Here is a 115,343-nt window from a genome sequence, read left to right on the forward strand (position 1 = left end):
CCCCTGCTCCAACAATTCATCCAGCATTTTTTCCCGTGGAAGGCGGCGCATCTTGACTAGCCAGTCTATAGGTTCACCCGCCCCATCTAGCTGTAGTGCTCCGTTAGCACGGGTGATTGGAATCACCGCCAGATAAACCTCCGGCGCGAGACGACGATTCAGACGCAATTCTTCCTGGCAATAGAATTTTCGCAACGCTACCGTACTAAAATCCAAATAATCGTATCGAACCGGTTTTTTTAGTTTGTACGCATAACGTTGGGTCAGAAAAACCCAAGACATCCGGGTTTCAATCATTTGCACCCGGAATGGGCGGTCCAGGTAAGTTTCCGGCTGTTGGAGGAGACGTAATTTAGCCTGCTGCAAGGAATCCGAAATTATCATCTCAATGCACTGCTTTGCCGGTGACCACCCCATGCGCCCAGTCCAAGATGGTTTGCAATCGCTCCACCAATAAAGGGCGAGCCTGCTCATAAGTCAGCCAGCGAAATTCATGGTGTTCCGGTTTTCCCAATTCGGGGTTGACGGGTAACGTTACTTCACCTGCGGGGGATTCCGCCAAATAATAGCGGGCAATTTTGCCCCGGCTGTAAGGGAGCGTTTCTTTAAAGACTACCCCCCAGCGAAAATGCAAATCGGTTAAACCGGTTTCTTCTTGAACCTCCCGGACAGCTGCTTGCAATGGATCCTCCCCTGGCTCCACGAGACCTTTGGGGAAATCCCAATAATGAAATACCCGTAGCAAAAGATAGTGAGGCACCTGCTCAATATAACGAACAACCACCACCCCGGCCGATAAGGTTAGCTTCTTCTCCGTCAACACTACCCCTCACATTGTTTTGGTTGAGTTTTAGTTCAATCATGGAACTTTGACAGTCTTTTGCCAAGCTTAGAAATAATAATGGGATTAATGTAGACTTTCCCGCAGTATAAGGATATGCATTAAAATCAATCTTGTAGGCGGTTGATTTTTATAAAAGAAAGTGACACGCATAAATGTATTATCCACTGCTTATTTTGTAATAAAAAAGCCTTCCCGAAAGAAGGCTTTCTATTCTAAAAATTATCTTGCCCTGAGATTGGAAACCTAAAAGGCAAGCGCAATTGCTAATTGCGCCTGGAATCTGCCTTTGAAATATTCAACTGCCGACCGACCACCCAGGTTTTCTTCAATGTTCTGAAAACTTCCTTAGGCATCCCATCGGGCAAATCGACGGTGCTGAAATCCTCATGAATATTAATCCGGCCAATAAAGCGGCCTTCCAAGCCGGCTTCATTGGTAATTGCGCCCATGATATTGCCGGGCTTGACACCGTGGTTGCGTCCCACTTCAATCCGATAGCTCACCATTTCCACTTCAGGGTCTCTACGAGATTTACGCTTAAGGGTAACGCGGGTTTTAGGCGAGATATCTTGGCGTGTTTCCTTATCCAAGATCAAAGGATCATTGCCTTGCAGCTGCTTTGCCAATGCCGCCGCGATATCAATGGCCGGTATGTCATGTTCTTCCTGATATTGTTGTAACAAGTTGCGAAAGAATGCCACATCTTCGGTTGCCAGCGTATCGGTAATGCGTTGCTTGAATCGGGCCATGCGTTGATGATTGATAACTTCAGTCGTCGGTAGCTTCATCAATTCAACTTTTTGTTTGGTCGCCCTTTCGATGGCATTCAATAAACGCTTTTCCCGTGGCGTGACAAACAAAATTGCTTCGCCCGTTCTGCCGGCCCGGCCGGTTCTGCCAATACGATGAACGTAGGATTCGGTATCTAATGGAATGTCATAGTTGATGACGTGGCTGATTCTTTGCACATCCAAACCCCGTGCCGCCACATCCGTCGCAACCAAAACATCCAATTTACCATTTTTCAGCTGTTCCACTGTTCTTTGGCGTTGGTGCTGGGGAATATCGCCATTCAAGGGCGCCGCCGCATAACCCCGGGCCGCCAGCTTTTCCGCCAATTCCACGGTAGCATTCTTGGTGCGGACGAACAATATCGTTGCTTCAAAATCTTCCGCTTCCAGAATTCTTGTCAGTGCATCTAGTTTTGCATGGGGGTTAATTAAACAATAACGTTGACGGATGGTTTCGGCAGTTGAAGTCTTAACCTTGATTTTGATTTCCTCCGGTTCGCGCAAATGCTGCTGGGCGATCCGGCGAATCGGTGCCGGCATGGTTGCGGAGAAAAGGGCGACTTGTCGCTCAGCTGGCGTCTGTTCCAGAATCCAATCCACATCATCCACAAAACCCATCCGAAGCATTTCGTCGGCTTCATCGAGCACTAGCGTTTTCAAACCGTCAAGATTCAATGTTCCCCGACGCATATGGTCCATGATCCGGCCAGGGGTTCCCACCACCACGTGGACACCGCGTTTCAGCTGGCGAATCTGTCGGCCATATTCTTGCCCCCCATAAATAGGCAAAATATGAATATCTTTTAGATGTGCACCATAAGTCTGGAACGCTTCCGCCACCTGCAAGGCCAATTCCCGCGTGGGTGTCAATACGAGCACCTGCGGATAGGCTTGCTCGGTATCGATCTTAGCCAATAAAGGTAGTGCGAAGGCTGCGGTTTTTCCGGTGCCGGTTTGCGCCTGAGCAATCATGTCCTTGCCTGCCATCACATGGGGAATAGTGGCAGCCTGAATCGGGGTTGGAGATTCGTATCCCGCTTCTTGGAGGGCAAGTAGCAAAGGTTTTGGTAAATTTAATTCTTGGAAGGAAGAAACAATGGAATCTGTCGTCATATAAAATGCCTAAAAAGTCTATGTAAGTGAAAAGCAGCTAGAAGATGCAAGCACGCCGCAAGATTTTCACTTAAAAAATAGGCGCTAAGGCATCGGAACTGCAGGAATGATGGTCGGACTGGCCAAATTAAGGCGTGATCTCGAAATCAATCTACAATTATACAATAATAGCCTAAAGATTGCCTAAAATATTTAAGTAATTTGCAACAATTAATAACTTAGAGGGAAGCTATCTCATGAAATTAGGATTGGTTGCATAAAAATTCGTACCGCAGCGTAAAATTTCCTATCATATAAGGTTGTATTTTCGAGCTTACGGGCAATAACAATCTGGATTGCTTTATAAAAACTTACGGTTAAGGGGGTTATTTTGTTCAAATTCATTTTCATTTTCCTGAGTTTGTGGGTACTGCCCTCCATCGCTTCCGCTTCCGAGTGGGATACGCTGGATATGGTGACTACCGAACGGGGAATATATTGCGTGCTCATCTTCATCATCGCCTATGTGTTAGTGATGGCGGAAGAATTTATTGAGCTGAAGAAGTCAAAACCAGTCATCATCGCAGCCACCATTATCTGGGCGGAAGTCGCCTATATGGCCAGCACCAAGGGGGTGTCCACGGAAGAACTGCATGGCGCGGTTGCCCACAACCTGGCCGAATACGGCGAGTTGATGCTGTTTTTGCTGGTGGCCATGACTTACATCAACGCCATGGCTGACAGGAACGTTTTTGAACGCTTGCGATCCTGGCTGCTGAGCCGAAATTTCGGCTACCGCAAGCTGTTTTGGATCACAGGAATCATTACCTTTTTCCTTTCCGCGGTTGCCGACAACCTCACTTCGGCCTTGCTCATTGGCGCTGTCGTGTTGGCCGTGGGCAAAGACAATCCACGGTTTGTCGCCTTGGGACTCATCAACCTGGTGATTGCTGCCAACGCTGGCGGGGCTTTCAGCCCTTTTGGCGATATCACCACCCTGATGGTCTGGCAGGCGGAAAAAGCCACTTTCTTTGAGTTTTTCGAATTATTCCTACCTTCGGTTGTCAACTATCTGATTCCCGCGGCAGCGATGCATTTCGCGGTTCCGGACGAGCAACCTGAAACTACCGGGAAAGGGTTGGTGCCTTTGAAAGTGGGCGCCTACACCGTCTGCGCTCTGTTTGGTCTGACCATTACAATGGCGGTCAGTTTCAAGCAACTACTGCACCTGCCACCCTTTATGGGCATGATGGCCGGCTGGGGCGTTCTCGGGGCCTTTGGCTTCTGGATTAAATGGCAAGAGAAAGACCTGCCTCACGAAAAACGCTTTGATATCTTCAATATGGTTCGTGACGCGGAATGGGATACCCTGCTCTTCTTTTTCGGGGTGATCTTCGCAGTGGCGGGCCTTGACTACATCGGCTATATGGATGTTACCGCCCAGTGGATGTATGAAGACCTGGGGCCAACCGCCGCCAATATCCTGGTGGGTTTTCTTTCTGCTGTCGTGGACAACATTCCGGTCATGTTTGCGGTGTTGAGCATGGAACCCGATATGGATCTGTACCAATGGCTGCTGGTCACCCTGACCGCGGGTGTTGGTGGATCCATGTTGTCCATTGGCTCTGCCGCCGGCGTTGCTTTAATGGGAATTTCCAAAGGCAAATACACCTTTTTTTCCCATCTGCGCTGGACGCCCGCCATTATGGCAGGCTATTTTGCCAGCATCGTGGTCCACTATTGGCTTAACGCGTCATAAAAAAGACACCTGCGACTGGGCACAGGCAAGTGCCCAGTCGTTATTTACTTGTAGCAGATATTGCTTCCGCGCCAAGCCAGCGCTTAAACCTGAGCAGAATCAGTAAGCCCGGCACGGCAATCAGCGCGCAAAAAATAAAAAAATCCACCCATCCCATATGCTTGGCCATCCAGCCTGTGGGCGCTGCCACAATCACCCGTGGAATTCCCATCAAACTGGACAGCAACGCGTATTGAGTTGCGGTAAACCGCTTATCTGTCTGACTGGCCATAAAAGCAACGAATGCCGCCGTCCCCATACCCGCGGATAAATTCTCAAAACTGATGACCGCCATCAGCCCACTCAAACTGGGACCAAGCTGGGCCAATAACGCAAAACCGGCGGTGGACAGTGCCTGCAGCAATCCAAATAACCACAATGAAGCGTAGATCCCCAGCTTCAGAATCAAAATCCCTCCTGCCAACCCGCCGAGTATGGTGGCCCAAAACCCAAACAGCTTCACCACCGCCCCGATCTCTGTTTTGGTAAATCCCATATCCAGATAAAAAGGCATGGTCATGTGGCTAGCCATGGTATCGCCCATTTTATAGAGCAGGATAAACAACAAAATCCACCAGGCATCGGCTCTGCCAAAAAATTCCATAAAAGGCTTTACCACCGCGTCGCTCAAAGTGGTTGGCGTACCTTTTGGCAAACTAGGTTCTTTGGCCCACCAAGTGGTCAAGGCCGCCGTCGCCATCAGCCCGCCACATAGCCAATAAACCCTTGCAAATCCAAGGAAATCGGCCAAGATGAGTCCGCCGCCAGAGGTCAATAGCATGCCTAAACGGTAACCGTTCACGTACAATGACCCACCCAATCCTTGTTCGATATCCGCTAATGATTCACGGCGATAGGCATCTACAAGAATATCTTGGGTTGCGGACAAAAAAGTCACCAGAAAGGCAATCACCGCAACCCACCAGGGATTGGATTCTGGGTGGGTAAAGCCCAGTCCGGCAATAGATAACGCCAACAATCCCTGAACCAGCAATAACCACCCCCTTCGGCGGCCCAGCCAGGGAAACGTAAAGCGATCAAAAATGGGCGCCCAAAGGAACTTGCCCGTATAAGGCAGCCCTACCAAGGCAAACAAGCCAATAGTTGTTAAATCCACTCCGGATTCTCGCATCCATGCTTGCAAGACGGAACCGGTGAGTAACAGTGGCAGTCCACTGTAAAAACCCATGGCAAAGGCTACCGCCATCCGCTGGGACAAGAGCGCGCGGGCAATCCCGGCAGGCTTAGAAGGGATAGTCATAATCGATAATCAAAGGTGCATGGTCGGAAAAGCGTTTTTCTTTGTATATTTCCACTCGAAGAATGTTATCTTTTAGCGAGGGACTGACGACTTGATAATCAATCCGCCATCCCACATTTTTTTCCCATGCCCGGCCGCGATTGGACCACCATGTGTATTGATCCGGTTCCTGATTGAGGACCCGAAAGGCATCCACCCACCCTTCCTCTCCAAACAACTTATCCATCCAGGCCCTTTCCTCCGGCAAAAAACCAGATCGATTCTGGTTGGAGCGCCAATTTTTAATATCGATTTTTTTGTGGGCGATATTGAAATCTCCGCAAAAAATATAATCCCGCCCGGACTGGGCACATTCGCGCATAAATTCTAAAAAACGATCCAGAAACTTGAATTTAAACGCCTGCCTTTCCTCCCCCGAAGTCCCTGAAGGAATATAGACGGAAGCGACACTCAACTGACCAAAACGTCCTTCCAGATAACGCCCCTCCGCATCCACTTCCGGCCAGCCCAGGCCAATTTTGACTTCATCCGGTTCCTTGCGCACATACAACGCCACGCCGCCATAACCTTTTTTTTCCGCAGTGTGGTAATAACAATGATAGCCTTCAGGCCAAAAGACCTTATCTTGTAGTTGATCCAACTGGGCTTTGATTTCCTGCAAACAGACGATGTCAGCTTGTTGACTGGCCAGCCAGCGGAAAAATCCTTTGCGCTCTGCCGAGCGGATGCCATTCACATTTAGGGTAATCACCCGCATTTCTTTATGCTCCATTACTTGATAAGTGGACAAATTAACTTCATCATCTAATATTAAAAGCACAACGGAAATCCTGATAGTTTATTCGACCCTAAGTAACTTCATGGCAACAACGGCATCAATTCCAAAACTTAACGGACTGGCCCACTGCTTGGTGGGTGCAGGGTTCATGAGCGAACAAGAGGCAGCTGAGCATCAAGAAAAAGCCAATAATCAGCGCATGCCTTTCGCGACCTATCTTGTCATCAACAAAGTGGTTGACAGTCTCTCGCTGGCAAAAGCCGCTTCCGCTCAGTTCGGCGTACCGTTGTTCGATTTGGCCACCATGGATATGGAGCTGGCGCCTGTCAAGTTGGTCAACGATAAGCTCATTCAAAAACATCATATCTTGCCGTTATACCGGCGAGGAAACCGGCTGTTCGTGGCAATTTCCGACCCGACTAATTTCCAGGCGCTCGATGAAATCAAATTCCACACTGGTCTGAATACCGAAACGGTGCTGGTGGAAGAGGATAAACTATCCAAAGCCATCGATACCGCACTGGAAGCTGCCGACAGCGCTATCAATGATCTCCTCGATCAAGATCTGGAAAGTCTTGAAATCGGCGAAGTCGAACCACAAACTTCCAATGCTACCGAGGTCGATACCGAAGACGCCCCCATTGTCCGCTTCGTTAACAAAATCTTGCTCGATGCCATCAAAAAAGGCGCCTCGGATATCCATTTCGAGCCCTATGAAAAACAATTCAGAATCCGGTTCCGCAGCGATGGCATGCTGCACGAAATATCATCACCTCCACCCAATTTAGCCACCCGCGTCATCTCCCGCATCAAGGTTATGTCCCGGATGGATATCGCGGAAAGACGGGTACCCCAGGATGGCCGGATCAAGATGATTTTGTCCCGCAATAACGCCATCGATTTCCGCGTCAACACTTGTCCCACGCTGTTCGGGGAAAAAGTCGTACTGCGTATTCTCGACCCCACCAGCGCCCAAATCGGCATTGACAAACTGGGTTTCGAACCCGAGCAACAAAAATTATTTCTTAACGCCATCCACAAACCCTACGGCATGATTCTGGTCACAGGACCCACCGGAAGTGGTAAGACGGTTTCTCTCTATACCGCGCTGAACATCCTCAATACGCCGGACAAAAACATTTCCACCGCGGAAGATCCCGTGGAAATCACCGTACCCGGCATTAATCAGGTCAACGTCAACCCGAAATCCGGCCTGACCTTTGCCAGCGCGCTCCGGGCTTTTTTGCGGCAGGATCCCGATATTATCATGGTGGGGGAAATCCGCGATTTGGAAACCGCCGAAATCGCTGTCAAAGCCGCTCAAACCGGACACATGGTACTGTCAACGCTGCATACCAATGACGCTCCTCAAACCCTGAATCGCTTGGCGCAAATGGGGATTCCGCCATTCAACATTTCCTCTTCGGTGATCCTGATCCTGGCCCAACGGTTGGCGCGGCGGCTGTGCGAATACTGCAAGCGGGAAGAAAAATTCCCCAAGGACTTGTTGCTAAAAACCGGTTTTGAAGAAAAGGAACTGGATGACCTGGTGCTTTTTACCGCCAACCCCGAAGGCTGTGACCATTGCACCAAGGGCTACAAAGGCCGGGTGGGGATTTACCAGGTGATGCCCATCACAGAATCCATCAACCGTTTGATTCTGGAAGGCGGCAACGCCCTGCAAATTGCAGAGCAAGCCAAGGCGGAAGGCATCAACGACCTCCGCGCTTCGGGATTGAATAAGGTACGGGAAGGCATTACAAGTATTGAAGAAATTGATCGAGTCACACGGGAATAACGCTTATGGTAGCCAGAGTTGAAAAAGAAGAGTTGATCCAGTTTGTCTGGGAAGGGGTGGACAAAAACGGCAAGCGAATAAAAGGCGAGCAGCCTGGCCGCAGCGAAACCCTTGTCAAGGCGGAGCTGAGACGGCAAGGGATCAAACCCGTCAAGGTCAAGAAAAAACCCAAACCCCTGTTCGGCGCCCGCAAGAAAAAAATTACCACCAAGGATATCGCGGTTTTCAGCCGCCAATTGGCCACTATGATGAGCGCCGGGGTGCCATTGGTGCAATCCTTTGAAATTGTCGGTCGCGGACACGAAAATCCCAGCATGCAGGAGTTGATCCTGCAAATCAAAGACGATATCGAAGGCGGTAATACCCTCACCGAAGCCCTGCGCAAACATCCCCTGTATTTTGACGATCTCTTTTGTAATTTGGTGGAAGCCGGTGAGCAAGCGGGGGTTTTGGAAACGCTGCTCCATAAAATCGCGGAATACAAGGAAAAAACCGAGTCATTAAAGGCCAAAGTCAAAAAAGCCTTGACCTATCCTGCCGCGGTAGTGGTAGTGGCTTTTATCGTCTCGGCTATTTTATTGATCTTCGTGGTACCCCAATTTGAGGAGTTATTCAAAGGTTTTGGGGCGGACCTCCCTGCATTTACCCAATTGGTGATTAATCTCTCCCGCTTCATGCAGGATAACTGGTACTTTGTGTTTGGAGGAATTGGGGTTGCTATTTATGCTTTCATGTATTTTAAAAAACGATCCTTGGCTTTTAACCGGTTTCTGGACCGGCTTTTTCTCCGTATTCCTGTTATCGGGCCCCAGATATTGCATAAATCCGCCATTGCCCGCTTTGCCCGCACGCTGTCTACCATGTCCGCTGCCGGGGTACCCTTGGTGGAAGCCTTGGAATCGGTCGCTGGCGCCTCAGGCAATGCGGTATATTCCGATGCCATTCTGGACATGCGCGAAGCGGTAGCTACCGGCCAGCAGTTGCAACAAGCCATGCGTCAGACTAACCTGTTTCCCAACATGGTGATCCAAATGATCGCCATTGGGGAAGAATCAGGCTCCATTGACAGCATGCTGGCTAAAGTGGCCGACTTCTATGAAGAAGAAGTGGACAATGCGGTGGATTCCTTGAGCAGCCTGATGGAACCCATGATTATGGCCTTTTTGGGGGTGGTTGTAGGTAGCTTGGTCATCGCCATGTACCTGCCGATTTTCAAACTGGGCGCTGTGGTTTAGGCTGGCTCACTGGTTTCTGGAGGGAGACTTTAGAAAAGCCCGTAAATTCTTCTCTGGTTGGGGATGACGGAGACCGCCTGTCTCCACCCCCTTCCAATGTCTTCTTAACGTCGCTCAATAGATGGATTCTTAGTGCCTTTAATTCAAGTTTTTCAAGATCACCCATTTTTATTCCTGGCAGCAATCGGGATTTTGGGATTGTTGGTGGGCAGTTTTCTCAATGTGGTCATCTACCGCCTGCCGGTAATGTTGGAACGCGGTTGGCGCCAGGAATGTCTGGAATTTCTAGGTCAGCCCAAGGAGGAAGCGCCAGAGCGCTTTGATCTGATTCAACCCGCATCCACCTGCCCCCATTGCGGCCATCAGATCCAGGCTTGGGAAAATATCCCCGTTATCAGTTATTTGCTGCAGAAAGGACGCTGCACACAGTGTGGCGCTTCAATTTCCCTCCGTTACCCACTGATTGAACTGCTCACGGCCGTGCTTTCCATGGTTGTGGCCTGGCATTTTGCTGTCAGCGTGCAAACCTTGTGGGCGCTGGTTTTGACCTGGACGCTGATAGCACTGAGTTTTATTGACATCGACCACCACCTCCTTCCCGACGCCATTACCCTGCCAGTTCTCTGGCTGGGCTTGTTTTTAAGCCTGTTCCATCTGTTTACTGATCCACGCTCTGCCATTATTGGCGCCATTGCAGGATATCTTGTTTTGTGGACGGTGTATCAACTTTTCAAATTACTCACCGGCAAGGAAGGCATGGGGTTTGGCGATTTCAAATTATTAGCCCTCTTTGGCGCTTGGCTGGGCTGGCAAAAGCTCCCAATGATTATATTATTATCTTCCCTGGTAGGTGCCATCCTGGGCATTGCCATGATCCTGATTCAAGGCCGGGACCGGCAGACACCTATTCCTTTCGGACCTTATCTTGCCATTGCCGGCTGGATTGCATTGCTATGGGGTGATACCCTCAATCAACTTTATCTGAATTTGAGTGGTATTAGCTAGAAATCCATGCTCAAAATCGGCCTGACGGGCGGTATTGCCAGCGGCAAGAGTACCGTTGAAAAGTTGTTCGAAAAGCGGGGCATCACTGTAATCGATGCCGACAAAATTGCCCGTAACCTGGTCAAGCCCGGCCAGCCGCCGCTGGATAGCATCGTTGAAACGTTTGGCAGGTCTATGCTTTTACCCGATGGCAATTTGGATCGGGCGAAGCTGCGGGAACTGGTCTTCAATCACCCCCGGCTCAAAGAGAAATTAGAAGCCATATTGCATCCCGCCGTTTATGTCGAAATGGCGCGCTTGGCGAAAAAAAGCAACAGCCCTTATGTCATTTTTAGCATTCCCTTGTTAGTAGAGACAGGGGCCGAAAAAAACTTTCACCGCATACTCGTCATCGACTGCCCCGAAGCTCTGCAGATCGCGCGTTTGAAGCAAAGAGACAACCTTCAGGAAGACATGATAAAACAGATCCTACAAAATCAGGCCACCCGGCCCCAGCGCCTTGCCGTGGCCGATGATGTCATTGTCAATGACGGGAGCCTCGCCAAGCTTGAACAACAAGTCGAGGAACTGCACCAATTTTATTTGCGTCTAAGCCGGAATCAAACTGATTAACTTTTTCTTACCTATCAATTTTACACAGCTAAGGTGCTGGGATATTTCTTCCGTGGGTGTTGGCGGCCTGGATGACCGCCATCAAGTCCTCAGTGAAGAGTTTACGACGTTCCACGGAAGAAATATCCCAGCACCTGAAGAAATCTCGATCTGCCAAATCTTTCTAGGATGAACTTTTTCAATGGCGAACTTAATTCCGCCGCCTTTAAGCCTTTATATTCACCTGCCCTGGTGCGTAAAAAAATGCCCTTATTGCGATTTTAATTCCCACACGCACCAAGGCATACTTCAGGAAAAACAATATATAGACGCGCTGCTTGCCGATCTGGATCAGGATCTGCAACAAATCCAGCCCCGTCCCATTCACAGTATTTTCATCGGTGGCGGCACCCCCAGCCTGTTCTCTCCTGACAGTCTTCAACGTCTACTGGAAGGTATCCATTCCCGGTTAACGCTTTCTCAAGAAATAGAAATCACGCTTGAGGCTAATCCTGGCACGGCAGAGAGCACAAAATTCAAACAATTCGCCCAACTGGGGATTAACCGTTTATCCCTCGGCATCCAAAGCTTTCAGGATGACAAACTTCGGTCACTGGGCAGAATCCATAACGCGGAAGAAGCCATGAGCGCGGTGGAAATGGCCCGGGCAGCAGGCTTTCAAAGCATTAATTTGGATCTCATGTTTGGACTTCCCCATCAATCAGTGAAAGACGCCTTCTACGATATCGAAACAGCCATTCATCTGGCGCCTGAGCATATTTCCCACTACCAACTGACTTTGGAACCCAATACCCTGTTTGCCAAACACCCACCCCCCCTTCCACCTGATGACAACATTTGGCATCTACAACAACAATGCCAGGAAAAACTGGCCCACCACGGTTATCTTCGTTATGAAGTTTCCGCCTTTGCCAGTCCGGGGAATGAATGCCAACATAATCTTAATTATTGGCAATTCGGGGATTATTTGGGTATCGGCGCCGGCGCGCACGGAAAATACACCCAAGACAATACGATCCGGCGGCGCTGGAAAATCCGCCATCCACAGCACTACATGGACAAATCCGGGGGACTGGGGCGGGTTGGCGGAGATATCGAAGTGGAAAATACCCAACGCCCCCTGGAGTTCATGATGAATACATTGAGACTAAGATCCGGTTTTACCCCAGAACAATACGAGCAACGTACCGGCTTACCCTGGATGCCACAAAAAACCGTCATTGATAGGCTTGTGGAGGATCAACTCTTGCAATTTAAAGGCGGATTTGTCTATTGTACCGACAAGGGCTGGAATTTCTTAAACACGGTTTTGGAAGCATTTGCCTGATCCAATCCATCTGATAAATTGGCGCGATTGTGAAAATCCCGGTGTGTCCATTTTTTGGACACAAACATTTTTACTCAAACAATCAAGGAGATAATTAGTTATTCCGCATCCTGCCCACAACTTTTTCCACAATATGCGTGCATAACTCACATGCTCAATCACCTAAAATAATGCAAACCTACAAACAACAATTCATTCAATTCGCCATCGACTCGGGAGCACTGCGATTTGGCAGCTTTACCCTGAAATCCGGCCGCACAAGCCCGTATTTCTTCAATGCAGGGCTGTTCAATAGCGGCAGGCGGCTCAAAAAATTAGGGCAGTTCTATGCCAATGCGCTGCAGCAATCGGGACTGGATTACGACATGCTTTTTGGCCCCGCCTATAAAGGCATCCCTTTGGCGTGTGCCATCGCCATTGCCCTTGCAAGCGAGCACGGCCTGGATGTCCCCTTTGCCTTCAACCGCAAGGAAAGAAAGGATCATGGCGAAGGGGGGCAAATTGTGGGCGCGAACCTCGCAGGTAAGGTTTTGATTGTGGATGACGTTATCACAGCCGGCACTTCGGTCAATGAATCGGTTGTTCTAATTAACCAAGCCGGCGCTGCACCCTGCGGCGTGCTCATTGCCTTGGACCGGCAAGAGATCACCAATACCGGCAAATCCGCGCTCAGCGAAATCAGGCAGCGATACAACATGCCAGTCATCGCCATTGCCACCATGGAAGATGTCATTGCATTTTTAGAAAGCAGCGGCAAATTTACTGAAGAATTAGCTTCCATTCTCGAGTACCGAAAGCAATTCGCAAAAAGTTGACTGCCGCTTAAGACCAGCTAATCTTATAGATGAGATGTTAGATCCCGCTTTCAATCCCTTTTTGATAACCGCCGAGGCGATGCACCGCAGTTGGTCTTTTCTTCTGCGTGGCAGATTGCTGGTCAAACAGACTAAGAATCCACCTCGATTGGTAATAAGAAAGGGATGCGGCGAAACAGATACTGAAAAAGGTTTATTCCCTCTTTTTTTGCCCCCTATTCTTCGAATGACAGCCGTTCTACTAGCAGTCGGCGCCGGGCTAGGGGTTTATACCGCCAATGCCTGGGCGGAGGGCAAAATGTATCAATGGAAAGATAAGGACGGCAATATTCACTATTCCGACACCGTTCCAGCCGATGAATCTGAGCACCAGCGGATTATTTATGATAAGTCTCAGATGCGCAGGCTGAAAGTCGTCGAGCGGGCAAAAACCCCGGAAGAATTGGCCAGGGAGATGCGCCTGGCGCAACTTCGCCGGGAAGAAAAAAAATTACTCGACGAACAATTGGCCCGGGACCGCGCGCTGCTGCGCACCTACCGCAACGAAGAAGATCTGGAACTGGCTCTCAAGGGCCAGCTCAACACCATTGATGCCCGTATCAAAGTCCTGTCGGCCAATATCAAACGCCAATATGCCTTGCTCGATGCCCATATCAAAAAAGCCGCAGATATAGAACGCAAGGGCAAAAAACCCCCTAAAAGCTTGATTGAAAACATCCAGGCCACCCGCCGCCAGATCCAGCAACACCAGTTGAAAATCGCCCACGAAAACAAAGCCAAAGAGCTGGTCAGGCAAAAATATGCCAAAGACCTGCAACGTTTCCGCCGGTTGATGAAGCAAATGCAAAAAGGGATCAAAAAAACCGCCACCACCCGCCCCGATACGGAACCCTCCAGCAAACAGCGGGTGATTCTCAGCGTGGTGCATTGTACGGAAAACCACGATTGCGGCCGGGCCTGGCAGCTGGCACGCATCTATCTGAAAATGCACTCCAGTACGCCGCTTTATATCGACAGCGAGAACATTCTCCACGCCCACGACCCAATCAAGGAAGATGACATCGCCTTGACCGTGGCAAGGATTCACAACGACAAGTACGACACGCTATTTCTGGATGTGCGCTGCAAGCTCTCCACCATCGGTGAGGAAGTCTGCAAAAGCCCCAAAGTCAGGGAAATCCGCGCCGGTTTCGTTCATTTTATCCGGGAGGGATTGAGATCAACCGCCCAATAAGGTGCCAATCCCCCGGTCTGTGAAAAGCTCCAACAGAACTGCGTGCTCAATTCTGCCGTCGATAATATGGACGCTTTGAACTCCACCCTGAAGCGCGTCCATGGCGCAACGAATCTTGGGTATCATGCCCCCGGAGATCGTGCCATCGGCAATCAGGCGCGTCACTTCTTCCAGAGATAATCCGGTCAGCAAGGCGCCTTCTTTATCAAGAACGCCCAAGGTGTTGGTCAGTAAAATGAGTTTTTCCGCGCCCAAAACCTGGGCCATCTTGCCAGCCACAAGATCGGCATTGATGTTATAGGAACCGCCATCCTCGCCCACGCCAATGGGCGCAATCACCGGAATAAAATCTCCCTGCACCAGCATATCCACGACCGAAGGATCAATGCTTTCCACGTCGCCAACGTGGCCCAGGTCGATGATCTCGGGGGCTTGCGTTTCAAGAGATGAAGACTGAAAGGTAATTTTGCGGGCCCGGATCAAATCTCCATCCTTGCCGGTCAATCCCACCGCCGCGCCGCCGTGCTGATTGAGCAAGTTGACGATTTCCTTGTTGACCAACCCGCCCAAGACCATTTCCACCACATCCATGGTTTCGCTGTCGGTGACCCGCATCCCATCCACAAAATGGCTGGTTTTGCCTAGTTTATTTAACAGCTGGCCGATTTGCGGGCCTCCGCCATGGACAATCACCGGATTGATCCCCACCAGCTTCAAAAGCACCACGTCTCGGGCAAAGCTGTGTTTGAGCCCTTCATCCACCATGGCGTTGCCGCCGTATTTAATCACCATGGTCTTGCCCCGGAAACGGCGGATATAGGGCAATGATTCAATTAGAACATGGGCGATCCGACCGGCAAAATCTTCCGGCAAAGGAGGTTGTTTATCCATAATCCAGGGTTTCCTGAAAATTACCAAAAGGCACTTCAAAGGGGTTGTCCAGGGTTTCAATCCATTCTTTAAACCGGGCTTGAATCCGCGACAATGCTTCCTCGTCGTCGGCTTCGAAGCGGAAAACCAGGCTGGGCGTGGTATTGGAAGCGCGCACCAAACCCCATCCATCGGCAAAATCCACGCGCAGACCATCCAGTTTGCTCACTTTGGCATCACTGAAAAAAGTTTCTACCGAGCTGGACAAAGCCTCCATGATTTCCGCTGGCTGCCCTTCACTCATCTCGACGTTCAATTGCGGGGTGGCAACAGAACTGGGCAGCTGGGCAAAGATTTCTGCTGGAGAAAAAGGTTCTGAAGACAAGACTTCCAATAATCTCGCGGCGCCATAAATGGCGTCGTCAAAGCCGTACCAGCGCTCCTTGATTACCAAATGACCGCTAAACTCACCGCCCATTACCGCATTGACTTCTTCCATCTTCTTGCGGATGTTGCCATACCCGGAAGCAGACATCACCGGCCGGCCGCCATGTTGCACGATATAGCCCGCCAGATGCCGGCTGCATTTGACATCAAACACAATGTCACCACCCGGCTCCCGGGAAAGCACATCAGCGGTAAGTACCATCAGCACCTGGTCAGGCAGAATCATCTTGCCTTCCGAATCCACTACCGTCATCCGGTCGCCATCGCCATCAAATGCCAACCCCAGTTCTGCCTCGGCGTCGGATTTAACCCTGGCAATCAATTCCTTCAACGCCTCAGGTTGGGTCGGGTCAGGATCCCGGTCTCCATGGACCTCCACCACCTCGCAACCCAAAGTCCGCAGTAGCATGGGCATGAGAGGATCAGCCGCGCCACCACCGCAATCCACTATCACTTTCATGGGACGGCCGATTTGAATATCCTCCACGACCGCGCCAATATAATCGGCGGTCAAATCCTGGCTTTCCAGCGTCCCCACGCCGGAAGTAAAGTCACCCGTATCGATACGCTGTTTCAATTGCTTCAATTTCTCCCCATGACAAGGCTCGCCTCCCAGGACTATTTTGAGGCCGTTATACTTGCCGGGATTGTGGCTGGCGGTCACCATCACGCCAGACCGGGAAGTCAGATACTGGGTAGCAAAATAAACCAAGGGCGTCGGCACTGGCCCCAAATCAATCACATCCCGCCCGCTGGATTTGATCCCTTCAATCAATGCCTGGGCGTATTCGGCGCTGGAGTCCCGCTTGTCACGGGCGACAACTACCGATTGATCCCCCAAGGAATAGGCTTCACTGCCAATGGCGCGGCCTAAGACAAACAGAATTTCCGGGGTCAAGTCCTCGCCCACCACCCCGCGTATATCGTAGGCGCGGAAAATAGATTCCGGCACTTTGATATCTTCACTGACATTGATAGCGTGTTCTTCAGGCTCTGGCTCGGTGAAGGAGACAGATTGTGGTGCTTGCGGTTTTTCCTCCGCCTTTTCAGTGGTGGCGGATTCTTCCCGAGCTTCTTCAACCACTATTTGTGAAGGCTTTTTAACTACCCTCTGATTCAAGTGCATCAGACGGTTAATCAGCGGCTGTAACTCGTGGAGAATCACCGAATAACTCCCCTGGGCTTGCCCTGCCACCAGATCATTCACCAGGCTGTAAAAAGTGGTTTCATCCTTGCGCAATGCGGCACGAACTTTGCGAAGTCCCAGGAAAAACACCACGCCCAGCACAGCCAATGCCGCCAACCAGGCAATGCCGTATTGCATGGCGCCATTGAATTGTGGTGCGGGCGTCCAGTATATAATTTGCCATGAGGTGCCTGATACAGGTACTTGCCCAGAGATAGGTTCGGATTGTAATGGGTTGTCACCTTTAAGAGCCAGGGTCAAATCCCCCTGTTTCAACGCCATAGCCCCAATTTCGGGGGCGGAAATAGCGCGTTGCAGCCACTTCAAGGAAATACTGGCCAGAATCATGCCAACTGTTTCCCCTTCGTTCTTGATGGCCCTGGCAATAGCGATATGGCGGTCTGGCGATCCAAAAGCATGAACCGCAGGGGGAGGATTGCCTGTTTCGGCTTGGTGGACCAAATCCAAATCCGCGTAGCCCATGGCGGGCTTTCGGCTTTCATCCAGGGAATAGCTGCCCTTGGGCAATAACCGGACCAGTAAAGCACTGGGCACTATCGCAGCCGCTTGCTGTTCTTCATAGCGGAGTACTTCTCCACCCAGGTTTAAAGCATGGATTAAACCAGGATCTCGACTTAAGCCTTCTATCACAGCAATCAAATCCTGACTACGGCTGGCAAGCTGGGCAGCGGCGATTTTGGCGTGGTTACGCAGCTGTTGCTGTTGAAGTTCACGGGTTTGCGTCCAGGAAAAATAATATCCCGCGCCCACAAGCAAAGTCAGCACCAACAACACAGTGGTGAATAATAAAATTAACAATCGGGCCAGGCTCATATTTACATTTCCATGCTCAATGGCGGCCGGTATGGCCGAATCCGCCTTCGCCCCGCTCAGATTCAGAAAAGGCATCGACTACTTGAAAGTCTGCCTGCACCACGGGCACAAACACCATTTGCGCAATCCGCTCGCCCACCTGGATAGTGAAACTTTCTCCCCCCCGGTTCCAGCAAGACACCATTACCTCCCCTTGATAATCAGAGTCAATCAACCCCACTAAATTCCCGAGCACGATGCCATGTTTGTGCCCCAAGCCGGAACGAGGCAACAGCACTGCGGCCAAAGACGGATCGCCAATGTGAATGGCCAGTCCCGTGGGAATCAGAGCCGTTTCTCCCGGCACTAGTATCAGCGGGCTTTCCAGACAGGCCCTTAGATCCAGACCGGCGGAACCGGGAGTAGCATAGCCAGGCAAGGGAATGCTGTCTCCCAAACGCTTATCGAGAATTTTCAGTTGAATTTTGTGCTTCATAACGTTCTGCAATCAAACCAATCAAGCGCCGCGCCAGGGTTAATTTGGAGGCAAGGGGAAGACGGGTTTCTCCACCCGGCCAAAAGACATGCAAAGCATTCTCATCCACCTCAAACCCCTGCTTTTCCCCAACGAGATTGGCGGCGATCATATCCAAATTCTTGCGCACCAGTTTATCTTTGGCATACTGCTCCAAGGATTGGGTTTCCGCAGCGAACCCAACGGAAAAGGGTTTATTATCCAGCTTTGTCACCGTTGCCAGAATATCGGTGGTAGGCACCAATGCCAATTGTATTGGGCCTGTTTGTTTCTTAACCTTGTTTTCCTCTTTTTGAAGTGGAGCGTAATCCGCCACTGCCGCGGCTGAAATAAAAATATCCTGCTTCTCCACGATGTTCATGACCGCGTGGTACATTTCCGCGGCGCTTTCCACCGGGATCAATTTTTCCGCGGCTGGCGGCTGCAACGCTGTCGGCCCTGAAATCAGGGTAACTACCGCGCCAGCTTCGTGTGCTGCCTGGGCCAGCGCATAACCCATTTTCCCGGAGCTGCGGTTACTGATATAACGCACCGGATCGATAGCCTCCCGGGTCGGTCCTGCTGTTATCAACACCTTGACGCCCTGTAACTGTCCCGTTTGCCTTCCATCATCTAAATAGGCCAGTATTTCCGCTGGCTCCAACATCCGCCCCGGGCCGGTTTCCCCACAGGCTTGCTCCCCTTCGGCAGGCCCTAATATCTCTACGCCCCGCTGCCGCAAACTATTGACGTTGGCCTGAGTCGCTGGATGCCGCCACATGGCGCAGTTCATTGCCGGCGCCACCAAAAGCGGACATTCCGCCACCAAGCAAAGGGTAGCTAATAAATCATCCGCCAACCCTGCATTAAGTTTAGCCAGAAAATCAGCGCTTGCCGGCGCCACCAGAATTCGATCGGCCCAGCGCGCCAATTCGATATGCCCCATGGCCGCCTCGCTTGCCTCATCCCACAAAGAAGTCCGGACGCTGCGGCCTGACAACGCTTGGAAGGTCATGGGGGTAACAAAACGGGTGGCCGCTTCGGTCATCACAACTTGCACCTCATCCCCCCGGCGGCGTAAAAGACGCGCCAGTTCTGCCGATTTATAGGCGGCAATTCCTCCCGTCACCCCTAATACAATCCGCCCCCTGCAAGATTGATTCATTGGTCTATGCTTGGATTAGGCATAATCAATAACTTAACTGAACCACTATGGCAATCAACGACTGGCCAATTCAAGAACGACCTCGCGAGAAATTGTTGGAGCGCGGCCCGCAAGCGCTTTCCGATGCGGAATTGCTGGCCATTTTCTTGCGTACCGGCATGCGGGGAAAAAGTGCGGTTGATTTGGCGCGGGACCTGCTTAAAGAGTTTGGTTCGCTGCGCGCATTGCTTGAGGCGGATGCCAAACAATTTACCGAACACAAAGGGCTTGGGTTGGCCAAATACGCCCAACTTCAGGCGGCGATGGAAATTGCCCGGCGCCATCTGCAAGAAACCTTGCAGCGGGGCGAACCCATGAAGGATCCGGAGGTTACCAAGATTTTTTTGCAGCGTCATTTGCGTGATTATCCCTTCGAGGTATTTGCCGCGTTGTTTCTCGATACCCGCCACCGGGTGATTCGCTTTGAAGAATTGTTCCGGGGCACATTGGATGCCAGCAGTGTTTATCCCAGAGAAGTCGCCCGCCGCGCCCTCGAATTAAATGCCGCGGCGGTCATTTTCGCTCATAACCATCCGTCAGGTGTGGCTAAGCCCAGTGAAGCAGACAAAGCGATCACCAAAAAATTGCAAGAAACATTGGCATTATTCGACATCCGGGTATTGGACCACATTATTATTGGCGATGGTGAAATCTATTCTTTTGCCGAACATGGCTTAATCTGAATTCTCACCAATCAAGCGTTTTTCCGCCTCCCGGTATTTTTCCGCCGTTTTGGCAATAACCTCCGGCGGCAGATGAGGTGCGGGTGGTTTTTTATCCCATCCGACCGATTCCAGGTAGTCGCGAATAAACTGCTTGTCAAAACTTGGGGGACTGATGCCCACTTGGTATTGATCCACCGGCCAAAACCTCGAAGAATCGGGCGTCAGCAGTTCGTCGATCAGATATAAGTGCCCTTCCCCGTCCAAGCCAAACTCAAATTTCGTATCCGCGATAATGATACCCCGCCCCTTGGCATATTCGGCAGCCTCTGTGTAAATCCACAAACTGACTTCCCGCACCTTCTGGGCAATTTCCCGTCCCAGTAATTTGACCGTGTGGGCAAAATCGATATTTTCATCGTGGTTGCCAATTTCCGCCTTGGTGGAAGGGGTAAAAATGGGCTCAGGCAATTGTTGGGCCTGCTGCAGTCCTGGCGGCAACGGAATGCCACAGATTGCCCCGTCGCGTTGATAGTCGCGCCATCCGGAGCCAATCAGAAAACCGCGTACAATCGCTTCCACCGGCAATGGCTGTAGTCTTTTCACCACTACCGCCCGCCCACTCACCTGTTCGCGCTCTTCAGGGTCAGGCAATACTTTTTCCAGCGGAATCCCTGCTAAATGATTGACGATTACCTCCTCCATCCTGGCGAACCAAAAATTGGAGAGCCGGGTTAAAATCCGTCCTTTTTCTGGGATAGGGTCAGGCAAAACGACATCAAATGCGGACAATCGATCGGTTGTGACAATCAGCAAATGCTCGCTATCGACTTCATAAATATCCCGGACTTTGCCCCGCCCTAATAATTTCAGGCTTTTCAGGTCAGATTCATACAAGGTTACAGGAGGCATGGGTATTTTTTCCTAAACACATAAAAATGCCATAATGGGATTTTTTATTCATTTTCGCAAGCAATCTTCAACAATATGAGCTGGCTGGGTAAAGTTTTTGGGGGAACTTTCGGATTTATGCTGGGCGGACCGTTGGGTGCGCTGATGGGCGCGGCCATTGGCCATCAATTCGACCGGGGCATGGAAGGCATGGAATCCTTCGCCCGTATCGAGCCAGGCCGGCAGGAACGCATCCAAATGGCCTTTTTCACCGCCACTTTCTCGGTCATGGGCCATCTGGCCAAAGCCGATGGCCGAGTTACCGAGGCGGAAATCGATATGGCCCGCCAAATCATGGACCGCATGGAACTGCCCCAGGAAATGCGCGAAGCCGCCATCCGCCTGTTCAACGAAGGCAAATCCCCCCATTTCCCCTTGGACGACGCCCTGCAACAATTCCGGCACGAAGTGGGGCGCCGCTCGACACTCATCCGGGTATTTATCGAGATTTTATTACAATCGGCTTACGCCGACGGCCATCTCCACCCCATCGAAGAGCGGCTATTGCTCCATATCTGTGAAAAACTGGGCTTCTCCCGCTTCGAATTCCAGGCTTTGAGGGCTTTCATGGAAGCGCAGCTGCGCTTTTCCCAACAGCGTTATCAACAGCAACGCGGTCATTATCACCACAGAAGATCCACTCCCAGATCGCCAAGCCTGTCAGATGCCTATGCCGTTTTGGGACTCTCCCGCAGCGCCAGCGTTGCCGAAGTCAAGAAAGCCTACCGGCGACTGATGAGTCAACACCATCCCGACAAACTGGTCGCCAAAGGGTTACCGGAGGAAATGGTAAAAATCGCCACGGAAAAAACCCAAAAGATCCGGGAAGCCTACGAAATCATCATGCGGACAAAAAAACGTTAAAATGGCGAAACACTCTCTTCTCCGTGCTTGATTAATAAAGTCAATCTTCGATTGTAACGTCTCCATCATTGTAACCCTCTCAAAATATTATTCTTTTGCCTCAAGCCGGAACAATCACCCAATGGATATTAACTACCGCCAATTGGCCCGACAGATTAAAACGTGGGGGGCGGAATTGGGTTTTCAATCAGTGGGCATCACTGATACCGACCTAAGCCAGGCAGAGAAGGAATTCAACGACTGGCTGGCCAACCAATATCACGGCGAAATGAATTACATGGGACGCCATGGCCATAAACGCACCCGACCTCAGGCCTTGGTACCCGCCACTTTATCGGTCATTTCCGTGCGGATGGAATACTTGCCTGAATCCGCTCAGGCCATGGAATCCGTATTAAACCGGCCAACAATGGGATATATATCGCGCTATGCCTTGGGCAGGGATTACCACAAAGTCATCCGTAAACGCTTACAACAGTTGGCAAATAAAATTGAAAAGGCCGTTGGGCCTTTTGGTTACCGGGTCTTCTGCGATAGCGCTCCGGTATTGGAAAAACCCTTGGCCAATAAAGCAGGTTTGGGTTGGATAGGCAAACATACCAACTTGATTGCCTACAAAAATGGCTCCTGGTTTTTTCTTGGAGAAATTTATACGGATTTGCCACTGCCCTCAGATAAGCCGGTTGAAACTTCTCACTGCGGTAGTTGCCGGGCTTGTATTGATATCTGCCCGACCAAGGCCATTGTCGCCCCTTATTTATTGGATGCCCGCCGCTGTATTTCCTATTTGACCATAGAACTTAAAGGTTCCATTCCGGAAGAATTTCGTAAGGCCATTGGCAACAGGATTTACGGTTGCGATGATTGCCAGATAGTTTGTCCCTGGAACCGCCATGCCCAAATGACCCTCGAGACTGACTTTTTGCCCAGGAACCATTTGGATCAGCCAGATCTAAGAGAACTTTTTCTGTGGGATGAGCCAACGTTTCTGGCAAAAACCGAAGGGTCCGCTATTCGGCGGCTAGGACATACACGTTGGTTGCGAAATATTGCCGTCGCACTGGGTAATGCGCCTTCTTCTGAAGCAATTATTCAAGTATTGAAACAACGCCTGAATGACGCTTCCCCGTTGGTTCGAGAACATGTCAGGTGGGCGTTGAATCAGCATATCGAACTAGCGGTGAAAAGGTGAAATCTGCCGCAGTAATACGTGTCGGCATAAGGTATGAAACAGCGCCATGCCTACGTGGATATACCAATAGATCCACACCAATTCCCCACCGGCTTCATGCATTTCAAGCAAAATTTCAAAGCTTTCAGGCAGTTTTCCTTCCGGGGGAATCACCATAAAAATGGCAAATCCCGTCAACCCCTGGTAAGTCACACTCAATAATCCCAATCCTTGGATCAAACCAGGCAATCCCGGCTGAGGACCGCCTGCAGGCAATTTTCCCAAAATTAGCCCTTTAACATCTTCCAATACATACAACAACCCTGCCCTGTTACAAGGCAATATCCGCCTGATTCCTCCATCACGCCCCCCCATTAGCCAAAACCATTTGAGGATGACAATACTCAAGGCCGCCAATCCGAAAAGCTCATGAGCGATAAATGCCCACTTTTCCAAACCTTCCCCCTCGCCGGGCTCTTCCATGATTAAGCTCAAGAAAAGCTGGGCGGTCACAGTGATTGCGAGCATAAAATGCAACCATCTGGTTGTACGGGACCATTCCTCGGCGCCACTTTTCGTCTTACCCAACTTTTTACTCCATCAAAACTCGATTTCGCCTCATTTTTACAAAAAAGGCCCGACAACCGGGAGGTTATCGGGCCTTCCAACATATCGAAGAAAAGGAGATAGATGCAAATTGTACTAGTTCACATTCAATCAACAGGCATCATACCCGTTCACGAATTCTCTGGTAGGCATTTTTCAACTCTTCGCCTACCACCTTTGCAGATTCAATCACATCTTCTGCTACATCCTTGCCTTCCTCTAGTATTTCATCGGCCTTAGTTTTAAAGTGCTCCCACTGTTTTTCCGCTTTGTCCCACTCTTCTTGGAGTTCCATCTTGGCCAAGTGCATTTTGACCTTCAACTCGTCGCGTTCCTGCTTCAATGTCTCAAGCAGCTCATTTATGTCAACTTTTAGCGCCATCGGTTGCCCTCTTTTAATTAATGATTTACAGAATAAACATGCGGCTAACTAACAGGAAATTCAACCCCCAAAATCAATCTTCATCCATCACCAAATCGTCGCCGATTTGTTCCTTTAAACGCTTCAGCTCCATATATTCCTCGACTTTCCTGCGGGCATCGATTTTGTCATCGTCCTTTTTCCACTTGGAAAAAAGCGCTTCAACTTCTTTTTCAATATCAGAATTTTCGTGCTGAGATTTAAAGGTATTGAGATCGGATTTATTCTTATCTTGAGACATCAATTGCCACCTCCCAGACAAGTCAAAACAGTAACACCTATCGTTGAAGTCTTAGCGTAACTGTGACAACAGTTCCTCCATCATGGTTTCAGCCTGATGTAAATAACTCCTTCCAAATAGATTGAGATGATTGAGCACATGGTAAAGATTGTAGAGAATCTTGCGAATCGCATAGCCTTCATCCAAAGGCGTGTTAGCTTCATAGGCGTCAAAAAAATCCCGGCCAAACCCGCCAAAAAGCTCGGTCATCGCCAGGTCTGTTTCTCTGTCCCCCCAATAGCAGGCTGGATCATAAATAACAGGATCACCTGCCACTGTCATCGCCGCATTGCCAGACCACAAATCCCCGTGCAGTAAGGATGGAAAGGGGTGATGTGTAGCAAACAATGCATCCATTTCTCCCAACAGGTTTTCACCGAGCTTCTGTAATCGTCCACCAAAGCCGTTTTTTTCCGCCAATTCAAGTTGAAATCCCAACCGGTGCTCTCTCCAAAAGGCCGGCCAGTCGTCGCTTGCCGGATTGAATTGGGGTGTAGACCCAATCCAATTATTCCTTGTCCAACCAAAATAAGGCTGCTCAATAGCGTGCAAGGCAGCTAATTGTTCACCCAGCACCCTCAGTGCCTTATTAGTAATGGGGACAAAGGGGATATATTCCAATAGCAAATAGGCGTAATCCCCGGTCTCCCCGCAACCAAGGGGTTGGGGAACCTTGACCGTATCGGCATTTGCCAATGCTTGTAGACCTTGTTTTTCTGCTTCAAACATAGCCAGCATCCCTGGCCGGTTGAGCTTGATGAAAAAGCGTTGGCCATTTCCCTCAATCAGCCAGCAGCTATTAATACACCCGCCGCCTTGTTTTTCTGCCTTTTCAACGGAAAACCCGGTGCCTATATTATTTTTTATCTGTCTTTCTAGTGCCTGCCACTGCATAGAAAATGATCCCCTAAAACAAAAAGGGTTATAATAATTCAAGCTTGCCAGCAAGGAGGAAGGCCACCATGGAATCCAAACAATTCACACAATTCCTAACTGCTTTATTGGCTCTGGTATTCTGGTTACCCATTCTATCCGCCCAACCCGACAAAGGGAGGTCCGCCATGACCATGACAATACAATCCCCTGCTTTCTCTCATAACGGAGAAATCCCGCCCCGCTATACTTGTGACGGTGAAGATATTTCCCCTCCTTTGGCCTGGTCCGGCATTCCCGATGGGGCTAAAAGTCTGGTATTGATTGTCGATGACCCTGATGCGCCCGACCCCAAGGCGCCCAAAATGACCTGGGTGCATTGGGTTCTGTACAACATTCCACCAAATACCGCGGGCCTGCCTGAAAATATTTCCCGAAGTGAATTGCCCACTGGCACCTTGGAAGGATTAAACGACTGGAAACGCACAGGCTACGGCGGCCCTTGTCCCCCGATTGGCAGGCATCGGTATTCTTTCAAACTTTACGCTTTGGATACCGTGTTGCCGGACCTTGGCACTCCCACCAAGGCGCAACTGGAAAAAGCGATGTCGAATCATATTTTGGATAAAGCGGTTCTGATTGGCACTTATCAACGCCATTAGCCCAAATGGCAATGCCGACAATCGCCAAATAAGGGAAGATAAAAATAAGCATGTCAACCGATACTTGTGATCTTTGCCGGGCTTCTAATTTCGCAATTGTCGCTCAGCCTGGCAAAGATCATTGTCAAATCGGGTTATGCCGCCGATGCGGTCTTTTTTTCGCCACCCCAAGATTAGACGCATCCGAGCTTGAAGCGTTTTATCATTCACAGTTTACTGGAGATGCCGGCAGCAAAGCCTTGAGTCAAGGAGGTTTTCCCCGGCAAAAAAAAATCCGCTCAGAAGAAAAACATGTAAAATTCTGGGCCCTGCCAAAAGTGTTAGAACAATTTTCACCCGAGGGACGACACATTCTGGATCTTCGTTCCCGCTCTGGCGCATTGTCACAAGCCTTAACTCAGCAGGGAGCTGATGTCGTTACGGTTGATCCGTTCCCGGCCAACCTCAATTATGCCCGGCAAGTCCGGAACCTTAACCAGACACGGCTGGTTTCCACCACCGAAATTCATTTGCTGAATGATTTTAAGCAAGCCCAGTTCGATGCCATCACTGTGCTCACTATCCACTTACTATCTCACCTCCTATCCCCCCACCTTTTTTTACAAAACGCATGGCGGGTACTAAAACCTGGAGGATGGATTTTATTAATTGAAAAAGATGTGCTTCGTCCAAATTACAAGCCTGCTCGTCCAACGCCTTTTTCCAGCGGAACAGCGCACCAATTTCATCTCACTAAAGAAACCCTGGCTTTGTATTTACAGGCTGCCGGTTTCCAAATCATCCAATGCCGACTCGATTCTGATTTTGCCACAAGCCAAAACCAAATCGTCTACGCCGTAGCTAGAAAGGCTGAACAGACTCCGGTTATTTCCACTAATTTATTTACCCCTGCCCGACACCATTTTGACGCTTATATGCAACGCTGCCGCAAACTAGAGTTATTCCGGTTTGGCTATGCCTTTACTGGTCAACTACGGCGGCGAAAACAAAAAATTCTCAGAAAATTAAAATCGGTTTAAATACGATCTACCGACAAATCAATGGCACTTCCTTTTTTTGCCTATTCCGGATTTCTTTTCCTTTTTTTTATCATCTTTATTCCTTCAGGGAAAATCATTTGGGGAAGCTACGCCGCGCTAGTGATTCCACTTTCTGCCCGTTACCTCCCAAACTATTGGGACAGCGTAAAACAAAGCTTTTTATTTAAATGGATTCTTGTCTATCTGGGTTATCTTCTCTTGAGCGCGTTCTGGTCCCCGGTTTTTGACTTGAGAGAATTTATCTACCGGGTCGGCGGCGCTTTGACCATGGCCCATTTCGTCCTGTTGACCGCCGGTTTGAAAACCGCTTTTCCTGATCGCTTTGATCGCTTGCTGAGCGGCCTTTGCCCTTGGGTGGGCGCCATTGCCCTGCTGGTCATCACCCTTTGGTATAGTGACCACCCCTTCCCAACTTCGCGCATGGAAGGGTTTGGCTATCTGACCCATCCTATCCGCAGCAGCGCTGCATTTGGTGTGTTTGCCCTGATCGCCTGGCAAGCGTTATATCATTACCGTGTGATTTGGCTTCGTTTGTTATTTTTCAGCGTTTTTATTGTCATTCTCGCTTATCTCAGTGTTAGTTGGACACGCACCGTCTTAATCGCTTTGTTTGCCAGTGTAATTGCCATGCTGGTGCTCAAACGCCACCGGATTCCCCTGTTTCTTATGTTAGGCCTGATACTTCTCGTGGCCACAATCCTTTGGTGGCTGCCGGATTTTTCCGATAATCTCTTGCGGGCTATGCCCTATCGCCGTCTGATTTGGATGGATGCGCTTGAAAAAGCCTTGCAGCATCCCTGGTTTGGCAGCGGATTTTTAGCAGACACCTCTGGCACACTGGTGCTGAGTAATGGCCAACCCTACCGTTATGGTGACGCCCATAGTTTTTTCATTGCCAATTTTCGCGACGGCGGCGTTGTCGGCTTATCGCTGGCGCTGACGATGCTGGGACTGGCGCTCTATGTTACCTTGCAAGCAGGCCGGGAATCCGGCCGCTACCTTCACTTGGCCTTAATTATTTACGGAATTATCTGCGTCACGCCCAATGAATGGGAATTGTTGACCGGCACCAAGGAAGGATGGATGTTTTTCTGGCTGCCGCTGGGACTGGCCGTGAGCGATGAAATCAAACTCAAACGGTTGAATTATCCCTCGAACAAGCCCTTGATACGACTAACGACCTTGGGCAAATCGTCGGTAAGTTCGCCTTGAGGCACGCTGAAAATCTCTCCTTGCCCCAAAGGAACCGCCGCCCCATGTTCGTAGAGCCAGCGGTGAATACGCTCCAAATCCCGCAAATAACCAATCAACCCCGTGGAAAGCAATGCCATGCCTACCCGCCCAATCACGGATGCATCGGGAGAACGGTAAAGCAACAATTTTGATAGATGCACTACCAAACGATGCAATAACGGAAAACGAACGGGCAACGGATAAATGGCCAAAGGCTTTTGGAGACGGGCGACTTCCACCATCATGGAGATACTGTCGCCAGTAACCACAAACGCATCGGCCAAGCCCAACAGAGCAAAATAGGGATTGTCTTCGTCTGTGCCCCAACGAAAGACGCGTAAATCCGGATCATCGATTTCGGCCAGTGCTTTTGATACCTCCGCCGGCGTGCGGCGGCTAGTGCAAACATATAAAGTACCAGTTCCCGCCAGGGCACGGGATTTTTCGAGAATATCGTGGAGAACTTCTCTATCCAGCCGGTAAGGCTGCGTCACCCCGCCAATTAAGACAGCCACCAACGGACGGGGAAAACCGGAAAAGCGTTTTTCCCAGTATTCCACAGCTTCGGCAATTTTCTCTTGTGGCGGGTACATCAAGGGCAACCCAAAAGAAAATGCCTTGGGATGCTGTGGCAACGCATACTGAGCAGGCGCCAGTACCAGATCATAAGGCGCCCAATAACGCTTGGGGCGTCCCAGTAAAACAATCTTGGCATGCCCCCCTGACTGCGCTTTAATCCAGGCCGCCACCATGGCGGGACGCCTGCCCACGGTGATGACTAAATCCGGCCAGGGCGGGGAAAGATCATCGGTTTTTGACAGGTCCACATGATAGAGGGAAGGCTTAAAACGCGGCTTGCCTTTATCGTAGCGGGACTTAAAATGTATGGTTTTCCATTCAAAGGGCCATTGCAATGCCTTGGCAATCCTTTCCACCTGGGCATTGTCCCCAAGCTTATTGCCCACGACTAACCATACCTTAGGCAGTTTTTTATCCATTGATCTTTAAAACTTGATGAACGTCGAAAAAAAATTGACTTGGCTCCACAATCCCCATCCCAATGCCGCTTGCACCATCATTGCCGAAGTGGCGCAAGCCCACGATGGCAGCCTGGGCATGGCCCACGCCTTCATCGACGCCATAGCCACCACCGGCGCCGATGCGGTCAAATTCCAGACCCATATCGCCGCCGCGGAAAGCACGCCGGGAGAACCGTGGCGGACCCGCTTCAGTCTACAAGATGAGACTCGCTATGACTATTGGCGGCGCATGGAGTTCACCCCCAAACAATGGCAAGGCCTGAAAGAACATTGTCAGGATCTGGGACTGTTGTTTTTGAGCACGCCTTTTTCCGATCAGGCTTTTGAGCTGCTGCAAAAGATAGGCGTTGCCGGCTGGAAAGTGGCTTCCGGGGAAATCACCAACCGTCCGTTGCTGGAAAAAATGGCGCATACCGGGTTGCCTATTTTGCTCTCTACGGGCATGAGCACCCTGGATGAAATCGATCAGGCGGCAGGCTGGATCAAGCCCTTTCCCACCCCCCTGGCGGTCATGCAATGCACTTCCCAATACCCTTCCAAGGCGGAAAACATCGGCCTGAATAATATCCCGTTGTTTAAAGAGCGCTATGGGGTGGCCGGATTATCCGATCATTCGGGAAAGATTTACCCTGGCCTGGCCGCCGTCGCCCTCGGCGCCAAAGTCATTGAAGTTCATGTGACGCTGAGTCGTTTCATGTTTGGCCCGGATGTCCCCGCATCGCTCACTGTCGAAGAGCTGACCCAATTGGTGGAAGGCATCCGCTTTACCGAAGCCATGCTGGCCCATCCCCTGGATAAAACCTGTTTACCGGAACCGGTACGGGAGTTGCGTCGGATTTTCATGAAAAGCATTGTTGCCAGCGAAGACCTTGCTGCGGGAACTACTTTGACCGAATCCCATCTGACCATCAAAAAACCCGGCACGGGCATTCCCCCTTTTGAAATCCACCAGCTGATAGGCAAACGCCTGCGCCGGGATGTCAGCAAAGACCAACCCTTGAGTTGGCATGACTTGGATACCCCATGAGCAAACGTAAAATCTGCGTCGTCATCACCGCCCGTCCCAGTTATGCCCGTTTCCGCACTGCCATGGCGGCGATTGCCGGGCACCCCGATCTGGAACTGCAAATTGTCACCGCCGCTTCCGCCATTCTGGAACGGTTCGGCTATCCGGACCGGGTGATAGAAGCCGATGGTTTCAAGATCGATTACAAGCTCCATACCATGCTGGAAGGCGGCAATTTAATCACTTCGGCCAAATCCACCGGCCTGGGCATCATCGAGCTGGCTTCGGTTTTTCAAGCGTTGCAGCCCGATGCCGTGGTCACCATCGCCGACCGGTTCGAAACCCTGTCCACCGCCGTGGCGGCCTCCTATATGAATATTCCCTTGATTCACATTCAAGGGGGTGAAATTACCGGGAATATTGATAACAAAGTCCGCCACGCCATCACCAAACTCTCGGACCTGCACCTGGTCGCCTCCACCCCGGCCCGGGAGCGGGTGATCGCCATGGGCGAAGCACCCGACAAAGTCCACGTCACCGGCTGTCCTTCCATCGATATCGCCCGGCAAGTCATGGAAGATCCGGAAATCAAAGTGGATATTTTCGCCACTTACAAAGGGGTGGGACCCAGGATTGATTGGCATCGGCCTTATCTGGTGGTCCTGCAACACCCGGTCACGACGGAAACCGAATCCGCCCTGCAGCAAATCGAAGAAACCCTGCACGCAGTTCATGACTGCGGCCTGCCGACCCTGTGGTTCTGGCCCAATATCGACGCCGGTTCAGACGTGGTGTCCCATGGCATCCGCGCCTTCCGCGAACGCTACAACCCGGCCAACATTCATTTCTTCAAGAATATGCCGCCGGAAGACTTTCTCCGTTTGCTCTACCATAGCCTGGCGATTGTGGGCAATTCCAGCGTGGGCATCCGGGAATGTGCTTACCTGGGCGTGCCGGCCATCAATATCGGCAGCCGCCAGCAAGGCAGGGACCGGGGCCGAAATGTGATTGATATCGGCTATGACCGGCGGCAAATCATGCAAACCATCCAATCCCTGAAAAACCAACCCCGCCCCCCTTCGGACTTCATTTATGGAGACGGTCATGCGGGCCGGAAAATTGCCGAGATTTTGGCCCAGGCGCCCCTTTCCTACAGTAAATAAGCTATGCATCAAAACATTCTGCTGCCGGTGGAAATCAAAAACCGCGAATTGGATGCCATGATTCTTCTAGCGTGCATCTTGGCTGAACAAGGAAGTCACGTCATCATGGGCGATAGAAGAACCATTAAAGTAAATATCCACCATTTTCCCCGCAGCTTGTATCTGGGAAAAAGCGTGACCGGTGATATCAACAAACATTACCGTTACTATCAGCGCTTGGGACACACGGTTACCGCCTTGGATGAAGAAGGCTTGGTGATTTACTCCAAAGACATTTATCTTACCCGCCGGGTGGGCGTGGAGACTTTACGTCATGTGAGCGCTTTATTTGCCTGGGGTAAAGAAAACGCGGGAATCTGGCAATCCTGTCTGCCAAAAGAACAAACCGGAAAAGTCCATATCACTGGCAACCCTCGGTTTGACCTGCTTAGAACCCCGCTGCGGGAAATCTACCGCGAACAAGCAGAAAAATTAAAACAACGGTATGGCCCTTATGTCTTGTTTAACAGCAACTTTCATTGGGTCAACACACGCAACCAGTTTTACACCCGCTTACCGGACCCGGATGATATCGCCTCGGGAAAAATCCCCGTCCCCCCTTTTTATAATCCGGAACTGGCCCGTTACCGGATCGGACTCTTTCGGGCCTTTTTGGATGCCCTGCCCCAACTGGCGGAACAGTTTCCCGGCGTTCAATTCATTCTCCGCCCCCACCCGGCGGAAAATCCAGCGCCTTGGGAACAAGCCACCGCCCATCTTGTCAATTGTCACGTCATCCACGAGGGCGAAGTGATTCCCTGGATCTTAGGCAGTCAGGCAGTGCTTCATCACAGTTGCACCACCGCGGTTGAAGCGACGGTATTGGGCAAGCCGGTAGTGTGTTACCGGCCGTTGAAAGACGAGGCACTCGACCCGGAATTACCTATCCGCCTCAGCCGCCAGGCAACTTCAGAGGCAGCCCTTATAGAACTATTTGGAGAAATCCTCTCATCGCAAACAACTTCGAATCCGAAGCCCATCCCAGATTATTTAAAGCAGCATGCCGCTGCCTTGGAAGGCGAGCTGGCGAGCGACCGAATCGCCAAGGTCATGCGCACCCTGCCCGCGGAACATTATTCCTGGCTTGACCGGTTGAACGGCTGGCAAAAAAAACAAATCAAACAAATCAGAAGAAAACTAAAAGCGTGCTTGGGCAAACCGGTCCGCAGCGCCAATCCCCATATTTTCGCCCCCACCCGTTTGGAAGAAGTCAAGGAGCGAGCCAACGCTTATGGCAAATTATTGAACCGTTTTGACCGGGTTCAGATAGAAGAACTCCACCCTAATGTTTTCCGATTTCAGAATCATGTGGCAAGATAAAACGGTTTTAGCAGTGGTGCCGGCCCGGGGCGGCAGTAAAGGCATTCCCCGTAAAAATTTGTGCAAAGTAGGAAACCGCAGCCTGATTGGCTGGGCCGCCCACGTCACTCAGCAACTCCCCTGGATTGACTTGGCGATTTTATCCACAGACGATCCGGAACTGGCCGAGGAAGGCCGCCAATATGGCCTTCAAGTACCTTTTCTCAGACCCCGTGAACTTGCCACGGATACCGCTTTAGGCATTGATGTCTGGCGCCATGCCTGGCTGGAAGCGGAAAAGTGGCAAAGTAAAACCTTCGAGCTTGGTCTTTATCTTCAACCCACGACCCCATTACGGCAACCGGAAGATATTACCCGCACATTGAAAACATTAGTTTCTGGTTCTTACAAAGCCGCGACTACTATCGCACCGGTTCCCGGCCATTATGTTCCCGAGAAAATCCTTATCCTGGAAGACAATTGCTGCGTGGCCCCTTATTTACCCGAGCAAGTCGTCTCCAATCGCCAACAGGCAAAAAATTATTACTACCGTACTGGTGCTTGCTATGCTGCGTGGCGCAACACCATTGTCAATGAACGAACCCTCATCGAAGCTGACTGTGCCGGTGTGATCATCGAGTCATTTACGCCCAATATCGACGACCCCATAGAATTGGAATTTGCCAATTTCTTATTCCAGAAAGCTTCACGGGAATAGTGATAACGTCGAAATTTACCTGACTCACGCTCCGCTTGCCGTATACTACGGAATTTCGGTATCTTATTGTTCATGATTAAAACTTACCGTAACCAAGCGCTGGCCCTGGCGGGGCTGGCCCAAGCCGTTCACTTGGTACAACAAATCGCCAAACGGGGGCATGTTGACCGCGAAGCGATGGCAAACAGCATTGCCAGTATCTTGAAAATCGATGCCGACACGGTGGATGAAATCTACGGCGGCCCGGCAGGGGTACGCGATGGCTTGCTCAAATTGCTTCAACAATTGGGCGCCCGCCAGCACATCGATCCGGAGCACGCCCGTTATTGCGCCATGCTGGTTTTTCTGCAGGGGAAATTCGCCCAGCAACCTAAAATGCTACAGCAAGTTCGTGAAGGGGTTGCGAAAGCCGCGGAAAAAGCGGAGCAAACTTCAGTACTGGATGATGAAGTGCTGGAGATTCTGGCCAACACTTATCAGCAAACCCTGAGCACCATCGGGCCAAAAGTAATCATTTCCGGAGAGCGAATGTACTTGTCAGATCCCGATAACGCCATTAAAATACGCGCCCTGCTATTGGCGGCAATCCGCTCCATTGTACTCTGGAAACAATGCGGCGGCGCCCGCTGGAAATTCCTGTTCAACCGCCGCCGGCTGCAACAAGCCACCCAAGCGTTGTTGGATAGCATATAAATTCAATGCTCATTGAAGCCGAACAACTTTACTGTTTCTATGGTAATCATTGCGCCGTAGAAAATTTGAATCTGTCCCTGGATAAAGGGGAGATAGTGGGTTTTCTCGGCCCTAACGGCGCGGGCAAAACGACAACGATGCAGATGTTATGCGGCACCCTGGCGCCCAGTGCCGGGCAAATCCGCATTAATGGCATTGATCTGTTGGAAAAGCCCAAACAAGCCAAACGCTATTTGGGGTACTTGCCGGAAATTCCGCCGTTGTACCGAGAATTGACCGTCAACGAATATCTGGATTATTGTGGGCGATTACACGGACTGAAAGGCCCCTCCCTGACACAAGCCAGGGAAAGCGCCAAAGAGCGCTGTGGACTGACTGATGCCAGCACTCAATTGATTGGCAATCTCTCCAAGGGATACCAACAGCGGGTGGGCATTGCCCAAGCCATCCTGCATTCCCCGGAAGTAGTCGTTTTGGATGAGCCGACCGTGGGATTGGATCCCAACCAAATCCGGGAAATCCGGGAACTCATCCGGGAACTGGGTCAGGAACATGCGGTTCTCCTCTCCTCCCACATCCTGCCGGAAGTCCAGGCTTTGTGCAGCCGTGTCATGATTATTCACCAGGGTAAAGTTGCCCTCAACGAATCCACGGCAACCCTGGAACAGCATGTGCATTCTTCGAGTTTGATTCTGGAAACCCGCTGGCCCGTCGATCTCGAATGCCTGACCCATTTAGATGGTGTCCAGTCCATCAAGCCAATTTCTGAGATCCGCCACCGCTACCAAATATTTCACGACAAGGAAGTCAATCCAGCGGAAAAAATTGCCGCCATTATCGTGGCCAAGCGTTGGGGTTTATTGGAATTGACACCCGTCCGCCAATCCATTGAACAAATTTTTGTCGAAATTACCCGGCAGGAAAAAGAATCCGACGAGGCAGAAGCATGAATGCTTTTACCATTGCCGCAAGAGAACTGCGCAGCTTGTTCCTTTCCCCTTTGGCCTGGTCCATCCTGGGTGTGGTGCAGTTGCTGCTGGGGTTTATGTTTTTGACCCAGGTGGAATATTTTCAAATGATTCAGCCGCGCATTGCCGCCCTGCCTGATAGCCCCGGCGTGACCGACTTGGTGGCGGTCCCCCTCTATGGCAATGCCGCCGTCATACTCCTGTTGGTTTCGCCTTTGTTGACCATGCGTTTGATCAGTGAAGAACGGCGCAACCAGACGCTTAGTTTGTTGTTTTCCGCCCCCGTTTCCATGACTGAAATTATTCTCGGGAAATTCCTCGCGGCTTTTTTCTTCATGGCTTTGGTAACATTCATGATTACGCTCATGCCGCTTTCCCTGCTGATGGGCACCTCCCTGGATCTGGGCAAACTCGCCGCCTGCGCGACGGCTTTACTGCTGTTATTGGGCGCTTTTAGCGCCATCGGATTATATATGTCCACCCTGGCCACGCAACCGATGGTGGCTGCCGTTGCCACCTTTGGAATTTTGCTATTGCTGTGGATCATCGACTGGAGCAGTACCATTGGCACGGGCAGCGGGGAAGTTCTGGAATACCTGTCCATGCTCCGGCACTTTGAAAATCTACTCAAGGGTATGATCAGCAGTACCGATGTGATGTATTTTCTTCTGGTAATGCTAACGTTTATTGTCCTTAGTATCCGCCGCCTGGATGACGACCGATTGCAAAAATGAAGATCACCAGAAATATTCACCAGCAACTGCGTTGGCAAAATTTCATTTTTACCCTGCTTTTCCTGGTGCTCGTAGGTCTGTTGGCGTGGGTATCACAGCGTTTCGAATTCCAATGGGACTGGACTGCCAATAACCGCAATACACTTTCCGAAGCAAGCCTGAAGGTACTGGAACAACTGGATAAGCCGGTCAAGATCACCGCCTTCGCCCGGGAGAATAATGAAATCCGGGGCCCCATCAAAGAGCTGGTAAAACGCTATCAGCGCCGCCAACCCCAAATCAGTCTGGAATTTGTCAATCCCGACTTGCATCCAGATCAGATACGGGAATTGGGCATCACCATGGACGGTGAATTAAGAATCGAATACGGCAAACGCAGCGAATTATTGCAAACCCTCGACGAGCAATCCTTGACCAACGCGTTGATGCGGCTGGCGCAATCCCAAGAAGCCAACATTCTTTTCCTCGAAGGTCACGGGGAACACTCCCCTTTGGGCGATGCCAATTTTGACTTGGGGCAGTTTGGCCGCACATTACAGGCCAAGGGATTTAAAATTCATCGATGGAATTTGGCAAAACAACCAGACCTCCCGGATAATACGGCGGTACTGGTCATCGCCAGCCCCCAGGTACCCTACCTGCCAGGGGAGATAAAAAAAATCCAGACCTTTCTTGACAAAGGTGGCGCTTTGCTCTGGCTGGCAGAACCCGGAAAACCCATGGGACTTGAGAAAATCGCCAAAACGCTTGGCATTCGTTTTCTTCCTGGCACTATTGTCGATACCACGGGCCAATTGTTAGGCATTCAAGACCCCACTTTCGCGCTGGTGGCGGAATATCCACCCCATGCCATCACCCAAGGATTTGAAAAAATCACGCTTTACCCCCAAGCCGTGGCTATAGAAAGAGCACCGGAAAGTCCATTTACAGGGGAGCCTTTTTTAAATACCTTAGCCCGGTCCTGGACCGAGACAGGCCCGTTTTCAGGGGAAATCAAGTTTGACCCAGATAGCAACGAACAAGAAGGGCCACTGACCCTGGGCATGGCGCTTACCCGGGACATTGAATCACAATCAGACTCCAAAAATGCAACCGTCAAAACCCAACGAGTTGTTGTTATCGGAGACGGGGATTTTTTGGCCAATGCCTATTTGGGCAATGGCGGCAATCTTGATTTGGGCGTCAATGTCATTCAATGGCTGACCCATAATGACCAATTCATTAATATTCCCGCTAAAACCGCGCCGGACAAGCAATTAAATCTCTCTAGTGCAGCAGTAGCCTTCATTGGCTTCTTCTTCCTCCTGGGCCTGCCTTTGCTTCTGATTGGCACCGGCGTGGTGATTTGGTGGCTGAGAAGGAAGCGTTGAGATGCTGGGTAGTCGTTGGTTGCTCAATCTATTTTTACTCATCGCCATAGCAGGTTTGGGTGTGTGGGTTTACTGGCTGGAAAAGAAACCGGAAGCACCTCAAACCACATTGCTGGATCTGAATCCAGAAGCGATAGACGCTATTGTCATTCAAAAACAGAAAGGCCGGATTGAGTTACGCAAACAGGGGGATCATTGGCAAATGACCCGCCCTTATCAAGCCCGGGTGGATTCCTACCAAATAGAACAACTCCTCTCTCTGCCCAAACAAACCAGTCAAGCTCAATACCCGGCTTCGGAGGCAACTTTATCCAACTTTGGCCTGTCGCCCCCTAAGGTCACCGTCATATTAGGGGAAACCCGCATAGATTTTGGTAATACCCAACCGATTGATGGCCGCCGCTATGTTAGGGTTGGCGATACTTTACATTTAATCGACGACTCGGTTTTTCCGCTTTTAACCGCCCGCGCCAGCGACTGGGTAACGCGTAAACTACTCCCCAGCGACGAAATCCGGGCTTTAACCTTGCCGGGCTGGAAAATCCGCCTTTCCGAAAAAGGCACGTGGCGCTCAGAACCAGAAGCGTCCCAAGAAACTTTGGCTCAGTTTGTGGACACATGGCGCCAAGCCCGGGCCATTCAAGTCAGCCCTTTAAAAGGCAAACCCAAAAGTGCTTCCGAAACGATTACTGTCCAGTTAAAAGATCAAACCCTCAAGTGGATCATCCAGCAACAGGAGCCTGAGCTGATTCTTCTCGACCCACGACAAAAGCTGCGTTATCACTTTTACGGCAGCAGCGGCAAAAAGCTGCTGGCGCCTGAACTGCCAAAAGCAAACGGCAAAAAATAACATGCCCGAGCTGCCTGAAGTCGAGACCACCCGGCGGGGTCTCGAGCCCCATCTTATCGGGCGTCGATTTATAAGAGTCACCGTCTATCAACCCCGATTGCGCTGGCCAGTGCCGGGAGACATGGAAAAAAAAGTTTGCGGCCATGAAATCCAGGCGGTGAAACGGCGGGGAAAATACCTTTTGATTGAAACCGACGATGGCACTTTAATCCTGCATTTAGGGATGTCCGGGAGCCTACGCCTGTCTTCTTCCCTCCATCAAAGCAGTCCCCACGATCATGTGATTTTTACCCTGGATAACGGTACCTGCCTTATTTTCCGGGACCCCAGGCGGTTTGGGGCGGTGTTATGGACTCCATCCCTACCTGAATCCCACCCTTTGCTTCGTCACCTAGGTCCAGAACCCTTAGATGACCAGTTTGACGGCGATTACCTTTACCGACAATCAAGGCATCGCAAACAAAACGTTAAATCCTTCATCATGGATCAACACATAGTCGTTGGGGTCGGAAATATCTACGCCAATGAAGCATTGTTCTGCGCCGGCATTCGCCCTACCCGCGCAGCCGGGAAGATTGCCAAACAACGCTACCAACGGCTCAGTCAATGCATCAAGGAAGTGCTATTGCGCGCCATTGGCCGGGGAGGAAGTACTTTAAGGGATTTCGTTAATGAACAAGGACAACCGGGTTATTTCCAGTTAACTTTGAATGTTTATGGGCGGGAAGGACTGCCCTGCCCCCGTTGCGGGAAGCCTATCAAACGTATCACCTTGGGGCAGCGGGCGACCTATTACTGCCCCCGCTGCCAGCATTGACACAGCAATCAGAAGGTAAATTCTTCATCCAGCGGCGCCTCTTCCCCGCCGCCATTTTCCTCGCCTGCTTCGGGTGAACCGGCCTCATCCAGCAAACCTTCGGCCTCGTCCCCCATTTCTTCCAGCTTGTCCTCGAAACGGGCACCCATATCAATACTCACCGTAGTGCCTGTGGGCAGGGTCAGTTTATGACCTACTTCGGTAAAAGAAAACTGTAATTTGGCTTTCAGGGTTCTGGGACCTGCAATCAAATAGCGCTTTTTCCCCTTTTTGTCAATCAGGGCGGATTCTACGTCTTCCCCGACCGTATGTTTAAATGTCTCTGCAATCAAATCTTCCTGGCCACCCTGAGAAAAATAGCCAGAAAATTGAATTTTATCGCCAGTGGGCACGCCCAATCCTGTCGCAGTGGCGAAAAAACCTTTCAATTTTGTGCGCGCCATGACGTAACCGTTAGGCCCAGGCGGGAATGAATGCTGAAAGTCAATGACCACTTCTCTCGGCTCCCCGATGGCAACAAAGGTCACATTGTGAATACTCAAAATATCCCGCTTGCTGTCACTAAAGCATATTTGCGGGGTTTTGCCCGCTTCACTGGGGAGAGCTTTAACTCCGGGATAAGCTCCTAAAATGTTAATACAAGTCTCCTCCTCGCCCTTAGGAATCAGTCTCTTTCCTTGAATGATTACTTCAAACGCATACAATTTGGTGCTTAGCAACAAGACACCTAAACCAACTAGTCGAGCGACTTTCCTCAGCATACATTCCCCCACCAAATACAGTTCAAATTCCACACCGAAAATCCGGAGAATAACGCAGTAAATGCTATTCTTACCGTACCATTATAATAGAACATGCCTATAAAGATTTGGCAGCTTGAGATTGCTTTAGTACGGGGGTATTTTTTTCCGTGAGACGTTGTAAACTCTTCCATATGGGCTTGATGGCGGCCAACCAGACCGCCAAAACCGACGGAAGAAATGCTTCACCGCCTTAGCTGTGCAAAATTTATAGGCAAGTATATAGAAACGCCGGACTTCAGGTCCGGCGTTGTTATTTTTGCACGTTAAGGTTGAATCTTAGCTTAAAGGCCACATGGGCGTATCGCCGCCTTTTAGCAGCACGTTCCAGTAATACCAAGGCAGGAAATATTTCTTAAAGTAGTACATGCTGCGGCGCTCCTTGCTTTGATCGATGGGGAACGTTTCCTTGGGTTGCAGGTTATAGTCAAATTCAGCCAACACCAATTTGCCGTAGCCTGTCACCAGCGGGCACGAAGCGTAACCATCGTAAGCGGCAATTCCCTCCCCTCCGGCCAGGTCGGTCAATAAATTACTGACCACAACATAAGTCTGGCTTCTAGCAGCGGCAGCGGTTTTGGAATTGGGCGTACACGTACAATCGCCCAATCCGTAGATGTTTTTGTACTTAACGTGGCGCATGGTGTATTTGTCCACCGCCATCCAACCGCCTTCACCCGCAAGTGGGCTTTGCTTGAGGAAATCAGGTGCCCGCATGGGAGGGGTCACATGTAGAAAGTCAAACGAAAGGGTTTCTTTTTCCCCACCACTGACTGCTTCAAAGGTAGCTTCTTTTTTATCGGGATCAACGGCCACTAAGTGATGCTGGAAATGGGTATCGATAGCTTTGCGCTTCAATACTTCGTTTAAGGTTTTGGAATACCGCTTTACGGGGAAAATCCCAGGCGCTGCGGAATAAAACATGAGTTTGGTTTTACCCCTGACATTCCGCTTGCGCCAGGCATCGTCCGCCAGATAGGTAATCTTTTGGGCCGCGCCGGGGCATTTGAATGGCGGTTTGGGCTGGGTAAAGATGGCCGTGCCACCAGAAAAATTCTTGATTGCCTCCCAGACCTGGGGCGCCAAATCATATTCATAAATGGAAACCACGCCGATATTTTTTTGCAAGGCTTCCTTCAAGCCAGGCACTTGTTCCCAATCAATTTGAATCCCGGCAGCCACTACCAGGTATTCATAATTGACGGTGTTTCCACTGGTTGTTTTTAAACAATTGTTATCAGGATCAAAGGTATCCGCCCCGTCCTGAATCCATTGCACCCCTTCCGGAACCACCTTTGACATGGGCCGCCAGGTAGATTTGGGTTTCATTTCCCCGCCGCCGACCAATGTCCATCCCGGTTGGTAGTAATGGACATCCTTGGGCTCGAGTACTGCGATATCCAAATCTGGTTCAATTTTTTTCAAATGCGCGGCAACTGCCAGACCTGCAGTCCCGCCCCCGACAATGACTATTTTGTGAGAAATCGTATCAGCCATAATTCTTAATCCTCTTAAAATTCCAATTTTTTAGATTATTTTGTTATAAGCATAAAACAAATGCGTAATTATGATAACCAAGTCGTTCCTTCATGGGAAGTGATGTTTATTCACAAAATCTGTGGAAAGCTCTGTGCAAAAGTCCGGAATTGCTTGCTTTCCATACCCTGCCAGAGATTGTACAAATCCTAGGCAGCAATCTTCCCATGCAAAAACTTCAGAAACCGACGGGCATCTTCAGCCATACGGCTGTTGTTGAACAATACCCAGTTAGGCTTATCAAAAGCAACCTTTTCCGCTAAAAATTCAAAATCTTCCTCTGAATAGCTGTAGTGGTAGTGATAAGCAGGTTTGCCGTGCAGGCGAAAATAATTCAGCCGTTGCGGCAAAGGCGTCCGGAGAAAAGGATCGACTGCATGAATCAAGCCTAATTCTTCGATTAAAGGCAAAACAATCTCATCCGTCCAGGCAGGCCCTCTTGGTTCAAATACTAAAAGCAACGCTTGGCGGTCTATTTGGCTGAGAAAATACCGCATTCGGGAAAAATTTTCAGTACAAGGTTCAAAACTGCGGGGAGTTTGCAGAACGACAGCAGAGGCTCGAAGCGCTTGGGCAATTTGAATGGTTTGTTGCCACGCTTTTTGGGTAAGCTTGTTCCACCGAAATGAACCGGCCTGCGTTTTTTCTTTGCCTAAAAGCTGCATTTTCAAGCGCCTGTAGGTGGGACTACTGGCTTCATGGGTGATCAATTGCCAAGCTTTGAGCGTAAAAACAAAGTCATTAGGCGCTTGAGCACGCCACCGCTCGGCAGTCAATACCAACGGAGGATGGTAAAAAGTTTGCTGAACTTCAAGAATCTGGAAGTCTTGAAATAACTTGGACCTTGCTTCAGGAAACCCGCAGACACCGACCCGAATTTCAGCCTTCATGGTTCATTCTCGAACAGGCCGTTTGTCGAGTTTCCGCTGCAAAGTTCTTCGATGCATGCCCAGCGCTCTTGCAGCCGCTGAGATATTACCATTGTGTTCCATCAATACTTTTTGCAAATACTCCCATTCCATGCGTTTGACGGAAAGCGGTTTATCTTTGACCTCCACTGCGGCATCCCCTTCTTGTTTGTGCAGCGCCGCCAGAATCTCATCGGCATCGGCGGGTTTGGTCAAATAATGTATTGCCCCCAGCTTGATCGCTTCCACCGCCGTGGCAATGCTAGCGTAACCGGTGAGAATGACAATCCGGGTATTCGCATCCAGTGATTTGAGTTGCTGAACCATTTGCAGACCTGAATCATGGCCAATTCTCAAATCAATCACGGCGTACTCGGGCATCAACGCTTTTGCCAACTTCAGCCCCTGCTCCAGAGAGGTAGCAATGCTCACTGAAAACCCGCGTTTTGTCAGTGCGCGTTCCAACACCTGGCAAAAGGTTTCATCATCGTCAACCAATAATAATTGTGGATCATCACTCATTGCTTTGTCCCTTAGGGTTTGTCGTAAACAACGGCAGACTTATACGGGTGTGGGTACCACCTCCAGGGCCCGGTTGCATGGAAATCTCGCCCCCCATCCGTTCAATGGTGTTATAGGCTAGAAACAACCCCACGCCTAATCCTTGCTTCTTCGACGGTACAGGATGTTTTCCTAACGCTTGGGTCAACGCGGGATTGATACCCGGCCCCTGGTCTTCAATCAAAAGTTCCAGCCTACTTTGATTCCATCGCGCTTTAAATGAAATAGCTTGAGGAGAAACATCTGCCGCATTATTGAGAATATTCATCAGAGCATGGCTTAGGGTGCGTTCGGCGAGTATATTGGCTTCTTCGATATTTGATTCCATTTCGAAATTCAAGGCGACCCCTGGGCGTTGCTTGCGCCACGCTTCGATCAATCTCTCCAAGTATTGTTTTACCGGCTCTAGATGACCTGCCTCGGCCCTTAATTGACCTGCGGAAGCAGACATGACCGATAAGGCGTTTTTACAGCGATCAATTTGATCCTTAAAAATCAATAAACGCTGACGCAATTCTTGATGCGATGCGCCGTCATAATCCTCCAATAATTCTTGAACAATGATGGCCATCGTCCCCAATGGCGTTCCCATCTCGTGGGCCGCGCCCGCCGCCAGGGTTCCCAATGCCACTACCTGCTCATTTATCAGTGTTTGCTCCCGCACCTCCGCCAGTTTACGCTCCCGTTCCCTCAGCGTATTTGCCATTTCCACGACAAAATATGCCACCAATCCAGCGCTGAAAACGAAACCTACCCAAGTACCAAACGCATGCAGTTCAAAAGTGGTATTTTCAGCCAATGCTTGACTGGGTAGCCGGTCGGCTTCCACCTTTTCCACCGGAATTTCCGGAAGCGGATGAAAATAACCAATTAAATAGGTATAGCAACTACAAGTTAATCCCATCATATACCATGTATATTTTTGAGGCAGGATCGTCGCTGTCAAAATCAACGGTAATAACAGAAACCAAGCCATTGGATTGGTTGCGCCACCGGCAAAATAAAGCAATGCGGTAATACTGACCACATCCAGGCACAAATGAAGAAATAACTCAGGCTCATCTACCGCGTAATCGTGCTGCAATCGAAACCAGGTAAGACAATTCAAGGCCGCCATGGCGGCCAGTACATTCCACAGTGGGTCAGTATCAAGATCTATTCCCGCGCCGAACACGGTAATCAAAATCACCAAGGCGGTTGCGGTAATCATTAGATTTCGCAAAAGAAACAACCACCGCAGGTTTTGACGGGCGGCGTCTTGGGAATCTAAGGGGGACTGTAACATTAAACCTTTATGCTCAAATTAATTGATGGTGAGGATTTCCTTCACCTCCCATGCGACAATTTGCCGCATTCCATAGTTCAGCACATCTTGATATGCTTTCCATAAGTGGTGAAAGCTCATTCACCTCCAATGTGCATGTACAAGCGTGCGATTTCCTCCTTAATTTGCAGGGAGACACTCTCCCTGCGGATTTTCTTTTTTAATTTCATTCCCAACTTTGCTTACATGCGACAATTTGTCGCATTTGAAACAAAACCATTCTTTGCTATTATTAAATTGTGTTCGGTATTTACTACCGAACTCGCAATACTGCATGACAGTAGTGCGATTACTCCTCCTCTTTGACAGCAGGGCTAACACCCTGCTGTTTTTTTATGCCCACCGATATTATTTACTTAATAATTGCCTGAATTCCTTCTCGGGCACAGGCAACGTCCAACATCGCCCCAGGAGCGCCACCGACGCCAATAGCGCCCACTACGTGATCGCGCACTTTAATTGGAATACCGCCACCGAGGAGCAAAATCCTTTCATTCATTCTCCCTAACGCCTGAATCTCTGGTTTTTTTGCAATCAGCGCCGCCAGTTCGTGGGTTGGTTTACGCAGACTTAAAGCCGTATAAGCTTTTCTTTGGCTACTATCAAGGGTGTGGGGGCCTGCTTTTTCATCTCGCAGCAGTGCTAATAAATTTCCGGCGGCATCAACCACCGCTACGCTGACGGTATAATCATTCTTTTGACAGGCTATTAATGCAGCCTGTGCAGCCGTTTTCGCGCTTTGCAGAGAAAGGCTGGGTTGCCTGTTTAAATCAATGCCATAAACAGGCGCAACCACTAAAAATATCAACCAATAGATTAAATACTTGATACAAGACATTTTCATTCCTCCTAATGTTATATTCCTGCGACAATTTACGATTCCATCACCGCCTTTTCCCAGGCCAGCACTTCCGCCAGGGTTTTGACTAATAATTGCCCCGCATTATCAATATTATTGGCATAAGACAATATGCCGTCTCGATGACCTTTCATAACAATAATGCCAGAAAAAGGACGTCTTATTACCAGCGCGGCGACAGCCTTGGCCATGGCCGGGGTGCCATACTCGATAGAACAGGGTGTCTGAGGATAGTCCATCATATCCGCCGCCTGCCATATTTCCGGGCAATGGCCGTGGATAACGGCATTGACCTGGTATGAAGCTTGATAAACAGCCGCATGGGTCAATGTTTCCGAGGAAGGGGGTATAGGGCCTTGCGCCCACACCCGGCCGGTCTCTAACGCCACTTTTTCAATCACGCAATAATGCTCTCTTCCCAGGCTGGCGTTGCCGCCAGTTTGGGTGCCTGAAATAATAAAACGCTTTCTGCCGACACGCTGACTAATGTTGCCGTAACTCAATCCTTGATAGCGGTTTGGATCCTTGCCAATCAAGCCAAGCCTAAAAAAAATGGTCCGCCACGCTTCCAAATGAGGAAAACCTTGCCATTCCGAAGGCGGAGACGGGGTATATTCCAAATCAAATTTAATCACCCCTTCGCTGGTCATGGCGTTCTACCCCAAACCAACAATATCCCTGTACAAACCATTAACCACAAGGCTGTACCGATACCATTTACCCCATCAAAATCTCCAATTAAAAATAACCAGGGACTATCCTTGGTTAGATCCGAAATCACCCGGGTGGTTTTGATTATTATGATCCAACTAGCATGAATACCCACGCAATACCCTAAGCAATTCAAGCGCCAGCGAACTGCACCAAGCAAGATGCCGACAGAAATCAACGCCAACATCACATCCCATTGCGCCCTCGAAAACCATTGAGAGAATGCTATCACTGCCATTTCCAGTCCTCTAAGGAGCGTAACCTGGGTGTCCACGGGCCATTCGCCCCTTAAAAAATGCAGTCCAGCAAAATAAATGGCGTTGATAATAATACCGAATGGGATGGAGGCATAGCGCCATAGGAGCCCCAAAAGTACGCCTCTAAATACCCATTCCTCCAGAACCGCCACCAATAACGCAATAATGAAGAAGGCAGGGATTTTTATAGCAACACTGTGGGACATTTCCGCCATAGAACCATTCAAATGGCGTATATCAAAAGCAAATTGCAGCCATAAGACAGGGGCTATAATCAGAAAGCCCATGCCAAAACCACTGCCAAAGGCCCTAAAAATGTGTAGCCCATCCAGGCCAAAAGCACCCAAATCTTTAAGCGTCAGGCGAAACAAATAAATGATTACAATCGTGCCAAGTATCATCACTAACTGAGTACTTCGCACTACTAACGAATCAAAAGCTAATGCTTGACTGAAGGGATAAATAAGATAAGCTATTACGGTTCCGAGGATGGCAGATGCCATAAGATAAAGTAGGGGCAGGCTCAAAAGCCCAAGAAGCCGCACCCAAGGTGTTCGGAAACCGATAGTAAACATTGTAACCGAATTCTTTATTTCATAAGAAAGACCAATATAGCATCGAATAAACTTTTCCTGCGAATGTGGCGGAACTGGTAGACGCGCTGGATTTAGGTTCCAGTGGGGCAACCCGTGAGAGTTCGAGTCTCTCCATTCGCACCAAACATTACTTTATGTTGCGCAACATTTTGCAATAACCTCCAATGAATCATTTAAAAACCAACTCCATTCCGAGGTAATCCCACCATGCAGATCTCCGTCGAGTCGACGTCCGAAATCAGCCGCAAAATGCAGATCCAGGTACCTGAAGAAAAGGTCCGGGAAGAAATCGACACACGATTAAAGTCACTTGCAAAACGTGTCAAAATTGATGGCTTTAGACCCGGAAAAATACCTGAGCGAGTGATTCGGCAACGATACGGCAAACAGGTTCGGGAAGAAGTGATCTACGATCTGATCCGCTCCAGTTTTTCCCAAGCGCTTCAAGAACAAGATCTGCGTCCTGTTGGCGAACCCCAGATTACCCCACAAGAAATGGCCGAAGGCAAAGGCCTGGAATATACGGCTCAATTTGAAATTTACCCTGAAATCAAGCTTGCGGCGCTTGAGTCCCTGGAAATCAAAAAACCCGTCTGCCAGCTTAGCGACGAAGATCTGGAGCAAATGATCCAGCGCCTTAGGGAACAAAAAAAGCAATGGCACGAAGTTGACCGCCTCGCGCAGGAAGGCGATCGGGTAACTATTACATTTGAGGGGCTTCTCGACGGCGAGCCAATCGGCAATGGAAAATCCGAGCACTTTGAAATAGAACTGGGTTCAGGCAACATGATTCCTGGTTTTGAAGACCAGCTCAAAGGCGCCAAAGCGGGAGATCATCTGGAATTTGAATTGACTTTCCCCGAAGATTATCACGATGAAAAGCTAGCTGGTAAAAACGTCCTGTTTAAAGTAGAGATAGAGAAGGTAGAAGAAGGCACACTGCCGGAAGTGGATTCCGACTTTGTCAAGGAATATGGCATTGAAGACGGTGATATCGAAAAATTCCGGGAAGAAGTCAAAGCCAACATGGAAAGACAAGTCCAGGCTGCGCTTAAAGAACAAACCAAAAACAACGTGCTCGACGCTTTATTTGAAAAAAATCCCATTCCAGTCCCAGAGGCGTTGGTCAAACAAGAAATCCAAAGGACCCTGGCGCCCTTGGGAGACACACTCAAAAATAATCCCGAAATTTTGAACCAACTGCCGCTAGATCAAATCCAAGAGAAAGCAAAAAAGCGGGTAGCGCTGGGGCTGCTATTATCTGAAGTGATCAGGACGAATGAACTTAAGCCTGACCCTGAAAAGATACGCAGTGCAATCGAAGCATTAGCAGAAAACTATGAAGATCCAGAAGAAGTGATCCAGTACTATTCTTCTAATCCTGAGGCGCGGGCGCAGATTGAAAACAGCGTCCTGGAAGATCAAGCCATCGAATGGATTCTGGAACGCGCCAAAGTGACAGAAGAACCCATTAGTTTCGAAGAACTGGTTAAAGAACGTCAATCATCTTAAAAAATAGAGTAATTCTTTTATGACTCATCCGATCTCTGATATTACAAGCCAACTTGTTCCGATGGTGATCGAACAGACACCAAGAGGCGAACGCGCTTTTGACATTTACTCCAGGTTATTAAAAGAACGCGTTATTTTCATGGTGGGACCTGTGGAAGACCACACCGCCAATCTCATTGTCGCCCAATTGTTATTCTTGGAATCGGAAAATCCCGACAAAGATATCCACCTTTATATCAACTCTCCAGGCGGCCTAGTCACTGCGGGACTGGCCATTTATGACACCATGCAGTTCATCAAACCCGATGTGAGCACCATGTGCATGGGTCAAGCCGCGAGCATGGGTGCTCTGTTGCTTGCAGGTGGCGCGGAAGGGAAAAGATACGCCCTGCCCCATTCCCGGGTGATGATTCATCAGCCATTAGGCGGCTTTCAAGGCCAGGCCAGTGACATCGATATCCATGCCCGGGAAATTCTGCAAACCCGGGACCGGTTGAATCGTATTCTGGCTAAACACACCAGCCAAACCCTGGAAAAGATCCAGCAAGACACCGACCGGGACAACTTTATGAGCAGCAGTGAAGCCCTGGAATATGGACTGATTGATAAGGTCTTGACCAATCGCGCCAAAGCGGATGAATAAAATTGACCTTTTTTTCGCTTTAATTGGAAAATCCTCTTACAGGGTTTATGCTGTTATGGAAGGTCTGAATAATTCATACCTTCCTGTGAAACAAGGAAGCCTCGCAGAACAATCAAGTTTGTGGAAAAACCGGGAATAGTATGTTTCGTTTTTTGACGCTTTGAGAATTCAGGGAAGAATGATAAAGAGCTTCTATAATGTTGAGGTTTGGAAGGGCTGATTTTGGCTCCTAACACTAAAACCGTTTATATGTCTTTGTTTGAGGTAACTTATGAGTGACGCCAAGCGCGGTAAGGACAAAGAAGGGAAATTGCTCTACTGCTCCTTTTGCGGCAAAAGCCAACACGAAGTCAGAAAACTGATTGCGGGCCCTTCCGTTTTCATTTGCGATGAATGCGTCGAGCTCTGTAACGACATCATCCGGGAGGAACTTCAAGAAACCACAGGCTCAGGAGATGAAAGGCTCCCCAAACCGAAGGAAATCAAAGAAGTTTTGGATGAATATGTCATTGGCCAGGAAGAGGCCAAAAAGGTACTGTCGGTTGCGGTCTATAACCATTACAAAAGGCTGCGCGCCCAGACCAAGAAAAATGATGTCGAACTGGCAAAAAGCAATATCTTGCTCATTGGACCAACTGGTTCCGGTAAAACCCTGCTAGCGGAAACGCTAGCCAGAATGCTGGATGTTCCTTTTACTATCGCCGACGCCACCACGCTGACAGAGGCGGGCTATGTAGGTGAAGATGTCGAAAATATCATCCAAAAACTACTGCAAAAGTGTGAATATGACGTGGAGAAAGCGGAATCCGGCATTGTCTATATCGATGAAATCGACAAAATTTCCCGCAAAGCCGACAATCCATCCATCACCCGCGACGTCTCCGGTGAAGGCGTGCAACAGGCCCTGCTTAAGCTGATAGAAGGCACCATCGCATCGGTACCCCCACAAGGCGGACGCAAACACCCTCAGCAAGAATTTTTGCAGGTCAACACTGCAAATATTTTGTTCATTTGCGGCGGGGCTTTTGCCGGCCTGGAAAAAATCATCCGCGAGCGCTCAGAGAAAGGTGGTATTGGGTTTTCCGCCGAAGTGAAAAGCAAGGAGGACTCCCGCAATGTCGGCGAGATTCTCACAGAAGTGGAAGCCGAAGACTTGATTCGCTACGGTTTAATACCGGAATTCGTCGGTCGTCTACCCGTCATTGCCACCCTGCAAGAACTGGATGAAGAGGCCTTGGTGAGAATCCTGACAGAGCCGAAAAATGCCTTGGTCAAACAGTACAAGCGGCTGTTCGAGATGGAAGGTTGCGAACTGGAAATCCGAGAAGATGCCCTAAAGGCCATCGCCCGCAAGGCCATGGAGCGCAAAACCGGCGCCCGGGGCCTTCGCACTATCTTAGAGCACGTGCTCCTCGACATTATGTACGAACTGCCCTCTTCCGAAAATATCACCAAGGTTGTCATTGACGAAAGCGTTATCAAAGGTGAATCCAAACCTTATCTTATCTATGAGAGCAACGACAAACAGCGCGCCTCGGCAGAATAAACCCTTACCAGCACTGCACCTTGACCATAGGGATTTGGTCATTTTGCAGATTGGATCAATTCATCATCAACAATCATTGTTAAAGTTGCCTGCAACTTGATACAAATCAAGATTGATGGGGGATAACCCGATTATCGTGCCCCTAAACCCTCAAGCTCTCGCCGGTGTCTCTATGGCAATTTTTGCCTTCCAGGCTTGTAATTCTGAGACAAATTCACCATATTTATACCAACATACCATTTTCCACTTCCCCGGAAATTCCATAGGATCCTAATTTATGTCAGCGGAAAAACTCATTCCTGTCTTACCTTTACGTGACGTAGTGGTCTATCCCCACATGGTCATCCCCTTATTCGTGGGCCGCAAAAAATCCATTGAAGCCCTGGATGCGGCGATGCGCGACAACAAACAAATCTTTCTGGTGGCGCAAAAAGATGCGGAAATGGATGACCCTGGCTTTGACGATATCTACCGAGTGGGAACCCTAGCCACGATTTTGCAACTGCTCAAGCTTCCCGACGGCACGGTAAAGGTGCTTGTAGAAGGCAATCAACGCAGTCTTGTGGAAGGTCTCTGCGAAGTCGGAGGCACCTACATGGCCCAGCCCGTGCCTTTACACGATGTTTGCGCGTGCACGGAACAAGAACTGGATGTCTTGGTTCGCACCGCTATCAGTACCTTTGATCAATATGTCAAATTAAACAAGCGTATTCCACCGGAAGTCCTGAACTCTCTTTCCGGCATTGATGAACCAGGCCGCCTGGCAGACACCATCGCCGCCCATATGACGCTCAAGCTCGAAGAAAAACAGGAAATTTTGGAGATGAAGGATGTCTCCGCCCGCTTGGAAAAGCTTATCCTGCTCATGGAAGGCGAAGTGGATATCCTGGAGATGGAAAAACGTATCCGCGGCCGCGTCAAGCAGCAAATGGAAAAAAACCAAAGGGAATATTACCTGAATGAGCAAATGAAGGCCATCCAGAAAGAATTGGGTGAACTGGATGACGCACCCAATGAAATTGAAGAATTGGCGGAGAAAATCGCCAAATCGGGTATGTCCAAAGAAGCCCGGGGAAAAGCCGAGGCCGAGCTTAACAAGCTCAAGATGATGTCCCCCATGTCAGCGGAAGCCACGGTCGTGCGCAATTATATCGACTGGATGGTCAGCCTGCCGTGGAAAAAGCGTACCAAAATCAGTGAGGACTTGATTAAAGCCCAGGAAACCCTAGACGCAGACCATTATGGGCTGGAAAAGGTTAAGGAACGGATTCTCGAGTATTTGGCGGTCCAGCAGCGGGTGAAAAAAATGAAAGGCCCCATCCTGTGCTTGGTCGGACCACCAGGCGTGGGCAAAACCTCCCTGGGTCAATCCATCGCCAAAGCCACCAATCGTAAATATATCCGCATGGCTTTGGGTGGCGTGCGGGATGAAGCGGAAATCCGCGGTCACCGCCGCACCTATATCGGCTCCATGCCCGGCAAAATCGTACAGAATCTTGCCAAAATCAAAACCCGTAATCCGGTCTTCATGCTGGATGAAATTGACAAAATGGCCATGGATTTTCGCGGCGATCCGGCCTCGGCGTTACTGGAGGTGTTAGATCCAGAACAAAATCACGCCTTTAGCGACCACTATTTGGAAGTGGATTTCGATCTCTCCGACGTGATGTTTATCGCTACGGCGAATACCCTGAACATCCCGCCGGCGCTGCTCGACCGCATGGAAGTCATCCGCTTGCCTGGCTATACGGAAGACGAAAAAGTCAAAATCGCCATGCGTTACCTGATCCCCAAACAAATGGAAAACAATGGGCTCAAGCCAGAAGAAATCCATTTCAGCGAAGGCGCGGTCAGAGATATTATCCGGCTTTACACTCGTGAAGCAGGCGTCAGAAACCTGGAACGGGAAATTGCCGGCATCTGCCGCAAGGTAGTGAAAAACCTGCAAGAAAAACCCAAGATTAAATCCGTTAGAGTTACTTCCAGAAACCTGGAAAAATACCTGGGCGTTCCCCGTTACCGTTACGGTCAGGCGGAAGAAACCAACCGAATTGGCCAAGTGACCGGGTTGGCCTGGACGGAAGTGGGCGGAGAACTGCTGACGATTGAAGCTGTAGTTGTTCCGGGTAAAGGCAAACAAATCTATACCGGGAAACTCGGCGAAGTCATGCAAGAATCCATTCAAGCGGCATTGACCGTCGTTCGCAGCCGCTGTGAAGTATTAGGGATTGATCCTGAGTTTTATCATAACCGGGATATGCATATTCACGTCCCGGAAGGCGCAACCCCCAAAGACGGACCCAGCGCCGGTATTGGCATGTGCACGGCATTGGTATCTTCTTTAACCGAAATCCCGGTCCGCGCCGATGTCGCCATGACCGGCGAAATCACGCTTCGGGGGGAAGTCCTGCCCATCGGCGGACTCAAAGAAAAGCTGTTGGCCGCCCATCGGGGAGGCATACGGACGGTCATCATCCCTAAGGAAAACGAGAAGGATTTAGCGGAAATCCCTGCCAATATCAAACAGAATCTAGAAATCATTCCCACCCGGTGGATTGACGAGGTACTTGATATTGCACTGGAATTTCAACCCACCCCGATGGAAAAAAAGACCCAGACTAGCAATAAACAGAAATCTACCTCAAGAAGAAAAACCGTGACGGCCCATTAATTGGGCCGTCATTTCAATAGAATCCTACGAAAATAAGGCAGGATGCGGGTTGACAGAGCTTTCTCCGGACTGCTATAAAAGCAGCACCATTTGCGGAGACTGCGTTCAAGCGGGCTGCAAATTGAATTGTCACCAGGATAGTCAACCGTTTCCACATAGCACAAGGGGGATTAAATGAATAAAGCTGAACTTATCGATGCGATTGCCGACAAAGCCAATCTCACAAAAGCCGATGCAGCCAGAGCACTGGACGCTTTTATCGACTCGGTTACTGAAGCGCTAAAAAAAGGCGACAATGTCACTTTGATCGGTTTTGGCACCTTTACTGTCAAAGAACGTAAAGAACGGCAGGGGCGCAATCCTCGCACCGGCGAACCCATGACTATTAAAGCCGCTAAAATTCCTGCGTTCAAACCTGGCAAATCGCTGAAGGATGCAGTATAATTTCCTCTTGATTTTCAGGGGGTGCTTAGCTCAGCTGGGAGAGCATCGCCCTTACAAGGCGAGGGTCGCAGGTTCAATCCCTGCAGCACCCACCATGCTCTGGAGTGGTAGTTCAGTTGGTTAGAATACCGGCCTGTCACGCCGGGGGTCGCGGGTTCGAGTCCCGTCCACTCCGCCATTACGAAAAACCCCGCAAATGCGGGGTTTTTTATGCCTAATCCTATTTTTATTTTTCTTTGGCTTTTGGAAATTTGCCATGCTACAGACCATTCGAGACCGTGCCCAAGGTATTTTTGCCTGGATTATTCTCATTATGATCATCGTCCCCTTCGCCCTTTGGGGGATCCAAAATTATTTCGACACGGGCAAAGAACAACCCATTGCCGTGGTTGGCGACCGGGAATTCTTCGAACGCGATCTGCTGCGCCTCTACGAACAACAATACGCCCAATATCTGGGCAAAAGCCCCTACAGTGAAGAGGAGCTGAAAAAACAAGCCTTGGATCGGCTCATTGACGACGAGGTTCTTGCCCAGGCCGCGGAAAAAAAGAAATTAACCGTCAGTAATGCACAAATAGCTCAATTTATCCGCTCCTTGCCTTTTTTCCAAACGGACGGCAAATTTGACGAAGAAAAGTATCGCAGCCTTTTGGTGGCACAAGGCATGAGCGTGCCTCAATTCGTCGCCCAGGTCCGTCGCAGTCTCATTTTGGAGCAACTTCGGCGCAGTATTATTGATTCCAGTTTTGCAACCGATCCACAGGCGCAGCAGTTTTATCAGCTCCAATACCAGACTCGCAAGATCGCTTATGCCGTACTCCCTTTAGCAGAGGAGAACATCGAAGTCAGCCCCCAGGAAATTGAAGACTTCTATCAAAAGCATCAGGATCAATTCCGTACGCCAGAGCGGGTGGCTATCAACTACCTAACCCTTTCCCTCGATGATATCGCTAAAACCATCACTCCTTCCGAAGAAGAGTTACGCAACTACTATGAAGAGCAAAAACAGGTCTATACGACACCGGAGGAACGCCGCATCCGACATATCCTGATTGCCACCACTCCGGAAAGCACCGCGGAGGAAAAACAAAAAGCATTGGAAAAGGCCCGTGAAATCAAGCAACAGTTAGAGCAAGGCGCCGATTTCGCGGAATTGGCAAAGCAGTTTTCTGAAGATCCTGGATCAAAAGACAAAGGCGGGGATCTTGGCTTTGTGCGCCGCGGCCTAATGGAAAAGAACTTTGAAGAAGCCGCTTTTTCACTCCCGAAAGACGCGATTTCCGAACCGGTTGAAACCCCCTTCGGTTACCACATCATTCAAGTGACAGAAATCAAACCTGAGAAAATCAAGCCTTTCGAAGTTGTCAAAAAGGATATCCTCAAAGAGGTTCAGAAATTAAAGGCCGAAGATCAGTTTTATCAGTTGGGAGAACAATTGGCTCAGCTGGCTTACGAAAACCCCCAAAGCCTAGAACCGGCTGCGCAAGCCATGGAGTTATCCATCCAAAAAACCGACTTTTTTACCCGCAGCAAAGGAAAAGGCATTGCCGCCAATCCTAAAATTAGAGAAGCCGCTTTCAGCGAGGATGTCCTGGCAGGGAATAATAGCGAACCTATTGAGCTTGACGACGGCAAAATTGTTGTCATCCATTTGCAGGAGCATCAACCTGCGCAATTAAAACCGCTGGAAGAACTCAAGCAAACTATCATCGAACGGATACGCAAACAGAAAGCAGAAAAACAAGCCAAGGCTCGCGCAGAGCAATTGATCACCCAGCTCAAGCAGGGCAAAACGCTCGAAGACATTGCAAAACGAGAAAAGCTCGAAATAAAAACCGCAAACCTCAACCGCAGCACTCCCCGCATGGATATCATGGAGATTGCTGATGCAGTTTTTAAAGCCCCTAAACCCACTCAAGAAAAGCCGGTGTTCGAACTAGTTACCCTCGCCAATGGCCAACCAGCCATTGTTCAGATTCAAGAAATCACCCCAGGCGATTTTGCAAAATTAAAGCCTGAAGAAAAACGCGGATTAAAACAAAACTTGGCCCGACTATTCGGCTTATTAACCTTTAAGGAATATCAAAGCCAATTACGAGACGAAGCCAAAGTAGAAATCAATTGGTCGCCGCAGGAATAAAGTATCCCAAGATTCGATACAATCATACCCGGCTTCCTATATAGCAGTACTGTAAAACAGCATAACCACGCTTTCTTCATCTCTGGTTAAGACAATAGGGTTACCATATCGCTTATTTAACCTGAAAGAGAAATAGCGATGCGCCTACCTCTAACATTAGCCATGTTGGGACTAATTCTTTTAATGGTGGGCTGCGCTTCCCAGCCCATTGTTTATCCCAATGCCCAATATCAACAGGAAGGTCCCGAAGGGTTGCAAGCGGCGCTTGAAGAATGTAAAACGCTGGCCAATCAGGCAGGGGCTTCCCGGCTTCAGTATGTCGGCAAACGCAGCGCGATGGGAACACTTAGAGGCGCTGCTTATGGTGCCGCTAGCGGCGCGGTAGGTGGGGCGATTTCCGGAGGTGCGGGAATTGGCGCGGCGATTGGTGCTGCCAGTGGTGCCACATGGGGATTGTTGAGCAGCCTGTTTTCTGCCTCGACTCAACCTCACCCGGCGTTCCGTAACTTTGTGAACCGCTGCTTGCGGGATCGGGGTTACGAAGTTGTTGGCTGGGAATAATTTGACATCTTGACGCGGGAGCCTATTTTTAGCCTCAGCACATCGTCCGCCCGGCCTTGGTTGACGGCAATCTCCACCAACCCAATAGAGTTTTGATACCACAATGGCGAGCCTTTGGGGACGCCGGAGAAGGTGGTACTAAAACCAATTTTTTGATTGTTAACTTCTAACCCCTGGCCTGCCATTTCGTCTCGATAGGCTATGCCGGTCATGGCATTGCCGTAATGATCGATATAAATCACCTCGGCTAAGTCATCTGGCCACCCGGACAAATCCGGCCCTGCCCAAGATTGGAGCCAATCGTGTTCTTCCCCCCTGGCAATCCTGGCTGCCACTGGTGCGAATAAATCGCGGCCATGAAAACTGGCAGACAGGTTTCCGGGCCGCCAGATAATTTGATACCAGGAAACCGGACTCGAGGCCTTCAGGGCCGTCACGTTGAATAATCCATTATCGGGTCCCACAAACCATTTTCCGTCCGCTTTCAAGGCAACTGGCAGCCGCTCGCTTCCCACCCCAGGGTCCACAACGCATAAAAATACGGTATCTTGCGGCCACCAGTGAGCCAGGGCCGCCAACAGATAGGCACTGCGACCGGGATCGGTGGCAGGTGCATTATTGATCAGATCAATCACTTCAATGCCCGGTGCTTGCCGGCGCAACACCGCCTGCATCTGTCCTAAATAAGGCCCGTGGCAACCAAAGTCTGTAAAAGTCACCAACATTTCTACCCCCCAGTAGCGAGTAAAATGATCAATTAGATGGTCAAAATTAGTACTTTCCCATAGGAGTTTAACCGATGAAAGTTCAAATTGAGTTCTCCTTAATTCCCATCGGCGGCGATCCCCACCTCTCTGAAGACATTGCTCTCTGTGAAAAAATCCTGGCCGATTATGGTTTGGAGGTAGAGTTACACGCCATGGGCACTAATATCGAAGGGGATTGGGATGCCATTATGCAGGCATTGAAAGCCTGTCATGAAGCCATCATGGAAAAAGGCAGATCACGGATTTATTCAGTGCTCAAAATCGTGGCCAGTCGTGAAGAGGAAAAATCCTTTCAAGAAAAAGTCGCCAGCGTCCGGTATCAGCTGGAAAAGTTGATGAATTGAAACGTATCTGTTTCCATCGAGCCCCGCAGCCATGGCCTTGGGAGCTTCATATTTCGTATACGCTGGAAAGTTCCCTGATACTTTCCAGGTTCTCAAAATCGAATAATTTGCCATCGGCCAGTTGCGAGGGAGAAACGTTTTGTAGTGCTCGGAATATGGTTTCCAGGCGTCCTGGGTGGCGTTTTTCCCAGGTTTGCAGCATGGCCTTCATGGCCTGGCGCTGCAGATTATCTTGGGAACCGCAAAGATTGCAGGGAATGATGGGGAAATCCATCAGCCGGGCATAAGCGGCGATATCTTCCTCCTTGCAATAAGCCAGGGGCCGGATGACGATATGTTTTTTGTCGTCGCTGAGGAGCTTGGGTGGCATGGCTTTGAGTCGTCCCCCGAAGAACAAGTTGAGAAAAAAGGTCTCGAGAATATCATCGCGGTGGTGACCCAAAGCGATCTTGGTAAACCCGTGCTCTTCGGCAAAGCCATATAATACGCCCCGCCGCAAACGGGAGCACAATCCGCAAGTGGTCTTGCCCTCGGGAATAATCTCCTTGACCACGCTGTAAGTGTCCCGCTCGATGATGTGATAGGCAATACCGCGTTGCTGAAAATATTCGGGCAGGACGGTTTCAGGGAAACCGGGCTGTTTTTGATCGAGATTGACCGCCACCACCTCAAACCGGACCGGCGCGGTTTGCTGCAAATTCAGCAATATTTCCAGCAAGGAAAAAGAATCCTTGCCGCCGGAAACACAGACCATCACCTTGTCGCCATCCTGGATCATGTTGTAATCGGCGATGGCCTGGCCCACGTTACGGCGCAAACGCTTTTGCAGTTTGTTAAACTCGTAGCGCTGACGCCCTGTCAGCATGGCAAATTGGCGGGCGGTTTCGGTCATTGGTCCTGATAACGTTGCAAGATCAAAGTAGCGTTGGTGCCGCCAAAGCCAAAGCTATTGGACATTACCGTATTCAAGGTCACGTTATCCATCCGCTCACGGACGATGGGGAAACCTTCCGCGCCCGGATCAAGATTTTCGATATTGGCGGAAGCGGCGATGAAGTTGTTTTCCATCATCAACAGCGAATAAATCGCTTCCATCACCCCAGCGCCGCCCAACGCGTGGCCGGTGAGAGACTTAGTGGAGCTCAGCGGAGGAATCTCGCTGCCGAAGGTTTCCTTCATGGCTTCCAGCTCCCGGATATCGCCCACCGGGGTGGAAGTGCCGTGGGCATTGATATAGTCGATTTTGTCTTTGACCGTCGCCATGGCCTGGCGCATGCAACGCACTGCGCCCTCACCAGAAGGTTGCACCATGTCGTAACCATCGGACGTCGCCCCGTATCCGACGACTTCGGCAATAATATTGGCGCCCCGGGCCTGGGCGTGTTCCAGTTCTTCCAGCACGACCACGCCCGCGCCCCCGGAAATGACGAAGCCATCCCGGTTGGCGTCGTAGGCGCGGGAGGCTTGCTGTGGCCGGTCATTGTATTTGCTCGACAAGGCACCCATGGCATCGAAGCTCAAGGTCAAGGTCCAGTGGATCATTTCTCCACCGCCGGCGAAAATCACATCCTGTTTGCCCATTTGAATCAATTCGGCGCCATGGCCGATACAGTGAGCGCTAGTGGAACACGCGGAACTGATGGAATAGTTGACTCCTTTGATTTTAAACGGCGTGGCAAGGCAGGCGGAATGGGTGCTCGACATAATCCGCGGCACCCGGTAAGGGCCAACCCGTTTAATCCCTTTGGTACGTAAAATCTCCGCGCCTTCAACAATATCCTTGGTGGAGGGTCCCCCGGAGCCCATGACAATCCCGGTGCGTTCATTGGAGATATCTTTATCCTGCAAACCGGCTTGGGCAATGGCTTCCTGCATGGCAAGGTAATTATAGGCAGCGCCATCTCCCATAAACCGGTAAATCTTGCGGTCAATCAGCTCGCTGGGGTCCAGTCTGACAGGACCATACACATGACTGCGCATCCCCAAGGCTTTATATTCTTCACAAAACTCAATGCCACTGCGGCCTTGCCGCAAGGAATCCAAAACCTCTTGCCGGTTATTGCCGATACTTGAAACTATCCCATAACCTGTAATGACTACCCGTCTCATACAATGCTTCCTCCTAGAAAGCGTCTGTCGAAGTAAACAAACCTACACGCAAGTCCTTGGCCTCATAAATTGTCCGGCCATCACACGCCAGACTTGCATCCGCGATGCCCATCACCAATTGACGCAGCATCACCCGTTTGAAATTTACCTTATAGATCACCAGTTGGTTAGTGGGCAACACCTGACCGCGGAATTTAACCTCTCCCGCTCCCAGCGCCCTACCCCTGCCCGGCGCGCCGAGCCAACCGAGAAAAAAACCCACCAACTGCCACATGGCATCCAACCCCAAACACCCCGGCATCACTGGATCGCCTGGGAAATGACAGTCAAAAAACCATAAATCTGGCTTGATATCCAGTTCCGCAACCACTTCCCCCTTTCCATAAGTGCCCCCTTCATCACTGATATGGGTAATCCGGTCGAACATTAACATGGGCGGTGCCGGCAACTGGGCATTCCCAGGCCCAAACAACTCTCCCCGGGCGCACTGGAGTAACTCCTCATAGGTAAAACTATTTTGCTTATTTTTCATCAGGTGCCACTTTAACAATCCAAAAGACAGGATATTATCTTACAAGCGGGAGATAAAAGGTACTTCAAGAAAAGCACTTTGCCAAAATTTCGTATAAGCAAAGGGGTAATTGTTCGCCGCAGAGGCGCAGAGAACGCAGAGAAAAATTTATTACTGATATGGGCGCTTATTTCCACATTTCACTTTAAGAGATGCATTCCACCATCACAAAAACAGTAGATTAGAAAAACTCTGCGTTCTCTGCGCCTCTGCGGTGAGCAACAAAATTTACCGCTTTGCGATTTGGGCCGGCGGGAAAGAACATTTTGCAATAATCCCTTTCCCCTTTTTCTCTGGCGCCTGACGAACAGGGACTGGTTCAAGGTAGTCGCTGATCCGCCGGCCTGCATCATTCAACCGCTTTTGATAAATCATGGCATAAGCCAAAACAGCACGAACGTAACGGCGGGTTTCCCGGAAAGGAATGGTATCAATCCAAATATCGGCCGGCAGGCTTTGATTTTCCGGTAGCCAACGCGCCACCCGATGAGGACCGGCATTGTAGGCGGCGGTAGCCAGAACGAAATGACCTGCAAATCTTTCCAGCAAGGAGCGAAAATAGGCGGTGCCCAAACGGATATTGGTATCGGGATTCTCCAGCGCCGAAACAGACCCCAAGCGCTGATTGAGCTTGCGGGCCACTCTTCTGGCGGTCGCGGGCATCAATTGCATCAACCCGCGGGCGCCCACGGGTGAAGATGCCCTGTCATCAAAGGCGCTTTCCCGGCGGATGATGCCATAGACAAAGGCCGGAGCCAGCTGATGAGAGTGGGCATATTTGGTGACAGGTTCCAGATAATACAGTGGAAAACGCACCTCCAAATCATCCCAGTGCTTGGCATTGGCCAGCGCAAAAATGGCCATTTGGTGCCAGCCCTGGCGTTGGGCGATTTGGGCGGCGGCCAGCAACCCTTCAGAATCGAGAAGGCTGAGCAAATACCACCACTGCCGCCGCGCCTCCCGATAACGGTCCAGCGCCAGAAACTCCCGGATAGCTTTGATGGAACGACTTGAGGCCAATTGAGCCACTCTATCTGTCGAAGGTTGAATTGCCCGGTGAGCAATGGCGTAATCCGTCCGCAAACGGTCGGCCGCCATAAAACCATGGAAATTGGCTTTCAAGGCCAAGGGTTGATAGATTTCACGGGCGGCATCCTTGCCGTGAGTCGCTTCTTCTGCGCGCGCCAGCCAATATCTCCAAATTTCCCGCTCCCTATCCCCGGGCTCCAGTTGCAGGATGGATTGTTTCACCCCATGCCAATTCTGAGCCCGCAAGGCCGCACGGATACGCCAGAAACGGCTTGACCGGTTCTGATAAAGCTGCGGGATCTCACCCAACCACTGCCATGCTCTGGGGTCATTAGCCCAAGCCAGCCTTAAACCTAGAAACCGTTTGACTTTGGCTTGTTCTTCCCTCTCCAACTTGAGTTTGGGGCGCCATTGTTGCCATAAATCGATGGCAGCTTCCAAGTCCTTGCGTGCCAGGCGGCGGATGCCATGGGCGAATATTCGACCTTGGGAGATGCCCGCGAAGGCGCTTGGATCACATAAAATTTTCTCTGGATGATTGTGCACCTCAAGCCAGCGCGTCGCCCGGGATTGATAAACCTCTGGCAGCAGCTTTTTTAGATAAGCCGCCAGCCGCGCTTGATTGTTTTCCATAGCCATTAAAAAACGCCGCCATACCAAATCCGGCGTCAACCCTCCAGCTTGTCGCCAGGCGGAAAACAACGGATCACAAGCATCAGGCTGAGAGCGGCCCGCAAGCCAAAGCCTGCGGGCGCCCCGCCACGCCTGTTTTAGGTTACCGGTTTCATGCAAGGCCCAGTAGTAGTGACACTGAAGGCTCACATTTTTGCTAACTTGATAATGCTTCAAATAGTCCCGCCACCGGCCTTTTTCCGCCAGATATTGGAGCATTCGTCTACGTACTGGCCAGGCATAGCGAGTTTGGGAATAGGTCTTTAGAAAATCATCCATCTCTCTGATTTTCCCGGGATAAGTTTGATACTTTTGATAGAGGAGATGAGGATAAAGCGGGTACTGTTTTAACTGGACTACCAGCCGGTCGAATTCGGCGGGGTTATCACTTTTCAATGCCTGCTCCGCCGCCAGATACAATAGGCGCTGACGCTCAATTGTCACAGTGGTGCCAAAAGCAAAGAGAGGGTTGATCAGCAGCAGGCAAACCAGCCCATGAAATACTAAGTTTGCCCGCCTGTCCTTTTTTCCATTAACGCTATAATGCATAACCATCTTAGGCTCTCAAAGAAGGAGAAAAACAATGCGTCGCTTGCTGCTTACCTTGTTGGTTTTCATGCTTCCTTTCACTCTGGCCGCCAAAGAAGCACACGTCCACAGCCCTGGAAATCTGATCAATACGCCGATTGCATGGATTTGTCTGGGGCTCTTTGTACTAGCCTATGTCCTGGTCATGCTGGAAGAAGTCATCAGCATGGAAAAATCCAAGCCGTTGCTGTTTTGCGCGGCAATGATTTGGGTATTGATTTCTGTGCTCAGCCAACAGTACAGCATTCCCGAAACCCAAGTTAACGCCTTTTTACGTGCAGAGCTAGTGGAATATGCCGAATTGTTCCTCTTTCTCCTGGTGGCAACCGCTTATGTCAACGTTCTGGACGAACGCAATACCTTCAAGGTCTTATGTGGCTGGCTTGCCCAAAGGGGCATGAGCTACCGCATGTTGTTTTGGGTATTGGGCATATTGACCTTTCTTCTTTCAACTGTAGTCAATAATTTAACCACCGTGCTTGTGGTCAGTTCTGTTGTCTTGATGATTGGCCGCCAAAGTCCGCGCTTTATTACGCTCACTTGCCTGATTGCCGTCATTGCATCCAACGCGGGCGGGGCATTCAGCCCCTTTGGCGACATCACGACATTGATGGTCTGGCAAGATGATAAAGTCAATTTCTTTCAGTTTTTTCCGTTGATGCTGCCCGCACTGGTCAATTTCCTCATTCCGGCAATTTGTGCCCATTGGGCGATTCCAGTCGGCAGCCCGCAGATTCCTGATGAAAGCGCTGGGGTTACCCTGAAAAAGGGGACTTGGATAATTTGCGGTTTGTTTCTGTTCACCATTGTCATCGCTGTTATCTTCGAGCAAATTTTTCACTTACCCCCTTATCTGGGGATGATGGCGGGTTTGGCGTGTCTGCTTCTGTACGCCTATCATCTTGACCGTTTCAAGCCGGAGGAAAGTTTCGATATTTTCCATCAGATGCGCGATGTGGAATGGGATACTTTGCTATTTTTCTTTGGCGTCGTCTTCGCTGTGGGTGGCCTGCGCTTTCTCGGTTTTCTGAGTTTGGCATCCCAGGAAATCTATGAAGGACTGGGGCCTGCCACCGCCAATGTGATTGTCGGTTTACTGTCAGCAGTGGTGGACAACATCCCGGTCATGCTGGCAGTGCTGCACATGGAACCTAAAATGGATCTATTTCAATGGCAATTAGTAACGCTAACAGCAGGCGTGGGCGGCTCGTTGCTGGCCGTAGGCTCCGCTGCTGGGGTCGCCATGTTGGGTCAAGCCCGTGAATATTATACCTCCTTGTCTCACTTGCGTTGGTTTCCGGTGATTTTGCTCGCCTATGCCGCCAGTATTGCCGTGCACTATTGGCTCAATGCTCCGTAACCCCACACCCAGCGCAGCGCAATGGATAGCGCCAACAGACAGGTCACGGCGGCGCCGGCAAATACGACTGGCGCCCCAGCTTGATCCCAAAACATCCCGGCTGCGTAGCTGCCCGCCATACTGCCAAGACCAAAGCTCAGGCTACTGTAGAGTGCCTGCCCTTTACCCTGATGGGCTTGCCCAAAATAACGGGGGAGCAATTGCATGGCCGCCGCGTGGGTTGCGGCAAAGGTTGCCGCATGCAGCACCTGGGCGGCCAGCAACACCCAAAACACGTGGGCATACCAGCCGATGGCCAGCCATCTAACCGATCCCAATCCGACTCCGGCAAGCAACAACGCTCGAGGCGATAAAAAATGAAACAGCCTTGGCAACAGCAAAAATAAAACGATTTCCGCCACTACGCCCAAGGTCCAAAGCATGCCGATCCAGCGGCCGGAATAATCCAATGCCTTGAGATGGATAGAATAAAAGACATAATAAGGACCATGCGCTGCTTGGGCCAAAAACACCACGAGCAAGAAAGCGATGACCTCCTTGCGCCATAATAATGGCCACCAAGTGGGTGTTGAATCTGTGAAGTGGGCGCGGAATTTGGCTTCCGGCACCATCAGCGATACCATCCAAATCAACCATAAAAGCACCGTCAATACCTGGGGCAGGAAGCCAATGGCGAAGCGCTCCAGGGCAAAACCCAACCCCAAGACGGCCGCGATAAACCCCAGCGATCCCCAAAGGCGCACCCAGGGATAGTGACGGCTATTACCCCCCAAGTGGGCCAGGGTGACGGCTTCAAATTGAGACAACGCCGCGCTCCAAAACATCCCGAATGCCGTGGTCAACAGCAGCATCTCCCGGTAGCCGTGGACCTCAAAAATCCCCAAAAACAACCCCGCGGCCAACAAACACGTCCAGCGGATCCAGGTGATTCTCCTGCCACTATGGTCCGCCAACCATCCCAGGATGTTGGGCGCCACCACTTTAGTGGCGGAAAGCAAGGCCAGCACCGTGCCAATCTCCAAGGCGCTATAACCCAACCCCTTTAAATACAAACCCCAGTAGGGCAAAAAAGCACCCAGGGTCGCGAAGTAAAAGAAATAAAAGGCCGACAACCGCCCATAGGGCACCGTGGAGGGATTCACTGCCAAAGTTTAACCCGGATATTTCACCGGCATCCCGGATGATGGCGCAGGACAGGTGCGTCTGGGCGCCGGGCTGGACTGAATGCCATAGCCGTAGCTATGGCTTGAAGGAAGCCCAAGCCCAGGCGTGCCTGGACAAGCCAGGGCCGGGATAGGATTCGGGCTGAATCCAAATTGGATTTCGTGGAAATCATCAACCTTAAGCATTTTATGTATAAAAATCAGTTAATTATGGAAAAGCCAGAATCCGGCTGGTGAAATATCCGGGTTAATCCGGTGAAGCGGGAATCGGCGTCAGGGGAGGCGTCACCTCCAGATTCTGGGCCCGGTGACGCAGACAATGATCCATCAAGGTAATCGCCACCATGGCCTCGGCGATGGGGGTGGCCCGGATGCCGACACAAGGATCGTGCCGGCCTTTGGTGACCACCTCCACCGGTTGGCCATGGATATCAATACCGCGGCACGGCAGCCTCAAGCTGGAAGTGGGTTTGAGGGCAATATGGGCCACAATGTCCTGACCGGTGGAAATACCCCCCAATATGCCGCCGGCATGATTGCTCAAAAAACCTTCTGGCGTCATTTCGTCACGGAATTCGGTGCCTTTCGCTGCCACACATTGAAAACCGCTGCCGATTTCCACTCCCTTGACCGCATTGATACTCATTAAAGCGTGGGCCAACTCCGCATCGAGGCGGTCAAAGACCGGTTCCCCCCAACCGGGAGGCACGCCGGTGGCAATCACTGAGACTTTGGCGCCCACCGAATCCCCGGACTTGCGCAGCGCGTCCATGAAGGCTTCCAGTTCTTCAACCCGATTGGGATCGGGGCAGAAAAAAGGGTTTTCCTCTACCGCATCCCAGGCAACAAAATCCAGCGCCAATGGACCGAGCTGGGCAAGATAGCCCCGGATTGTAACCCCTAAGCGGTCTTGCAGATATTTTTTCGCAATCGCTCCCGCCGCCACCCGCATGGCGGTTTCCCGGGCGCTGGATCTCCCGCCGCCGCGGTAATCGCGAAACCCGTATTTTTGGGTGTAGACGTAATCGGCGTGGCCAGGCCGAAAGCGATCGGCAATGTTGGTGTAATCCTTGGAACGCTGATCGGTATTTTCGATAAGCAGGCCGATGGGGGTACCGGTGGTTTTGCCTTCAAAGACGCCGGATAAAATTTTCACTTGATCCGGTTCCCGGCGCTGGGTGGTGTGGCGGGATTTCCCCGGCCGGCGCCGGTCCAGATCTTTTTGCAGATCCGCTTCGGTCAATGCCAGCCCCGGCGGACAGCCATCCACAATACAACCGAGCGCGGGACCATGACTTTCGCCAAAAGTAGTGACCGTGAATAATTTACCAATGCTATTGCCTGACATTCCGCCTTCCTATTTGAATATATTTCGATATTGTTGCACTTGGGATGCCGTGAGCAAAAATACGCCTTCGCCACCCCGGTTAAATTCCATCCACAGAAAAGGCACTTGTGGAAAGCGCTTTCTAAGCGCATCGGCGCTGTTGCCCACCTCTACCACCAAGATACCCTCTTCCGCTAAATAATCGCCAGCCTGACGAAGGATTCGGATCACACAATCCAGCCCCGCTTTCCCGCTTTCCAAGCCCATTTTGGGTTCAGCCTTATATTCCGCGGGCAGACTCTGCCATTCGGATCGGCTGACATAGGGCGGATTGCTGACTATCAGTTGATAGCGATTCTCAGGCAGTTGATCGAACAGGTCCGATTCAATGAGCTGGACGCTGTCTTCCAGATGATGGCGTTCCACATTAATTTTGGCCACTGCCAACACATCCGCCGATAAATCCACCGCATCAACTTGAGCCTCTGGAAAAGCATAAGCGCAAGCAATGGCAATACAGCCGCTGCCTGTGCAAAGATCAAGCACCCTGCCGACAACAACATCATCCAACCAGGGAGAAAAGCGTTGTTCAATCAATTCGCCAATGGGAGACCTGGGCACCAGCACCCGTTCGTCCACGTAAAAAGAAAGCCCACAAAACAAAGCTTCCCGGGTCAAATAAGCCGCAGGTTTGCGTGATTCCACCCGGCGCTGCAGCAGCGCCATCACAGTCTCCTTTTCTTCCGGCGTCAAGTGGGCCTCCAGATAGAAATCGGGCAAATCATAAGGCAAATGCAAAGCGTGCAACACTAAGGCCGCGGCTTCATCCAGCGCATTATCCGTCCCGTGGCCAAAAAACAGCCCGTTGGCGTTGAACAAACTGGCCCCCCAACGGATAAAATCCCGTGGAGTATGTAAAAAATCGACAGGGGAAGATGACATGGGAATTCAGGCCTAATTTATCTCTGACCGGTATTATACTTGAATAGGGTTTTGAACTTGGCCAGGAAAAGCGGATGTTTTGGCATAACCCACGCCCACAAATCCTTATAACAACGACGGAAAAATCAACATTTGACCAAATCTACTATCTTTGACGTAGGTCACAAAAAAAACGGATATTGATGGTGAAAAGTATAAAGTTCTCGGGCGTCATAACACTCTTGTTATTGCTGACTGCCTCATTCAGTTTTGCCAGCGAGACAGCTGAAAACGCTCTTTTTGATGAGGAAAGCGGGGAAGAAACCCTCATCGAGCAAGAACTAAATACCCTGGAACTGGAAGGGGATAATTCTGAAAGCGAAGAGGAATTAATCCTGGAAGAAGACGGCGAAAGCAACCTCGCCGACACGGAAGAAACTAAACCCACCCGCCAGACCATTGAAATTGCCGGCAAGAGCGGCCTGGAATACCGTTATTTCCACGACCACGGCCTCGAGCCCGGGATGCGTTACCACAACAATATTTCCTTCAGCCTGGAACCCGAATTTCAATATTCATGGGATGAAGGTCATCAAAGCTTCGACTTCAAACCCTTTTGGCGTTACGACCAGCACGACAGCCGCCGCACCCATTTCGATATCCGGGAGCTGATATGGCGCGGGAATTGGGGGCCCTGGTCAGTCCACGCCGGCATTGACAAGATTTTTTGGGGGGTCACCGAATCCCGCCACACCATTGATATCATCAACCAGACCGATTTGATTGAAAACTCCGATACCGAAGACAAACTGGGGCAACCCATGTTGCACGTAGATTACAGCAGCATGAAATGGGGCACCTTCAGTTTTTTCTATTTACCCGTCTCGCGCCAAAGAACCTTTCCCGGGAAGAAAGGCCGTTTGCGCCCTTCCATCCCGGCACAATTCGGCCGCCTGCATATCAGCGACTCCAGCGATTACCGGGGCAGCGCCAATCAGTTTCATCAGGACTTTGCGGTACGCTGGGCCAGAACCTTTGGCTATTGGGATGTGGGAGTCGTATATTTCAGAGGGGTCACGCGTCGTCCCAGGTTCAAGATGGGGTTTGATCGATTCGGGCGGCCAGTGAATCTGCGTCCCATCTACGAAATCATCAATCAAATTGGTGTGGATATACAAGGGGTCACCGGCAATTGGCTGTGGAAGCTAGAAGCTTTCACCCGTTCCGGCCAGGGCAAGCGCTTCCAACAGCTCACCGCAGGCTTCGAATACACTTTTAGCGGAGTTTTCTCAACCGGCGCTGACCTGGGTTTTTTAATGGAGTATCTCCACGATACCCGCGATAATAATTTTCCCTTGCTTAATTTTGTCCCTTTTGAAGAGGATATTTTTGTGGGCACCCGCTTGGCGCTCAATGACGTACAAGGGACTGAACTTCTTGCTGGCGCCACTATCGATCTCGACAATGCCACAACTTTCTACAATGTGGAAGCCAGCCGCCGAATTGGCGACCGCTGGAAGGTGTATCTGGAAATGCGTGGATTTACCAATGTGGACCCCAAAGATCCGGCTTATTTCTTCCGCAAGGAAAATTACCTGCAAGCGGAATTGCAATATTTCTTTTAAACCCTATGGCATCCAATAGCCCGCACTGGCCTGCATTTATAGGCTAATCTCAAGGAAGTGTGAAAGCAGTTTCCCAGGTATCGCCTATTGGGACGGATGCTCATTCACCCCAATCCGGCAAGTGAACTGAAGTACCCCCCGGGCAGGATTTGCTTTTTCCTCCAGCTTGACAGGGTATGCCATGTCCTCTCGCAGGACTCTAATCATGGTCCCCGCTTCAACAGGCTGCTGTTGCAGCAATAGCACATCCCTGCCTTCTATCTTGCCGAGCAAGCCTCGTTGATAGGTCTGGAGTTTTTGAATAGTGACCAAAGGCTGAACGCCAACCGGTGTCACTTCGTGAAGTAACGGTTGCAATTTCAACAATACGGAATCCAAATCCGTTTCCGTTTGCTTCAACTGCGCCACCACGGCCAAATGATCCAATAGATCATTGGTAATAATGCCTACGAGATCGCCTATTTGTAGCGATCCAAGCGTTACATGGCATTCTAGCCATTCTCCTTGACCCATCGCCATCCATATTGAAGGCTTTTCTTCTTGCGCCAAATACTGAAAGACCGGCTTGAAGCCCGCAACCAGATGACATCGCTCGGGCGGTTGTTCAATTTCAGGCTCGGCACCCAACCAGCTTTGGACCAGTTGATCCAACAAATCCAAAGATAACGTTTCATTGCTTTCTTGCTCCCAATACTCAAACCGGCCCACCTTGGAAGCAAATGCCCTGTGTTCTTTGAGGAGTTTCACTAGGCTGGAAAAATTGATTCGCAAGCTACTATCGTCATCCGCCCATACCGCGGGGACATCTTCATTAAAGTGAATGCGCCATCCCATGCCCACCGTGGATTCTAACACCAACAATGGCGCCCATTTTTCCATAAGGGCTTCAAGCAGTCTGATTTCCCGGGGCAGCAGGGCAAAAGGTTCGGCCAAGCCCAGGAGCAAACTTTGTTTATACCTTTTTTCCAGGGCGGTCCGTTTGCCATGGCGGAGACCTGGCAGCTTGGTTGACAGCGAAATAATGTCCCTTTCTCCAGCCAAGCGATAGACACTATGAATGTCGCGCCAAATATTCTCAGGCAGTTGCCAATGGAAGAAAGCCCGTAGCGATAAAGTTCGATACAAAGTCTCGAACAATCTAAGCAATAAAAAAGCTTGCGGTTTTTTGCGCTGTTGGGATTCTCCCTGTAGCCAATGGGAATAAACAGCTCCCAGCTTTTGCCAGACCGCCAAAAATTCTTCAATAGATTCGCGCAGGTGATTGTTTAAGGGAAATGCCGTGTCAGAATTCTCTTCAAGAAAGTCTTGTTGCCATGTAACCAGCTTAAGAAAAATCTGCTCGCTGAGATCGAGCAACTCATTGGACCAAGGACATCGCACCAGCTTCAAAACAGCTTCTTGAAATTCAGTCGGCTTTTTCGCGGCGGAAAGAATTTCATGTACATCCAATAAAATACCCGCAACATCAGATTGACGGCATGGATTGAAATGGAGGGGTTTAAGATATTTGAAATGGAAACTTTCAGCCATGGAATGGATTCCTTGAATCAAAATGATATTGAGGATAACAGGAGAATCTTTCATCTCCCAAGCTAAGTTTAGCCCGAATATTTCACCAGCCGACTTCGGGCATCCTGCCCTACACCCCGGAGGGGGCTAGCAGAGCTGTCCCAAATCACTTCCGGCGATTTGGTTATTCCAGGGCGTCCAACCGCACCTGTCCTGCGCCATCATCCGGAATGCTGGTGAAATATCCGGACTGGTTTTTTCTATCTAATTGATTCATCATGGATTCATGAGTCAAGCTACAATTTTCTTTGGACTTGGCAATTTTTTTGGATTAAACTCTCTCACGTGCTGCAGGGAACAACGCAGACGCTGCGTCAAAGAGGAGGAGTACCCTGTCAAGCCGGATAACAATAATAATAAAACTGTCATGTACGCTAAAACATATTAGCGAACAGATTATTTAAATAAAAATAAGAATAAAAATAGCCCGCGATAAGCGGGCTTTTTTCTATGCTGTGACAAGCTTTAAGTTGCGTTTACAGGCTAAGCCTTATCCCTCCCCAATAGGCGCGGGGCGCACCAGGTCCAACGAAACGCGGATCGTCAAAATCCTCCCCTAAAACTTCGTCTGCCTGACCAAACAACCCAAATGTCTTGTAGTGTTTGTCAAACAGGTTATCTACCCGCAGAAATAGTTGTACGTGGTCATTGAAACGGTACTGGCTGCGTAGGTTGAAAACCCAATAACCAGGAAGAGGGTCATTGAGATTGGCCTCATCGCCCCGGAAATAGCGATCGCTGTTATAAATCCCGGTCATGCCCAAGGTTAGCTGAGGCACTATATCCGTTTCCAGATTGAACTTGAACATATGCTCCGGCAGGCCCGGGATCCGGTCACCCTTTTCCACGTGGATCACTCCGTCCTGTGCCTTGGGATTATTGGGGCTGGGCGCATCGAAAGGTGTCTGGAAAGTCGCGTCCAAAAAGGTGTAGTGAAATCCAAACCGGATTTTCTGAAAAAACAGGCCGGTCAAATCATTATCCACGCTTCCGGTTAAATTCGCCTCCATTCCCAAACGACGGGTCTTGCCAACATTGTCGAAAAAACCCTCACTGGTGAGATTACCAGCGCTGATAAAGATAATGTCATCGTGATTTTCGGTATAAAAAAATCCGGTGTGCCAATTCAACCGTCCTTGCAAGTCATCAGCAAAACGAAGTTCATCCAAGGTCCCCCTCAACCCCGCTTCCCAGGTTTTCGCCACTACCTGTTTTAAGGGCGGGTCGGCAATGAAGGCATTGGGCAGTTTGCAGGGGTCTTCGGGATCGGCGCAGGTCAGCTCCACCACTGTCGGTGCCCGGTTGCTGACGCTGTAACGGCCGTACACAGTCAGTTCGGGCATGAATTGGTAAGTCAATCCCGCGGCGGGATTGAAACGGTCGAAGGTATGGGCGCCGTTCAGTGCTTTTCCAAATTTGTCTTGCAAAACAAGATGACTGGCGTTGTAGCGCCCAGATGCCATCAGGGTCAGGCCGTCGATAGGTTGCAGTTGCTCGATAAAATAAGCACCGTAATGCGTTACTTCACTGGCCAACCTTACCCGGGCATCTTTGACCAAAATTCCGCTGCCAAAAGTGCCCCTGCTCTCGGTCAAGCGCGCCAATTCGGTATCAAATTGGAAATGGATTTGCGCCTGGTCAAAACTGAAACCCACGACAAAATCATTCTCCATGCCAAACAAATCATAAAGAAAAGCACTTTGAATCGCCGCCCCATAGCCCCGCTGGCGGGTCTTGCTGAAATTGTTGGTGGCCGAGTCCACAGCCGGACTGGCGGGAATGGGATTGCCCGCCACATCCAGGGCGACTGATTCTTCATCGTCTCCTTCCTGGCACATGAATCCTGTGTGTTGCGGTTCTTGACATTCTTCAAAATCGGTATCATCCCCATTGAATGTTCGGTTTTTATTCAAGCGATAGTAAGCATTGCCGGAAATTTGAATCTTGTCATTGACCCATACATTGCCGTCCAAATTGGAGAAAAACAATCGGTTGATGGTTCGGTCGGGGTGGGTGAAGATCGCATCGTGATCCAAGGCGCGTAACTGTATCGGTACCGCGCCATTGCCGATAAGCTCGTTATCCGTGCCCGATAGGGTCAAGTTCAGTTGGGCTATGTCATTGCGCCAACTGAGCACCCCGAATGCCTGACGCACATGGGTGGGAGATCTTTCCCGCCAGCCCTCTTCTTGAAAATTTCGCAGATGCACAAAATAGCCCAAGGTGCCATTGTTGGCACCGCTGGACAGTTCCGTGGAATGCCGGCCCCAAGAGCCCGCCAGCCCTTCCACTTGATGGCGGGAAAAGGAAAACCCGGTCTTGGTGCGAATTACAATGGCGCCTCCCAGGCTATTGAGTCCATAAACGGGATCTGAGCCTGGATGCAGCGCCATATGGTCGATGGCGCCTTCGGGAATCAAATCCCAATTGACCATATCGCCGAAAGGCTCATTAAAACGGACGCCATTCACATACACGGTCAGCCCCTGAGGCAACCCCAGTAAAGGCGAGGCGGTAAACCCACGGTATTGCACATCGGGTTGGAAAGGATTGCTTTGAACGTCGTTAACGGAAACGCTGCCCAGATAATTGCGCATGTAGTCACTCAGGGCAAAACTATGGGTTTCTTCCAGATCCTCGCCAGTAACTAATTGGACATTGGACGGCAGCCGGTCCAAAGGAACGCTGCCGGCTCCCAAAGGCGTCATACCAGTCACTTCGAGGGTCTCCAATTTCACCGCTTCTTCAGCCTTGGCAGACAAGGCAAGGATGCCTATCAGCCCTCCCCAAATCCATAGGCGCCTCATCATCAATTGCTCCTCCACAATGTTTTCAAAATGGGAGGAGAATAATCAATCCCACGTTAAGATTAAATAGGAATTTTTCCCGAATGTTTTTAACCGGGAATGCAGGAAATTAGAGACGCTTTATCGGCTTTATACGGTAAAACTTTCGCCACACCCGCACGTGGCCTTGGCTTTTGGGTTATTGAACTGAAAAGCCTCGTTCAAACCCTCGCGGCGGTAGTCCACTTCCAACCCTTCCAGGTAGTCCAGATCTTCCCTCTTGACGACCACTTTTACGCCATGATCCTCGAAAACCACGTCATCGGCTTCAATCGCATCAGCGTAATCAATGACGTAGGAATAGCCCGAGCATCCCGCCACTTTGATGCCCAGACGCAAACCAATCCCTTTGCCCCGCTTGGCCAATTGGTCGCGGATACGGCGGGCGGCATTTTCAGTCAATCGAATGGACATAACGTCTCCTTAAATATTTACCTTATGGCTTGACTAAATAACCCCAAAAGACCGTAAAATTCCTTGCAGAGATGCCAAAAATTGCTCCACCTCCAATGGGGTATTATCCTTTCCCAAACTCACCCGGACGGCACTTCGGGCCAGGGTTTCTTCCACCCCCATCGCCAACAGCACGTGGCTGGGCTCCGAACCGCCGCTGGCACAAGCCGAGCCGCTGGATACCGCGATATTTTCCCGGTCCAGGGCCATCACCAGCATTTCCCCGTCCACGCCATTGACCCCAAACTGGAGGGTATTGGGCAAGCGGCGGGCTTGTTCGGCAAACAGGGTAACACCTGGAATTCCCTTCAATCCCGCCTCCAATTGCTGGCGCAGATCGAACACATGTGCCGAGTGCGCTTCCCTTTCCTGTATGATGATTTCCGCGGCCTTACCAAAGCCGACAATCGCGGCAACGTTTTCCGTGCCGCCACGAAGTCCTTGCTCCTGCCCACCTCCATACTGCAGAGGCATCAGTTCCAATTTGGAGTCCAGAATCAGCGCCCCCGCTCCTTTGGGACCATAAATTTTGTGGGCGGACAAAGTCATCATCCGGGCGCCGGTGTCAGAGAAATTCAACGGCATTTTTCCGGTTGCTTGTACCGCGTCGGTATGAAAAACCACGCCGTGCCGCCGGGCGGTTAGCGCCAACTCGGCAAGCGGTTGCACAACGCCTGTTTCATTATTGGCCGCCATGCACGATACTAATTGGACATCCCCACCGATGAGCAGTTCGTCCAGGGCATCAATGGCAATCACGCCGGAGGCATTGACCGGGATAAAACTTACCTGCCATCCCTGTTGTTGGAGTCCTAGGGCGGTTTCGCGCACGGATGAATGTTCAATGGCGCTGACTGCCAACTTGCCGCCCGGGAATTTTCTCATCCTGCCTTGCAGCGCAAGATTATTGGCTTCGGTACCACCGCTGGTGAAAACAACCTGACTCGGCTGGGCATTGACTAACGAAGCAACTTGGGCGCGGGCCTGTTCAATAGCGTCCCGGGCCACCCGTCCCCATCGATACAGAGAAGAAGGGTTGCCATAATATTTGGACAGGAAAGGTTCCATCGCCGCCATTACCCGCTCATCCATGGGTGTCGTGGCGTTGTGATCAAAATAAATCATGTCTTCAATGGACAGATTCTTCTTCTCCCACAGAAGATTCCTTCATGTCACGGTCCTGGCGGTTGGCAACTTGTTGAATGTCATGGCGGGACAATAAATCCCCAAGGCTGATTCCCGATAAATAATCGCGGATTTGCTCGCTCAATCCCATCCATAGTTCATGCGTCAGGCACGGCTGATTATTTTGACAATTGCCTTTCCCCCCGCAGCGGGTGGAATCCAGAGTCTCATCCACTGCGGTAATAATCTCGGCGATATTGATTTCATGAGCCGACCGGCTCAATTGATAACCGCCCCCTGGCCCTCGCACACCCGTGACCATTCCGGCCCGGCGCAGTTTGGCAAACAGTTGTTCCAAATAGGAAAGGGAAATATCCTGACGCTTGGCAATATCGGTTAAAGCCACCGGTTTCTGGCTGCTGTGATAGGCCAAATCCAGCATTGCCGTGACTGCATAACGGCCTTTGGTGGTCAATCGCACGGTAAAACTCCGTTTTAAATTCACTTACAATTTCAAGTGAAATCACTATAACCAATCCCTAGTAATTCAGTCAATTATTTAGAAGCATTATCATTACTGTCCCGCAGCGCACACGCTTCCAGTGGTGGCAAGGGTCTTTCCGGCAAGGAAATACCAGCCTTGTCCAAGGCCTGGCGCAATTCTTCCACTTGTTTGTCGAGAGCTTGGATATGATCCAGCATGTGGTTGATCGCATAGGCCACGGGATCGGGCATTTCCGGCGCCATCCCATAAGCGTCAAAACCAATCCGGCTGGCAATGGCTTCGCGCTGGGCGGCGCTGGCTTTGCGGTCCGCATTGACCACGTGACCGGGAATGCCCACCACTGTGGCACCGTCTGGAACGTCTTTCAACACCACGGAATTGGAGCCGATACGGGCATGATTGCCTACTTTGATGGGTCCCAAAATTTTAGCGCCGGCGCCTACTACCACATTATTTCCCAAGGAAGGATGGCGTTTGCCTTTCTTCCAACTGGTCCCCCCCAGGGTGACGCCGTGATACAGGGTACAGTCATCGCCAATCACCGCCGTTTCCCCGATAACGACGCCCATGCCGTGATCGATGAAAAAGCGCCGCCCGATGCTGGCGCCGGGATGGATTTCTATGCCTGTCAGCCAACGGGCAATGTGGGAAAAAAAGCGGGCCAACCAAAAAAATTTGTTCCGCCATAAACAATGGCTCAGCCGGTGAAACCAAATGGCGTGCACGCCAGGATAGGCGGTGACCACTTCCCGCCAATTGCGGGCAGCGGGATCTCTTTCAAACACACAATTGACGTCTTCTTTGATCCGGGTCCAGAAGTTAGCCAGGCAATTTAGCATGATTTATTTGTCCCTTTGCTGTGTTGAGCCGCCGTTAAAATCCCACGCAAAATATCCACTTCTTTTTTTTCCAAACGCACCCGGCCAAACAAACGCCGGAGCCGCCGCATAATGGATGGCGCCTTGCGGGGATGGAGAAAACCGATGTCCTGCAGGGTTTGCTGCAAATGCCCATAGAAAGATTCCAGCTGCGAAGCCGTTGCCAACAAATTTGGCTCCGGCGTTTTTTCCGCCACCACCGCACGGGTCAGGTGCAACTCATACACCATAATTTGAACCGCAGCGGCAAGATTTAACGAACTGTAACCTGGATTGCAGGGAATATGCAGCCAATAGTGACACAAATCCAGTTCTTCATTGGTCAATCCCGAACGCTCCCGGCCAAAAACCAGAGCGACCCGATGACCGGGGGGCTCTTGTTCCAATAAACGGGCACATTCTCTGGGTGTCACTTGCGGCCACGAAATCGTTCTTTGGCGGGCAGTAGAGCCGATTACCAGGTGGCAACCGGCTATCGCCTCTTGCAAGGTATCACATACCTCCGCCCGGGCCAGCACGTCGTCCGCCCCGGCGGCACGCGCGGTGGCGTCGCTACTGGGAAATTGCTTGGGAGACACCAGTACGAGCTCATAAAACTGCATGTTTTTCATTGCCCTGGCTACCGCCCCGATATTTCCCGGGTGACTGGTTTCTACCAGGACAATTCGAATTTTTGGCAACAAACCCTTGTCCTTCCAACCCAATGTAAAGTTGCAAAATTCTATCAAAAAGCCGATATACTAATACCTTTTACCGCAAAGACACACATTATGCATCCCATGTTAAATATGGCCACCCGCGCAGCCAAACGTGCGGGGGACATCATTGTGCGCGCCCTCGATCAGATTGATTACCTGGCAATTGACAGTAAAGGCAAAAATGATTTTGTCAGCGAGGTGGACCGAACCGCTGAACAGGAAATCATACGCATCCTGCATAAAGCCTACCCCCATCATCATTTTCTGGGTGAGGAAGGCGGCCGTCTTGGCAATGCTTCGGAACCCGAGTTTCTGTGGATCATCGATCCTCTCGATGGCACCACTAATTTTCTCCATCGCTTTCCGCAATTTGCGGTTTCCATCGCCCTGCGCTATCAGGGGCAAATAGAACAGGCCGTGGTCTATGACCCACTACGGCAAGAGATGTTCACCGCCACCCGGGGCGCTGGCGCCATGCTGAATAACCGCCGCATCCGGGTATCGAAACAAACCACCATGGAAGGCGCGCTGCTGGGAACAGGATTTCCTTTCAAGCAGCAACAATTCCTCGACAACTATTTGAATATGTTCCGCGCCCTGTTCAAAGATAGCGCCGGAATCCGCCGTGCGGGGGCCGCTGCCTTGGATTTAGCTTATGTGGCCTGCGGCAGAATGGACGGTTTCTGGGAAATTGGTCTTCAGCCTTGGGATATGGCGGCCGGCATCCTGCTCATTCAAGAAGCCGGAGGCATCGTCAGTGATTTTGACGGCAACAATCAATATCTCGAAATTGGCAATATCGTCGCGGGCACACCGAAAATACACGGCATCATTTGCCAGCGGATAGCGCCCTTTGTGACTGATGAATTACGGACGCCGCAGCACACCATGTAAAAATCCCTCCCAAAAGGGGCGAGGCAAGAAGCTTTTGGAAAACGCCATAAACCCTTCCTTGGGGGGCTGGATGACGGCCAATATTTCTTGTCAAAACCAAGTGAGATGCGTTTTAGGTGGGGGTAATGAACCCAGCGGGATGCAGTAGTGTCAACCCGCTGGATTATCTGATATTTATTGCGTTACAGTTGCACATCCACTGCTTCTTTTTCCGGCAACAGCAAATCTTCCCGCTTGACCTTCAATAGCAGCAGGACAGAGCTGGCCACGTAGATGGATGAGTAAGTCCCCACTACCACACCAAGAATCAAGGCAATGGCAAAGTTGCGGATAATTTCACCCCCCAGAAAAGCCAGCGCCAACAGCACCAGCAAAGTAGTCAGGGAAGTGATCAACGTACGGCTCAAGGTCTGGTTAATGGAAATATTGATAATTTCCACCGCATCCCCGCGCCTTATTCGCCGGAAGTTTTCGCGGATGCGGTCATATACCACGATGGTGTCGTTGAGAGAATAACCAATCACCGCCAAGATGGCGGCCAGCACCGTCAAATCAAATTCCAACTGGGTCAAGGCGAAAAAGCCTAAGGTGATGATAACGTCATGAATCAAGGCGGCAATCGCCCCCAGGGCAAAGCGGTATTCAAAGCGCCACGCCACATAAATCAAAATCCCAAACAAGGCAAACAGCATGGCCAATCCACCCTTTTCCGTAAGCTCTTCACCTACTTGAGGCCCCACGAACTCCACTCTCCGAAGTTGCGGACGATTGTCAGGATCGGCCTGCTGCAAGACTTCCAGGATCTTGTTGCTCAATTGAGAAGTGTTAAGGCTAGGATCTGGCGCCAGGCGAATCAGCACTTCCCGGGAAGTACCAAAATGCTGAACCGCCGCGTCCTTGAAATCCCCTTGCTCCAAAAGAGAGCGGATATGGGCAAGATCCACCGGTTTTGGATAACCGACTTCCACCAAAGTGCCGCCGGTAAAGTCCAACCCCAGGCGCAGCCCCTGGAAAATCAAGCCCCCCAAAGAAAGAATTATTAAAAAACCGGACAAAATCAGGGCAAAGTTACGCTTGCCCATAAAATCGAAATTGCGTTGGGAAATATGCTGGGTCATGTTAACTCCTTAAATCGCCAGGCTTTTCAAGCGGCGATTGCCATAAAACCAGTTGATAAGCATGCGGGTCACCAAAATCGCGGTGAACATGGAGGTCATAATGCCGATGGACAACGTGACCGCAAAACCCTTGATGGGTCCAGTGCCTAAACCAAAAAGCACCAATGCGGCAATCAAGGTGGTGATATTGGCATCGAAAATGGTGGCAAAAGCCCGCTCGTAACCCACATAAATACTGGCTTGGGGGCTATTGCCATTGCGCAGTTCTTCTTTTATCCGCTCGAATATTAACACGTTGGCATCCACCGCCATCCCAACCGTCAGCACGATACCCGCAATCCCGGGCAAGGTTAGGGTAGCCTGGAGTAATGACAAAATGGCTAGAAGCAAAATCAGGTTAAAGGTGAGCGCCACGTCCGCCACCAGTCCAAAGACCTTGTAGTACCAAGCCATAAATCCCAATACCAGGACAAAGCCGACGACTACCGACATAAAGCCGCGTTCAATATTGTCTCGGCCCAGGCTGGGACCTACTGTGCGTTCTTCAATGATTTCCACCGGTGCCGCCAAAGCTCCGGCTCTCAACAAGAGCGCTAGATTGCGGGCTTCTTCCGTGCTATCGAGGCCGGTGATTTGGAAACGCTTGCTGAAACGGCCGCGAATGGTAGCGATATTGATGACCTCTTCAACCCGTTTCTTGACCCGCACCTTCTTGCCATCCACCGTTTTTGTTTCCACCCGGTTTTCAATAAACACCACCGCCATGGGCTTGCCGATATTCTCCCGCGTCACCTTGGCCATGCGCTTGGCACCCACTGCATCCAGGGTGATGAAAACCGCTGGCGAGCCGCTTTGCTGATCGAAGCCGGAAGAAGCATCAACAATCTGATCCCCAGTCACAATCACCCGCCGCTTTAACAATACCGGCTTGCCGCTGCGGTCATAATAAAGGCGGGTACCAATGGGCGGATGTCCCTTGAGGGCGGCTTCCACATCGTGCTCGGTATCCACCAACCGGAACTCCAAAGTGGCGGTAGCGCCGAGAATATCCTTGGCGCGCGCAGTATCTTGTACCCCAGGCAATTGAACAACAATCCGGTCTTCCCCTTGTTGTTGAATGACAGGTTCCGCCACCCCCAGCTCATTGACCCGGTTACGCAATGTGGTAAGGTTTTGCTTTAATGCAAAACGCTTGATTTCCTTTTGCTCGGCCTCCGACAACTGGACGACCAGTTCCAGATTGTTTTCATCCGCAGTGATGACCAGTTGCCGAAATTCCTTGCTCAAAACGTTTTGAGCTTTGGCCATGGCACTGGCATCCTTGAACTTGAGGCGGATAGTCTTGCCGTCCTTGTTGACCGCAAGATAACGGATTTTCTGTTCCCGGAGGGTGGTGCGGATATCACTTAAATAACGTTCCACCGCTTGATCAATGGCCGCTTCCATATCCACTTGCAGGAGAAAATGCACACCGCCCCGCAAATCCAGCCCGAGATACATAGGCTCGGCACCAATGGCTTGAAGCCATTTTGGAGTAGCAGGGGCCAAATTCAACGCAACGGTATATTGATCCCCCAAAACATCCCGCAAAATATCGGCGGCTTTCAGTTGGGCGTCGGTGGAATCGAATCGCACCAATAGCTTGCCTTCCTGGATTTCCATCGCTTTTGATTGCAATCCCGCCGCTTGCAAGGCTTTATTGAGGCGTACTTGTAAACTCGCGTCAACTGTGGCCTCCCGCTGCGGAGACACTTGAATTGAGGGATCCTCGCCAAACAGATTGGGCAAGGCATAAAGCGCGCCTAACACCAAAGCGATGATGATGAGCGCATTTTTCCACAGGGGAAAACGGTTCTGCATGACTATCCTTCAGCTTTTTCTTATGACGATTTTTCCGCTTTCGCGATCTTCTTTTTGATTGCCTTAAAGGACCCTTTGGGCAAGATGGTGGCAATGGCGTTTCTTTGCACCTGGATATGTATGCCATCGGCTACTTCCAGGACAACGAAGCTTTCATCCAGATCCACCACCCGGCCGACAATCCCGCCATTGGTGACCACATCGGTCCCCTTGCCGAGAGACTGGACCATTTTCTTGTGTTCTTTGGCGCGTTTTTGTTGCGGCCAGATAAAAAGCAAATAGAAAAAAGCAAAGATAGCCAAAGGCAACAAAAGCCCCACAATGCCAGGCTCTTGTGCGGGCGGCGCGGCTTGGGCCAACGCGTCGGAAATGAAAAACCCCATGAGAGAATCCTTTATAGTTATCGAGTCAGTTAGATAAACTAGAAATTATGCCATAAGCGGCGCTTGTTTGCCCCGTTGAAGATAAAATTGTTGGACAAAATCTTCCAATGCCCCAGCCTCAATTGCTTCCCGAAGCCCACGCATCAGTTGTTGGTAATAATGTAAATTGTGTGTGGTATTGAGACGGGCTCCCAATATTTCTCCGCAACGATCAAGATGATGAAGATAGGCCCGGGAATAATGCCGGCAGGTATAACACTCACATGCTTCATCCAACGGCAGGGTATCTTCCTTGAAGCGACTGTTACGAATTTTGACCACACCTTCGCGGGTAAACAAATGACCATTACGGGCATTGCGGGTAGGCAGTACGCAATCAAACATGTCCACTCCACGGCGCACGCATTCCACAATATCTTCCGGCGTCCCCACTCCCATCAAATAACGGGGTTTGTCTTCGGGCATTTGTGGTAATAACGCATCAAGAATCCGGTAGCGGTCCTCTTTGGGTTCTCCCACTGACAGGCCGCCTATGGCGTAACCATCAAACCCGATAGACACCAAGCCCTGCAAGGATTGTTCGCGCAATGATTCATAGACACCACCTTGAACTATCCCAAACAGAGCGGCTGAATTATCTCCATGGGCAACTTTGCTCCGCTCGGCCCAACGCAACGATAACTTCATGGACAAACGAGCCTGCTCAAACTCTGCTGGATAAGGGGTGCACTCGTCAAAGATCATGACGATATCCGAGCCCAATCCACGCTGAACCGCCATCGATTCCTCCGGCCCCATGAAAATTTCATCCCCATTTATGGGAGAACGAAAGTACACGCCTTCTTCGCGAATCTTTCGGATCTTGCCCAGGCTGAAGACTTGAAAGCCGCCGGAATCGGTCAAAATCGGCCCCAGCCAATGCATGAACGAATGCAACCCCCCATGGGCGCGGATAATTTCCACTCCAGGACGCAACATAAGATGGAAAGTATTTCCCAAAAGGATCTCGGCGCCGCTCTCCCTGACTTCCTCGGTGGTCATCGCCTTAACGGTGCCATAAGTTCCCACCGGCATAAAGGCGGGCGTTTCCACCCTACCCCGGGGAAATTCCAGACGTCCCCGCCGGGCGGATTGATCCGTTCTAAATAACCGGAATTGCATCCGACTCAATACATCACCTTACACCTTGATTTATCAAAAGAAATATCCTGGTTGCCGCGCAAAAATTGTAGATTGTTTGGCTCCTGGTAGCAAAAATCACGTATGTGATGACAAGCAACCTTCCGATAGCCTATGGAAATATCCAAGTTAATTCTAAGTCTTTCAAAACCACCTATTATTCATACTAGCTGCCTGACCTTGAAGCCCCATCTCGCCACCCGCACTCCTCTTCAAATACTTGATTTGCCGCAGGCATATAGTTTCACCAGCGAAACGGAGTACCCCCTGCACTACCAAATACCTTCCCGGTATAGCGCCAGTGGAGAAGTACTTTCTAGTACTTCGTCAACTTAGGATTGATGCGTTGGTGGATTTGACCAGTGGTTAGTTGTAATGCACACGAGCTCAGAACTAACAGGGTCAATCAAGCGAGCGCCACGCAGTGGATGACTGCCTATCCGCTTCATATATCCAATTAATTTAATTCTTTCTGACGGAGTATTAGCTATGTACCTGGCACTTCACACATCATTCAATGGAATAAATCACCGATTTTCACTGGCCCGGCACTTTGCCAAATAGGCTCTTGAATATTGCCAGATCATCAAAACTGACAAAGCCGCTGCCATCAAAATCAGCATCCGCATTGCTGCTGCCAAAAGCCGATTTAAATAGGGCAAGATCAGCAAAGCTGACAAATCCATTGTTGTCCAAATCCGCATCACAGAGATTGCCATAGCCATCATTGTTGCTGTCTCGCTGGTCAGGATTGGAAGTTAAGGGACAGTTATCGGTAGCATCAGGGATTCCATCTCTGTCAGTATCAGCAATCGCATCCGTAAAATCACGCCAATAGAATCCTCCACCAGGAGAACCGATTAAAACCTTGGATGAGTCAGGTTGAATCGCTATTGGAATTACCATAGGCCATTCCAGTCCTTGGTTGACCTGATGCCAACTCATCCCACCATCAATTGTTCGTAAAATACCGCCCGAGGATTGCCTGAAACCGCCAGAAGTATAGGCTGATGAAGAACTGGCATACATAATATCTGAGTTCTGTGGATCAACCGCTACATCTCTGACATAGGCAATATTGGCAAGAATCATCTGGCACGCTTGGCCAAGGTTGTTCAAATCAGAAATGATGCATGAATAGACACCCTGGCTGGTATCATCCTGAAAAACCGCAACAAGCACTTTGTTGGCGTGATTGGCATCGAAACTAATTGCAGAAACACCTCCCCATTCTCCGCGTTCAAAGACACTGCCACTGTTGAAGCCACCAATGTCACCTTTTGTCAAAACAACCTGCCAGGTTCCAATATCGCCCTTATTGGAAACAAACAGCCCATTTTCTCCTCCAGCAAGGATTTTTCCGGTTTGTGGATCAATTGCAGTCGTGCGGCAACCAGAATTGCAATCAAATACCATTCGCCATGTATTGCCATGATTGATGCTGCGGAATACTTTTCCATCAATAGTGACATACAGACGTCGATTATTGACAGGACTGGTGGGGTCAATTGATAACCCATAAACCTCAGCAGTTGGCGCAATACCACTCAAGGCAGCTTGGTTCCATGACTGTCCATAGTCAGTACTGTAATAGGGTGAGACTGGCTCTCCCTGATCTCCAGATGCGAACATCCACACGCGTTCTGGGTGTGCTGGATCAGAAGCCAGCGCAGTCACAACACCCCCATAGGAATGACCATCAATTCCCGGCCATTTGTCAGTATCATGAATACATAATTTCCAGTGCCCACCGCCATCACGGCTGACCAGACATCCAAGATCATTCATCCCAGCATAAATGACTTGACTGTCAGCCTTGTTAATCTCAAGAATAAAAGGGGTAATGTTATCAATGCCGGTTGATTGCCAACCTGCTTGCTCGTTACCGTGAGTCGTCAGGTTTTCAACAGTTAATGTATTGTCCGCATTATCAGTCACGCTAAAAACAAACTGGTTTGTAACCCAATAAAGTTCGTTGCTGTCTGACAAGTTAAAACCAAGCGTGTTCGCTCGGCTAGCCGACCCCGGATTCAAAATCGAATGAATTTTTGACCAACCCAACTGCCAGTTTTCAGCTGTACCCGCCCATTGCTCAACATTGCCTAACTCCTCTACCAGCCAGCCACTATCAAAGTCAGGTGTTTGGCTGGCATGTTGAATACGCCATGCAGCCTGTCGGGGCAGGTCATGATACCAGCTCGTATAGATATTAAAGACACGCAGTTGAGTTGGGTCGGCGTTATCCTGCTGAGGCCATAACAACAGATGAGGGTTCTTACCTGTTGGAAACATAGTGCTATCAAATACTTCGTGCCAGACGTTAGTAACCACATTCGTGGAAAATTTGATACCCGCGGTACCAAAAGACGAATTTTTATATGCGAGAAAGGCATAATGAGGCGCTACCGGATGAAAAACAAAATCTGTCGGCTCGCTCTCATTACCAATTGCTTGCCAGGAAAAACCGCCATCCCTCGTCAAATAAATAGCAGGCTGCGGGATGTCAATAAACCGCGTTGATGTTGAAAGTACTGCGACTAGATCTGGGTTTTGTGGATGAATGATAATTTTTGTACCAACAATTTCAGTATTCGCAGGAATATTACTGGAATCTTGAGGACGAGAAACAACGTTGAAAGTTAATCCGCCATCATTGCTTCTCATGATTACAGGAACGAGCGAACCATTTTCATCAAATACGCTGTCGTAGGCTGGCGTAACCGAGGCATAGACAATATCCGGATCACTGGGTGAAATCGCAATGTAGTGAAATACCCGCTGATCACCGCCGATGATCAGACTAAAATGTCTTCCTCCGTCAGTACTTCGATAAATGCCTCCATCAGTTGCCAGAAATAGTATATCTGGATTATCTGGATGAAAGGCCGCGCTAATAACATGGGTTGAATACATGCCGCTTGCGGCCCCTATGATCTGCCATTGTTGATCGGAGGATCGCTTGATATAGGCGCCACCAAGGTCTGTTGTGACGATAATGGTGCCGGTTGGCCCAGCAGTCGCGTAATTCATGGCGCCTCCACCACCAATATTTGTGCGCTGCCATATTGAATCTTGTGCGGGGAGATCGCGTACAAAAGAAAAACAAACAACGAAACAGAAAATAATAAAAGTGAAATTCAATGACTTCATAATAAAAGTATTTTTAGAACTTGTTACAGAATCATTACCTGAATCAGCAACCCATAATTATTATTTTCATAAGACATGTTACCAACAATTACAAGACATTAAAAGCTATATCTTTTTCGGGCGTTGTTGCACGACCCCCCGATGAATGCTTACCAAGCGTGGTAGGGAATCTATGCAACAACGCAATCACGGATTCAATAAATTATCAATCTGAGCTTTTTAATAAATTAATTATTATTATCAATCCAATCATCAAGGTGAACTTTCAAATCCTTAACTATTTCTGGATTTTGGCCAGACAAGTCTGTTTTTAATGCCGGGTCAGAATAAACATCATATAAGGAATAGATTTCACCACTTTTCAAGGGGAAATAGACCAACTCCCATTTACCATGTCTGACCATTTTCGCTTTTGCTTGTATAAGCACTTCTTTATATTTATTCTTAATTGAAAGGGTACCGGTATCATGATTTTTTACCTCAAGTAACTCCAAGACAGACGGATAAGAAATTCTATCCTCGGGCAGTCCAGGAACTTTGGCTATCCAAATACCAGTTTCAGCATAAGCATATCTATCAACTCTAGAACTAGGATCTAAGACCAAATCCAAAAGAGAATCGCCTTCCCAATTAGTTGGTGATGAAATTCCAGCTAATTGCAGGATCGTAGGGGCTAAATCTATAGAACGGATTGTAGAATTTACATTTGTTCGTTTGATAATTTTAGGAAATCTAATGATTAGAGGTATACGGTACCCATAATCAGACAATATATTTCCCTGGCCCCATGTTGCCCCTTCAAAAAGATCAACTCCATGATCCGAGTAAATAATAAATATAGTATCATCGGCAATACCTATCTTGTTTATATAATCAAATATTTTAGCAACTTCATCATCAAAGCTTCTAACCGCACCATTATATAAGCTAAATATTTGCTTCACATCAAAATGTTGTTTCCCTGCTTCCTGCGCCTTTACAATTTCTTCTGGAGAAGAAACCCCTGACATAGCAAAAAAGGAGCGCCCTCGATAATTTGGATCCGCATACATTCGGTAATATGGCCAATTAGAACCAAACGGCCCATGAGTTGCAGCCATGAATATATTCAAGAAAAACGGTTTATCCTGCTTAGCAAGATTACCAATCAACAACCTTGAATCATGGCCTATTTCAGATGTCAAGGGAACGCCAGCCAGATAATACAATTCAGGAATAAAAAATTTTCCAAAATTGTTATTAGTAAATAAACTTAGAAACAACCTCAAGTCTTTAGGCCCTTGCCGAAGGAGATACTTAAGATTCCACTGATCTTCGGGCAATTTCTTTATATCGAAGCCAAAATCATATTTTGACAAATCCCCTGCAGCCCAATCTCCTACAGCAGCTGTTATATATCCATGCTCCTTTAAAAGTTTTGGCAAAGTTGGAACAGATATTTCCTTTTCGTCATCCCCGATAAAATTAAATCTTATCCCATGGGTTTTAGGCCATGTTGATGTAAGAAAAGACGTAATACTTGGCGCAGTCCTTGCGATGGGGACAATACAATTTCCAAAATTAACCCCCTGCGTTGCAATTGTATCAATGGTTGGCGTTAGATCTTGATCATTACCATTTACCCCAAGACGATCCGCCCTAAGAGTATCAGACCCAATCATAATTATATTAGGATATTTATTGCTTTTATTCGCTAGTTTTTTTATATCGGGTTCTGATTGCCATTGCGCCAAAACAAACACCAAAGGATACAAGGACAAAAACCCAAGCAACACCAATCCAATTTTGTATTTTTTATATTTTATATTAAGCAGCGAGTATAGAATTATGGGACCAGAAAATAGCAGCACTACGACAGCATACAAAACATACAACCTCACAGGAGATAGTAGCTCCCAAATTGGTATCAATCTTAATATATCGTAATTAAATGAAGAGACAACCGTGCTTGGACTGTAAAACAGTTTTTCTAGAAAAACTGTTGACGTTATGGAAAATATTGAAAAAACGCAAAACAATATATTTATTATTAAATTATATCGGAATTTAAAAATCTTAATTAACGACAAATAACATATGCTCCCCAATAAAGCCATTAGAGACATAATTATGGAAGAATAAAATGCAAGCCTCGATAAAGCATATAGAGCATAGCCCCCAAACTGCTGAACTATCTCCTTATTCACGCTAGGCCCGCTATATAACTGGTCATTTGCTGACTTTACAGTCAATAACAATGAAAGAATAACAGAAACTGCTATCGGTGTAACAATATATTTTGATAGCCTCATTATTACCCTTATCTCCTTTTAAACACAAAAAATTCTTTCTTAAACATTATCAATTATAATTCTGCAGGCAACCTGAAAATATAAACCTTTACAAGTTTCCAATTGATAAATCACGCTTCTCTTTGAATAGTAATGGCAATAGGCGCAGGCTTGCGGTTTACCTTTAGAATGTTTCAAGCCAGCCACAGCACTCATCTTTATAAACAATTATAGCCTCATTTTATTATCATTCCGCTGTCAGTCTCTCAGGCTTTGGCGTCTTAGCACTCAATTCAGTTCCAAAACCCAAATATCCTTATCATTCATTTTGGTTTTGAACTTTAGTCATATGACCTTTTTCACAATTTTGAAGACATACTGCATGTGTTAGCGGCGTAGCCAGTGAAATGCCAAATTCTTGGGAAGTTTTTAGAAATCTTTCGTTTAGGGATTGGCGGATACCGATTAGTCGTTCCGGATTTTTAGTGTAGTAATACACTACCCATTCCAAAGCATGGTCGCCGGTTTCGTTGAGGCCGATTTCCAGGGGGAATTGCACTTCGATGCCTTCCATTTTCTCCTCAACTATTTTTTGCCAGGCGACTTCCAGCATTTCCCGTACTTTGGCGGGTGGGGTGTCGTAGCCGATTTTAAAAGTAAGTTTTTCCCGCAGTCCTCTTGCGGAGGCGAATTTGGAGAGATTGCGAATAACGTGATCGCGCAAGGCGGCATTGCGGATAATGACCCGGTGGTTGGCGACGATGTCGAGAATTTCGGTATGGAACATTTTGGTCTTGAAAACCACGCCAAACAGTTGATCGGCCCCGTTAACCCGGACCACGTCGCCTTCTTCAAGAATATTGCTGTTGAGCATGATGAGCCCGCTGAATAAATCCGGCGCCCAGGTTGCCTGTGTCAAGGCCAATAGCACGCCGATAAATCCCAGCACACCGCCCGCTTCCAGCAGGGACTCAAACCCCAGCATTCGAACCAGCGTGATTAAGGTGACAACAAACACGAAGATTTGCGCCACCAAGGTCAAAAGCCGGGATTGATAGGTTTCCACCCAGCGCCATTCTCCCCGGATTTGCTTGCGCTTGCCGTACCGGCGCAGTATCCATATACCCAACAGATGCGCCACCAGATAAGCCAAATACAATAACACCAGGATTCCCAACAGCGTTCGGGTCCAGTGCCCTTCCCCGCCGCCGGAAAATAGGTGCCAGTACACAAAACCCAAAACGATGGCCAAATTCAGTGACTGAAAAACATGCACCCGAAGCCGCAGCAGATTCTCGTTCACGTCATGGGTGGAAGCCAGCTTGACCAAAGGACGGGCGAACAGCAGCAGCAATAGGTTGACGGTAATCACGACCCAAGTCAGAACATCCACCTGAGCGAGGAGCTCCAGGAATTTCTGCCACGCCTGCATCATGATTGGTCATCCCCCTCCATTGGAATCAAGGGTTGCCGGCAACCCTTGCAGAAATACTGTTGCTGACCGGATTGAATACGGCGGTGGCGGATAATGGTCAATTCGTGCTCCCGGCATGCGCAACGGTAACGGAAGCGCCGCAAACGCCGGACCTGGGATTGAGAGGTATCATAATCGTGGCAGCGATCCGGCGGAAGCTCAAACAACGCCATGACTTGTTGCCATTCTTTACCGTGGGGTTGGATTTTTTTGCCGTATTGCAAATAAGCCACTGCATGGGCCAGTTCGTGCCCCACCGCCACTTGGACAAAGTGATCGAAATTCTGTGCCATCAATATCGGATTAAAACGCAAAATAATTTGCTTGCCTAGTGCCTGCATTTGACCGGCCGCCTTGCCTTTGAGGTCGAAGCGCACCTCAATAGCTGGCAACGCCTTCCATTGGTAATGTTGGGCCGCGACTGCCAATAATTCACCCAAGCGGTGATAAATCTTCGCCACTTGCCGCGGCGATGCTGGAAACGTCATTTCCATTCCTGCACTTAAGATTGAATCGCTCATTTTCGCATTGTCCACGCTTGGCGCAAAACTTCCGTCCGCCTTGGCCGTCAATTAAGGTAGAATTTATACATTTATTCATTCAGATACGAGGACCCTATGGAAGCACTGGAAGTCAATACCCTGACTCGGAAAATCGAAGACCTCAAGGCCCGTACCGAAGCCTTAAGGGGGTATCTTTGACTACGCCAGCAAGAAAGAACGGCTGGAAGAAGTTTTAAGAGAGCTGGAAGACCCGGAAGTCTGGAACGATCCCGACAAAGCCCAAGCGTTGGGCAAAGAACGGGTGCAACTGGAAGACACCGTCCAGACCATTGACAATCTCACTCAAGGTCTGAGCGAGGTGGAAGAACTGCTGGAAATGGCTCTGGAAGAAAACGACGAGGACACCATCGCCAGCATTGCCGAGGACCTGGAAAACCACGAAAAAACTGTTTCCGACCTGGAATTCAGGCGCATGTTCTCCGGGGAAATGGATGCCTGTAACGCCTTTCTGGACATCCAGGCCGGCTCCGGCGGCACGGAAGCCCAGGATTGGGCGGAAATGTTGCTGCGCATGTACCTGCGCTGGGCGGAACGCAAAGGCTTCAAGACCGAAATCATCGAATTGTCTCCCGGCGAAGTGGCAGGCATCAAAAGCGCCACCATCAAGGTGGAAGGCCCTTATGCCTATGGCTGGCTGAAAACCGAAACCGGCGTTCACCGCCTCGTGCGTAAATCCCCTTTCGATTCCGGCAACCGCCGTCATACCTCGTTTGCCGCGGTGTTCGTCTCTCCGGAAGTGGAAGACGATATCGACATTGAAATCAATCCGGCGGACCTTAGAATCGACGTGTATCGCGCTTCCGGCGCCGGTGGTCAGCACGTCAACCGGACCGAATCGGCTGTGCGTATCACCCACCTGCCCACCGGCATCGTCGTCCAGTGTCAAAATGATCGTTCTCAGCACAAAAACAAGGCCACTGCCATGAAGCAGCTCAAGGCCAAACTGTACGAGCTGGAAATGCAGAAAAAACAGGCCGAGCAGCAGAAACTGGAAGAAAGCAAATCCGACATCGGCTGGGGCAGCCAAATCCGCTCCTATGTGCTGGACCAATCGCGCATCAAGGACCTACGCACCGGTGTGGAAACCGGCAATACTCAGGCGGTGCTTGACGGGGACTTGGATCAGTTTATTGAAGCCAGCCTTAAAAGTGGGCTTTAATACCAAATCAATCTTTCATAAGGGAATTTAATTTAATAAAACATGAACGACCAAACCACCGAAACCCAGGACCTTATCGCCCAACGCAAGGCCAAACTGGCCGCCCTGCGGGAAGCGGGCATCGCCTATCCCACCGACTTCCGCCGCGACAGCATTGCCGCCGAGCTGCACGCCCGCTTTGACGACAAACCTCAGGCGTTTTTTGAGCAGCAACCCCTGCGGGTACGGGTGGCGGGCAGAATGATGTCGCGCCGTTTGATGGGCAAGGCAAGCTTCTGCCACCTGCAGGATATGTCCGGCCGCATACAGCTTTATGTCACCCGTGATGGATTGCCCGATGGCCTTTACCAGGAATTCAAGAAATGGGATATCGGCGATATCCTGGGCGCGGAAGGTACTTTGTTCAAAACCAAAACCGGCGAATTGAGCGTCAAGGTGGATGAAATCCGTTTGCTCGCCAAGTGCCTGCGCCCGCTGCCGGAAAAATACCACGGCCTCACCGATCAGGAACTACGCTACCGTCAGCGTTATCTCGACCTGATCATGAACGAGGTGACCCGGCGCACCTTCAAAATTCGCTCCCAGACGGTGCAGCACATTCGCCAGTTCCTGATTGAACGGGACTTTCTCGAAGTGGAAACCCCGATGATGCAGGTAATTCCGGGCGGTGCCGCCGCCCGCCCTTTCATCACCCATCACAACGCCCTGGAAATGCAGCTTTACCTGCGCATTGCCCCCGAGCTGTACCTCAAGCGGCTGGTGGTGGGTGGCTTCGAGCGGGTGTTCGAGATCAACCGTAATTTCCGCAACGAGGGCCTTTCCACCCAGCACAACCCGGAATTTACCATGCTGGAGTTCTACCAGGCCTACGCCGAATATCACGACTTGATGGATCTGACCGAAATCTTGTTTCACAGCCTGGCGGAGAATGTCCTCGGCTCCACCACCATTCCCTATCAGGGCCGGGACTACGATTTTGGCGCGCCTTTCCAGCGCTACACCTTGTTCGAATCCCTGCTCCGCTTCAACCCAGGACTAGCCGCCGAGGATGTGGACAATCTGGACAATGCCCGCCGGGTGGCAGAGAAGCTGGATATTCCCATCCTCTCCAGCTTTGGTTTGGGCAAGGTTCAGACCGAAATTTTCGAAAAAACCGTCGAGCCCAAATTGCTCGATCCCACCTTCATCACCGAATACCCGGTGGAGGTCTCGCCCCTGGCCCGGCGCAGCGACAAAAACCCAAATGTCACCGACCGCTTCGAGCTGTTCATCGCCGGCCGGGAAATCGCCAATGGATTCACCGAGCTCAACGATCCCGAAGAACAAGCCGCCCGCTTCCGCCAGCAATTGGAGGCCCGAGACGCCGGCGACGAAGAGGCCATGCATTTCGACGCCGATTATATTCTCGCCCTGGAACACGGCATGCCCCCCACCGCCGGCGAAGGGATCGGCATTGACCGGCTGGTGATGCTGCTGACCGATTCGCCTTCCATCCGCGATGTGCTGCTCTTCCCCCACATGCGGCCCAAAGCCCAGGAGGAATCATGAGCGGGATGAACTATCTCAGCACCCGCGGTCAAACCGAACCCATGGGATTCCAGGATGCGGTGATGACCGGCCTGGCCCCCGACGGCGGGTTGATTGTTCCTGAACGCATTCCCGATGTTTCCTGCCAGTTAGAACGCTGGTCAAAGCTCAATTATCCTGATCTGGCCTTCGAATTGATCCATCTGTATGCGGATCTGCCGGACAAAGATCTAAAAGAAATCATTCAGCGCAGTTATGCCACCTTCCGCCACCCTGAAATCACCCCTACTGTCGAAGTTGGCCCGGTCCATATTGTCGAACTATTCCACGGACCCACCCTGGCTTTCAAGGACGTTGCCCTGCAATTTCTTGGCAACCTGTTCGAATACATATTGGAACGCCGCGACCAACACCTCAATATTCTCGCCGCCACCAGCGGCGATACCGGCAGCGCTGCCATTTACGGCGTGCGGGGTAAGGAGCGGATCCGGATTTTCGTGATGCACCCCAAGGGCCGGGTCAGCCCGGTGCAAGAACGGCAGATGACCTCAGTGCTCGATCCCAACGTCTTCAACCTGGCGGTGGAAGGCACCTTTGACGATTGCCAGCGAATCATGAAGGCGATTTTCCGGGATGTAGCATTCAAGGAAAAATACCGCCTGGGGGCGGTAAACTCGGTTAATTGGGCGCGGGTGCTGGCGCAAATGGTGTACTATTTTTATGCCGCTTTCCGGCAACGGGAAAAAGGCGCCGATCAGGTTCAATTCGCGGTGCCCACCGGCAATTTCGGCGATATTCTGGCTGGCTGGTACGCCAAGCAAATGGGACTGCCCATCTCTTTATTAATCCTGGCCACCAACGAAAACGATATTTTGTCACGGTTTTTCAATACCGGCACCTACAGCGTCAGCCAAGTGGTTCCTACCCTCAGCCCGGCCATGGATATTCAAGTCGCGAGCAATTTCGAGCGCTACCTCTACTACCGGATAGAACAGGATCCGGAAAAACTGCGGCACTTGATGGAGACATTTGAATCCACCGGCGCCCTGACCCTCCCGATTACCCCGGGGGAACCTGTGGATCCCCTGTTTGCCGCGGGCAGCGCCGACCGGCAAGCCACCCTGGCCACCATTCAAAAATACTGGCGGGAGTACCAATATTTGCTTGACCCCCACACCGCCACGGGCGTCCATGTCGCCGAGCAACACTTAAGTGACAGCGATCCCACGTTATGCCTGGCCACGGCCCACCCGGCCAAATTCGGCGATGCCATCCGCGAGGCATTGGGGGAAGATCTTGCCCACCATGAATTGCTGGACCGGTTGGCAACGGCCGAAACCCGCTGCGACACCGTGCCTGCCGACGAGGCCGCCATCCGCAATTACCTGAAAGATCACGCATTCTAAGGACCGCCATGAGCCAAGTTTTTATTTACGATACCACCCTTCGCGACGGTACCCAACGGGAGGAAATTTCCCTGTCGGTGGATGACAAGCTGGAAATCGCCAAGCGCCTCGATGAGTTTGGCATTCACTATATCGAAGGTGGCTGGCCGGGTTCCAATCCCAAGGATGCGGAATTTTTCGACCGGGTCAAAGCCCTGGATCTACGGCACGCCAAAATCGCCGCCTTTGGCAGCACCCGCCGCAAGGGCATCACCTGTGAGGAAGACGCCAATCTCAAAGCGTTGATCGATGCCGGCACCCCGGTAGTTACCCTGGTGGGCAAAAGCTGGGATTTCCACGTCCACGAGATTCTCAAAACCACGCCGGAAGAAAATCTGGCCATGATTACCGAATCGGTGGCCTACATGAAAAGCCACGGCCGGGAGGTCATCTTCGACGGAGAGCACTTTTTCGACGGCTATCTGGCCAATCCCGATTACGCCTTGGCCACTTTGAAAGCGGCGGAACAAGGCGGCGCCGACTGGTTGATTCTGTGTGAAACCAATGGCGGCCGCTTGCCCTGGGAAGTGGAAGACATCGTCGCCGAAGTGCGCCGGCATCTGAATACGCCGCTTGGCATTCACGCCCACAACGATTCCGGCTGTGGCGTCGCCAACGCCCTGGCGGCGGTGCGGGGCGGTTGCCGGCAGGTACAAGGCACCATCAACGGCTACGGGGAACGGGTGGGTAACGCCAACCTCACCACCATCATTCCCGACCTCCAATTGAAAATGGGCTTTGACGTAGTGCCGGAGGAGAACCTCAAGCAACTCACCCATTTATCGCGCCTGGTGGCGGAAGTGGCCAATCTCGAGCACGATAACCACGCCCCTTACGTGGGCAAAAGCGCCTTCGCCCACAAGGGCGGCATTCACGTAGCCGCGATCCTGAAATCCCCCGACAGCTACCAGCATATCGACCCGGAAAAAGTGGGTAATGAAATGCGTACCCTGGTTTCGGAACTATCGGGACGGGGAAACCTGGTCTATCAGGCCCGGGCTCACGGCGTGGATATCACCCCGGATCAGGCCAGCGAGGTGCTGAAAAACATTAAACAATTGGAGCATAAAGGATTCACTTTTGAAGCCGCCGAAGCTTCAGTGGATTTGATGCTGCACCGGGCCAGGGACGACTATCGAGCGCCCTTCGAACTGGTGGATTTCTTTGTCATCACCGAACGGCGCCGGGGACGGGGGCTTTTGACCGAAGCCATCGTCAAGGTAAAAATCGGCGATGATATCAAACTCACCGCCGCCGAGGGCAACGGCCCCGTGAATGCCTTGGCGCAGGCCTTGCACCAGATCCTCAAAACAGAATATCCGGCGCTGGAGAATTTGCGCCTGACCGATTATAAAGTCCGGATTCTGGACAGCGAGACCGGCACCGCCGCCGTCACCCGGGTGCTGATTACCATGCACGACGGCCACAACGATTTTTGGACCACCGTGGGGGCCAGCGCCAACATTATCGACGCCAGTTGGCAGGCATTATCCGACGCAATGGAATATGCCTTGCTACCTAAATCCAAAGGCAAATAATCTACCGCTGGGAGGTCATCATGAGGCTCATAAAATGCTCCGCCCTTTTCGGAACCATCTTTCTACTGCTCAGCGCCATCGCCCAAGCGCAACAAACCATCAAAATAGAGCTGGGGGACTTTCGTTTTAACCCCGATGAAATTCACGTCCCAGCCGGCGCCCAAGTCGAGCTCGAACTGGTCAATACCGATACCCTCACTCCCCACGACTTCGTGCTCAAAGCACCTGAAATCCAGCTCGATATGATTGTCGAAGTCCCGCCAAGAAGGACCGTCACCACGCAGTTCATCACCCCCGCCCGGCCTGGTGTCTATCCCTTTTATTGCAGTAAAAAGCTGTGGTTTTTCAAGAGCCACCGGGACCGGGGCATGGAAGGCCAATTGATTGTCGAAGCCCAAAAGCCATGAAAACCCAAATCCAACATCCATCCTACGACGTTGCCGTCATCGGTGCCGGCGCGGCGGGCATCACCGTCGCCCAATTGTGCGCCCGACAAGGATTGCAAACGATCTTAATGGATCCAAGCCGGGACGGCAAAGGCAATCCCCTCGCGGGAGGCACCAGCCTGCTCAATGGATGTATCCCGGCCAAAATACTGCTGCAATTAAGTCACGAATACCATCAATTGCAACAGGGCCGGCCTGGATTGAAGGCCAATGGATTGGCGCTGGATCTTGCGGGCGCCCATGCCCATATCGATAACACCGTCCGGCGCATCAGCGATCAAATCACGGCTTCTTTGCGCAGTGGCGGGGTCGAATACATATGCGCCAATGGCCGCTTGCTGAAGGGGAAGCAAGTCGAAATCACGGCTCTGAATCACGAGCCTGCCATTATCCAGGCCGAGCATATCGTGCTCGCCTCGGGCTCACATTCCATGACACTGTCTAGCCTGCCCCTGGATGGGGGCTATATCGTCGACCCTATCGATGCCTTGCGTTTTGAACAAGTTCCTAAAACACTGACGGTCATTGGCGCGGGCGCCATCGGCCTGGAAATCGCCGGCATTTGGTCGAGGTTCGGCAGCCAAGTCACGGTACTGGATGCCCAAGACAGCCTGCTCCCCTTCGCGGACCAGGATATTGCCAATGAAATGCTGGCATGTTATAGCCGCCAAGGTGTCGACATCCGCCTGCAAGCGTGGGTGAAGCAAGCCGAGATCGGTGATGAAGGCGTCACCTTGACCTATCAACACCCTGATCAACCCCCTGCCGAATTGTACGGCGATAAAGTCGTGGTCGCCATCGGCCGGATTCCCAATACCGAAACCTTGTTCGCGCCCGAGGTGGATGTCGTCCTCGACGAGAATGGCTATGTCCACGTGGACGAACAATGCATGACCAATCTCCCGGAAATCTTTGCCGTCGGCGACTTGGTACTGGGCCCGATGATGGCCCACAAAGGCATCGCCGAAGCCAGAGTGGTGGCAGACACCATTGCCGGCAAGTCCGCGCGGATGGAGTATGCCAACCTTCCCAGCGTAATCTACACTCTCCCGGAAGTCGCCTGGATTGGCCGTACGGAAGCAGCCCTGGCAGCTGCGGGGGTTCCCTATAAGATATCCATTACCCCGTTTGCCGACAATCCAAAAGCCTTGGTTCACGGCTTTGAGGAAGGTTTTATCAAAATCCTGGCCCATGCGGAAACCGACCGGATTCTGGGTATTCACATGATCGGCCCACAAGCGACCGAACTGATTGCCGAAGCGGTCCTCGCCATGGAATACAGCGCCAGCAGCGAAGACCTGGCAGACACCATCCACGCCTACCCTTCCCTTTCCGATGTGTTACGCCAGGCGGCGTTGATGCTGCAGGAATGAAACCTATTGGTTGACCAAAGGATGGCCCATCAGGTCAAATTCCCGAAATGACAAAATCGATGGCGGTAATAATATCCGCGCGATAGCAGGTGAGATCTGTTATTTTTGGACCAAGAATTTTCCGGTCCACGCCTGCAAGCAGCTGAGTAAGCACAACATATTTTTCATCCTCAATCTTAACGATTGGACACAGGCGTGAAATGGGCTTTCCACCGATCACCGATAGAAGCGATAAGGGAATGACAACAGTCGTGCGCATTTCATCCAACAAATTCGACTGAATATCAAGCAAGAGCGGGTATGTCCTATTAGTGGCTGGATTTTTATTCTTATAAGCAGCAAACTGCGCCATCAAAAATTCTTCAAGCCATCGCTGAAAACGCCGTTTTTATCAATAAAGCTATTGTATTGATGGATAGCTTTCCGGTTCTCTTTCTGCCATGATTCCCGCTCTTTCTGGATCAAAAGCTCGGTAAGCGCTTGCTCCAGGGTGGCCGAAAGGTTGATGTTCATGTCTTTGGCTTTTTTCAGAAGATCGCTGTTTATACTGAGATTGGTTGGTTTTTTCGGCGCTTGGATGTTGTAAGGCAATTGCATTTTTTACACCATTACTGCATGTCAAATGCGCATATAATATGCGCATTATGATGTAAACACAAGGCCAGCCACCCCCCTCTCGTGCGCCATCACTTGGGATGCTAGTGAAATATTCCAGCTAAAACCGGAAAGTCATCTGAATCCCGCCCAGGTTGACGCTGGAATCGAACTTGCCCACCAATTGGTGACTGAAAAGTCCGGGGTTTGTCGCCACTAAATCGATAGTGTTATCAATCTTTGTCTCCTCGACAAAAATATGGGCGTAGGCGATATCCACGCTGATATTCTCGCCATAATGATAAGAGGCCCCGACCGTCAACCAATGACGGGTGTTGTCAGGAATACGCGGGGTCCGTAGCCTTTTATTAGGAACCGAGGTTTCGTCAAACGCATAGCCCGCGCGAAAGCTCCAGGAAGGGTTAAAATCGTAGTTGAGACCTATATTGGCAGTCCAGGAATCGTTCCAGTTTTCCTTGGTCACCTGATCGGGCAAACCGGGGCTGCGGACCCGCAGCTCCTTGAACCGGGACCAATTGGTCCAGCGGGCGCCCAAGGCCAGGCTCCACTGATCGTTGAAGCGATGAAAGATCCCGATATGAACCGTTTCCGGTAATGTCAAATCCGCTTTGGCTTTCAGTTCGGCATTCCTCACCAGTGAGCGAATTTTAAGATCACCTTTGAGTTTATATTCCACTTTGGAGCGAAAGCCGACGCCAAAACGGGTATTGGGGCCAAACTCGTACATCACCCCCACGTTATATCCCGCGCTCCAGTCGTTGCCTTTCACTTTGCCTTTGCCATCCGGGAGCTGGGCACCGGTCGCAGGGTTCACCAAAAAAAGGGCCCGGCTCAACTTCGCCTCGATATATTGCGCGCTGGCGCCAACACCGAGAGACAAACCTTCCGCGATCCGGAATGCAATGGAAGGATTGATATCTATCGTTTTCACTTCAGAACGCAATGCGTGATAGCGGCCTACCCATCTGTTCGCATAATCGGTCACCAGGCCGAAAGGAACAGTCATACCCAGGCCAAAGGCGATCCAATCGTTAATATCCACCTTAAAATAACCGCCGCCCAAGGGAGAGTCATCCCCACCGTCCGGTTGTGACCCACTATCCGGAAAGGTGAGTGGACCGCCAGGACTCACCACAGTCAACGACGAGCCTTTGTTTTTAAATTTGGCATGGCTGCTGAGATAATAGGCCATTCCCTGGATTTGCGTCCCCTTGAGCGCCGTCATCCCGGCGGGATTGTAGAACAACGTCGAAGCGTCATCGGCCACCATGCCGTAACCGGCGAATGCCCTTCCCATGCCGACCACGCTTTGCTCGCTGATCTGAAACCCGCCCGCATATACCGCTTGCCCCACAGCCATGAACGCAATTCCCGCCACACCCAGTTTGCATGTTATTTTCTTCATTTTTTACCCCCTTTTTTTCATGCAAAACAAGTTTACCGCAAAAACCCCTTGACAAAACATACATGCATCAAATTGACACTACGATTTCCACCGGCCACAATGAATTGGAGGTTTATTCTTATGCCAAGCATCGATTTTTATTACGATTTCATCAGTCCTTACAGCTATTTGGCGACTATTCGATTGCCGGAATTGACCCAGAAGCATCCTTACCTGTCCATCGACTGGATTCCCGTAAACTTGCCTTCAATCATCAGACGCAGCGGTAACATTCCCCCGGCCACCGTCCCCAGCAAAGCGCGCTATTTGCTACGTGACTTGAAACGCTGGGCCGAATACTTCGATGTTCCTTTGAAAATCATCAAACCCGGCACTTTTGACGCCCGCCCGGCTTTAAATATCGCCTCGGCCCTGTCACCGGAGGAACGGAAGACTTTCTCGCAAACACTATTCCAGGCCATTTGGTCCGGCAAAGTCGATATCAATGAACCCGATTGGCTTCAGCGGATTTTCGACCAACACCATCTGCCCCTGGCTTGGCTGGCGCTGGCCGGCGAAAAAACCAGCCCCGCCTTGGAAAGGCAAACTCAACAAGCTTTACAGGAAGGGATTTTTGGCGCTCCCACCTTTATCCTTCGTGGTGAAAAACGCTCGCAAATGTTCTGGGGGGTGGATCGGATGGATTTTCTGGAAAGAGCCATTCTCCAATCGTCATGAAAGGCAATGCTCTGCGGCTACTGGACAAACTGCCTTTTTTGACGCCTCGCCGGCGCTTTGAACTCTATCCCCCCTTCTGGTTGATGCGCATCAAAGTGCTCGAATGGGACGAACATTGGGACCGGGCCAGAATCTTACTCCCTCTCACCTGGATTTCCGCCAATCAGGGAGGATCCATGTTCGGCGGCTTCCAGGCCTGCCTTGCCGACCCTGTGCCCGCATTGGCCTGCGCCGGCAATTTCCCGGGCTACCGGATGATGACCAAATCTTTAAAGTTGGATTTCATCCGCCCCGGCAACTCCGACCTGACCCTGCATTTCGACTTCGATCCCAAGCAAAAACAGGCCATTGCCGAGGAACTGAAGCTAAGCGGCCGCGCCGATCCTGTCTTCGAAATGGCCTATTACCGGGAAGATGGCGAAAAATGCACCCTGATTTGGAATACCGTGGCCATCCGAAAGCCGGAGTATTTGGAGAAAAAATTGCAAAAAGCCGTCTCCCGATGACGCCTCGCTTTGTTTCTATTTTCAACTAAACTTAAAGCTTAAAGACTTGGTTCAATGTCTCCACCAGCGCTCCCTTGGATCAAGCAGGTAGTCGGTTTAGAAAATGCGCCTTTCAACTATCTAAAACTCCCCATGGATCAACCTGTTTCGACTCGTTCAGGCAATAACACATCCTCCAGCCAATTCATGGCCCATTGTGTTAAAGCTCTGAAAGAAAAAAAGCTGGTCCTTCCCACCATCCCGGATATCTCCTTGAAGATCCGCCGCGCCATCAGCGATCCCAAAGCCAATAACAATCGGATTGCCAAAGTGGTGCAGATGGATCCTGTGATCACCGCCCGGTTGATTCAAATCTCCAACAGTCCCTTGTACCGGGGACGGCGCCGGATTGAAAGTTGTCCCGAGGCATTGACCAGATTGGGGCTCAAAGTGGCCCAGCATCTCATTACCAGCTTCGCCATGAAGACTGTCTTCAAAGCCAAAACCCGCTTTATCAAGAAGCGGATGGACGATCTGTGGCACCACAGCAGCTATGTCGCCGCTATCAGTGCGGTACTGGCTCATAAAACCCCAGGATTTGATCCAGACCGGGCCATGCTGGCAGGCTTGGTTCACGACATCGGCGCGGTACCGGTATTGACCTTTGCCGATGCTCATATCGATCTTATCACGGAACCCAGGGATCTGGACCGCACGATCTCCAGGCTACGAGGTCCGGTTGGCGCCGCCATCATGAAACATTGGCATTTCCCCGATGATTTCAAGGAAGTCGTCTTAAACGCCGAAGACTGGCTGCGCAATCCAAGCCCCCAACCAGACTATGTGGATATTGTCATAGTCTCCCAACTGCACAGTTTTGTCAGCACGCCGCAGATTCACAAATATCCCAGGATTGACGAAATCCCCGCTTATCACAAACTAATGGCCGGACACCTGGACACGGATACCAGCATGGGAATTTTGGAAACCGCCAGGGAAGAAATCTGGCAAATCCAGCAAATGTTGACCCGCTGATCATGGATATTAAATCCACGCTGGTGTCGCTCGCGCCTGCTTTACCGGCCAAATCCAGCAAGGCAAACCTGCCGTTAATGCTGCAACTGGGCCAACTTGTCAGCGCCAAGGTGGTAGCGTCACTCAAAACCAACCAGCTCCTGCTGGAAATCAACGGCAGGCAAGTACTTGCCGATAGCCACGTCAGCGCCAAGACCGGACAAACGCTAACCCTGGAAGTACTCCAAACAGGGCCAACCCCGCAGCTCAAAGCCCTGAGCACCGGCAATCCAAGCCAAGTCATCGTCCAACAGGCAACAAGAACCCTGCTCCCCCGGCAAGCGCCCCTCCATCAAGCACTGAACGAGATAAATTTTCTTTTTCAGCAAGCGCAATCCCAGTCAGCCTTGCCACCCTTTATCCGCCTTCCGCTGGCAACGCTGTTGAAAGCCATTCCCAAACAAGAACAACTCATCAAACCCCCCTCACTCAAAACACAGATATTAAAAAGCGGCCTGTTTCACGAAGCTGAAAAATCTCAACCCGCTACTTCAACACCCAAAAACGACCTCAAAGCCAACCTTTTAAACCTGGCGGCGGCCTTAAAAGGCGCGTCACAACCAACTGAATCCACCCCCAAACCACAAACACCGCCCCGTTTCAATCTGGCCCAGGCGGATACCTCATTCACCCAAATAAAGATTCTCTCCCATCAACAGACCCCGCTCACGGCCAAACTAACCCCCATTTCGGGGAAAAAACAACAAAGCCAACCGGCACCCCTGAATGAAACCGACACCCCCCTCCTGCAACTGGAGAAAAAAACAGCCAGCGCCCTGGCCCGGTTGGCACTGGATCAATTGGCCTCCTTGCCCAAAAATGAATCGGCCCAACCCACCTGGCACTTTGAAATACCTTATTTTCAGGGTGAAACCTTGGAGACACTGAGGCTGACCATTTCCCAGGAATCGTCACAGGAAAAATCCGGGCAACCGCGGGAAGCCCCTTGGTCGGTAACATTGGAATTAGAGCCAGAAAACCTGGGCAAAATCCGGGTGAAAATCCTCATTCAAGGCGAAAAGATCAACAGCTTTTTTTGGAGCGAAAGACAAACCACCCGCCAGCTTTTTGAAAAGCACTTCGATGTTCTGAAACACCAACTGCAAAAGGCCGGCCTGGATCCCGAAACTCTCCAAACCGCTAAAACCATTGACGACCCGCAACCGGCCGCCCCATCCAACCAACATCTTATCAACGTCACCACATGAGCAAGCCCACAACCTACAATCCCCGCGACATTGCCGTCGCCCTGCAATACGACGGCGAAACCGCCCCCCAAGTCACCGCCAAAGGCAGGGGGAAACAGGCCGAGGAAATCCTCAGCATCGCCGAAGAAAACAACATACCTCTCCATACCGACCCTCACATGGTCAAAATACTGGCCCAAATCCCATTGGGCGAAGAAATTCCCCAGGAATTGTATGTGGCGGTTGCGGAAATACTAGCCTTTGCTTTTTGGCTGAATGACAAAGCCGGGCCAAGTGGCAGTTAAGCAATGGAGCCCAGCAAATAACTCAAACTTCAAATTCTATAGTTGCCACCTATACTCTCATGAGGAGTCTTCCCAGAAATATCAAATTCAGTGCCCAATTTTCTAAGTAAAATGGCTCGTTGCCTTTTATCAGCCCTAGCGGACAGGCAGTTCCATCAAGGCCCGATGGTAACTTCAAGTTTGTTGACTCACCACAAAGGGCAGCTCGGCGCTGGATCACTTTTCAGTTTCCGTTGACACCTTCTATCCAAGTGCCCTATCAAACGCGACCTGTCCATCTTGCTTCAAACTTACTTTTTCCCATCTCAAACGGGCTGGCATGAGCACAAAACACAAAAGAACATAAGATGATTACTTTTTTCCCCTTTTCTTATTCATTAATGACCCATTCGTATCAACATTCGTATCAATTAGATTGTAATTAGCTCCATGCGTAGAAATACTTCCGTCATCATCAACAACCAAAATGCGACCATCAGGAAGTGTTGCCAGACCTTCTGCATAGCCTAGATTAGGGATATCCTCTATTTTTTTTACTTGGTTTTTATCTTTATTCCAAAACCAGAGACTAAAACTCTCATGCTTGCGGCTACCGACACTTCCTCCAGAAATCCAATATCCCTGTCTCTTTTCATCCCAGCTCATTCCTCGAATACCATGCCCTTGTAGATCCAACAGAATGGGACCTTTCAAATGAGGTTTTTCATGATTATCAAATACACCATTGGGATTTTTAAGAATTACGATGGGCGCTTTCCCGTCGATCAACGGACTTCTGAACCCAATCAATAGCGTTTTGTTTTTTTTATCCCAGGTGAGTGCCTCAATATTTATCTGTTCCTTTCGTGAACCATACTTTAAATCAGCAAGTGCCTGCTTAAATTTTGGGTGTAATAACGAAAGCTCATTAAGCAGACCATGATAGAGTTTCAGATTGTCTATTCTGCCATCATGATAGTCAAAGCGGACAATCTGCTCACGCGCTTTTTTGCGCTCACGGGATTTATTGGTTGTATGTGATGTAATTGCATAGATCCTGTCATGCCCGTCATTCGTTACACCTTCAATATCCCGCACTTTTTTCTTTAGTATCTTTTTGATTTTTTTATCCATGGCAGGCGTGCCCAACTCTCTAACAGTATTATCATTATTTGGTTTTACCAGGTGCATGGTATTTAAACTTTCATCTTCCATAAGTAAGACTTTTCCGTCGGTTAGCAAAGTGGCTCCCGATGGTTCAAATATCTTTTCAAACTGATTAGTCGATGTTAGCTCCTTTTCCATTTTGACCATGGAAAAAACGGCAATTACCGTACTAATCAACAGACCCAATGCAAATGTTGCATACGCACGCCTGAGCCATTTATATTTTATGGCAATTTCAACACCCAAAATATAAGAATGTCTTATGAGATGCTCATATGTATCTTCTTTATTATTGAGGATTATTCTAACGTTTTGGACATAATCATCCGGATCCATATTTGCAATATCTTGATAATACAAAAGACTTTTGAACTTCCTAAGAAAATCTTTCTTAATCAGCTCTTTTTTGTAGCGGGGGTGTATCGCCATTGCGGCCAGTGCTATGGAGATTAAGGCGGTGATGATGATCGAAATAAAGGGATAAATCATATCCGGATTGCTGAGATACACACCCGAAGCTGTGACTATGACTGTCAATATAAATCCGTTGACCGAGATAAGAATACTGGCTTTTGAGTCCGCTAAAGAGGTAAGATCCAGATTTGATCGTAAAGTATTCCGAAAGAAGGTCTCTATGGTGCGGGATTCTTTTTCTTTTTTTTTAGTATCACGACCTTGTGTATCAACAGTTTTATCAATTTTTTTGGCCAAAATACCCTCCTTATCTTCCTTATATCTATTGGGACCAAACATCTATGAAACAAAAAAGCCACTAGGAGGAATTACGTCGTCCGTTGATGAGTAGCGCTTTATGGGGCGTTGCATGAGCATTATGAATAATGGCTATAACATCTATACGACCGCATCTTGTCACCCAAGTTCGACGGTTACGTCCATAAGTATTTGATGTCGTTGACCGCGATTTCAAAAAAATGCACTACAAGGCGCCAATCTCGGTTTTTTCGCCTCCAGGATTTTGAACAAATCAAGCTGTTCGGAGGTCATTTGGATCAGGCCACATTAGTTTTACATTGCTGGTGACAATTGCTGGGATGTCGGAGAAGGTCTAAACTGCTACATATTCAAGACAATTAATGCGCTTCATCCCAATTTCCCCCAATCCCCACATCCACCACTAAAGGGACTTTCAATTCGGCGGCGCCCGCCATGCAGGTTTCAATGGCCTTGATTGCTTGATCGCATTGATCTTCCGCCACTTCGAAGACCAGTTCGTCGTGGACTTGCATAATCATTTTTATATCCATGCCCGCCGATTGAATCCAGTCATCGACGGCAATCATGGCCCTTTTTATAATATCGGCGGCGGTGCCTTGCATGGGGGCATTGATGGCGGTGCGTTCGGCGTACTGGCGGCGCTGGGGATTTCTGGCGTTGAGTTCTGGCAGATATAGCCTGCGGCCAAACAGGGTTTCCACATAGCCTTGTTCGTAGGCGTGGCGTTTGGTGGCTTCCATATATTCCTTCACCCCTGGGTAGCGTTCGAAATAGCGCTGAATATAGGATTGCGCCTCATCCCGCTCCACGCCCAATTGCTTGGCCAAACCAAAGGCAGACATGCCATAGATCAAGCCAAAATTGATGGCCTTGGCGGAACGCCTTTGCTGGGGCGTCACTTCGTCCAGCGCCACGTCAAAGACTTCTGCGGCCGTGGCGCGGTGGATGTCGGCGCCTTCCTGGAAGGCTCGCAGCAGGCTTTCGTCCCCGGACAGATGGGCCATAATCCGCAGTTCAATCTGGGAGTAGTCGGCGGCAATCAGCCGGTATCCCGGCGGGGCAATAAACGCCTGGCGGATGCGGCGGCCTTCTTCCGTACGAATGGGGATATTTTGAAGATTGGGATCGGAAGACGATAGCCGGCCGGTGGCTGTCACCGCCTGATGATAGGAAGTATGTACCCGCCCGGTCACGGGATGAATTTGCTGGGGAAGGCGGTCGGTGTAGGTGGATTTGAGCTTGCTCAGGGAGCGGTAATCCAGAATCAGGCTGGGCAATTCATAGTCTTCCGCCAGTTGTTGAAGCACTTCTTCTGAGGTGGAGGGCTGCCCTTTGGGGGTTTTTTTGAGTATCGGCAAGCCCAATTTTTCGTAGAGAATATGCTGAATCTGTTTGGGCGATGCCAAATTGAATGCTTCACCTGCAATACAGAACACCTGATCCTCTATGGCCGCCATTCTTTCCGCCAACTCCTGGCTTAAACGGTGCAGTTCGTTTTGATCCACCAAAACGCCATTGCGCTCCATCCGCACCAACACCGGCACCAAAGGTATTTCGATGTCCAGGTACAACTGTTTCAACTTGGGCTCGGCTTCCAGCTTGGGCCAAAGCATCTGATGCAAGCGCAAGGTAATGTCGGCATCTTCCGCGGCATAAGGCACCGCCTCTTCGAGACGCACTTGCTGAAAAGGAATCTGCTTGGCGCCCTTGCCGGCCACATCTTCATAATGGGTGGTTTTGATGCCCAGGTAAGTCAGAGCCAGGGAGTCCATATCGTGGCGGGTGGCGGTGGAATTCAGCACGTAGGATTGGAGCATGGTGTCGTGGGTGATGCCCTTGAGTTCAATCCCGTGATTGGCCAAGACATGGGCATCGTATTTGAGATTTTGTCCCAACTTGGGCCGATCTTCCGCCTCCAGCAAAGGTCGCAGTTTTCCCAATACCTGTTGAAATCCCAACTGCTCGGGTGCGTCCATGTAGTCATGCCCCACAGGTACATACGCGGAAGCGCCCGGCGTCACGGCAAACGAGACACCAACGATTCTGGCGTCCAGATAGTTCAAATCGGTGGTTTCCGTGTCAAATGCGAACAGCGGGGCTTTTTCCAATTTTTCCAGCCATTGATCCAGGGCGGCGTCGGTCAGGACCGCCTCATAATCGGCGGGATCGTCAACAGAATCGGGGTTATCTTGCGTCGTCGGCAAATCCAGCTGCCGCAACCAGGTATTGAACTCAAACCGCTTGAGCAGTTCCATAAGCCTGAGGTTATCCGGGGGCCTTCGCTGAAGTTCTTCGGGATTGACTGGTAACGGCACGTTGTCATGGACTGTCGCCAGTTGGCGCGATAATTCGAGCTGTTCCAGGTTTTCTCTCAGACTTTCGCCAACTTTCCCCTTGATTTCATCTGAATGAGCGATGATTTCGTCCAAACTACCGTATTGGTTCAGCCATTTGGCGGCTGTCTTCGGCCCTACTTTCGGCACCCCGGGGATGTTGTCGGAAGTGTCGCCAACCAAGGCCAGATAATCCACAATCCGCTCGGGCGGCACGCCGAATTTTTCCTTGACGCCTGCCACATCCAGCCTGGTATCGGACAGGGTGTTATCGAGAATGATATGATCGCTGACAAGTTGGGCCAGGTCTTTGTCGCTGGTGGCCACCACCACATCAAACCCTTGGTTTTCCGCCTTTCTGGCCAGGGTAGCGATCACATCATCGGCCTCCACCCCCTCTTCTTCGATAATCGGAATCCCCATGGTGTCAATCAGAGCTTTTAAGGGCTCCAGTTGCGCTTTGAGTTCATCGGGCATGGGGGGACGGTGGGCCTTGTAATCTTCGAACATATCATTGCGGAAGGTCTTGCCGGGGGCGTCGAACACCACCGCAAAGTAAGGGGTGGCATAGGTGTCCAGCAGCTTACGCAGCATATTGGCGACACCATAGATGGCCCCCGTCGGCTCTCCCCTGGAATTACTCAGAGGTGGCAAGGCATGAAAGGCGCGATAAAGAAAGGAAGACCCGTCAACAAGGACGAGGCGTTTGCGTTTGTCTATCATCAGTATTGAATCTATGAGGAGGGCCCTTATTGGCGCCTCCCCCGGTAGAAAAAGATTTATTGCTGTTTATGTTTGGCTTGGTCGTAGGGGCGGTAAACCAGCTCATCCTTCAACTCATAGGTGTAAGGCAGGCCATAATATTGCCAGCCTTCGACCCTGCCCCGGTGACCATAAAATGGACTGTATTTTTTGAGCAAAGTTTTTTCCTTGGCGTCCCTGCCGGTAAAGCCGGCACCCTCAAAACCGTCGCGAACGTTATAGGTATATTTGAACCCGGCCCGGATCAAGGCATCCGCCGCTGGCGCGCTACGGCTACCGCTACGGCAAATCACCAATAAGGTATCGGTTTTCTTGAAACGGGACTCAACGTCTTCGATAAAGTGCTTGTTGGGATGGGGACCACCGGAAAAATAGACGAAAGGAATGTTGTAAGCCATGGGCGGATGGCCGACAAGCTGGTATTCCTCCTGAGTCCTGACATCCAGCAAGTACACGTGCTTTTTCCCTGACATTAGCTTGTCGTAAGCTTCCAGGGAAGAAATATTTTCCGCCAGCCTGGCGTCTCCCGCCGCTTGGGCCAGGGGCGCTGTGAATAACAGCATAAACAACCAAAGCCAATAAGTCAGTCGCATCAGTTTTTCCTCTTAAGTTTATTGATTACAAATTAACATATCTTGGACCGTCGCCCCCTTCGGGTGGGGTCCAAATGATATTTTGGAACGGGTCTTTGATATCACAAGCCTTGCAGTGGACGCAATTTTGAAAATTAATCTGGAATCTGGGCCCTTTCGGCTCCTGGACAATTTCATAGACGTTTGCCGGGCAATACCGCTGCGCCGGTTCATCATACAAGGGTAGACACTTTTCCACAGGGATGGCGGGATCTTTGAGCTTTAAATGGCATGGCTGATCTTCCCGGTGATTGGTATTGGACAAATACACCGACGATAGAATATCAAAACTCACCTTGCCGTCGGCGCTTGGATAGGTCTTTTTTTCCGATTCCGCCGCCGGCTTGAGGCGCGCGTGATCGGGGATTTTATTATGGAGCGTCCACGGAACCTTGCCCGCCAGAATATTTTGCTCCACCCAACTATACATCCCTCCCAAGTAGGCACCCCAGCGGTTCAAAGCGGGGCCGAAATTACGGGTTCTGTAGAGGGTATCGGCCACCCACGAGTTCCGCCAGCGGGTTTCAAATTCGCTCACCTCGTCATTTTGACGGTTGGCGGCCAAAGCGCCAGCTACCGTTTCCCCCGCCAACGTGCCGGTTTGCATGGCCGTGTGGATACCTTTCAGACGGGCATTATCGAGAAAACCCGCCTCGCAGCCAATCAACAATCCGCCCGGGAAAACCGTTCTGGGAATCGATTGCCAACCTCCTTTGTTTAGAGCACGGGCGCCGTAACCCAATCGCTCCGCCCCTTCCAGAAGACTGCGAATCCGGGGATGGGTTTTCCAGCGTTGAAATTCCTGGTAGGGATTCAAGTAAGGATTTTCGTAGCCCAAGCCGACCACGAATCCAACAGAAACCAAATTATCGTGCCAGTGATAGAGAAATCCACCCCCTTCGGTATGGGCGTCCAGCGGCCAGCCCCAGGTATGGAGGATTTTTCCGGGATGGAATTTAGCCGGATCAATACGCCAAAGTTCTTTGAATCCCAAGCCATAGTGAGGCGGGTCACATTGAGATCGTTCATCCTCGTTTTTACTACCGGACTTGCCATCATTGCCCCAACCCAATTTGAATCGCTCTACCAATTCTTTTCCCAAGTGTCCCCGGCAGCCTTCGGCAAATAAGGTGTATTTTGCCTCTATCAATACCCCCGGCTGAAAGTTGTCCTTGGGATTACCCTCCCGGTCCAAACCCACATCGCCGGTAATCACCCCCGCCACCTTACCGGCAGCATCGTAATGAACTTCAGTGGCGGCGAACCCAGGGAAAATTTCCACCCCCAAACTCTCTGCTTGCTGGGCCAACCATTGGCACAAGCGTCCCAAACTGATGACATAGCATCCTTGATTGTGCAGCGGCTTGGGCACCATCCAGGCGGGAATTTTCAGCCCCTTGGATTCACCGGCGAAAAAATGCACTTCTTCTTGGGATACCTGCGTCATGGGCGGAGGATCGCGTTTGTCCCAATCCGGGAACAATTCAATCAACGCGATTGGGTCCAGTAACGCGCCTGACAGGCTGTGAGCCCCCACCTCCGCCCCTTTTTCCAGGACACAGATGCTCATCTCCCGGCCAGACTCCCGGGCCAACTGCCCCAGCCGGCAGGCTGCCGCCAATCCGGCGGGCCCGGCACCGACGATGGCCACATCAAAATTCAACACATCTCGTTCAGCCATATTTCCCTCTCTTTCCATTGCCTACTCGATAAAGGTTTTACTGCTCGGGCCCCATGGGTGGTCTGCTGTCGGAAGACGCCGTGAATACGTCCCTGTAGGCTTGGCTTTGGCATCCCTGCCTAAGACACTTCCTCCACAGTCCACCCATGGGGCCTTGTTCTGGCATGCGCGAGTAATTACCACAACCAGGTTAACGAATTTACCCTTCCTCCACCGCCTTCTCCAAAGCCTCCACCACCTCTTTCCAATCCGCCACCAATCCCAAATCGGCCACCTCGAAAATCGGCGCGTCGGGATCGGTATTGATAGCCACGATTGTGCCCGCATCCTTGATACCCGCCAAGTGCTGGATTGCGCCGGAAATTCCAAAAGCGATATAAACTTCTGGGGCGATGATCTTGCCGGTCTGGCCTACTTGCAGTTCGTTGGGCACAATACCTGCGTCCACCGCCGCCCGTGAGGCTCCTACCGCAGCCCCCAAATGGTCGGCCAACTGAAATAAGCGTTCGAAATCCTCTTTGCCCCCGACGCCGCGCCCACCGGAAATGACAATCCGGGCGGATTGCAGATCCGGCCTATCGCCTTTTTCACTGTGCAGTTTTTCAAAACGGGTATGCTCGGGCACCTCGACATCCAAATTTATCGTTTCAACCGGGGCAGCCTGGGTTGTCTCTGCCACCGGCTTGAACGAGGCAGGCCGAACAGTCGCCACTACCTTACCTTCCGGCGCTTTAACGGTAGTCACCGCATTTCCGGCATAGATAGGACGGTCAAAAGTCACCGGGTCGTGGACTTTCATCACATCGGTGATTTGCGGCGCGCCCAGCAATGCGGCCACCCGCGGCAGGCAATCCCGGCCAAACGTCGTGCCCGGTGCCAGAATATGGCTATAACTCTGTGCCAACGAAACCACCTGGGGTGCCAGCACACAGGCCAGAGGATACTGATTGGCTGGATGGTCGATTAACAATACCTTGCTCACCCCTTCCAAACGGGCCGCAGCCTCGGCAACGGCTTGCCCGCCATTGGCAAAAACCGCCACATCCAACGATTCCGCCTCTATCGCCCCGGCACAGGCAAGGGTGCGGGCGGTGGAAGGATTCAAAGCTTCACCATCGTGCTCGGCAATTACTAGCACTTTACTCATGACAACACCCCCATTTGCTTGAGTTCGGTAATGAGTTCTTCCACGGATGCCAGTTTGCGGCCCGGTTTCCGGGGAGGCGGAGGGGCGGTTTTAATGATTTCCAATTGCGGGGCCAAATCGACGGACAACGCATCTAGGTTCACAACATCGATAGGCTTGCGCCGGGCTTTCATGATATCGGGCAGTTTGACGTAACGGGGCTCATTCAAGCGCAGATCTGCGGAAATAACAGCGGGCAAACGAACTGATAATTCTTCCAAGCCGGCATCCACTTCCCGGCTGACTTTCATCCAACCGTCATTCAATTCCAGCTTGGAAACAAAAGTCGCCTGGGGCCAGTCCAATAATCCAGCAAGCATTTGCGGAGTTTGTGAACAATCATCGTCAATGGCCTGCTTGCCCATGAGAACCAAGTCAGGCGATTCCCGCTTGACCAGCGACTCTAACACCCGGGCTACGTTGATGGGTTGCAAATCCTGATCGGTATCCACGCGCAAGGCATGATCCGCGCCCATGGCCAAGGCCTGGCGCAGTTGCTCCTCGGCTGCCTTGCCGGCAACAGTGACTACCGTTATCGTTTCCGCCAACCCCTTCTCCTTCAACCGGATGGCTTCTTCCAGAGCAATCTCGTCGAACGGATTGATACTCATTTTTACCCCTTCCAGCATCACCCCGCTGCCATCGGGATGAATCTGGATTCGGACGTTATAATCCACAACCCGCTTAATAGCGACTAGTATTTTCATAACCGCCTCCTTAACATTGTTGTTTGAATAACGCTACCATTGCCTTGCGGTAAACGCAAAACTGACATGACCGACACTACCCCTTTATTTATCGATACCCTCCAGGCATTAGCGCAATTATGCCGGCAATTGGAAACCAGTCCCTGGCTGGCCATCGACACGGAATTCCTGCGCGAATCGACCTATTACCCACAATTTTGTCTGCTTCAAATCGCCAATCAAGACATCGTCGCCTGCATCGATCCCCTGCAACTGGAAGACCTTGAACCCCTGTGGCAGTTACTGTACCGCCCGGAGATCATCAAGGTTTTCCATGCCGGAAGGCAGGATTTGGAGATTTTTTATCACCTTCATGGAAAACTCCCGGCACCTGTTTTCGATACCCAGATAGCCGCGCCATTGCTGGGGTTTTCCGACCAAATTGGTTATGCCCAATTGGTGGCTGAAGTGCTCGGCGTCCAATTAGAGAAAGGCCACAGCAGAACTGACTGGCGCAAGCGCCCTCTCAGTCCCCAACAACTTCAGTACGCGGCGGATGATGTGCGTTATTTGGGGCCCATGTATCTTGAACTCCGGCAACAACTGGAAAAACTGCATCGCCTGTCCTGGTTGGAAGAAGACTTTGCCACGTTGACCAATCCAGCCACCTATGCCAACCCGCCTGAGGACGCCTGGCGCCGCATCAAGGGCGCGCGCAAGCTCAAGGGCAAGCAACTGGCCATTCTTAAGCAATTAGCCTCCTGGCGCGAACGTACCGCGGTGGAACACAATCTCCCCCGGGGTTGGGTATTGAAGGATGACCTGCTCTGTCAAATCGCCCGTTTAAGACCGAAAACCCCGCAAGCTCTTGCCCAACTGCGCGGTATTGGTGACAAAATCATTAAACGCCACGGGGAAACCATTTGCCGTCTGATTGCTGAAACCACCGCCAGCAGCACCAAGGAAGCCCCCTATCAACCGCCTACGCGAACACCGGAGCAGGAAGCCCTGCTCGACCTGCTCAGCGCCGTGGTACGGCTGCAAGCGGCGGAACATCACATCAACCCCACGGTTCTGGCCAGCCGCAGGGATTTGGAAAAGTTCCTGGACGCGCCGGACGATTCCAAACTTTGTCAAGGTTGGCGCCAACAACTGATTGGCCGGGATTTGCAGGATTTTATGGCTGGAAAAAAACGGCTGCAAATTGAGCAGGGACGGGTTTACCTGGAGGCAAGTTGATGACTCTCCCGCCACTCATTCAAGGTTTATTGCGTCCCGAGGCTTTTGCACATCCAACCCAGGACATTCATTGCCGGCAAACGCATATTTCCTGGATCATTCTCACCGGCCCTTACGCTTATAAAATCAAAAAACCGGTGGATTTCGGGTTTCTCGATTTCACCAGCCTGGAAAAACGGCGTTTTTATTGCCACGAAGAGCTTCGCCTCAACCGCCGCCTGGCGCCTCAACTGTATTTACAAGTCTGCGCCATCACGGGAACACTCGACGCCCCAAGGATGAATGGCAAGGGCAACATTCTCGAATATGCCGTGCAAATGCGTCAATTCAAGGAAGAGGATGTGCTGGCGGAATGTGCGCAAAGCGGCCGCTTGACCGAGGTCCACATGGAACAGCTAGCCGATTTGGTGGCTGATTTCCATCAAAGAATAGATCAAGCCCAAGCGGGTGATTGTTACGGGGAACCCAACGTAATTCAAGCGAATTCGCTACATAATTTTGACCTGATTCAGACCGATCTACTCGGCCCTGAAACCCAAACTTTATTGGCCGGGTTAAAACATTGGACCTGCGAGCATTTTTCCAAAATCGAGTTCCTGATGAAACAGCGTAAATATCAGGGTTATATACGTGAATGTCACGGCGATCTTCACTTGGGGAATATTGTGCTTTGGGAGGGAAAGCCGCTCCCTTTTGACTGTATCGAATTCAATCCTGATCTGCGCTGGATTGACGTCATCAGCGAAATAGCCTTTACACAAATGGATCTTTGCGCTCATGATCTTAGACCGCTGGGGTTTTTATTCCTCAACCAATACTTGAGTCATACCGGCGATTACGCTGGCGTGGCTTTGCTTCGCTACTATTTGGTCTATCGCGCCATGGTGCGGGCCAAAATTGCTTTCCTGACCGCCCGGGAATCCAATGAAGATAACACTTGGCAGGATTTTAAGCGCTATCTAGATTTAGCCTGGCAATTCACGCAAACCAAACCACCAGCACTGTATATTACGCATGGTTTTTCAGGGAGCGGCAAATCCTACGCCAGCCGGCAGTTGGCCATGCACCTCGGTGCCTTACATATCCGTTCTGACGTGGAACGAAAGCGGCTGGCGGGGCTGGAGGTTTTGGCCGATTCCAAAAATCAACTGGCCCAGGGCATTTATAGCCCCGACTTCACCCGCCGGACCTATGAGAAACTGAAACAAGACGCCATCAATATTCTCGAAGCGGGATTCCCGGTGATTGTCGATGCGACGTTTTTACAACAATCGTACCGGGATGAATTCCGCCAGTTGGCTTTGAAGCTGAAAATCCCGTTCAAAATTCTGGACTTCCAAGCGGAAAAATCTATCATGGAAACGCGGATTCGCAACCGGCTAAAAGGCCAGAGGGATCCTTCCGATGCCGACCTTACAGTGCTGGAATACCAGCTTTCCCATCACGATCCATTGGCCAAGCACGAACAACGAGCCATCATTAGCATCGACACCAGCACGGGTTTTGGCCTGAATTCGACCTTGTCCAAACTGTCCTTGACAGACTGATTGGCAATCAATTTTCTTGGTTTTTGGCCGCGTTTTTGAAATCCGCCGGCTCTAATTGATGGCGGTTGAGCAGCCGGTAAAATTCCGTGCGGTTGCGTTTGGCCAGTTGCGCGGCTTGGGTGACGTTGCCTTTGGTTATCTGCAATAACCTGACCAGATATTCCCGTTCGAAGTGGCGCTTGGCTTCCCGCAGAGGCGGCAAGGTGTCACCGCCCGCTTCCCCGCTAATGGCCTTTTGCACCAAAGTCAAAGGAATCAAGGGGGTGCTGGACAAAGCCACGCATTGCTCAACGACATTGTTGAGCTGCCTGACATTGCCAGGCCATTCGTAGCGTACCAGATATTCGAGCGCTTCCGGGGAGAATCCTTTCACTTGATCCCCGTAAGGGGCCGCCAATTGTTTTATAAAATATGCCGCCAGTAGGGGAATATCTTCCGGCCGATCCCGAAGCGCGGGTACCTTCAGGGTAACGACGTTCAACCGGTAATAGAGGTCTTCGCGAAAGTCTCCCTCCAGCATTGCCTT

General features: G+C 50.5%; 102 protein-coding genes, 3 tRNA genes and 1 pseudogene (1 of these 106 running past the window's edge). 51 read left to right on the forward strand and 55 right to left on the reverse strand.

Annotation, left to right across the window (positions count from 1 at the left end):
- From AXA67_04295 to AXA67_04305, 3 genes and pseudogenes are all read right to left on the reverse strand, one after another.
- Window positions 1–384 (reverse strand): annotated as a pseudogene (locus AXA67_04295) (hypothetical protein).
- Window position 385: 1 nt separating this feature from the next.
- Window positions 386–820 carry an NUDIX hydrolase gene (locus tag AXA67_04300; protein ID KXJ41560.1) on the reverse strand — a complete coding sequence of 145 codons (435 nt, stop codon included), beginning with the start codon at window positions 818–820 and terminating at the stop codon, window positions 386–388.
- Window positions 821–1,107: 287 nt separating this feature from the next.
- Complete coding sequence (locus tag AXA67_04305; GenBank protein KXJ41561.1) at window positions 1,108–2,748, reverse strand: RNA helicase; 1,641 nt, start codon at window positions 2,746–2,748, stop codon at window positions 1,108–1,110.
- A 370-nt stretch (window positions 2,749–3,118) separates the two neighbouring features.
- Between AXA67_04305 and AXA67_04310 the strand changes: the two genes are divergently transcribed.
- The gene (locus AXA67_04310; protein KXJ41562.1) at window positions 3,119–4,486 is read left to right on the forward strand and encodes a sodium:proton antiporter; all 1,368 of its coding nucleotides are present in this window, start codon (window positions 3,119–3,121) and stop codon (window positions 4,484–4,486) included.
- Window positions 4,487–4,526: 40 nt separating this feature from the next.
- Here AXA67_04310 and AXA67_04315 read toward each other — a convergent pair whose 3' ends face one another.
- Both AXA67_04315 and AXA67_04320 read right to left on the reverse strand, forming a co-directional pair.
- On the reverse strand, window positions 4,527–5,786 hold the full coding sequence (locus AXA67_04315) for an AmpG family muropeptide MFS transporter (protein ID KXJ41563.1): 1,260 nt from the start codon (window positions 5,784–5,786) through the stop codon (window positions 4,527–4,529).
- Entirely contained in the window at window positions 5,770–6,543 is a 774-nt protein-coding gene (locus AXA67_04320; protein ID KXJ41705.1) for a DNA-(apurinic or apyrimidinic site) lyase, read from the reverse strand. Before AXA67_04320 ends, AXA67_04315 begins: the two co-directional genes overlap by 17 nt.
- A 103-nt stretch (window positions 6,544–6,646) precedes the next feature.
- On the opposite strand from AXA67_04320, the gene AXA67_04325 reads away from it, so the two are divergent.
- The 7 genes from AXA67_04325 (at window position 6,647) to AXA67_04355 (ending at window position 14,590) form a co-directional block, all read left to right on the forward strand.
- A complete protein-coding gene (locus tag AXA67_04325; GenBank protein KXJ41564.1) occupies window positions 6,647–8,362 on the forward strand; it encodes a type IV-A pilus assembly ATPase PilB in 1,716 nt (571 codons plus the stop codon).
- A gap of 5 nt (window positions 8,363–8,367) precedes the next feature.
- A complete protein-coding gene (locus AXA67_04330) occupies window positions 8,368–9,597 on the forward strand; it encodes a type II secretion system protein F (protein ID KXJ41565.1) in 1,230 nt (409 codons plus the stop codon).
- A 132-nt stretch (window positions 9,598–9,729) separates the two neighbouring features.
- Window positions 9,730–10,602, forward strand: coding sequence for a methyltransferase (locus AXA67_04335; protein KXJ41566.1), 873 nt, complete (start codon window positions 9,730–9,732; stop codon window positions 10,600–10,602).
- A gap of 6 nt (window positions 10,603–10,608) precedes the next feature.
- The gene (coaE, locus tag AXA67_04340) at window positions 10,609–11,214 is read left to right on the forward strand and encodes a dephospho-CoA kinase (GenBank protein KXJ41567.1); all 606 of its coding nucleotides are present in this window, start codon (window positions 10,609–10,611) and stop codon (window positions 11,212–11,214) included.
- 181 nt (window positions 11,215–11,395) lie between these two features.
- A complete protein-coding gene (locus AXA67_04345) occupies window positions 11,396–12,541 on the forward strand; it encodes a YggW family oxidoreductase (GenBank protein ID KXJ41568.1) in 1,146 nt (381 codons plus the stop codon).
- 170 nt (window positions 12,542–12,711) lie between these two features.
- On the forward strand, window positions 12,712–13,356 hold the full coding sequence (gene pyrE / locus AXA67_04350; GenBank protein KXJ41569.1) for an orotate phosphoribosyltransferase: 645 nt from the start codon (window positions 12,712–12,714) through the stop codon (window positions 13,354–13,356).
- Window positions 13,357–13,390: 34 nt separating this feature from the next.
- Complete coding sequence (locus AXA67_04355; GenBank protein KXJ41570.1) at window positions 13,391–14,590, forward strand: hypothetical protein; 1,200 nt, start codon at window positions 13,391–13,393, stop codon at window positions 14,588–14,590.
- Here AXA67_04355 and AXA67_04360 read toward each other — a convergent pair.
- Genes AXA67_04360 through AXA67_04375 form a run of 4 tightly spaced genes read right to left on the reverse strand, consistent with a single transcriptional unit; the run spans window position 14,576 to window position 19,585 of the window.
- Window positions 14,576–15,481 carry an acetylglutamate kinase gene (locus AXA67_04360; GenBank protein KXJ41571.1) on the reverse strand — a complete coding sequence of 302 codons (906 nt, stop codon included), beginning with the start codon at window positions 15,479–15,481 and terminating at the stop codon, window positions 14,576–14,578. The two genes, AXA67_04355 and AXA67_04360, sit on opposite strands and share 15 nt — an antisense overlap.
- Window positions 15,474–17,927 carry a hypothetical protein gene (locus AXA67_04365; protein ID KXJ41572.1) on the reverse strand — a complete coding sequence of 818 codons (2,454 nt, stop codon included), beginning with the start codon at window positions 17,925–17,927 and terminating at the stop codon, window positions 15,474–15,476. The genes AXA67_04360 and AXA67_04365 overlap by 8 nt, the downstream gene beginning before the upstream one ends.
- A 16-nt stretch (window positions 17,928–17,943) precedes the next feature.
- On the reverse strand, window positions 17,944–18,402 hold the full coding sequence (locus AXA67_04370; protein KXJ41573.1) for a deoxyuridine 5'-triphosphate nucleotidohydrolase: 459 nt from the start codon (window positions 18,400–18,402) through the stop codon (window positions 17,944–17,946).
- Window positions 18,368–19,585: a phosphopantothenoylcysteine decarboxylase gene (locus AXA67_04375; GenBank protein ID KXJ41574.1), complete on the reverse strand. Its 1,218-nt coding sequence runs from the start codon at window positions 19,583–19,585 to the stop codon at window positions 18,368–18,370. The genes AXA67_04370 and AXA67_04375 overlap by 35 nt, the downstream gene beginning before the upstream one ends.
- Window positions 19,586–19,632: 47 nt before the next feature.
- Between AXA67_04375 and AXA67_04380 the strand changes: the two genes are divergently transcribed.
- Entirely contained in the window at window positions 19,633–20,307 is a 675-nt protein-coding gene (locus tag AXA67_04380; protein ID KXJ41575.1) for a hypothetical protein, read from the forward strand.
- Here the strand turns inward: AXA67_04380 and AXA67_04385 are convergent.
- Window positions 20,299–21,198, reverse strand: coding sequence for a phosphoribosylaminoimidazolesuccinocarboxamide synthase (locus tag AXA67_04385; GenBank protein KXJ41576.1), 900 nt, complete (start codon window positions 21,196–21,198; stop codon window positions 20,299–20,301). The genes AXA67_04380 and AXA67_04385 overlap by 9 nt on opposite strands.
- 75 nt (window positions 21,199–21,273) lie before the next feature.
- Between AXA67_04385 and AXA67_04390 the strand changes: the two genes are divergently transcribed.
- Together AXA67_04390 and AXA67_04395 are read left to right on the forward strand one after the other, a co-directional pair.
- Entirely contained in the window at window positions 21,274–22,101 is an 828-nt protein-coding gene (locus AXA67_04390) for a molecular chaperone DjlA (GenBank protein KXJ41577.1), read from the forward strand.
- Between the two features lie 121 nt (window positions 22,102–22,222).
- Window positions 22,223–23,293, forward strand: a complete 1,071-nt coding sequence (locus AXA67_04395; protein ID KXJ41578.1) for an epoxyqueuosine reductase — start codon at window positions 22,223–22,225, stop codon at window positions 23,291–23,293.
- Here the strand turns inward: AXA67_04395 and AXA67_04400 are convergent.
- The 4 genes from AXA67_04400 to AXA67_04415 form a co-directional block, all read right to left on the reverse strand.
- A complete protein-coding gene (locus AXA67_04400) occupies window positions 23,276–23,800 on the reverse strand; it encodes a hypothetical protein (protein ID KXJ41579.1) in 525 nt (174 codons plus the stop codon). The genes AXA67_04395 and AXA67_04400 overlap by 18 nt on opposite strands.
- A gap of 199 nt (window positions 23,801–23,999) precedes the next feature.
- Complete coding sequence (locus AXA67_04405) at window positions 24,000–24,260, reverse strand: hypothetical protein (protein KXJ41580.1); 261 nt, start codon at window positions 24,258–24,260, stop codon at window positions 24,000–24,002.
- Between the two features lie 73 nt (window positions 24,261–24,333).
- On the reverse strand, window positions 24,334–24,540 hold the full coding sequence (locus AXA67_04410; protein KXJ41581.1) for a hypothetical protein: 207 nt from the start codon (window positions 24,538–24,540) through the stop codon (window positions 24,334–24,336).
- A gap of 51 nt (window positions 24,541–24,591) precedes the next feature.
- Window positions 24,592–25,473, reverse strand: a complete 882-nt coding sequence (locus tag AXA67_04415) for a hypothetical protein (GenBank protein ID KXJ41582.1) — start codon at window positions 25,471–25,473, stop codon at window positions 24,592–24,594.
- A 167-nt stretch (window positions 25,474–25,640) separates the two neighbouring features.
- On the opposite strand from AXA67_04415, the gene AXA67_04420 reads away from it, so the two are divergent.
- From AXA67_04420 to AXA67_04430, 3 genes are read left to right on the forward strand one after another with little or no spacing between them, the layout of a single operon-like run.
- On the forward strand, window positions 25,641–26,114 hold the full coding sequence (locus AXA67_04420) for a phosphatidylethanolamine-binding protein (protein KXJ41706.1): 474 nt from the start codon (window positions 25,641–25,643) through the stop codon (window positions 26,112–26,114).
- A 50-nt stretch (window positions 26,115–26,164) separates the two neighbouring features.
- A complete protein-coding gene (locus AXA67_04425; GenBank protein ID KXJ41583.1) occupies window positions 26,165–27,133 on the forward strand; it encodes a hypothetical protein in 969 nt (322 codons plus the stop codon).
- A 21-nt stretch (window positions 27,134–27,154) separates the two neighbouring features.
- Window positions 27,155–28,366 carry a hypothetical protein gene (locus AXA67_04430; protein KXJ41584.1) on the forward strand — a complete coding sequence of 404 codons (1,212 nt, stop codon included), beginning with the start codon at window positions 27,155–27,157 and terminating at the stop codon, window positions 28,364–28,366.
- On the opposite strand, the gene AXA67_04435 is transcribed toward AXA67_04430, so the two are convergent.
- Window positions 28,300–29,385: a hypothetical protein gene (locus AXA67_04435; protein ID KXJ41585.1), complete on the reverse strand. Its 1,086-nt coding sequence runs from the start codon at window positions 29,383–29,385 to the stop codon at window positions 28,300–28,302. The two genes, AXA67_04430 and AXA67_04435, sit on opposite strands and share 67 nt — an antisense overlap.
- Window positions 29,386–29,401: 16 nt before the next feature.
- Between AXA67_04435 and AXA67_04440 the strand changes: the two genes are divergently transcribed.
- From AXA67_04440 to AXA67_04485, 10 genes are all read left to right on the forward strand, one after another.
- The gene (locus AXA67_04440) at window positions 29,402–30,454 is read left to right on the forward strand and encodes an N-acetylneuraminate synthase (GenBank protein ID KXJ41586.1); all 1,053 of its coding nucleotides are present in this window, start codon (window positions 29,402–29,404) and stop codon (window positions 30,452–30,454) included.
- Entirely contained in the window at window positions 30,451–31,596 is a 1,146-nt protein-coding gene (locus tag AXA67_04445; GenBank protein ID KXJ41587.1) for a UDP-N-acetyl glucosamine 2-epimerase, read from the forward strand. The genes AXA67_04440 and AXA67_04445 overlap by 4 nt, the downstream gene beginning before the upstream one ends.
- Window positions 31,597–31,599: 3 nt before the next feature.
- Window positions 31,600–32,955 carry a hypothetical protein gene (locus AXA67_04450; protein KXJ41588.1) on the forward strand — a complete coding sequence of 452 codons (1,356 nt, stop codon included), beginning with the start codon at window positions 31,600–31,602 and terminating at the stop codon, window positions 32,953–32,955.
- A complete protein-coding gene (locus AXA67_04455) occupies window positions 32,942–33,652 on the forward strand; it encodes a hypothetical protein (GenBank protein ID KXJ41589.1) in 711 nt (236 codons plus the stop codon). Before AXA67_04450 ends, AXA67_04455 begins: the two co-directional genes overlap by 14 nt.
- Window positions 33,653–33,724: 72 nt before the next feature.
- A complete protein-coding gene (locus tag AXA67_04460; GenBank protein KXJ41590.1) occupies window positions 33,725–34,345 on the forward strand; it encodes a hypothetical protein in 621 nt (206 codons plus the stop codon).
- Window positions 34,346–34,350: 5 nt separating this feature from the next.
- Entirely contained in the window at window positions 34,351–35,295 is a 945-nt protein-coding gene (locus AXA67_04465; GenBank protein ID KXJ41591.1) for an ABC transporter ATP-binding protein, read from the forward strand.
- Entirely contained in the window at window positions 35,292–36,047 is a 756-nt protein-coding gene (locus tag AXA67_04470; protein KXJ41592.1) for an ABC transporter permease, read from the forward strand. Before AXA67_04465 ends, AXA67_04470 begins: the two co-directional genes overlap by 4 nt.
- A complete protein-coding gene (locus AXA67_04475; protein ID KXJ41593.1) occupies window positions 36,044–37,417 on the forward strand; it encodes an ABC transporter in 1,374 nt (457 codons plus the stop codon). The genes AXA67_04470 and AXA67_04475 overlap by 4 nt, the downstream gene beginning before the upstream one ends.
- Before the next feature lies 1 nt (window position 37,418).
- Window positions 37,419–38,267, forward strand: coding sequence for a hypothetical protein (locus AXA67_04480; GenBank protein KXJ41594.1), 849 nt, complete (start codon window positions 37,419–37,421; stop codon window positions 38,265–38,267).
- A gap of 1 nt (window position 38,268) precedes the next feature.
- The gene (locus tag AXA67_04485; GenBank protein ID KXJ41595.1) at window positions 38,269–39,084 is read left to right on the forward strand and encodes a 5-hydroxymethyluracil DNA glycosylase; all 816 of its coding nucleotides are present in this window, start codon (window positions 38,269–38,271) and stop codon (window positions 39,082–39,084) included.
- 8 nt (window positions 39,085–39,092) lie between these two features.
- Here AXA67_04485 and AXA67_04490 read toward each other — a convergent pair whose 3' ends face one another.
- The 7 genes from AXA67_04490 to AXA67_04520 all read right to left on the reverse strand — a co-directional run bounded on the left by AXA67_04490 (window position 39,093) and on the right by AXA67_04520 (window position 45,722).
- On the reverse strand, window positions 39,093–39,806 hold the full coding sequence (locus tag AXA67_04490; protein ID KXJ41596.1) for a hypothetical protein: 714 nt from the start codon (window positions 39,804–39,806) through the stop codon (window positions 39,093–39,095).
- Window positions 39,807–40,163: 357 nt separating this feature from the next.
- Entirely contained in the window at window positions 40,164–41,381 is a 1,218-nt protein-coding gene (locus AXA67_04495) for a pyridine nucleotide-disulfide oxidoreductase (protein KXJ41597.1), read from the reverse strand.
- A 188-nt stretch (window positions 41,382–41,569) separates the two neighbouring features.
- A complete protein-coding gene (locus AXA67_04500; GenBank protein ID KXJ41598.1) occupies window positions 41,570–42,310 on the reverse strand; it encodes a hypothetical protein in 741 nt (246 codons plus the stop codon).
- A 3-nt stretch (window positions 42,311–42,313) separates the two neighbouring features.
- On the reverse strand, window positions 42,314–42,850 hold the full coding sequence (locus AXA67_04505) for a two-component system response regulator (GenBank protein KXJ41599.1): 537 nt from the start codon (window positions 42,848–42,850) through the stop codon (window positions 42,314–42,316).
- Window positions 42,843–44,174 (reverse strand): hypothetical protein, encoded by a 1,332-nt coding sequence (locus AXA67_04510; protein KXJ41600.1) that lies wholly within the window; start codon window positions 44,172–44,174, stop codon window positions 42,843–42,845. The genes AXA67_04505 and AXA67_04510 overlap by 8 nt, the downstream gene beginning before the upstream one ends.
- A 391-nt stretch (window positions 44,175–44,565) precedes the next feature.
- Window positions 44,566–45,057, reverse strand: coding sequence for a hypothetical protein (locus AXA67_04515; GenBank protein ID KXJ41601.1), 492 nt, complete (start codon window positions 45,055–45,057; stop codon window positions 44,566–44,568).
- Between the two features lie 29 nt (window positions 45,058–45,086).
- Complete coding sequence (locus AXA67_04520) at window positions 45,087–45,722, reverse strand: hypothetical protein (GenBank protein KXJ41602.1); 636 nt, start codon at window positions 45,720–45,722, stop codon at window positions 45,087–45,089.
- A 952-nt stretch (window positions 45,723–46,674) separates the two neighbouring features.
- Here AXA67_04520 and AXA67_04525 point away from each other — a divergent pair.
- The 10 genes from AXA67_04525 (at window position 46,675) to AXA67_04570 (ending at window position 56,153) form a co-directional block, all read left to right on the forward strand.
- A tRNA-Leu gene (locus AXA67_04525) sits at window positions 46,675–46,759 on the forward strand.
- 84 nt (window positions 46,760–46,843) lie between these two features.
- A complete protein-coding gene (locus AXA67_04530) occupies window positions 46,844–48,148 on the forward strand; it encodes a trigger factor (GenBank protein KXJ41603.1) in 1,305 nt (434 codons plus the stop codon).
- A 31-nt stretch (window positions 48,149–48,179) separates the two neighbouring features.
- The gene (locus tag AXA67_04535) at window positions 48,180–48,791 is read left to right on the forward strand and encodes an ATP-dependent Clp protease proteolytic subunit (GenBank protein KXJ41707.1); all 612 of its coding nucleotides are present in this window, start codon (window positions 48,180–48,182) and stop codon (window positions 48,789–48,791) included.
- A 271-nt stretch (window positions 48,792–49,062) separates the two neighbouring features.
- Window positions 49,063–50,337 (forward strand): ATP-dependent Clp protease ATP-binding subunit ClpX, encoded by a 1,275-nt coding sequence (locus AXA67_04540; protein ID KXJ41604.1) that lies wholly within the window; start codon window positions 49,063–49,065, stop codon window positions 50,335–50,337.
- 277 nt (window positions 50,338–50,614) lie between these two features.
- On the forward strand, window positions 50,615–53,008 hold the full coding sequence (locus AXA67_04545; GenBank protein KXJ41605.1) for a DNA-binding protein: 2,394 nt from the start codon (window positions 50,615–50,617) through the stop codon (window positions 53,006–53,008).
- A gap of 174 nt (window positions 53,009–53,182) precedes the next feature.
- Complete coding sequence (locus tag AXA67_04550) at window positions 53,183–53,452, forward strand: DNA-binding protein HU (protein ID KXJ41606.1); 270 nt, start codon at window positions 53,183–53,185, stop codon at window positions 53,450–53,452.
- Window positions 53,453–53,471: 19 nt separating this feature from the next.
- Window positions 53,472–53,547: transfer RNA gene (locus tag AXA67_04555), tRNA-Val, on the forward strand.
- A 6-nt stretch (window positions 53,548–53,553) separates the two neighbouring features.
- A tRNA-Asp gene (locus AXA67_04560) sits at window positions 53,554–53,630 on the forward strand.
- A gap of 78 nt (window positions 53,631–53,708) precedes the next feature.
- Complete coding sequence (locus AXA67_04565; GenBank protein KXJ41607.1) at window positions 53,709–55,592, forward strand: hypothetical protein; 1,884 nt, start codon at window positions 53,709–53,711, stop codon at window positions 55,590–55,592.
- A gap of 138 nt (window positions 55,593–55,730) precedes the next feature.
- Complete coding sequence (locus tag AXA67_04570; protein KXJ41608.1) at window positions 55,731–56,153, forward strand: hypothetical protein; 423 nt, start codon at window positions 55,731–55,733, stop codon at window positions 56,151–56,153.
- On the opposite strand, the gene AXA67_04575 is transcribed toward AXA67_04570, so the two are convergent.
- Window positions 56,129–56,878, reverse strand: a complete 750-nt coding sequence (locus AXA67_04575) for a hypothetical protein (GenBank protein KXJ41609.1) — start codon at window positions 56,876–56,878, stop codon at window positions 56,129–56,131. The two genes, AXA67_04570 and AXA67_04575, sit on opposite strands and share 25 nt — an antisense overlap.
- Before the next feature lie 74 nt (window positions 56,879–56,952).
- On the opposite strand from AXA67_04575, the gene AXA67_04580 reads away from it, so the two are divergent.
- A complete protein-coding gene (locus AXA67_04580) occupies window positions 56,953–57,264 on the forward strand; it encodes a hypothetical protein (GenBank protein ID KXJ41610.1) in 312 nt (103 codons plus the stop codon).
- Window positions 57,265–57,310: 46 nt separating this feature from the next.
- On the opposite strand, the gene AXA67_04585 is transcribed toward AXA67_04580, so the two are convergent.
- From AXA67_04585 to AXA67_04600, 4 genes are all read right to left on the reverse strand, one after another.
- Window positions 57,311–58,129 carry a tRNA 2-thiocytidine biosynthesis protein TtcA gene (locus tag AXA67_04585; protein KXJ41708.1) on the reverse strand — a complete coding sequence of 273 codons (819 nt, stop codon included), beginning with the start codon at window positions 58,127–58,129 and terminating at the stop codon, window positions 57,311–57,313.
- A gap of 23 nt (window positions 58,130–58,152) precedes the next feature.
- The gene (locus tag AXA67_04590; GenBank protein ID KXJ41611.1) at window positions 58,153–59,373 is read right to left on the reverse strand and encodes a beta-ketoacyl-ACP synthase I; all 1,221 of its coding nucleotides are present in this window, start codon (window positions 59,371–59,373) and stop codon (window positions 58,153–58,155) included.
- 13 nt (window positions 59,374–59,386) lie between these two features.
- Window positions 59,387–59,905 carry a 3-hydroxyacyl-[acyl-carrier-protein] dehydratase FabA gene (locus AXA67_04595; protein ID KXJ41612.1) on the reverse strand — a complete coding sequence of 173 codons (519 nt, stop codon included), beginning with the start codon at window positions 59,903–59,905 and terminating at the stop codon, window positions 59,387–59,389.
- A gap of 267 nt (window positions 59,906–60,172) precedes the next feature.
- A complete protein-coding gene (locus AXA67_04600; protein ID KXJ41613.1) occupies window positions 60,173–62,200 on the reverse strand; it encodes a hypothetical protein in 2,028 nt (675 codons plus the stop codon).
- 28 nt (window positions 62,201–62,228) lie between these two features.
- On the opposite strand from AXA67_04600, the gene AXA67_04605 reads away from it, so the two are divergent.
- A complete protein-coding gene (locus tag AXA67_04605) occupies window positions 62,229–63,593 on the forward strand; it encodes a sodium:proton antiporter (GenBank protein ID KXJ41614.1) in 1,365 nt (454 codons plus the stop codon).
- Here AXA67_04605 and AXA67_04610 read toward each other — a convergent pair.
- From AXA67_04610 to AXA67_04620, 3 genes are all read right to left on the reverse strand, one after another.
- Window positions 63,572–64,735, reverse strand: a complete 1,164-nt coding sequence (locus AXA67_04610; protein ID KXJ41709.1) for a hypothetical protein — start codon at window positions 64,733–64,735, stop codon at window positions 63,572–63,574. The genes AXA67_04605 and AXA67_04610 overlap by 22 nt on opposite strands.
- 268 nt (window positions 64,736–65,003) lie before the next feature.
- Complete coding sequence (locus AXA67_04615) at window positions 65,004–66,104, reverse strand: chorismate synthase (protein KXJ41615.1); 1,101 nt, start codon at window positions 66,102–66,104, stop codon at window positions 65,004–65,006.
- 9 nt (window positions 66,105–66,113) lie between these two features.
- The gene (locus AXA67_04620; protein KXJ41616.1) at window positions 66,114–67,025 is read right to left on the reverse strand and encodes a ribosomal protein L3 N(5)-glutamine methyltransferase; all 912 of its coding nucleotides are present in this window, start codon (window positions 67,023–67,025) and stop codon (window positions 66,114–66,116) included.
- A 221-nt stretch (window positions 67,026–67,246) separates the two neighbouring features.
- On the opposite strand from AXA67_04620, the gene AXA67_04625 reads away from it, so the two are divergent.
- Window positions 67,247–68,629, forward strand: coding sequence for a hypothetical protein (locus AXA67_04625; protein ID KXJ41617.1), 1,383 nt, complete (start codon window positions 67,247–67,249; stop codon window positions 68,627–68,629).
- An 84-nt stretch (window positions 68,630–68,713) separates the two neighbouring features.
- Here the strand turns inward: AXA67_04625 and AXA67_04630 are convergent, their stop codons facing one another.
- From AXA67_04630 to AXA67_04660, 7 genes are all read right to left on the reverse strand, one after another.
- Window positions 68,714–70,213, reverse strand: coding sequence for a hypothetical protein (locus tag AXA67_04630; protein ID KXJ41618.1), 1,500 nt, complete (start codon window positions 70,211–70,213; stop codon window positions 68,714–68,716).
- 461 nt (window positions 70,214–70,674) lie between these two features.
- On the reverse strand, window positions 70,675–73,005 hold the full coding sequence (locus AXA67_04635) for an energy transducer TonB (protein KXJ41710.1): 2,331 nt from the start codon (window positions 73,003–73,005) through the stop codon (window positions 70,675–70,677).
- Window positions 73,006–73,134: 129 nt separating this feature from the next.
- Window positions 73,135–73,458, reverse strand: coding sequence for an iron-sulfur cluster assembly protein IscA (locus tag AXA67_04640; GenBank protein KXJ41619.1), 324 nt, complete (start codon window positions 73,456–73,458; stop codon window positions 73,135–73,137).
- A 33-nt stretch (window positions 73,459–73,491) separates the two neighbouring features.
- Entirely contained in the window at window positions 73,492–74,622 is a 1,131-nt protein-coding gene (locus AXA67_04645; protein ID KXJ41620.1) for a cysteine desulfurase, read from the reverse strand.
- 4 nt (window positions 74,623–74,626) lie between these two features.
- Window positions 74,627–75,103: a transcriptional regulator gene (locus tag AXA67_04650; protein ID KXJ41711.1), complete on the reverse strand. Its 477-nt coding sequence runs from the start codon at window positions 75,101–75,103 to the stop codon at window positions 74,627–74,629.
- Between the two features lie 74 nt (window positions 75,104–75,177).
- On the reverse strand, window positions 75,178–75,966 hold the full coding sequence (locus AXA67_04655) for a serine acetyltransferase (GenBank protein KXJ41621.1): 789 nt from the start codon (window positions 75,964–75,966) through the stop codon (window positions 75,178–75,180).
- Entirely contained in the window at window positions 75,960–76,688 is a 729-nt protein-coding gene (locus AXA67_04660) for a tRNA (cytosine(32)/uridine(32)-2'-O)-methyltransferase TrmJ (GenBank protein KXJ41622.1), read from the reverse strand. The genes AXA67_04655 and AXA67_04660 overlap by 7 nt, the downstream gene beginning before the upstream one ends.
- Before the next feature lie 87 nt (window positions 76,689–76,775).
- On the opposite strand from AXA67_04660, the gene AXA67_04665 reads away from it, so the two are divergent.
- Entirely contained in the window at window positions 76,776–77,597 is an 822-nt protein-coding gene (locus AXA67_04665; GenBank protein KXJ41623.1) for an inositol monophosphatase, read from the forward strand.
- 182 nt (window positions 77,598–77,779) lie between these two features.
- Here the strand turns inward: AXA67_04665 and AXA67_04670 are convergent, their stop codons facing one another.
- From AXA67_04670 to AXA67_04705, 8 genes are all read right to left on the reverse strand, one after another.
- Complete coding sequence (locus tag AXA67_04670) at window positions 77,780–78,715, reverse strand: preprotein translocase subunit SecF (GenBank protein ID KXJ41624.1); 936 nt, start codon at window positions 78,713–78,715, stop codon at window positions 77,780–77,782.
- Window positions 78,716–78,724: 9 nt separating this feature from the next.
- On the reverse strand, window positions 78,725–80,575 hold the full coding sequence (gene secD / locus AXA67_04675) for a preprotein translocase subunit SecD (GenBank protein ID KXJ41625.1): 1,851 nt from the start codon (window positions 80,573–80,575) through the stop codon (window positions 78,725–78,727).
- 20 nt (window positions 80,576–80,595) lie between these two features.
- Window positions 80,596–80,958, reverse strand: a complete 363-nt coding sequence (locus AXA67_04680) for a preprotein translocase subunit YajC (protein ID KXJ41626.1) — start codon at window positions 80,956–80,958, stop codon at window positions 80,596–80,598.
- Between the two features lie 45 nt (window positions 80,959–81,003).
- On the reverse strand, window positions 81,004–82,119 hold the full coding sequence (gene tgt / locus AXA67_04685; GenBank protein KXJ41627.1) for a tRNA-guanine(34) transglycosylase: 1,116 nt from the start codon (window positions 82,117–82,119) through the stop codon (window positions 81,004–81,006).
- A gap of 555 nt (window positions 82,120–82,674) precedes the next feature.
- Complete coding sequence (locus tag AXA67_04690) at window positions 82,675–85,167, reverse strand: hypothetical protein (protein ID KXJ41628.1); 2,493 nt, start codon at window positions 85,165–85,167, stop codon at window positions 82,675–82,677.
- Between the two features lie 347 nt (window positions 85,168–85,514).
- The gene (locus AXA67_04695; GenBank protein ID KXJ41629.1) at window positions 85,515–87,578 is read right to left on the reverse strand and encodes a hypothetical protein; all 2,064 of its coding nucleotides are present in this window, start codon (window positions 87,576–87,578) and stop codon (window positions 85,515–85,517) included.
- Between the two features lie 298 nt (window positions 87,579–87,876).
- Window positions 87,877–88,992: a hypothetical protein gene (locus tag AXA67_04700; GenBank protein ID KXJ41630.1), complete on the reverse strand. Its 1,116-nt coding sequence runs from the start codon at window positions 88,990–88,992 to the stop codon at window positions 87,877–87,879.
- The gene (locus tag AXA67_04705; protein ID KXJ41631.1) at window positions 88,989–89,519 is read right to left on the reverse strand and encodes a hypothetical protein; all 531 of its coding nucleotides are present in this window, start codon (window positions 89,517–89,519) and stop codon (window positions 88,989–88,991) included. The genes AXA67_04700 and AXA67_04705 overlap by 4 nt, the downstream gene beginning before the upstream one ends.
- A 256-nt stretch (window positions 89,520–89,775) precedes the next feature.
- On the opposite strand from AXA67_04705, the gene AXA67_04710 reads away from it, so the two are divergent.
- From AXA67_04710 to AXA67_04735, 6 genes are read left to right on the forward strand one after another with little or no spacing between them, the layout of a single operon-like run.
- A complete protein-coding gene (locus tag AXA67_04710) occupies window positions 89,776–90,753 on the forward strand; it encodes a peptide chain release factor 2 (protein KXJ41632.1) in 978 nt (325 codons plus the stop codon).
- Between the two features lie 42 nt (window positions 90,754–90,795).
- Window positions 90,796–92,301: a lysine--tRNA ligase gene (locus tag AXA67_04715; GenBank protein KXJ41633.1), complete on the forward strand. Its 1,506-nt coding sequence runs from the start codon at window positions 90,796–90,798 to the stop codon at window positions 92,299–92,301.
- A gap of 5 nt (window positions 92,302–92,306) precedes the next feature.
- A complete protein-coding gene (locus tag AXA67_04720; protein ID KXJ41712.1) occupies window positions 92,307–93,686 on the forward strand; it encodes a threonine synthase in 1,380 nt (459 codons plus the stop codon).
- An 8-nt stretch (window positions 93,687–93,694) separates the two neighbouring features.
- Window positions 93,695–95,263, forward strand: a complete 1,569-nt coding sequence (locus AXA67_04725) for a transferase (protein KXJ41634.1) — start codon at window positions 93,695–93,697, stop codon at window positions 95,261–95,263.
- Window positions 95,264–95,283: 20 nt separating this feature from the next.
- Window positions 95,284–95,670 (forward strand): hypothetical protein, encoded by a 387-nt coding sequence (locus AXA67_04730; GenBank protein KXJ41635.1) that lies wholly within the window; start codon window positions 95,284–95,286, stop codon window positions 95,668–95,670.
- Window positions 95,667–97,082: a hypothetical protein gene (locus AXA67_04735; protein KXJ41636.1), complete on the forward strand. Its 1,416-nt coding sequence runs from the start codon at window positions 95,667–95,669 to the stop codon at window positions 97,080–97,082. The genes AXA67_04730 and AXA67_04735 overlap by 4 nt, the downstream gene beginning before the upstream one ends.
- A gap of 34 nt (window positions 97,083–97,116) precedes the next feature.
- Here the strand turns inward: AXA67_04735 and AXA67_04740 are convergent, their stop codons facing one another.
- The 3 genes from AXA67_04740 to AXA67_04750 all read right to left on the reverse strand — a co-directional run bounded on the left by AXA67_04740 (window position 97,117) and on the right by AXA67_04750 (window position 99,102).
- Window positions 97,117–97,434 carry a plasmid maintenance protein CcdB gene (locus tag AXA67_04740; protein KXJ41637.1) on the reverse strand — a complete coding sequence of 106 codons (318 nt, stop codon included), beginning with the start codon at window positions 97,432–97,434 and terminating at the stop codon, window positions 97,117–97,119.
- Window positions 97,434–97,679 (reverse strand): acetoacetyl-CoA synthase, encoded by a 246-nt coding sequence (locus AXA67_04745; protein KXJ41638.1) that lies wholly within the window; start codon window positions 97,677–97,679, stop codon window positions 97,434–97,436. The genes AXA67_04740 and AXA67_04745 overlap by 1 nt, the downstream gene beginning before the upstream one ends.
- A gap of 118 nt (window positions 97,680–97,797) precedes the next feature.
- Entirely contained in the window at window positions 97,798–99,102 is a 1,305-nt protein-coding gene (locus AXA67_04750) for a hypothetical protein (GenBank protein ID KXJ41639.1), read from the reverse strand.
- Between the two features lie 120 nt (window positions 99,103–99,222).
- On the opposite strand from AXA67_04750, the gene AXA67_04755 reads away from it, so the two are divergent.
- The 5 genes from AXA67_04755 to AXA67_04775 all read left to right on the forward strand — a co-directional run bounded on the left by AXA67_04755 (window position 99,223) and on the right by AXA67_04775 (window position 102,870).
- A complete protein-coding gene (locus AXA67_04755) occupies window positions 99,223–99,819 on the forward strand; it encodes a hypothetical protein (protein ID KXJ41640.1) in 597 nt (198 codons plus the stop codon).
- A complete protein-coding gene (locus AXA67_04760) occupies window positions 99,816–100,325 on the forward strand; it encodes a hypothetical protein (GenBank protein ID KXJ41641.1) in 510 nt (169 codons plus the stop codon). The genes AXA67_04755 and AXA67_04760 overlap by 4 nt, the downstream gene beginning before the upstream one ends.
- Window positions 100,326–100,457: 132 nt before the next feature.
- On the forward strand, window positions 100,458–101,339 hold the full coding sequence (locus AXA67_04765; protein ID KXJ41642.1) for a histidine kinase: 882 nt from the start codon (window positions 100,458–100,460) through the stop codon (window positions 101,337–101,339).
- A 2-nt stretch (window positions 101,340–101,341) separates the two neighbouring features.
- A complete protein-coding gene (locus AXA67_04770; GenBank protein ID KXJ41643.1) occupies window positions 101,342–102,586 on the forward strand; it encodes a hypothetical protein in 1,245 nt (414 codons plus the stop codon).
- Entirely contained in the window at window positions 102,583–102,870 is a 288-nt protein-coding gene (locus AXA67_04775; GenBank protein KXJ41644.1) for a flagellar protein FhlB, read from the forward strand. The genes AXA67_04770 and AXA67_04775 overlap by 4 nt, the downstream gene beginning before the upstream one ends.
- A gap of 351 nt (window positions 102,871–103,221) precedes the next feature.
- Here AXA67_04775 and AXA67_04780 read toward each other — a convergent pair whose 3' ends face one another.
- The 6 genes from AXA67_04780 to AXA67_04805 all read right to left on the reverse strand — a co-directional run bounded on the left by AXA67_04780 (window position 103,222) and on the right by AXA67_04805 (window position 112,052).
- Window positions 103,222–104,769: a hypothetical protein gene (locus AXA67_04780; GenBank protein KXJ41645.1), complete on the reverse strand. Its 1,548-nt coding sequence runs from the start codon at window positions 104,767–104,769 to the stop codon at window positions 103,222–103,224.
- A 338-nt stretch (window positions 104,770–105,107) separates the two neighbouring features.
- The gene (locus tag AXA67_04785) at window positions 105,108–107,807 is read right to left on the reverse strand and encodes a DNA polymerase I (GenBank protein ID KXJ41646.1); all 2,700 of its coding nucleotides are present in this window, start codon (window positions 107,805–107,807) and stop codon (window positions 105,108–105,110) included.
- Between the two features lie 56 nt (window positions 107,808–107,863).
- Window positions 107,864–108,439: a hypothetical protein gene (locus AXA67_04790; protein KXJ41647.1), complete on the reverse strand. Its 576-nt coding sequence runs from the start codon at window positions 108,437–108,439 to the stop codon at window positions 107,864–107,866.
- A 25-nt stretch (window positions 108,440–108,464) separates the two neighbouring features.
- Entirely contained in the window at window positions 108,465–110,159 is a 1,695-nt protein-coding gene (locus AXA67_04795; protein ID KXJ41648.1) for an electron transfer flavoprotein-ubiquinone oxidoreductase, read from the reverse strand.
- A gap of 199 nt (window positions 110,160–110,358) precedes the next feature.
- A complete protein-coding gene (locus tag AXA67_04800) occupies window positions 110,359–111,306 on the reverse strand; it encodes an electron transfer flavoprotein subunit beta (GenBank protein ID KXJ41649.1) in 948 nt (315 codons plus the stop codon).
- Window positions 111,303–112,052 carry a hypothetical protein gene (locus AXA67_04805; protein ID KXJ41650.1) on the reverse strand — a complete coding sequence of 250 codons (750 nt, stop codon included), beginning with the start codon at window positions 112,050–112,052 and terminating at the stop codon, window positions 111,303–111,305. The genes AXA67_04800 and AXA67_04805 overlap by 4 nt, the downstream gene beginning before the upstream one ends.
- 66 nt (window positions 112,053–112,118) lie before the next feature.
- Between AXA67_04805 and AXA67_04810 the strand changes: the two genes are divergently transcribed.
- Together AXA67_04810 and AXA67_04815 are read left to right on the forward strand one after the other, a co-directional pair.
- Window positions 112,119–113,270: a ribonuclease D gene (locus AXA67_04810; protein KXJ41651.1), complete on the forward strand. Its 1,152-nt coding sequence runs from the start codon at window positions 112,119–112,121 to the stop codon at window positions 113,268–113,270.
- Window positions 113,270–114,817 (forward strand): hypothetical protein, encoded by a 1,548-nt coding sequence (locus tag AXA67_04815; GenBank protein ID KXJ41652.1) that lies wholly within the window; start codon window positions 113,270–113,272, stop codon window positions 114,815–114,817. Before AXA67_04810 ends, AXA67_04815 begins: the two co-directional genes overlap by 1 nt.
- A 7-nt stretch (window positions 114,818–114,824) precedes the next feature.
- On the opposite strand, the gene AXA67_04820 is transcribed toward AXA67_04815, so the two are convergent.
- Window positions 114,825–115,343 carry the end of a response regulator GlrR gene (locus tag AXA67_04820; GenBank protein KXJ41653.1) on the reverse strand. The gene runs 867 nt beyond the window's last position, so 519 of the gene's 1,386 nt are visible here — the last part of the coding sequence; its start codon lies off the right edge, out of view; it ends in the stop codon at window positions 114,825–114,827.

Source organism: Methylothermaceae bacteria B42 (assembly GCA_001566965.1).
Taxonomy (GTDB): domain Bacteria; phylum Pseudomonadota; class Gammaproteobacteria; order Methylococcales; family Methylothermaceae; genus Methylohalobius.

Excerpts from the sequence above, each read along its gene's own strand:
- AXA67_04305 (KXJ41561.1), bottom strand. The coding sequence starts at position 2,748 with ATGACGACAGATTCCATTGTTTCTTCCTTCCAAGAATTAAATTTACCA.
- AXA67_04315 (KXJ41563.1), bottom strand. The coding sequence starts at position 5,786 with ATGACTATCCCTTCTAAGCCTGCCGGGATTGCCCGCGCGCTCTTGTCC.
- AXA67_04320 (KXJ41705.1), bottom strand. The coding sequence starts at position 6,543 with ATGCGGGTGATTACCCTAAATGTGAATGGCATCCGCTCGGCAGAGCGC.
- AXA67_04325 (KXJ41564.1), top strand. The coding sequence starts at position 6,647 with ATGGCAACAACGGCATCAATTCCAAAACTTAACGGACTGGCCCACTGC.
- AXA67_04330 (KXJ41565.1), top strand. The coding sequence starts at position 8,368 with ATGGTAGCCAGAGTTGAAAAAGAAGAGTTGATCCAGTTTGTCTGGGAA.
- coaE (KXJ41567.1), top strand. The coding sequence starts at position 10,609 with ATGCTCAAAATCGGCCTGACGGGCGGTATTGCCAGCGGCAAGAGTACC.
- AXA67_04345 (KXJ41568.1), top strand. The coding sequence starts at position 11,396 with ATGGCGAACTTAATTCCGCCGCCTTTAAGCCTTTATATTCACCTGCCC.
- pyrE (KXJ41569.1), top strand. The coding sequence starts at position 12,712 with ATGCAAACCTACAAACAACAATTCATTCAATTCGCCATCGACTCGGGA.
- AXA67_04355 (KXJ41570.1), top strand. The coding sequence starts at position 13,391 with ATGTTAGATCCCGCTTTCAATCCCTTTTTGATAACCGCCGAGGCGATG.
- AXA67_04360 (KXJ41571.1), bottom strand. The coding sequence starts at position 15,481 with ATGGATAAACAACCTCCTTTGCCGGAAGATTTTGCCGGTCGGATCGCC.
- AXA67_04365 (KXJ41572.1), bottom strand. The coding sequence starts at position 17,927 with ATGAGCCTGGCCCGATTGTTAATTTTATTATTCACCACTGTGTTGTTG.
- AXA67_04370 (KXJ41573.1), bottom strand. The coding sequence starts at position 18,402 with ATGAAGCACAAAATTCAACTGAAAATTCTCGATAAGCGTTTGGGAGAC.
- AXA67_04375 (KXJ41574.1), bottom strand. The coding sequence starts at position 19,585 with ATGAATCAATCTTGCAGGGGGCGGATTGTATTAGGGGTGACGGGAGGA.
- AXA67_04380 (KXJ41575.1), top strand. The coding sequence starts at position 19,633 with ATGGCAATCAACGACTGGCCAATTCAAGAACGACCTCGCGAGAAATTG.
- AXA67_04385 (KXJ41576.1), bottom strand. The coding sequence starts at position 21,198 with ATGCCTCCTGTAACCTTGTATGAATCTGACCTGAAAAGCCTGAAATTA.
- AXA67_04390 (KXJ41577.1), top strand. The coding sequence starts at position 21,274 with ATGAGCTGGCTGGGTAAAGTTTTTGGGGGAACTTTCGGATTTATGCTG.
- AXA67_04395 (KXJ41578.1), top strand. The coding sequence starts at position 22,223 with ATGGATATTAACTACCGCCAATTGGCCCGACAGATTAAAACGTGGGGG.
- AXA67_04400 (KXJ41579.1), bottom strand. The coding sequence starts at position 23,800 with ATGCTCGCAATCACTGTGACCGCCCAGCTTTTCTTGAGCTTAATCATG.
- AXA67_04405 (KXJ41580.1), bottom strand. The coding sequence starts at position 24,260 with ATGGCGCTAAAAGTTGACATAAATGAGCTGCTTGAGACATTGAAGCAG.
- AXA67_04410 (KXJ41581.1), bottom strand. The coding sequence starts at position 24,540 with ATGTCTCAAGATAAGAATAAATCCGATCTCAATACCTTTAAATCTCAG.
- AXA67_04415 (KXJ41582.1), bottom strand. The coding sequence starts at position 25,473 with ATGCAGTGGCAGGCACTAGAAAGACAGATAAAAAATAATATAGGCACC.
- AXA67_04420 (KXJ41706.1), top strand. The coding sequence starts at position 25,641 with ATGACCATGACAATACAATCCCCTGCTTTCTCTCATAACGGAGAAATC.
- AXA67_04425 (KXJ41583.1), top strand. The coding sequence starts at position 26,165 with ATGTCAACCGATACTTGTGATCTTTGCCGGGCTTCTAATTTCGCAATT.
- AXA67_04430 (KXJ41584.1), top strand. The coding sequence starts at position 27,155 with ATGGCACTTCCTTTTTTTGCCTATTCCGGATTTCTTTTCCTTTTTTTT.
- AXA67_04435 (KXJ41585.1), bottom strand. The coding sequence starts at position 29,385 with ATGGATAAAAAACTGCCTAAGGTATGGTTAGTCGTGGGCAATAAGCTT.
- AXA67_04440 (KXJ41586.1), top strand. The coding sequence starts at position 29,402 with ATGAACGTCGAAAAAAAATTGACTTGGCTCCACAATCCCCATCCCAAT.
- AXA67_04445 (KXJ41587.1), top strand. The coding sequence starts at position 30,451 with ATGAGCAAACGTAAAATCTGCGTCGTCATCACCGCCCGTCCCAGTTAT.
- AXA67_04450 (KXJ41588.1), top strand. The coding sequence starts at position 31,600 with ATGCATCAAAACATTCTGCTGCCGGTGGAAATCAAAAACCGCGAATTG.
- AXA67_04455 (KXJ41589.1), top strand. The coding sequence starts at position 32,942 with ATGTGGCAAGATAAAACGGTTTTAGCAGTGGTGCCGGCCCGGGGCGGC.
- AXA67_04460 (KXJ41590.1), top strand. The coding sequence starts at position 33,725 with ATGATTAAAACTTACCGTAACCAAGCGCTGGCCCTGGCGGGGCTGGCC.
- AXA67_04465 (KXJ41591.1), top strand. The coding sequence starts at position 34,351 with ATGCTCATTGAAGCCGAACAACTTTACTGTTTCTATGGTAATCATTGC.
- AXA67_04470 (KXJ41592.1), top strand. The coding sequence starts at position 35,292 with ATGAATGCTTTTACCATTGCCGCAAGAGAACTGCGCAGCTTGTTCCTT.
- AXA67_04475 (KXJ41593.1), top strand. The coding sequence starts at position 36,044 with ATGAAGATCACCAGAAATATTCACCAGCAACTGCGTTGGCAAAATTTC.
- AXA67_04480 (KXJ41594.1), top strand. The coding sequence starts at position 37,419 with ATGCTGGGTAGTCGTTGGTTGCTCAATCTATTTTTACTCATCGCCATA.
- AXA67_04485 (KXJ41595.1), top strand. The coding sequence starts at position 38,269 with ATGCCCGAGCTGCCTGAAGTCGAGACCACCCGGCGGGGTCTCGAGCCC.
- AXA67_04495 (KXJ41597.1), bottom strand. The coding sequence starts at position 41,381 with ATGGCTGATACGATTTCTCACAAAATAGTCATTGTCGGGGGCGGGACT.
- AXA67_04500 (KXJ41598.1), bottom strand. The coding sequence starts at position 42,310 with ATGAAGGCTGAAATTCGGGTCGGTGTCTGCGGGTTTCCTGAAGCAAGG.
- AXA67_04505 (KXJ41599.1), bottom strand. The coding sequence starts at position 42,850 with ATGAGTGATGATCCACAATTATTATTGGTTGACGATGATGAAACCTTT.
- AXA67_04510 (KXJ41600.1), bottom strand. The coding sequence starts at position 44,174 with ATGTTACAGTCCCCCTTAGATTCCCAAGACGCCGCCCGTCAAAACCTG.
- AXA67_04515 (KXJ41601.1), bottom strand. The coding sequence starts at position 45,057 with ATGAAAATGTCTTGTATCAAGTATTTAATCTATTGGTTGATATTTTTA.
- AXA67_04520 (KXJ41602.1), bottom strand. The coding sequence starts at position 45,722 with ATGACCAGCGAAGGGGTGATTAAATTTGATTTGGAATATACCCCGTCT.
- AXA67_04530 (KXJ41603.1), top strand. The coding sequence starts at position 46,844 with ATGCAGATCTCCGTCGAGTCGACGTCCGAAATCAGCCGCAAAATGCAG.
- AXA67_04540 (KXJ41604.1), top strand. The coding sequence starts at position 49,063 with ATGAGTGACGCCAAGCGCGGTAAGGACAAAGAAGGGAAATTGCTCTAC.
- AXA67_04545 (KXJ41605.1), top strand. The coding sequence starts at position 50,615 with ATGTCAGCGGAAAAACTCATTCCTGTCTTACCTTTACGTGACGTAGTG.
- AXA67_04550 (KXJ41606.1), top strand. The coding sequence starts at position 53,183 with ATGAATAAAGCTGAACTTATCGATGCGATTGCCGACAAAGCCAATCTC.
- AXA67_04565 (KXJ41607.1), top strand. The coding sequence starts at position 53,709 with ATGCTACAGACCATTCGAGACCGTGCCCAAGGTATTTTTGCCTGGATT.
- AXA67_04570 (KXJ41608.1), top strand. The coding sequence starts at position 55,731 with ATGCGCCTACCTCTAACATTAGCCATGTTGGGACTAATTCTTTTAATG.
- AXA67_04575 (KXJ41609.1), bottom strand. The coding sequence starts at position 56,878 with ATGTTGGTGACTTTTACAGACTTTGGTTGCCACGGGCCTTATTTAGGA.
- AXA67_04580 (KXJ41610.1), top strand. The coding sequence starts at position 56,953 with ATGAAAGTTCAAATTGAGTTCTCCTTAATTCCCATCGGCGGCGATCCC.
- AXA67_04585 (KXJ41708.1), bottom strand. The coding sequence starts at position 58,129 with ATGCTGACAGGGCGTCAGCGCTACGAGTTTAACAAACTGCAAAAGCGT.
- AXA67_04590 (KXJ41611.1), bottom strand. The coding sequence starts at position 59,373 with ATGAGACGGGTAGTCATTACAGGTTATGGGATAGTTTCAAGTATCGGC.
- AXA67_04595 (KXJ41612.1), bottom strand. The coding sequence starts at position 59,905 with ATGAAAAATAAGCAAAATAGTTTTACCTATGAGGAGTTACTCCAGTGC.
- AXA67_04600 (KXJ41613.1), bottom strand. The coding sequence starts at position 62,200 with ATGGTTATGCATTATAGCGTTAATGGAAAAAAGGACAGGCGGGCAAAC.
- AXA67_04605 (KXJ41614.1), top strand. The coding sequence starts at position 62,229 with ATGCGTCGCTTGCTGCTTACCTTGTTGGTTTTCATGCTTCCTTTCACT.
- AXA67_04615 (KXJ41615.1), bottom strand. The coding sequence starts at position 66,104 with ATGTCAGGCAATAGCATTGGTAAATTATTCACGGTCACTACTTTTGGC.
- AXA67_04620 (KXJ41616.1), bottom strand. The coding sequence starts at position 67,025 with ATGTCATCTTCCCCTGTCGATTTTTTACATACTCCACGGGATTTTATC.
- AXA67_04630 (KXJ41618.1), bottom strand. The coding sequence starts at position 70,213 with ATGAAAGATTCTCCTGTTATCCTCAATATCATTTTGATTCAAGGAATC.
- AXA67_04635 (KXJ41710.1), bottom strand. The coding sequence starts at position 73,005 with ATGAGGCGCCTATGGATTTGGGGAGGGCTGATAGGCATCCTTGCCTTG.
- AXA67_04640 (KXJ41619.1), bottom strand. The coding sequence starts at position 73,458 with ATGTCCATTCGATTGACTGAAAATGCCGCCCGCCGTATCCGCGACCAA.
- AXA67_04645 (KXJ41620.1), bottom strand. The coding sequence starts at position 74,622 with ATGATTTATTTTGATCACAACGCCACGACACCCATGGATGAGCGGGTA.
- AXA67_04655 (KXJ41621.1), bottom strand. The coding sequence starts at position 75,966 with ATGCTAAATTGCCTGGCTAACTTCTGGACCCGGATCAAAGAAGACGTC.
- AXA67_04665 (KXJ41623.1), top strand. The coding sequence starts at position 76,776 with ATGCATCCCATGTTAAATATGGCCACCCGCGCAGCCAAACGTGCGGGG.
- AXA67_04670 (KXJ41624.1), bottom strand. The coding sequence starts at position 78,715 with ATGACCCAGCATATTTCCCAACGCAATTTCGATTTTATGGGCAAGCGT.
- secD (KXJ41625.1), bottom strand. The coding sequence starts at position 80,575 with ATGCAGAACCGTTTTCCCCTGTGGAAAAATGCGCTCATCATCATCGCT.
- AXA67_04680 (KXJ41626.1), bottom strand. The coding sequence starts at position 80,958 with ATGGGGTTTTTCATTTCCGACGCGTTGGCCCAAGCCGCGCCGCCCGCA.
- tgt (KXJ41627.1), bottom strand. The coding sequence starts at position 82,119 with ATGCAATTCCGGTTATTTAGAACGGATCAATCCGCCCGGCGGGGACGT.
- AXA67_04690 (KXJ41628.1), bottom strand. The coding sequence starts at position 85,167 with ATGAATTACGCGACTGCTGGGCCAACCGGCACCATTATCGTCACAACA.
- AXA67_04695 (KXJ41629.1), bottom strand. The coding sequence starts at position 87,578 with ATGAGGCTATCAAAATATATTGTTACACCGATAGCAGTTTCTGTTATT.
- AXA67_04700 (KXJ41630.1), bottom strand. The coding sequence starts at position 88,992 with ATGATGCAGGCGTGGCAGAAATTCCTGGAGCTCCTCGCTCAGGTGGAT.
- AXA67_04705 (KXJ41631.1), bottom strand. The coding sequence starts at position 89,519 with ATGACGTTTCCAGCATCGCCGCGGCAAGTGGCGAAGATTTATCACCGC.
- AXA67_04715 (KXJ41633.1), top strand. The coding sequence starts at position 90,796 with ATGAACGACCAAACCACCGAAACCCAGGACCTTATCGCCCAACGCAAG.
- AXA67_04720 (KXJ41712.1), top strand. The coding sequence starts at position 92,307 with ATGAACTATCTCAGCACCCGCGGTCAAACCGAACCCATGGGATTCCAG.
- AXA67_04725 (KXJ41634.1), top strand. The coding sequence starts at position 93,695 with ATGAGCCAAGTTTTTATTTACGATACCACCCTTCGCGACGGTACCCAA.
- AXA67_04730 (KXJ41635.1), top strand. The coding sequence starts at position 95,284 with ATGAGGCTCATAAAATGCTCCGCCCTTTTCGGAACCATCTTTCTACTG.
- AXA67_04735 (KXJ41636.1), top strand. The coding sequence starts at position 95,667 with ATGAAAACCCAAATCCAACATCCATCCTACGACGTTGCCGTCATCGGT.
- AXA67_04740 (KXJ41637.1), bottom strand. The coding sequence starts at position 97,434 with ATGGCGCAGTTTGCTGCTTATAAGAATAAAAATCCAGCCACTAATAGG.
- AXA67_04745 (KXJ41638.1), bottom strand. The coding sequence starts at position 97,679 with ATGCAATTGCCTTACAACATCCAAGCGCCGAAAAAACCAACCAATCTC.
- AXA67_04750 (KXJ41639.1), bottom strand. The coding sequence starts at position 99,102 with ATGAAGAAAATAACATGCAAACTGGGTGTGGCGGGAATTGCGTTCATG.
- AXA67_04755 (KXJ41640.1), top strand. The coding sequence starts at position 99,223 with ATGCCAAGCATCGATTTTTATTACGATTTCATCAGTCCTTACAGCTAT.
- AXA67_04760 (KXJ41641.1), top strand. The coding sequence starts at position 99,816 with ATGAAAGGCAATGCTCTGCGGCTACTGGACAAACTGCCTTTTTTGACG.
- AXA67_04765 (KXJ41642.1), top strand. The coding sequence starts at position 100,458 with ATGGATCAACCTGTTTCGACTCGTTCAGGCAATAACACATCCTCCAGC.
- AXA67_04770 (KXJ41643.1), top strand. The coding sequence starts at position 101,342 with ATGGATATTAAATCCACGCTGGTGTCGCTCGCGCCTGCTTTACCGGCC.
- AXA67_04775 (KXJ41644.1), top strand. The coding sequence starts at position 102,583 with ATGAGCAAGCCCACAACCTACAATCCCCGCGACATTGCCGTCGCCCTG.
- AXA67_04780 (KXJ41645.1), bottom strand. The coding sequence starts at position 104,769 with ATGTTTGGTCCCAATAGATATAAGGAAGATAAGGAGGGTATTTTGGCC.
- AXA67_04785 (KXJ41646.1), bottom strand. The coding sequence starts at position 107,807 with ATGATAGACAAACGCAAACGCCTCGTCCTTGTTGACGGGTCTTCCTTT.
- AXA67_04790 (KXJ41647.1), bottom strand. The coding sequence starts at position 108,439 with ATGCGACTGACTTATTGGCTTTGGTTGTTTATGCTGTTATTCACAGCG.
- AXA67_04795 (KXJ41648.1), bottom strand. The coding sequence starts at position 110,159 with ATGGCTGAACGAGATGTGTTGAATTTTGATGTGGCCATCGTCGGTGCC.
- AXA67_04800 (KXJ41649.1), bottom strand. The coding sequence starts at position 111,306 with ATGAGTAAAGTGCTAGTAATTGCCGAGCACGATGGTGAAGCTTTGAAT.
- AXA67_04805 (KXJ41650.1), bottom strand. The coding sequence starts at position 112,052 with ATGAAAATACTAGTCGCTATTAAGCGGGTTGTGGATTATAACGTCCGA.
- AXA67_04810 (KXJ41651.1), top strand. The coding sequence starts at position 112,119 with ATGACCGACACTACCCCTTTATTTATCGATACCCTCCAGGCATTAGCG.
- AXA67_04815 (KXJ41652.1), top strand. The coding sequence starts at position 113,270 with ATGACTCTCCCGCCACTCATTCAAGGTTTATTGCGTCCCGAGGCTTTT.